The following is a 115,343-nucleotide window of genomic DNA, read 5'->3' on the forward strand; positions in this document are numbered from 1 at the left end:
GCCGTCCGCGGCCCTTCTCGGCGCGCACACGGTGGCGGTCACCACCGTCTCCCGTCACGAGACCCAGGGCGGCTCGACGAAAGCCCCGCTGGCCGCACTCGCGGCGACAGCCGCCCTGGCCCTTTTCACGGCACGGTCCGGCACGCCGCCGGCGCCCCGGACCACGGGGGCCTCGCCGGACGGGGCCCCGGCGCCCTCGCCGTACGGGTTCCCGGCGTCGGGAAGTCCCGCACCGGCGGGGCCGGGGAGCGCTGGTTCCGGCGGCTCCGGTTCCGGCGGCCGGGTCGGACCCGGCCGGTTCGCCGCCGGCCGTACGGCCTCCCACCGCGCCCTCACCGCGGGCCTCGCCGCCTCCTACCTCGCCACCGCCGCACCACCCCTCCTGCACGCCGTCCTCAATCCCTCCCCGCCGCTCACCCAGCGCGCCGTCGGGCGCGGGATCCGGGCCATGATCCCGTTCCAGGCCGCCCTCGCCGCGCGGGGCGGGGTGGCCGGGGCGGCCGTGGGCGTCATGGGGCTCGTTCCCCTCGCCCGTACCGTCGCACGGAAAGTGAGCCCCACATGAGTCTTCGATTCGGCTACGGCACCAACGGGCTCACCGACCTGCGGCTGGACGACGCGCTCGCGCTGCTCGCCGACCTCGGCTACGACGGGGTCGGGCTCACGCTCGACCACATGCACCTCGACCCCATGGCACCGGGCCTCGCCGACCGCACCCGGCGGGTCGCGCGCACCCTGGAACGGCTGGGGCTGGCGGTCACCGTCGAGACGGGCGCGCGCTACGTGCTCGACCCGCGCCGCAAGCACGGACCGTCCCTGCTCGACGCCGATCCGGCCGGCCGTGCCGCGCGCTGCGAACTGCTCGTCACCGCGGTCGAGGTCGCCGCCGACCTCGGCGCGCACGCCGTGCACTGCTTCAGCGGCGTCACCCCGGACGGCACCGACCCGGACACAGCCTGGAAACGCCTCGAAGAGGCCATCGCGCCCGCCCTGGAGGCCGCCCGGGCCGCGGGCGTGCCGCTCGCCGTCGAACCGGAGCCCGGCCACCTCGTCGGACGCCTCGCCGACTTCCATACGCTCAGGCACCGCCTCGGCGACCCCGACGGTCTCGGTCTCACGCTGGACCTCGGCCACTGCCAGTGCCTGGAACCCGCCTCACCCGCCGACTGCGTGCGGGAAGCCGCGCCCTGGCTCCGCCACGTCCAGATCGAGGACATGCGCCGCGGCGTCCACGAGCACCTGCCGTTCGGGGAGGGCGAGATGGACTTCCCGCCCCTGCTCGACGCGCTCGACGCGACCGGCTACCAGGGCCTGACGGTGGTCGAGCTGCCCCGCCACTCCCACGCCGGGCCGGAACTCGCCCGTACCTCACTGGACTTCCTCCGGGCCGCCCGAGCGAAAGGGGTACGCGCATGACACCCGCCCCCGAACAGCCGCTGCCCGGCCTCGACCCGGCCGCCCGCGCCTGGCTCGACACCGCCCTGACCGAGGCGGACCGCGCCGCCGAGGACACCGGAACACCGGGCCCCGCCGAGGCGGTGGGAACCGCCGCGCCCACCGGGAGCGGGACCGCGAGCGACAACGTTGCCCCCGCCCCCTGGGAGCTGCGCTTCGCCGCCGCCGGCCGGCACGCGGGCCGGCCGCACGCCGACGCCGTACGCACGCTCCTGCTGCACCGGGCCCGCGCCCCGCTCGCCACCCTCACCCGGCTCTACCGGCACGGCACCGCGGCCGAACGCCGCGCCGTCCTGCTCGCCCTGCCCGACCGCGTCGCCGGCCCCGGCGCCCTGCCGCTCGTCGAGGACGCCCTGCGCACCAACGACACCAGCCTGGTCGCCGCCGCGGTCGGCCCGTACGCCGCCGCCCACCTCGACCCCCACGCCTGGCGGCACGCCGTCCTCAAGTGCCTCTTCACGGGCGTCCCCCTCGACGCCGTCCACGACCTGGAGCGCCGCGCCCACAAGGACACCGAACTGGCCCGCATGCTCGCCGACTTCGCGGCCGAGCGCACCGCCGCCGGCCGCCCCGTGCCCGCCGACCTGACCCGCGCGCTGAACCTGACCGGCGAGGAGTCCTGATGCGCATCTTCGACCCCCACATCCACATGACCTCCCGTACCACGGACGACTACCGGGCGATGTACGCCGCCGGCGTCCGCGCGCTGGTCGAACCGTCCTTCTGGCTCGGCCAGCCCCGCACCTCACCCGCCAGCTTCCACGACTACTTCGACGCGCTGCTCGGCTGGGAGCCGTTCCGCGCCGCCCAGTACGGCATCGCCCACCACTGCACCCTCGCCCTCAACCCGAAGGAGGCCAACGACCCGCGCTGCGTCCCCGTCCTGGACGACCTGCCCCGCTATCTCGTCAAGGACTCCGTCGTCGCCGTCGGCGAGATCGGCTACGACTCCATGACCCCGGCCGAGGACCACGCGCTGGCCGCCCAGTTGCAGCTCGCCGCAGACCACGGCCTGCCCGCGCTCGTCCACACCCCGCACCGCGACAAGCTCGCCGGACTGCGCCGCACCATCGACGTCGTACGCGAATCAGCCCTCGACCCCGAGCGCGTCCTGCTGGACCACCTCAACGAGACCACCGTCAAGGAGGCGGCCGGCAGCGGAAGCTGGCTCGGCTTCTCCATCTACCCCGACACCAAGATGGACGAGGACCGGATGGTGGCCGTCCTCAAGGCCCACGGCACCGACAAGGTCCTGGTGAACTCGGCCGCCGACTGGGGCAGGAGCGACCCCCTGAAGACGCGCAAGGTGGGCGACGCCATGCTCGCCGCCGGGTTCGGCGAGGACGACGTCGACAAGGTGCTCTGGCGCAACCCCGTCGCCTTCTACGGCCTGAGCGGCAGACTCCAGCTCGACGTCCCGCCACCGGCGGACCTGCACGAGGGCAACTCCATCCTGCGCGGCGGGGAGTGAGCGCCCCATGCGCTTCCGCCACCCCGACGGCTCCACCGTCCACCTCTCCTACTGCACCAACGTCCACCCCGCCGAGACACTCGACGGCGTCCTCGCCCAGCTCCGCGACCACTGCGAGCCGGTGCGCAGACGCCTGGGCCGGGACCGGCTCGGCATCGGCCTGTGGCTCGCCCGAGGCGCCGCACGGACCCTCGCGGCCGACCCGGCCGCGCTGCGCGGCCTGCGCGCCGAACTGGACCGGCGCGGCCTGGAGGTCGTCACCCTCAACGGCTTCCCGTACGAGGGATTCGGCGCCGAAGAGGTCAAGTACCGGGTGTACAAGCCGGACTGGGCCGACCCCGAACGGCTCTCCCACACCGTCGACCTGGCCCGGCTGCTGGCCGCGCTGCTGCCCGACGACGTCACCGAGGGCTCCGTCTCCACCCTTCCGCTCGCCTGGCGCACCGCGTACGACACCGCCGCCGCCCGCGCCGCGCACACCGCGCTGACCGTCCTCGCCGAACGGCTCGAAGCCCTGGAGGAGCTGACCGGCAAGACCGTACGGATCGCCCTGGAACCGGAACCCGGCTGCACCGTCGAGACCACCGCCGACGCCATCCGCCCGCTCACCGGCGTCGGCAGCGACCGGATCGGCATCTGCGTCGACACCTGCCACCTCGCCACCTCCTTCGAGGACCCGGCGACCGCCTTCGACGCCCTGGACGCCGCCCGCGTCACCATCCCCAAGGCCCAGCTCTCCGCCGCCCTGCACGCGCAGTCACCGCACCTGCCCGAGGTACGGGCCGCGCTCGGCGCGTTCGCCGAACCCCGCTTCCTGCACCAGACCCGCACCCTCACCCCCGACGGCCTGCTCGGCACCGACGACCTGGACGAAGCCCTCGGCGGCGACACCCTGCCCGACACCGCCCCCTGGCGCGCCCACTTCCACGTCCCGCTGCACGCCCCGCCCGCCCCGCCGCTCACCTCCACCCTCCCCGTGCTCCAGGACGCCCTCGCCCGGCTCGTCGGCGGCCCCGCCCCGCGCACCCGGCACCTGGAGGTCGAGACGTACACCTGGCAGGCGCTCCCGCCGGAGCTGCGACCCCGCTCGCGCGGCCGGCTCGCCGACGGGATCGCCGCCGAACTCACCCTGGCCCGCGACCTGCTGGTCGACCTCGGCCTGAAGGAGCTGCCGTGACGGACGCACCCCAGTCCACCCCCCGGACCGCCGACCAGGCCGCGCCCGGGTCCACCACCCGGCCCACCCCCCTCCTCGTGCTCGATGTCGTCGGCCTCACCCCCCGGCTCCTCGAACACATGCCGCACCTGAAACGGCTGGCGCGGGCCGGCTCCCAGGCCCCCCTCACCACCGTCCTGCCCGCCGTGACCTGCAGCGCGCAGTCCACCTTCCTCACCGGCACCCTCCCGGCCGAGCACGGCATCGTCGGCAACGGGTGGTACTTCCGCGAGCTCGGCGACGTCCTCCTGTGGCGCCAGCACAACGGCCTGGTCGCCGGCGACAAGCTCTGGGACGCCGCCCGCCGCGCCCACCCCGGCTATACGGTCGCCAACATCTGCTGGTGGTACGCCATGGGCGCCGACACCGACTACACCGTCACCCCCCGGCCGGTCTATTACGCGGACGGCCGCAAGGAACCGGACTGCTACACCCGCCCGCCCTCCCTGCACGACGAACTGACCGAGAAGCTCGGTACGTTCCCCCTCTTCCACTTCTGGGGGCCGGGCGCCGACATCGTCTCCTCCCGCTGGATCGTGGACGCCACCCGCCACATCATCCGCACCCGCACGCCCGACCTGGCCCTGTGCTACCTCCCGCACCTCGACTACGACCTCCAGCGCTACGGCCCCGACGACCCCCGCGCGCACCGCGCGGCGGCCGAACTCGACACGGTCATGGCCCCGCTGCTCGACGAGGCCGTGACCGAGGGCCGGACCGTGGTCGCCCTGTCCGAGTACGGCATCACCCGGGTGTCCCGGTCCGTCGACATCAACCGCGCCCTGCGCCGCGCCGGACTGCTGGAGGTCCACACCCAGGACGGCATGGAGTACCTGGACCCCATGGCCTCCCGGGCGTTCGCCGTCGCGGACCACCAGCTCGCCCACGTCTACGTCCGCCGCCCCGAGGACCTCGACGCCACCCGCGCCGCCCTCGCGGACCTGCCCGGCATCGATGAACTCCTGGACGACGAGGGCAAGAAGCGGCACGGACTCGACCACCCCCGGGCGGGCGAACTGGTGGCCGTCGCCGAACCGGACGCCTGGTTCACGTACTACTACTGGCTCGACGACGACCGGGCGCCCGACTTCGCCCAGCTGGTCGAGATCCACCGCAAACCCGGCTACGACCCGGTCGAGTTGTTCATGGACCCGCTCGATCCGTACGTCCGCCTCAAGGCGGCCAAGGCGATCGCCCGCAAGAAGCTCGGCATGCGCTACCGGCTCGCGGTCGTGCCCCTCGACCCGTCACCTATTCGCGGCAGCCACGGCCGCCTTCCGCCGAGCGACGACGAAGGTCCGCTCATCCTGTGCTCCATCCCCCGAGCCGTCGGTGGCCGCGTCGCGGCCACCGATGTGAAGTCCCTGCTCCTCCAGCTTGCCGCACGGCACTGACAACCGGCCCCCGTGCCGCGGCCGGCTCCGTACCGCGACCGGCACCGGCCGCCGGGTCGGCCCGGTCAGCCCGGTCACACCCCCGACAAGGAGTTCCCTCATGAGCCGCAAGAAGCCCGCAGACGCCGAACTCGCCCACAAGCTCAGCAGACGGGGCATGCTCGGCGTCGCCGCCGGCGCCACCGCCGCCGCCGTCCTCGGTGCCTCGGCCACCCAGGCCGCCGCCCTCGACAAGACGCCCGCCCCCGATCTCGGTCACGGCCACGGCGGACACGGCAAGGGGGCGCCGGTCCTGCCGCCCGGCCGCCTCGGCATCCAGCTCTACTCGCTGCGCGACAAGGTTTCCACGATCGGCTTCGCCAAGGTCTTCGACGAACTGGAGCGCTTCGGCTACGACGAGATCGAGTTCGCCGGCTACACCCAGGGCACCGCGGGCGACATCACCCTGCCCCAGCTCAAGCGGCTCGCCAGGGACCACGGACTGAAGCCCATCGGCAGTCATGTCAACTACTACGACAACAACAATCCCAACGCCTACAGCTTCGCCCAGAACCTGGAGAAGGTCCTGGACGACGCCCAGACCCTCGGCCTGGAGCACATAGGGACCGCCGCGGGCCCGTTCCGTTACGGCTCCACCGTCGACGCCTGGAAGCGGGCCGCCGAGGACTTCAACACCTACGGCGCGGCGGCGAGGCGGCGCGGGATGAAGTTCTACCAGCACAACCACGCGGAGGAGTTCTCCTTCGCCACGGACAATCCGAACGTCCGGCTCTACGACGTGCTGCTCGCCGAGACCGACCCCGAGCTGGTCTACCTGGAGATGGACATCTACTGGGCGCACGCCGCCAAGTTCCGTTTCAGCAAGACCCCGGAGGGCAGGCCCGCGCCGCTGGACCCGCTGCGCTACGTCCTGAAGCAGCCGCACCGCTACCCGCTCTTCCACGTCAAGGACGGCATCGAGGACACCACCACCCGCGACGGCTACCAGATGGTGGACGTCGGTGACGGCGACATCGACTACCGGCGCTTCATGTCGGCGGTGAACAAGACGCACGGCGGCCGGCGCGGCCACCACTGGCAGGTGGAGCACGACCAGCCCGTGGACTCCATGGCCTTCGCCCGCAAGTCGTCCGCGCACCTGCACTCGCTGCGCGAACGCCGCTGACCCGCGGCCGGGCCGGATCCCACCAGGTCCCGGCCGCGTGACGACGGCCCTCCGCACGGCTCGACAGGAGCCGTGCGGAGGGCCGTCCGTCCGTCGCGGACCGGGCCGCGGCCCCACCGGGACGCGTGCCCGCCGTCAGGTCAGGCCATATCCCGGACTGTCGGATGCGGATTGGGTTCCACCCGGTCGGCACGCGGCCGCCCGGGCGCCCGCAGGAACAGCGCCAGCACGGCCGACGCGATGCCCACGCTGCCGGCGAGGATGAACGCCCCCTCGTAGTCCCACGCGGCCACCACGACGGCTCCCATGCCCGAGCCGACCAGCCCGGAGATGAGCTTCGAGCTGTAGACCACGCCGTAGTTCGAGGCGTTGTGGTTCTCCCCGAAGTAGTCCGCCGTCATCGCCGCGAACAGCGGGAAGATCGCGCCGCCGCCGAACCCGGAGACCATCGAGCAGAGCAGGAAGAACGGCATGCTGCCGAGGGATCCCGACGCCAGTACGCCGTACTGCGCCAGGCCCAGGACCACACAGACGAAGACCAGGGTGTTGCGGCGGCCGTACCGGTCGGAGATCCAGCCGATGACACCGCGTCCGGTGCCGTTGACGATCGCCTTGAGGGACATCGCCGTTGCCACGATCCCGCCCGCGAAGCCCATGTCCTTGCCGAAGGGCACCTGGAAGGCGATCCCGAAGATGTTGATCCCCGCCGTGCACAGCAGGCAGAACCACATCATCCACAGCACCGGCGTGCGCACGGCCTCCCTCGGTGTGTACTGCTTGACCGCCGGCGGGTTCTTCTCCAGCGCCCGCCGCACCCGGGGGTCGTCCGACTTCTTCAGCGGGTCGACATGGACCGGCCACCAGTGCTTCGGCGGGTCCTTGAAGAACCAGCCGGCGACCGCGACGACCACGCAGCAGATCACGCCGACCGTCACCAGCACGCCCTGGTAGTTGCTGAGGTCCATGTACGAGGTGAAGAGGAAGACGAACGGCACCGAGCCATAGGCGAAACCGCCGTTGACCAGGCCGGTCTTGCCTCCCTTCCGCTCCGGGTACCACTTGCCGACCATGTTCACGCACGTCGCGTAGATCAGGCCGGCGCCGATGCCGCTGAACATCCCGTAGCCGAGGTACGCCACGATCACATGCGGCGCGTAGGCGAGGGAGAGGTAGCCGAGGAAGGTGCCGAGAGCACCCAGGAACATCGCGTGCCGTGCCGGTAACCGGCCGCTCTCGCGGAGCTGGCCGGCCGGGAAGCCGACAGCCGCCTGGAAGAAGATCCAGACGCCCATCAGCCAGAATATGTGCCCGCTGCTCCAGAGATGGGCCTCGTGCAGAGTGTCCTCCGCCGAGGTGAACGCGTACTCCGACGAACTGATGCCGAGCATCCCCATCCAGGGGAAGAGCACCATCGTCCATCGCGGCCGCCCCATGATGTCCCGGTCGGTCTCGCCGATCCGGTACACGCGGCCGTTGCGGTCCGTCACCTCCTTGACGGGGACGGAAGTGGGGAGTTCGGTGGTTGTCATGTGGATTCCCTTGCGTCGAAAGAGCTGGCCAGCGCCCCCTGTCCAAAACCTTTCGGTGTCGCTCGGGTGTCATCAGGTCATGCGCCGCCTCCTCCCCGGGCCGCCCGCGTCCGCGTGACGGCCCGTCGTGCTCCCGCGCCGGCCCGTCACAGCAGGCCCGCCGCCCGCGCCCAGGCGTACTTCGCCCCGAGGGCGGCCACCGGTTTCTCGGTGGTGTACGGGTAGGCCACCACCCCGCGTTCGAACAGGTACCGGCAGGCCTCCTCGACCTCCACGTCGCCCGCCAGCGAGGCGACCACCGGCTTGGTGACGCCCCGCTCCCGGAGCTCCGCGACGACCCGCGCCGTCAGCTCGGCGAACACCATGGGCGGGGTGACGATCGTGTGCCAGTAGCCCAGCACCAGCGCGTGGACGCGCGGGTCCTCCAGGCCCAGGCGGATCGTCGCCTCGTACGTGGCCGGGGGCTCGCCGCCGGTGATGTCCACCGGATTGCCCGCCGCCCCGAAGGGCGGGATGAACGCCCGGAACGCCCGGTCCAGGTCCGGCGGGATCTCCATCAGCCGCAGCCCGTTGTCCACCACGGCGTCCGAGAGCAGCACGCCCGAGCCGCCGGCGCCCGTGATGATGACTACGTTGTCACCTTGCGGCGTGGGAAGGACGGGCAGCGCCCGCGCGTACTCCAGCATCTCGTTCAGCCCCGGCGCCCGGATCACCCCCGCCTGCCGCAGCACGTCGTCGTACACCGCGTCGTCCCCGGCCAGCGCCCCGGTGTGCGATCCCGCGGCCTTCGCGCCCGCCGCCGTACGCCCGGCCTTGAGGACCACCACCGGCTTCTTGGGCACGGTCTCCCGCGCCGCCGCCACGAAGGCCCGGCCGTCCTTGAGGTCCTCCAGGTGCATGGCGATGCACTCGGTGTGCGGGTCCTCGCCGAACCAGGTCAGCAGGTCGTCCTCGTCCAGGTCCGACTTGTTGCCGAGCCCCACGATGGCCGACACCCCGGTCCCGGTGGTGCGCGCGAAGCCGAGGATCGCCATGCCGATGCCGCCGGACTGCGAGGTCAGCGCCACCCCGCCCTTGACGTCGTACGGCGTGCAGAAGGTGGCGCACAGATCCTGCCAGGTGGAGTAGTAGCCGTAGATGTTCGGCCCCAGCAGCCGCACGCCGTACTCCTCGGCGATGGCCACGATCTCCGCCTGGAGCTCGTGCTCGCCCGTCTCCGCGAAGCCCGAGGGGATCAGCACCGCGTTGGGGATGCCCTTGCGGCCGACCTCCTCCAGCGCCGCCGCGACGAACTTCGCGGGGATCGCGAAGACCGCCACATCGGGTTCGCCGGGCACGTCCATCACGCTCTTGTACGCCTTGCGGCCGAGGATGTCATCGGCTTTCGGGTTCACCGGGTGGATCTCGCCCGGAAATCCACCGTCGATCAGGTTCCGCATGACCGAATTGCCGATCTTGCCCTGCTCGTTGGAGGCACCGATCACGGTGACCGAGCGGGGCCGCATCAGCCTGCGCATCGACGCCAGGATCTCCTCGCGCCCGTAACGCCGCCGGGCGGCGGGCCGCTCGTCGGTCAGCAGGATCCGTACGTCCGCGGCCATCACGCCGCTCTCGGAGGCGAACACCGGATTGAGGTCGACCTCCACGATCTCGGGGAAGTCCGCGGCCAGCCGGGAGACCGTGACCACCAACTCCGCCAGCGCGTCCCGGTCGACGCCCGCCGAACCCCGTACGCCGCGCAGGACCTCCGCGGCCCGGATCCCGTCGAGCATCGACAGCGCGTCGTCCCGCGTCGTCGGGGCGAGGCGGAAGGTGACGTCCTTGAGGACCTCCACCAGCACCCCGCCGAGGCCGAACGCCACGATCTTGCCGAAGGTCGGGTCGGTGACCGTGCCGACCAGCACCTCCGTACCGGCGGGCACCATCTGCTGGATCTGCACGCCCAGGATCCGTGCCTCGGGTTCGTACGCGCGGGCGTTGGTGACGATGGCGCTGAACGCGGAGCGCACCTCGGCGGCCGAGTTCAGCCCGATCCGCACACCGCCGGCGTCCGTCTTGTGCAGGATCTGCGGGGATACGATCTTCATCGCCACGGGGAAGCCGATCCGGTCGGCCAGTGCCACGGCCTCGTCGGCGCATTCGGCCAGTCCCTCGGCGGGGGTGGGGATGGAGTACGCGTCGGCCACGGCCTTGCCCTCGGGGCCGGTCAGTGCCGTGCGCCCCTCGGCGAGTGCGGTGTCCAGGACGGTGCGTACCGTCCGCCGCCGCTCGTCGGCGGCTGTTTCGGCGGCCGCTCCGTAGGTCGTTTCGTCGGTCGGCGCGTTGTCGGTGGTGCTGACGCTGGTGCTGTTCACCGCTAGATGACTCCGTTCGTCTTGAGCAGGCTCAGTTCCGTCTCGTCCAGGCCGAGTTCGCCGGCGTACACCTCGTGGTTGTGCTCGCCGAGCAGGGGCGAGGTGACGACGTCCACGGGGGAGTCGGAGAGCTTGAGCGGGCTGCCGACCGTGGTGAACGAGCCGCGCTCGGGGTGCGGGACCTCGACCACCATCTCGTTGGCCGCCAGCGAGGCGTCCTCGATGATCTCCTTGGTGGAGAGGATCGGGCCGCACGGGATGTTGTGCGCGTTCAGCTTCTCCAGCACCTCCCACTTGGGGAGGGTGGCCGACCACTCCTCGATGAGCTGGAACATCTTGCCGAGCTTGGGCAGCCGGGCCTCCGGCGTCGCCCACTCCGGGTCCTCCGCCAGTTCGGGCCGGCCGATCAGCTCGGTGACCGGCCGCCAGCCGACCGGCTGCACGATGACGTACACGTAGTCGTTGGGACCGCCGGGCGCGCACCTGACCGCCCAGCCGGGCTGCCCGCCACCGCTCGCGTTGCCGCTACGGGGCACCTCGTCGCCGAAGTCCTCGTTCGGGTACTCGGCCAGCCGGCCGTGCGCCAGGCGCTGCTGGTCCCGCAGCTTCACCCGGCAGAGGTTGAGCACCGCGTGCTGCATCGCCACATTGACGCGCTGGCCCCGGCCGGTGTGCTCGCGCTGGTAGAGCGCGGCGAGAATGCCGGCGACGGCATGGATGCCGGTGCCCGAGTCGCCGATCTGCGCGCCGGTCGCCAGCGGCGGGCCGTCCTCGAAGCCGGTCGTGGCCATGGAGCCGCCCATGGCCTGGGCGACGACCTCGTACGCCTTGAAGTTGGTGTACGGGCCCTCTCCGAAGCCCTTGATGGAGGCGTAGACGATCCGCGGGTTGATCTCCCGGATGCGCTCCCAGGTGAAACCCATCCGGTCCACGGCCCCCGGGCCGAAGTTCTCCACCATCACGTCCGAGCGCCGGATCAGCTCCGTGAGCAGTTCCTTGCCGCGCTCCGTCTTGGTGTTGAGGGTGATGCTCCGCTTGTTGCAGTTGAGCATCGTGAAGTACAGCGAGTCGACATCGGGCAGGTCCCGCAGCTGTTTGCGGGTGATGTCGCCGGACGGTGCCTCCAGCTTCACCACGTCCGCGCCCAGCCAGCCGAGCAGCTGGGTCGCCGAGGGGCCGGACTGGACATGGGTCATGTCCAGGACGCGTATGCCCGTCAGGGCCTTCGGCGCGTCGCTCGCGCGCGGGGTCTCAAGAGCCTGGGTCATCGAAGGGCCCCCTTACTTGTACATGGTCTGGTTCATGGTTCCGGGCGCGTACGCGTCGGGGTCGACCCACACGTTGATCAGCGACGGCAGCCCGGACTCCCGGGCGCGCCGCAGCGCGGGCGCGATCTCGGCCGGGTCGCGCACCTCCTCGCCGTAACCGCCCAGCATCTGGGCGAACTTGTCGTAGTGGACATCGCCGAGGGTGTTGCCGACGCGCTCGCGCTCCTCGCCGTACTTGGCCTTCTGGCCGTACCTGATCTGGTTCATCGAGGAGTTGTTGCCGACGATCCCGACGAACGGCAGGTTGTAGCGGACCAGCGTCTCGAAGTCCCAGCCCGTCAGGGAGAAGGCGCCGTCGCCGAAGAGGGCCACGACCTCCTTGTCCGGCCGCGCCTGCTTGGCGGCGAGGACGAAGGGGATGCCCACGCCGAGGGTGCCGAGCGGGCCCGGGTCCATCCAGTGGCCGGGCGACTTGGGCTGGACGACCTGGCCGGAGAAGGTGACGATGTCGCCGCCGTCGCCGATGTAGACCGAGTCCTCGGTGAGGAAGTCGTTGATCTCGCTGACCAGCCGGTACGGGTGGATGGGCGAGGCGTCCGAGCGCAGCTGCGGCAGCCGCTTCTCCACCGCCGCCTGCTCGACCGCGCGCAGCTCGTCCAGCCACGCCTTGCGCCCCGCCGAGCCGCCGTTCACGTTCCCGCTCGCGGCCTGGGTGACCTGCGACAAGATCAGGCCCGCGTCGCCGACGACGCCGAGGTCGATGTCCCGGTTCTTGCCGACCGTACGGTAGTCGAGGTCGATCTGGACGACCGTCGCGTCCGGCGAGAGCCGCCTGCCGTAGCCCATCCGGAAGTCGAAGGGCGTGCCGACGATGACGATGAGATCGGCGTTGGAGAAGGCGTAGCGCCGGGACAGCTGGAAGTGGTGCGGGTCGCCGGGCGGCAGGGTGCCGCGCCCCGCGCCGTTCATGTACGCCGGGACGTTGAGCGTCCGTACGAGCTCGATCGCGGCGTCCGTGCCCCGGGTCGTCCAGACCTGGCTGCCGAGCAGGATGGCCGGCTTCTCGGCCCGTACCAGCAGGTCGGCCAGTCGCTGTACGGCCTCGGGGTCACCGGCGGCGCGGGTCGAGGCGCGGTAGCGGCCGGTCCGGGGGACCCGGGCCTTGGCGGCCGGCACCTTCGCGTCCAGCACGTCGCGCGGAATCTCCAGGAACGACGGCCCGGGAGCGCCGTGGTAGCACTCGCGGAAGGCCATCGACACCATGTCGGCGGCGCGCGCGGTGTCCGGCACGGTCGCGGCGAACTTGGTGATGGGCGTCATCATGTCGACGTGCGGCAGGTCCTGGAGGGAGCCCATCTTGTGCTGGGTGAGGGCGCCCTGACCGCCGATGAGCACCATGGGGGACTCGGCGCGGTAGGCGTTGGCGACGCCGGTGACGGCGTCGGTCGTACCCGGTCCGGCGGTGACCACGGCGCAGCCGGGCTTGCCGGTGATCCGGGCGTAGCCGTCTGCGGCGTGGGCGGCGACCTGCTCATGGCGAACGTCGATGACGTCGATGCCCTCGTCCACGCAGCCGTCGTAGATGTCGATGATGTGGCCGCCGCAGAGGGTGTAGATGACCTCGACGCCTTCGGCCTTGAGGGCCTTGGCGACCAGATGCCCACCGGAGACGAGGTCCTGGCCGGCGTCCGAGGTGTCAGGCGTGTCGGGCATGAGGAAGTCACTGTCCCTTCGTAGGGGAGGGACGGGCGCGGGCGCACGCCCTCCCGGTACCGTGCATCGCACATTGCATACAGTCGACGAATACTGTATGAAGCTTGTTATCTCGCATCCAGTGGACGGTGTCCAGGGGGCGTGCGGCACTTTCCGTCAAAAGGGAGTCGGCATGGATCTGTTCGAGCACCGGGCAAGGGAGCTCTTCGCGGAGCACGGCATCGCGGTACCGGACGCCGAGGTGGTGCGCCGGCCGGCGGACGCCAGGGGCGCCGCCGAACGGCTCGGCGGACGCGTGGTCGTGAAGGCGCAGGTGAGGACCGGGGGTCGGGGCAAGGCGGGCGGGGTGAAGCTCGCGGCCGACCCGGTGGCGGCCGAACTGACCGCACGCCAGATCCTCGGCATGGACATCAAGGGGCATCAGGTGCGGGCGGTGATGCTCGCCCGGCCCGTGGACATCGAGGCCGAGTTCTATGTGAGTTACGTCCTCGACCGGGCGGCCGGGACCTTCCTCGCCATCGCCTCGGCAGAGGGCGGCATGGAGATCGAGGAGGTCGCGGCCACGCGTCCGGAGGCGGTGGCGCGGATCCCCGTCGACCCGGCGGAGGGGGTCACCGAGGCCAAGGCGGCCGAGATCGCGGCGGCGGCCGGGCTGCCGCCCGCCGTCGTACCCGTACTGCGCGCGCTGTGGCGGGTGCTGGTGCGGGAGGACGCGCTGCTGGTCGAGGTGAACCCATTGGTTCGCACGACGAACGGGCTGATTGTCGCCCTCGACGGCAAAGTCACCCTTGACGACAACGCCCGTTTCCGGCATGAGCGGTGGGGCGGTGGAGAGGGTGAGGCCGGCGACGAGGGGGGCGGCGAGGGTGGCGTCGACCCGGACGTGGACCCGCTGGAGGCCGCGGCGGCGGCCAAGCGCCTCAACTACGTCAAGCTGGACGGCGAGGTCGGTGTCATCGGCAACGGCGCGGGCCTGGTGATGTCCACCCTCGACGTCGTGGCCGGCTGCGGCGCCCGCCCCGCCAACTTCCTCGACATCGGGGGCGGCGCCTCGGCCCAGGTGATGGCCGACGGGCTGGGCGTCATCCTCTCCGACCCGGCCGTCCGGTCGGTCTTCGTCAATGTCTTCGGCGGGATCACCGCGTGCGACGCCGTGGCCGACGGCATCGTCCGGGCGCTGGAGTCCGTGACGCTGACCAGGCCGCTGGTCGTACGCCTGGACGGCAACAACGCGGCGCGCGGCCGGGCGATCCTCGCGGAGCGCGCGCATCCGCTCGTCGAGCAGGCGGACACGATGGACGGCGCGGCGCGGCAGGCGGCGGCGCTCGCGCACGCGGGCTGACCGGCCGTGACGAGACCGGCCGGCGCGAAAACGACCGTGACGAGACCGGCCGTGACGAGACCGGCCGTGACGAGACCGACCGTGACACGACCGGGCGGGACGCGAGCGGGCGGGACGCGAGCGGGCGGAACGAGACGAGACCTGCCGAGACGAAGGGACAAGAGACCGTGGCCATCTTCCTGACCAAGGAGAGCAAGATCCTCGTCCAGGGCCTGACCGGCGGCGAGGGCATGAAGCACACCCGGCGGATGCTCGCCGCCGGCACGGATGTCGTCGGCGGTGTCAACCCGCGCAAGGCGGGCCGCGACGTCGACTTCGACCAGCGGACCGTCCCCGTCTTCGGCTCCGTACGGGAGGGCGTCGAGGCGACCGGGGCGGACGTCACGATCGTCTTCGTGCCGCCGCCGTTCGCCAAGGCGGCGGTGATCGAGGCGGTGGACGCGGGGATCGGCCTGGCGGTCGTCATCACCGAGGGCATCCCCGTCCACGACGCCGTCGCCTTCCACGCGTACGCCAAGAAGCGCGGCACCCGGATCATCGGCCCCAATTGCCCCGGCCTGATCAGTCCTGGCCAGTCGAACGCGGGCATCATCCCGGCGGACATCGCCGCCAAGCCCGGCCGGATCGGGCTCGTGTCCAAGTCGGGCACGCTCACCTACCAGCTCATGTACGAGCTACGGGAGATCGGCTTCTCCACGGCGGTCGGCATCGGCGGCGACCCCGTCGTCGGCACCACCCACATCGACTGCCTCGCCGCCTTCGAGGCGGACCCCGACACCGAACTGATCGTGTTGATCGGTGAGATCGGCGGCGACGCGGAGGAACGGGCGGCCGCCTATGTGGCCGAGCACGTCACCAAGCCGGTCGTCGGTTACGTGGCCGGGTTCACCGCGCCCGAGGGGAAGACCATGGGGCACGCGGGCGCGATCGTCTCCGGCTCCTCCGGCACCGCGGAGGCCAAGAAGGAGGCCCTGGAGGCGGCCGGGGTACGGGTCGGCTCGACGCCCTCGGAGACCGCGCGGCTGGTGCTCGACCGCCTGGGGGAGGCGGGCGGCACGGCGTGACGCCCTGGCCCGGCGGACGGACCGCTCACCACCGAACGCCCACCGGCCCGCCGCCCCCGCGACGGCGGACCGCCCCCTGGGTCGGCACGTACCGTGTTCACCCGGGAACAGCATGTGAATGTCGGTCCCGGTCCGGGCCCCGTCGTGCCGCCCATGGCCGCTGACCACCGGATATGCGGGAGAAGAGCACCCCGATCCCCTGGTATCGTTGTGTCTGTCGCCGCGATCGCAGCACCGCGGTTCGACCACTTGTCCGGGTGGCGGAATGGCAGACGCGCTAGCTTGAGGTGCTAGTGCCCTTTATCGGGCGTGGGGGTTCAAGTCCCCCCTCGGACACCAGCAGAGACCCCAGTTGATCTGGGGTTTTTCTGTTCATCCGGCTGTGGCGTGACCGCCGGGTTCTCGTGGTTGTCGAGATCGTTCGTGATCTTCGACGCCCGCCAGTCGTGCAGCCGGAAGTTCTCCGGCAGGTGCAGACGGTTGCGTGCCGTCCGCCAGCGGGTCGACACCTTCTCGCGGTCCTGCGGTCCGCCTGCCTCGCCCCGGTACAGCTTGAAGCCGTCACGGGCGAACACGAGGTCATGGTCCACCCAGAGATCCCCGAGCCGCTCCCGCTCCGCGTCCTGGCGTTCCTTCTGCCACTTCAGGACGTTCATCAGGGCTTGGTCTACGTAGATGATCGCGTTGTCGTCTCCGTCCTTGGTGAGCTTGCGCAGCCGGTAGGTGTTGCCTTCCCCGACCACGACCCAGGCCAGTTCGATGGCGCACTCGTCCCAGTGGGTGAGCGACCACTTCCACCCCAGCACTTCGCTACGGCGGCATGAGGTGGCCGCGTACGCCGTCCACAGCGGAGCGTCCCGAAGGCACCGCGCGGCGGTTCGTGGTCGGGATCGCGTAGCGGTGGAGCGGGACCATCTCGCCGTCGACCGACAGGCGCAGCCGGGGCGGGGGTCGGCTCCAACTGCGAAGGCGTGGGCGACGCGCGCCTCCATCCGCCGACGAGGGATGTCATCCCGGAGATGCGGGCTTCCCGCGGCCGAAGCCGCGGGAAGCCCCGAACGGTGGGACAAGCTCAGACGCGGACCACGATCTTCCCCCGCGTGTGTCCGCGCTCGGCGTACGCGTGCGCTTCCGCGATCCGTTCGAGCGGGTAGGTTCGCTCGATGCGCGGTGTGTAGCGGCCTTGCCGGCCGAGTTCGCGGGCTTCGGCGAGGAGCGTGGAGTCGTTCTCCGCGTTGGCGAGATGCACGCCCAGGCGCCGGGCGTTGGTGTAGTCGGCGATCGTCGACACGCGAGCAGGGTCGCCCACGATCGCGACGAGATCGGCCAGGGACCCGGAGGCCGCGGTGTCGAGCGCCATGTCGACACCGTCCGGAGCCAGGGTGGCGAGGCGCTCGGCGAGGCCGGTGCCGTAGGTGGTGGGAACGGCTCCGAGAGAGATGAGGAACTCGTGGTTGCGTTCGCCGGCCGTCCCGATCACGGTGGCGCCCCGAGCCACCGCGATCTCGACCGCGGCACTGCCCACGCCCCCGGCCGCGCCCTCGATGAGCAGGGTGCGCCCCCGCAGGGGGCCGAGCGCCTTCAGCCCGCCCATCGCGGTCACGGACGCCAGGCCGGCGCCGGCGGCCTCCTCGTCGGTCCATGTGGTGGGGGCGTGGGCCCAGGCCGAGAGTACGGCCAGCTCCGCTGTCGCGCCGGTGACGCCGCCCAGCCCGAAGACGCGGTCGCCGATGCTCACCCCCCGCACGCCCGCACCGGTCTCGTCGACCACACCGACGGCTTCGCGCCCAGGAATCGCGGGCAGGTCCACGGGGAGCACCTCGCGCACCGCACCGGAACGCACCTTCCAGTCGACGGGATTGACACCGGCCGCCGCGACGCGGACGCGGATCTCGCCGGGCCCGGGATGCGGGTCCGGCACCTGCTCGACCACGAGGGTCTCCACACCGCCGTACTCGTGATATCGGACTGCGCGCATGAGGTTCTGCCTTTCCACACGGCCTGGACCGGCCGTTCGTGAGATCAGTGGGGTGAATGTTCGGCGAGCGCCGACGCTCCACCACGCTAGAACCTGACGTCAGCGTCAGATGCAAGTCGGGCGGACCGCCCGGACAGAAGAGGACCGGTGCGCGGTGCCCAGGGCGTTCGCACCGCGGAGTTCGGCCGGGAGGACCTCGTGCAGCCGGGGCCGCACCCCGGCTACGACTCGGCTGTGGTCGTACCGGGACATTCTCCGCGTGGGGCAGCGGGCAGGAATGGTGGTGACCACGGCTCTGACGGCGGACACCCGCAGAGCCCTTGAGCAAGGCAAGGAAGTGTTCATGATGCGTACGAACCGGAAGATCGCCGTCACCTTCGCCGCCACGCTGCTCGCGGGCGCAGCCGGTGCGGGAGCCGCGCAGGCCTCGCCGACGACGAGTGGAAACGCGGCCCCCTCCGCCTGCCGTCCGGCCAACCACACCGCGGAGATCACCGAGGTGGCCGGCAGCGCGGGGCACCGTCACTACCGCGTCACCTTGACGGCGCCGCTCGGGTACGAGCCGTGCGCGCTGGCCGGTTCGCCCGCTGACGTACGATTCTCGAACCACGGTTCGGACAGTGGGGTCACCGCAGGCCGCTACGGCGGTCAGAAGAAGGTGGTGACCTTCGGCCCGGGCCGCCCGGTGCACTTCGACATCCAGGTTCCGAGCAGCCGCCGCGGCATTCCTGCGGACGAGGCGTCGTTCACACTCCGGGCCCCCGACGGGGCGATCCCCGGCACGTCTTTCGCCCAGGGCGGCCTCAAGGTGGCCACCGGCACCCTCGTCGGCCCGGTCCGGCGCGGCTCCTGACCCTCTTCGCGCTCCGGTGGCGTTCCAGTGGTGTTCCGGCGGCTGTGTCTTCGCCGGAACACCACCGGCCGTGCGCGGCGGTCAGTACTGGTTGCAGTACGCGCCCTTGCGCATGGACTCGAAGTTGGCCTTGTAGCTGTCGTACACCGCCGCATTGTCGATCTTCAGCAGGGTCTCGTCGTTCGCCCGGAGGTTGGGGAACGTGTAGTTGTGGCTCCCGGTGAAGACGAGCTTGCGTTTCGTTCCTCCGAGGTAAGTGCCCTCGATCAGCATGTACTTGGAGTGGATCCCGATCGCCTGCGCGGCTCCGTCGGAGTCGACGAAGGTCCCCGCGCACCTGCTGAGGGTCGTGATCTTTCCCGTGAGGGCGGACTGCACCTTGGTGCCGATGTTGCCCGACTCACCGTTGTGGACGACGTCCACCCGGCAGCCGGCCTTCTTCAGCTCCACCAGTTTGTCGGCCACCTGGACCCGGGTGAAGGCGTACATCCCGATCCGGATCTGGGTGGCGCCGTCGGCGCAGTCCACGTTCTTCAGCAGGGAGACGACCGTGTCCGTGCCCGGGTTCGTGTCGTACGTTCCCGAGGTCTCCTTGCGGGGGAAGAAGTACGTCTTGTACGGGCCGCTCTGTTGCGTCAGGTAGTAGTTGTCGGTGCCGGAGCCGGCGGAGCCCTTGTCCCTCAGGTCGCCCCAGTAGGCGCGGTAGGCCGCGTACAGGCCCGACCCGGCGTCCGGGACGGTGACGGCGTTGTTGTAGTAGCGCTTGCGCTGCGTGGTGGTGAGGTTGGCCGAGGTCTGGAAGACGACCTTCTCGGTGGCGCCGGCCTTCGAGAAGAGGAAGAACTTGTTGTGGTTGATGGATCCCGTGTGGGTGTCGTGGAGCGTGCGACCGGCGACGCAGCCACGGGACGCCGGACAGGCCAGCACCCACGAGTCGGCCGACAGGTCCGTTCCGAGCGCCGCCTTGAGCACGTCGTACTGCGTGCCGTCGTTGCTGAGCGCGTCGCCGTCGACGATGACCTTGACCTTGACGCCCCGGTCCTTGGCGGCCGTCAGCGCCGTGGCCACGGAGCTGTCCGTGAACAGATAGACGGATCCGTTGATCTCGGAGGCGGCCGGGGCCCGGTCGATCAGGGACCGCAGCTCGTCGCGGACCGCGTCCCGCTCCGCCACCGTCCCGACCGGATTGTTGAACGTCGCCTTCAGCTCCACGGCGTCGTCGGCGGCGACCGCCGGACCGGGTGCCGCCAGCACCGAGGTGCCCATCGCGGCGGCCAGCACCACCGGTGCGATACGTCTGATTCTCATGTGTCGCCTCCCCCGTTCCTTCACATGAGTGGACAAGCACCATACGTGAAGTTTTCGCCGAGTCCCAGGAGTTGGGTGCGTGGCATGCCGTCACCGGCCGGAGCCGCTCACGGACACGCGTGAGCGGCTCCGGCCGATGACGGCCTGGGGGTCGTGCGCGGAACGGTCAGCGGGACTGCTCGAAGAGCCAGTCGACGACGACGTCGTTCTCGTACGTCTGCGCCCACGCGAGGTGCGGGTTCACCGGCGTGGTCCCCGGCGAGTAGCTCGTGAACAGCACATGGCTGCCCGTCCGGCGGGCCTCCTTCAGCAGGGCGCGGGACTTCGCCTCGAACTCGGCCTTCGGCAGGTCGTTGCCCCACTCCGCGCGGGTGACCCGGGCGCCGGCGCCCTCCAGCGCGTTCATCAGGCCCCAGGTGCCGGGCTTGCCGAACCGGCCCTCCCGGTAGGGCACGACCGGGTCGTCCATGGAGTGGTCCGCCCAGAGCGGGATGTGAGTGATCTTCTCCATCGTGGCGGTGTCGCCCCAGCCGGCGGTGGCCACGGCCGCGGCGAACCGGTCGGGCCGCTTCGGCAACAGGCCGAAGATTCCCCGCGCGCCCGACGACAGGCCGACGAGGTAGAGCCGCCGCTCGTCGACGGGGTGCCCGGCGGCGAAGGCGTCGACGAGTTCGGCCAGCGCGCCCTGGACACGCGCGTCGGTCCAGTCGGTGGCGTCGGGGCCGTCCATGGGGCGGGGCAGCGGGACCTGCGGGGCCAGTACGAACGCCGGGTGGGCGCGCTGTCGTTCCGGCTTGGCGAACGTGACGGCGATGCGGTTGCCGGTGAGCTGGGTCATGTTGTTGTCCGCGACCTCGCCGCCGCCGTGCAGGGTGACGACGAGCGGATACCGGGTGCTCGCCCCGGGGCGCTCCACGAACCCCCGGGGACGGTGCAGGCGGAAGTCCATTTCGAAGCCCGTCGAGTCGGTGAACGACCCCGCGACGAAGTCGTCGACCACGGGGGTGATGACACCGTCGTTCCGGACCGCGAACGGGGAGGCGGCGAGTACGGTGACGCCGCCCGGGGCCCGTACGTCGGCCACCTGCCGGACCGCGTAGGCACGATCGAGGGGGAACGGGTCGCTCCCGGCGGCGGGGGAGTTGGTGTCGGCCGGGTCGAGCTCGATGATCAGGAAGTTCCCGGGGCGCCCCGAGCCGGCCCGTTCGTCCACCTCGGCCGCGGTGTGCGGATAGACACGGGTCACCGTGCGGGGCGCGGTCCGCCCACCCACGGTGGCGGTGACCTGGAAGGCGGACGGCGGGATCACACCGCCGCGCGGGTCGATGCGGTGCGCGTACCGGAGTGCCACCGCCACCACCCGCCAGTTGTCCCTCGGGGTCACCCGCGTGACGAGGTCGGCCCGCAGGACGGGCGAGAGTCCGGCCGTCCCCGCCCCTCCCGGCGCGGCCCCGGCGGTCGCTGCGGCGGGTGTGGACACGCCGGTCGCGGCGGCGGCACCCGCCGCGACGGTGAGCAGTGTGCGTCTCGTGACGCCGGTCATCGAGCCTCCTCGGGACGTTCGGTCGGGTCGGTACGCGAACGGGACGCGCGGTCGCGCCCTGCGGGCGAAGGGAACTCGTCCTCGCGCCGGGCCGGAGGCCGGGGGCTCCCCCTCGTAGCGACGCGTTACGGGAGAGTTTCCGCGCGTCGCCACGGGGCGTCCAGCGGCCGGTCGACCATCTGTCCATGCGGTATCAGCATCAATGCCGGCCGGACGAGAAGTGCCGTTCCGCCGTCGTGGCGTCGCGAGCTCGTCGACCTGGGCGCGGCGCCCGGGGCCCGGGGGCCCGGGGACGAGCCCGGGACTCACGCCTCCTGGCGCGACAGCTCGCGCGGCGCCGGGGCCGTCGGGCGGGGCCTGGTGCGGTGGAGCCATCCGACGTCACGGGCGAACGACCAGGTCAACAGAGTCAGCGCCAGTACGACCGCCGCCAGGGACAGCAAGTGGGGGAGGAGGTGCGAGGACGCCACGAGGAGCAGGATCCCCTGGAGCGCCGCCACCGTCTTACGGGCCGTGCTCGGCGGCAGCGGGGCGTTCAGCCACGGCTGGAAGCGTGCCGCCGCCACGAAGGCGTACCGCATCGCGCCGATCAGCAGCACCCACGCGCCCAACGACAGGGAGACATGGACACTGAGGACCAGGATGAGGAAGGCGTCCACCTCCATGTCGAAGCGCGCGCCGAGCGGGGACGCCGTGCCCGTACGGCGGGCCACCTGGCCGTCGACGGCGTCCAGGACCAGGGCCACCGAAGTGAGGCCGACCAGCAGGGCGACCGGTACCGGATGCGCGAAGGAGTCCGCCACCAGCGCGGTCACACCGCCCACGAGTGTGGCCCTGGCCAGGGTGACGCAGTTGGCCGGTCCGAACGGCCGCTGCCACGAACGGGACAGGGCGCGCGTGAGCATGGCCCACGTTCCGAGCGCGAACGCCAGGCCGGTCAGCCAGCCCGCCGTTCCCAGGTCGACCGCCGTACCGAGCAGGGCCAGCAGCACTACTTGCGCGCCCGCTCCCGCGGCTGTCTCGTGACGCAACAGCCTGATGTCGTAAGTGTGGTTCAGGGCCACAGTGCACCTTCCGCCCGTGTGGCAGAGTCGTTGACCGCCGCGTACCGTGTGCGCGGCTCCGTGCCCATCAGAACGTGAACCGTCGCCGGAATGTTCAGCGCGGTTTTCCGAACCCCTCGCTCAGGAGGACGCCCATGACGCGTTCCGCCCGCGCCTTTTGGCTCCGCGCCCCCGGCCACGGTGAGATACGGGACACCCCGTTGCCGGCTCCCGGCGACGGCGAGGTGCTCGTGCGCGCACTCTTCTCCGGGGTGAGCCGCGGCACCGAGACGCTCGTCTTCCGCGGTGGTGTGCCCGAGAGCCAGTACGCCGCGATGCGGGCGCCGTTCCAGGAGGGTGAGTTCCCGGGCCCCGTCAAGTACGGCTACCTCAACGTCGGCCGGGTCGAGGAAGGCCCGGCGCGACTGCTCGGCCGTACGGTGTTCTGCCTCTACCCGCACCAGACCCGGTACGTCGTCCCGGCCGACGCCGTCACTCCCGTACCGGACGACGTCCCCGCCGCCCGAGCCGTGCTCGCCGGGACGGTGGAGACCGCGGTGAACGCGCTGTGGGACGCGGCCCCGCTGGTCGGTGACCGGATCGCCGTCGTCGGTGCCGGCATGGTCGGCTGCTCGGTCGCCGCGCTGCTCGCCCGGTTTCCCGGCGTCCGCGTCCAGCTGGTCGACCCGGAGCCGGCGCGCGCGGAAGTGGCGGCGGCCCTCGGGGTCGGATTCGCCCACCCGGAGGAGGCCGTGGGCGAGTGCGACCTGGTGGTGCACGCCAGCGCCACCGAGGCGGGGCTGGCCCGCTCCCTGGAACTCCTCGCGCCCGAGGGGACCGTCCTGGAACTGAGCTGGTACGGCGACCGGCGGATCAGCCTGCCGCTCGGGGAGGCCTTCCACTCCCGTCGACTGGTCGTCCGCAGCAGCCAGGTCGGCGCGGTCTCCCCGGCCAGGCGCTCCCGCCGCACCTATGCCGACCGGCTCGCGCTCGCCCTCGAACTCCTCGCGGACCCCGCCCTCGACGCCTTGATCAGCGGCGAATGCGCCTTCGAGGAACTGCCCCGGACACTGCCCGCGATCGCGGCCGGCGCTCCGCCGGGTCTGTGCCACCGGGTGCGCTACGACTCCGGCGAGGCGTAGGGCGCGTCCGAGGCCCGGGGCCCGGATCGACCACCGATCGGATCCGGCCTGAACAACGAGGCCAGAGCGGACGTACTACACAGCATGCCTGTCCGGCGCGGGGCCGCCACGCCGGAGCGGGCACACCTGTCGTACGTGCCGTACCTGGAGGGTCGTCCGTTGTTCAGCATCACCGTCCGCGATCACCTCATGGTCGCCCACAGCTTCCGCGGCGAGGTCTTCGGACCCGCACAGCGCCTGCACGGAGCGACGTTCCTCGTGGACGCCACCTTCCGCCGCCCCGAACTGGACGACGACAACATCGTGGTCGACATCGGCCTCGCCACCCGCGAGCTGGGGGAGGTGGTCGGCGCGCTCAACTACCGCAATCTCGACGACGAGCCCGACTTCGCGGGACGCAACACCAGTACGGAGTTCCTGGCCCGGGTCATCGCGGACCGCCTCGCCGAGCGGGTGAGCGCCGGGGCGCTGGGCGAGGGGGCGCGGGGGCTGGCCGGCATCACGGTCACGCTGCACGAATCGCATGTCGCCTGGGCGAGTTACGAGCGCACGCTGTGAACGGCCGCCCGCCGACGGGGGACGGCGTCGCCGACCGCGGTCCCGCGGACCGTGACCCCGCGGACCGTGACCCCGCGGACCCGGACCCGGCCCACAGCTCCGAACCCGCCGAACCCGCCCGGGGGCCCGAGCCCGCCCACGGGGCCGGATCCGCCCGCCGAGCCGGATCCGTCCACCGCGCCGCCCCCCTTACGCACCCGCCCCGCTCCGTACGCGTCGTGATGCCCGGCGACGTCGCCGACCCCACCGCGCCGAGCGGCGGCAACACCTACGACCGCCGGATCTGCCAGGAGCTGCCCGGCATCGGCTGGCAGGTCCACGAGCACCCCGTGACCGGTGGCTGGCCCGATCCCGGGGCCGCCGCCCGCGCCGAACTCACGCGGCTGCTGTCCGAGTCGGCGGACGGCAGCGTCGTCCTCCTCGACGGACTCGTCGCCTGCGGCGTGCCCGAGATCGTCGTGCCCGAGGCGGAACGGCTGCGCCTGGCGGTCCTCGTGCACCTCCCGCTCGCGGACGAGACGGGCCTGCCCCCCGTCCGCGCGGCGGACCTGGACGACCGCGAGCGCCGGACGCTCCGTGCCGTGCCGTCGGTCATCGCGACCAGCTCCTGGGCGGCCCGGAGGCTGGTGTCCCACCACGGCCTCGCCCCGGGCACGGTCCGCGTGGCCGCCCCGGGGGCCGATCCCGCGCCGCCGGCGCCCGGCACCGACGGCGCCTCCCGGCTGCTGTGCGTCGCGACGGTGAGCCCGCGCAAGGGGCAGCGGCGGCTGGTGCGGGCGCTGGCGGAGGCGACGGAGGCCGGGGAAGCCGCCGGGACGCAATGGAGTTGCGTGTGCGCCGGCGGGCTGACCCGGCATCCCGACTACGTCACCGGGCTGCGTGAACTCGTCTCCGCGTACGGCCTCGACGACCGGGTGCACCTCGCCGGTCCGCTGGCCGGGGCCGATCTGGACGCCTCCTACGCCGCAGCTGACCTGCTCGTACTGGCCTCGTACGCCGAGACGTACGGCATGGCCGTGACCGAGGCGCTCGCCCGGGGAATTCCCGTCCTGGCCACGGACGTCGGCGGAATCTCCGAAGCGCTCGGGCGCGCTCCGGACGGCACCGTGCCGGGCCTTCTCGTCCCTCCGGACGACCCGTCGGCGCTCGCGGCGGCGCTGCGCCGCTGGTTCACCGAGCCGGCCCTGCGGCAACGGCTGAAGGCCGCCGCGCGTGGCCGCCGCGCCGCACTGGACGGGTGGGAGGCGACAACGCGCGCGCTGGCCCGCGCGCTGGAACAGCTGCACCACGGACCTCGGAGGGCCGCATGAACAACACCGTCGACACACCGGGGCCCGGCGCGCAGGGACCCGACAGGCCGGGACCGGACACTCCGTCAGGGCCCGACAGTTCACGGGAGCCGGACGCGCCGCCCACGTCGAACACACCAGACGCACCCGCGTCCGGGGCGTCTCACTCCGACACCCCGCACACCGAGGCGCCCGGCTACTCACCTCAGTGGCTGGAACTGCGCGAAGGCGCCGACGCCGCCGCCCGTGCCCCCGGCCTCCTGCGACCACTGCGCGCCTTTCTGGCGGACCGGCCGCCCAAGGACCTGGGCCTGGTCATCAGCGACCTCGGGTGCGGCACCGGTTCGATGACCCGCTGGCTCGCACCCCGGCTGGACGGTCCGCAGCACTGGATCCTGTACGACCACGATCCCCGCCTCCTCGACCGGGCCGCCGCGCTCGCGCCGCCCACCGCCGCCGACGGCGGCCGTGTCACGGTCTCGACGGAACAGGGCGACATCGGCCGGCTGACCGTGGACGGCCTGGCCGGTACCTCGCTGGTGACGGGCTCGGCACTGCTGGACGTGCTCACCGCCGACGAGGTGGAGGCGCTCGTCGACGCCTGCACAGGCGCCGGATGCCCGGTGCTGCTCGCGCTCTCCGTGGTGGGACGGGTGGAATTCACCCCGGCCGACCCACTGGACGCCGAACTCACCGACGCCTTCAACGCCCACCAGCGCAGGCACCGGGACGGCCGGCGGCTCCTCGGCCCCGATGCCGTCACCGCCGCGACCGAAGCCTTCGAGCGCCGGGGCGCCACGGTGCACACCCAGGCCAGCCCCTGGCGGCTGGACCCGTCCCGGGGTGCGGAGGAGTCCGTACTGACGGAGTGGTGGCTACGGGGCTGGGTCGAGGCGGCCCGCGAACAGCGGCCGGACCTCGCGCCGCGTGCCGAGACCTACCTGCGGCGACGCCTGAACGCCTGCGCGGAGGGCGAGTTGAGCGTGGTGGTGCACCACGTGGACCTGCTGGCCCTGCCCGGACCGGCGGAGGCGGCGACGTCGTGACCGTACGCACGCCGGAGGCCCGCCCCGACACGGTCGCCCGCGCCGCGGTGTTCCTGAGCCCGGGGGCGCCACCGCGCCACAACACACCGTCAGGTGAGGACTCACCGTCACGCGAGGACTCAACATCATGTGAGGACACACCACCGCGCCAGGGCCCCGCCCGGTGCCGTCCCAGCGGCAAGGCCCTCGGCACGCTCGCCGGCGTCGGCATCCTCGCCGTCCTGATCTGGCGGCTCGGTTCAGGTCCCCTCCTGGCGGGGCTGCGCGGCATCGACGGCGTGACCCTGCTGGCCACGCTCGGCCTCGGCCTGTTCACCACCGTGCTCAGCGCCTGGCGCTGGCGGCTGGTGGCGCGGGGGCTGGGGATCCGGCTGCCGCTGGGGCCCGCCGTCGCCGACTACTACCGGGCCCTCTTCCTGAACGCGGCGTTGCCCGGGGGCATCCTCGGTGACGTGCACCGCGCGGTACGGCACGGTCGCGAGACAGGTGATCTCGGCCGAGGCGTCCGCGCGGTCGTCCTCGAACGGACCGCCGGCCAAGTGGTCCTCGTCCTGGCAGGGGTGGGCGTGCTGCTCGTCCAGCCGGTACCGGCGCTGACGTCGGCCGCTCACCGCCTCGCCGGGGCGGCGTCCGGGTCGGCCCCCACCGCCACCTCCGTCCTGATCGCCCTGCTCCTTGTCGCCGTGGCCGTGCCGGCCGGGGCTCTCCTGCGGCGGCGTGACACGGCGGGCGGCCGGGGTGCCGGCCGCCCGTCCTCGCCCCGGCGCCGGGCGCTGGGTGCGGCCCTCGCCGAGGCCCGCCGCGGCCTGCTCGCGCGCCGGACCTGGCCGGGAGTGGTGCTCTGTTCCGTCGCCGTGCTGGCCGGATATCTCGCCACGTTCCTGCTGGCCGCCCGCGCCGCGGGCTCAACCGCGCCGGTCGGCCGGCTGCTGCCCCTGATGGTGCTGGCCCTGCTCGCCATGGCGTTGCCCCTGAACGTCGCGGGCTGGGGGCCCAGGGAAGGCGTCACCGCGTGGGCCTTCGGCACCGCGGGCCTGGGCGCCGCCCAGGGCCTGACCGTCGCCGTGGTCTACGGCGTGCTCGCCTTCGTCGCCGCCCTGCCCGGCCTGGGCGTGCTCATCGCCCAGTGGATCGCCCGACCGGCCCGCACGCAGGTCCAGCTCGAAGAGCGTGTCCTCGCCGAGGGCGACGCGTCGCACCGGAGGTCGCAGCGCGTCACGCAGCACCGGGGCGCCGTCGAAGCGCAGCCCGGGCACACCGTCGCCGATCAGGAGGGGCGCCACGGTGACGTAGAGCCGGTCCAGCGCTCCCTCGTGGAGGAAGCGCGACACGGTGACACCGCCGCCCTCGACCAGCAGTCGGCCCAGACCGCGCCGCGCGAGGGCACATGCCAGACGCCGGGGGGCGAACGCGTCGCCGTCCGGCAGGACCAGCATCTCGACCCCGTCACCATACGGAACGGTCACGGCCTCCCCAGTGTCGCGGCCGGAACCGGAGCGGTGGCGGGACTCGCGTCCTCGGTCGCTGTCGGCGCCCACCACCCACACGGTAGGTGCTGAGCCATCGGTGAACACCCGGCTTCGCGACGGCACCCGGCCGTGCGGATCGACGACGACGCGCACCGGATTGGACCCCGCGCAGGCGCGTACGGTCAGTTGGGGATCGTCATCGGCGGCGGTGCCGGCCCCGACGAGCACCGCGTCCGCCAGTGCGCGCAGGCGGTGCAGATGACAGCGGTCCTCCTCCCCGGTCACATAGTCGGCGTCGCCCGTACGGGTGGCGATGAAGCCGTCCAGACTCTGTCCGAGCTGCGCGAACGCCAGGCGCGGACCGGCCAGGCAGAGCGGCAGGTACAGGGCGGCGAGCCGGTCCGCCGCGTCGGCGGCCCCGCCCGCCCACCGCGGGACGCCGTCCGCGTCCCGCACCAGCCCCGCGGCCGTGGCGTCGGCCTCGGACCGGACGGAGCGCAGCCGCTCCCAGGCCGCATCCGTGTCGATCACGGTACCGATCACCGCGTACCCCCGCCCGCGCGCGGCGCCCCACCCGTATGGCGATCCACACTCGTATGGCGATTCCCGCCCGTTCGGCGGTCCGCCCCTCCACGGCCGTCCCCGTCCTCCCCGGCGAGGAGGGAGAAATAATCACCGAAAGACTCGACGAGCCCGGCCAGCAATTCCTTGCCCTTGGCGGCGGACCCGAGTGACGGGCGGCCTATGACACCGGACTCGGTGTAGGCGGGCATGCCGAGCGTGAGGAGGTGCTTGCGTTCGTCGGCCAGGAAATCGGAGTTCTCATATCCGGGCCGGACGAGTTCCGGCTGGGCATGCAGCAGGATGGCGGTCTCCGCTTCCCCCGCGTGCATATCGCTCTGCGACGAGGTCTGTACCCCCGCCCGGTCCCTGGCGTCCGCCCAGTCCGCCGAGCCCGGGAAAAGCGCCATGCGTATGTCGACCCCGGCGGATTCCTGGACCACGTTCCGCAGGACGTAATTGCCGCCGTGGCCATTGACCAGAATCAGCGCGCGGACACCGGACCGGCGCAGCGAGTCGGCGATGTCCCGCACGACCGCGTAGAGCGTCGGGGCCGAGATGCTGACCGTTCCCGGCCAGGCGGCGTGTTCGTGTGAGCACGAGACGGTCACCGGTGGCAGCAGCCGCACCGGATACGCCGCCGCGATCTCCCGGGCGATCGCGCAGGCGACGACCGTATCGGTCACCAGCGGGAGAAACGCCCCGTGTTGTTCGAAACTGCCGATGGGCAGGACGGCGACCGGGGCCGCGCGCGCCCGCACGTCCTCCGTGGTCTCCGTCGGCCACGGACCGGCCGTCGGCCCGGCGGCCTGCGCCGCCCCGGCCGTCGCCGCCGGTCCGTGCCGTCCCGTTCCCGAACCGCTCATGTTCTTCCGGCCTTTCCTCTGCCTTCGCGCCCGCACCCGCGTGCACGTCCGAGAGCAGGTTACGCGTCGGCCGTTCAAACCGCCGGTCGAATGTGATGAATCGAGCAACTCCCGGATTCCCGCGCGCCATCGGGGGTTTCCCGGATAGCATCTGCGCATGACAGAAAGCAACGGCGTGTTCGTCGGAAGTGATGGCCCGTCGCGGGACGGAGGTGATGCCCCGTCATATGTCGAACGGGTGGTGGATGTCCGGTTGTCCACCGCATACGGTGAATTTCTCGCCGTCGGGTACCTGGACCACGAGCGCGGGGACGAACAAATAGCCCTGGTATACGGCGACGTGGCGGAAGAGGGAGTGCTCGCCCGCCTGCATTCCGAGTGCCTGACAGGAGATTCTTTCGGCTCCCGCCATTGCGAGTGCGGCGACCAACTGGCCGCGGCACTGGACGCCATCGTGTCCGAGGGCAGCGGCATCCTCCTCTACCTCCGGGGCCACGAGGGCCGCGGCATCGGCCTGCTGGCCAAGCTCCGGGCGATGAAGCTCCAGTCGGAAGGCATGGACACGGTCGAGGCCAACCTCGCTCTCGGACTCCCCGCCGACGCCCGGGACTACCGGGTCGCCGCGGAGATCCTGCACGACCTCGGGGTGCGCTCCGTCCGGCTGCTGTCGAACAACCCGCGCAAGAGCGAGGCGCTCCAGCGCCATGGCATCAAGCTCGCCGAACAGGTCCCGCTGCTGATCCCGCCCTGCGAGGAGAACATCTCCTACCTGCGCACCAAACGGGAGCGCATGGACCACGTCCTGCCGCACCTCGACGGCCTGACGCACGTGGACGGCATGACGCACCTGAACGTCATGGCCGATTCATCCTGAGACGCCGTTCCCGTGCGGGCCCGCCCGCGTCTCAGGCCCCTTGAAGCGGTACACGTGCCGATGCGCACCCCCTCGGGGCTCCGCGGGGGCCGTCCTCGGGTGAGGCGCTTCGACCTGTGCAAGCTGTTCGGCACGGAGAACGTCGGCATGCTGACCGGCGACGCGTCCGTGAACGCCGTTCACGCAGCGCGATCGACGCCAGCACCTCGGCGGTGCAGCAGGTCACCGGGGCGTCTACCGGCACGTCGGCGGTGAGTTCAGCGTGCCTGAGGTGCTTTCACCGGAAGCTATGAGGCTCGTCGACGGGGACGCCACCGGTTCAACGGCAGTTCCTCGACAGCAGCCGTGCCGGTTCTCTCTGTCTGCTTCGCCGGCATCGTTCGGTCGGAGATCCTTTCCGTACGGAGCATCTTCTTGGCGTGGTGGTCAACTGGCCCTCGGTGCGGCCTGACCGATGATTTTTCCGCACCGTGCTGGTCTGTACGTCGAAAATACCGACTCACCGGAGGCTGACATCATGCGGAAACTGACGTTTGCCATGAACATGAGCCTGGACGGCTACATCGCCGCGCCCGGCGACGACCTCGGCTGGAGCATGCCGAGCGACGAGCTGTTCCAGTGGTGGTCCGACCGGGTGGACGCGACGGGCCTGGCGCTGTACGGGCGCGGGCTGTGGGAGACGATGAGCTCCCACTGGCCGACCGCCGACAAGCAGCCGGGTGCCACACCGGCGGCGATCGAGTTCGCCGGCCGCTGGCGGGACATGCCGAAGGTGGTGTTCTCCTCTACGACCAGCACGGTCGACTGGAACACCCGGCTGGTCACCGGCGACGCGGTCACCGGGATCACCAGGCTCAAGGCCGACGACGGCGGCCCCATGGACATCGGCGGTGCCACACTCGCCGCGGCGGCCATGCGGGCCGGGCTGATCGACGGGTACGCGATCGTCACTCATCCGGTCCTGGTGGGCGGCGGCACGCCGTTCTTCACGGCCCTGGACAACTGGGTGAACCTGAGCCTGGTGGAGACCCGGACGTTTCCTGACGGCGTGGTGCTGACCAGATACGAGACCAGGCGCTGAGTGCCCGACGTCCAAGGCGATCGTGACGTCCCTGACGGATCCTGTTCTTCGGTGCCTGCACGGACGCCGGCCACGTCACCGTCCTCGACGGCGCGTCGGCCCTTCGAGGTCGATCTCCCCGGCCTTGGGGCGTTCGGGAGGCCAGCTCACTCCGGAGACGGCCACGGTCCCGGCGCTCGCGGACTGGGCGGGGCGCTTCGCGTCCGGACGCGGACCACATCCCCACGGAGAAGGCGCCCGGTCGGATCGCCCGCGCGCTCATCGACTTCTTCACGCCGTAGAGGTCCGCGCGGGGCGGGGGCCGCCCGGCAGTCGCTACTGGCCGGCCAGGCCCGTCTGGGCCACCCCGCGCACGAACTGCCGCTGGAACAGCGTGAACACCACCAGCAGCGGCAGCCCCGCGATCACCACGGACGCCATCATCTGCTCGTATCGCAGCCCGTACGACGTCTGGACGTTGACCAGCCCGACCGGCAGTGTCATCCCGTTCGGGTCGGTCGTGACCAGGAACGGCCACAGGAAGTTGTTCCACGTCGAGATGAAGGTGAAGATCGCCACCGCGGCGAGCACCGGGCGCGACAGCGGCATCACGATCGTCCAGAAGACCCGCCACCGCCCCGCGCCGTCGACGAACGCCGCCTCCTCCAGCTCGCGCGGCACCCCGTCGAAGAACTTCACCAGGATGAACACCATCGCGGGCACGGCCACCTGCGGCAGGATCACACCCCAGTACGTGTCGACCAGCCCCAGTCGCGCCATCTGCGCGAACAGCGGGGCCATCAGCACCTGCGGAGGCACCATGATCCCGGCCAGGACCGCCCCGTACAGGACCCTGCGCCCGCGGAACTCGGTGCGGGCGAAGCCGTACGCCGCCATCGAGCACAGCACCACGGTCAGCAGTGTCGTCATCACGGAGATGTAGGCGGTGTTGAACATCCACCGGCCCAGGTCGCCCGACTCCCACACCTGCTGGTAGGCGTGGAAGGTGATCCGCGAACCGATCCAGCGCAACGGTGTCCTCGTCGCCTCGCCCTCCGGTTTGAGGGAAGTGGCCAGAGCCCAGGCCAGCGGCGCCACCCACACCGCGGCGAGCAGCAGCGCCAGGGCCAGCAGGGCGAAGCGGCCGGCGGTCCAGCGGGGCGCGCGGCCCTCGTCCTCCCTCGCCCGCGCGACGGTCCTCCTGCGGAAGCCGACGGCACTCACGCGGTCTCCTCACCACTTCGGCGGGACAGCCGCAGCTGCACCAGCGAGACGACCACGATCAGGGCGAAGAAGAGGTACGAGACAGCCGACGCGTACCCGATGCGGTAGCCGGTGAACCCCGCCTGGAACACGTACTGGAGGACCGGTCGGGTCGAGTCGTCCGGTCCGCCGCCGGTCAGGATGTACACCTGGTCGAAGATCTTCAGCGAGGCCAGGACCTGCAACACGACCACCACCCCCGTTGTGCGCCTGAGCAGGGGCAGTGTGATGTGCCGCAGCCGGTGCGCCGGGCCCGCGCCGTCCAGTTCGGCGGCCTCGTACACGTATGGGGGGATGGCCTGGAGCGCGGCCAGGTACAGCAGGAAGTTGAAGCCGACCGTCCACCACACGGTGGCCAGGACGATCGACAGCATCGCGTACCGCTCGTCGGTGAGCCAGCCGATGCCCGGGTGCAGTCCGAAGGACGCCAGCACCTGGTCGGCGAAGCCGAAGTCCGACGGGTAGATCACCCAGAGGAAGAGCAGCCCGATCACACCGGACGGCAGCAGGAAGGGCGCGAACCACGACAGCCGCCACAGCCACCGCACGACCCGCACATGGTGTGCGAGCAGCGCGAAGACCAGCCCGACGAGGACCAGCGGGACGGTGGACAGGACCGTGAACCACACGGTGTTCCACAGCGACGACCAGACCTCCGGGTCCCCCAGCGCCTCCGCGTAGTTGTCGAGCCCGACGAACTCCCCGCCCACTCCCGTGATGTTGTCGCTGCGCAGGCTCATGGCGAGGCCCGACACCAGCGGCCAGACCAGGAAGAGCGCGTAGACGAGGAGGAAGGGCGCGACGAACATCAGCCCGTGATCGGTCCACCGGTGGCGCACCCCGGCCGGCCTCGCACCGGTCGGCCCCGGCCCGTTCGCCCGCGCCGGGCCGGGCCCCCCGCCCGCCGTCCGGGCGCCGCCGGAGCTGTCCGCCCGTACCGCGTCCCCTGGTGTGCCCACGCCCGTCATACGGCATCACCTCCCGTGCCGCCGAGCGGGGCCGGCGTGTCCAGCAGTTCCCGCAGCCGCGTCTTCGCCTCGCGCAGCGCGTCACGTGGCGTACGGGAACCGGTCAGCACCCCGGAGAACACCGACCCCAGCCGGATCCACAGCACGGACGCGGAGCCCGCGAACCACGCGGGCTGGTCGAGTACGACATCGTCGATGACGGAGCGGTACGCGGACTGCGGTGTGAGCCGCAGATACGCCGGGTTCCGCAGCGTCGGCAGGTACGCGGGCACGTGCCCGCCCTTCGCCCATTCGACCGAGTGCCTGACCATCCAGGCGACGAAGGCGTGGGCGGCGTCGTTGTTCGCGCCCGTCGGTCCCGAGTCCCGTCCCCGCTGGTGGGGGAGGACGAAGGAGTGGCAGTCGGCCTGGGCGGTGGGGCGACCGAAGAGGGCCGGGACACGCGTCATGGAGAACGGCAGCCCGGAGGTGGTGAACGTGGTCACCTCCCACTCGCCGTTGAGGAAGAAGGCGGTCTTGCCGGCGTTGAACACACCGACCGTTCCCGGGTAGTCGGTACGGCGGACCAGCAGCCCCTCGGCGGAGAGCATCGCCATGTAGTCGAGCACCTTCAGCGCCTTGGCGTCGTCCAGGGTGAGCCGTTTGCCGTCGGCGGACAGGACCGTGCCGCCCGTCTGGGAGTAGAAGGTGGCGAACAGACGCCAGGGGCCCGCCGAGTCGGGGCCCAGGGTCTCGGTCGTCAGGGCGGGGGCTCCGGTGACCTTCCTCGCGGCCCGGAGCGCCGCCGTGAAGTCGTCGGCGCCGTGGATGGGGCGCAGCGTTCCGCCGCCGCCCGAGCCGCCGCCCGGACCGGCGTCGTCGAGCAGCCCGGCCTTTTCACAGATCTCGGTGTTGTAGTAGAGGACCATGGGATGGGTGTCCAGCGGGATCGCGTAGTGCCGCCCGCCGACCTCCCCGCGCCGCCAGATGTCCTCGGGGAACTGGGCGGCGGTGACCCCGTGGTCCGCCAGCAGGTCCAGGTCGAACGGGTCGAGCAGCCGCCCGGGTGCGAAACCCGGGAGCCGCGCCAGGTGCAGCACGGCGACCTCGGGCGCCCGCCCGCCGGCCCCGGCCATGCCGAGCTTGGTGTAGTACGGGCTGCCCCACTGGAGCTGGGTCGCCTCCAGGTCGACGGACGGGTGTTCGGCACGGAAGGCGTCGACCAAGGACCCCATGTTGACGCCGTCGCCACCGCCGAAGAGGTGCCAGTAGCGCAGCCGAGTCTTCCCGGCGGCGACACCGGAGGGCGCGGCACAGCCGGCCGTACCGAGGAGGCCGAGGGCCGCTCCGCCCGCCATGGCCGCTCCGCCCAGTCCCGCGAGCGCGCTTCGCCGGCTCAGGGAAGGTTCTCCCACGGTCGCTCACCCCCTTGTTCCGTTGCCCGTGCCATCGTTCGGCATTTCGAATGACGTACGTAACCGCGAACGGCGAACGCATGGGACCGTAGAGTCGAAGCGCTTGCGCGTCAATGATTCGCGCACACACTCGATGAAGCCGAACCCTGGTCGGTGGCAGGCGGCTTCACCCGCACGAGCGAAGAAGGGCATCACCGGGCGTGGTGGGGAAAGCACGCGCGCGGCGCGATGGGGAAAGCACGCGCATGGCGCGGTAGGGAAAGCCCGCGCGCGGTAAGCATCCTCCGTGGTTCTGACGGACGGCCGACCTCGGGAGTGACGACGAGTCATGTTGAGAAGAACGTTTCTGCGCGTGGGAACAGGTGGGGCGGCCCTGCTGGGCGGGCTGCGTGCCGCACCCGCGTCGGCGGTGCCCCTCGGGGCCGGCCCGCTGCCGTCGGTCAACGATCCGCAGTACAAATCGCCTGTCGCGGACGTGAAGGCGATCCCACGCTTCGTCAATCAGCTCCCGAAGCCACCGAGGATCGACCTGCTGGAGGGCGGCGGGGCGCGCGTGGTCATGGCACAGACCACTCAGGACATCATCGGCGCCGGCCTCGGACTGAAGACACCGGTATGGGGCTACGGGCCGGCTGACGGGCCCGGGGACGGACCCGCACGCCGGGGCGGCGCGCCGCGCACCGGGACGCGCGTCACGTATCCCGGCCCGACGGTCGTGGCGCGCGCCGACAGGCCCGTACGGCTGGACTGGGCCAACGAACTGCCGTTCCGTCACCTGCTGCCGGTGGACACGGCCATCCACTGGGCCTACCACGGCACCCGTTACACCATCGAGAAGCAGGGCGTACCGACCGTGACGCACCTGCACGGCGGGCACACCGAACCGGCCGGCGACGGACACCCGGACTCCTGGTACGCGCCCGCCGGGGCCAGAGGACAGCGCTTCACCGGACCGGAGTACGAGTACGAGAACACCCAGGAGGCCGCCACCCTCTGGTACCACGACCACACGATGGGCCTCACCCGGGTCAATGTCTACGCGGGGCTGGCCGGGTTCTACCTGCTCCGGGACGACCGGGAACTGGCGCTGATCGAGGACAACCGGCTCCCCGGCGGCCCCTACGAGCGCGAAGTGATCATCCAGGACCGGATGTTCTACCCGGACGGCCGCCTGGCCTACCCGGACGCCCCGGGCGCGTCCCCGCACGTCCCGGGTGTCTGGGCGGACGAAGGCTCCGAATACTTCGGCCGGGTCATCGTCGTCAACGGCAAGGCGTGGCCGTACTTCTCGGTGGAGCCGCGCCAGTACCGGCTGCGCCTGCTCAACGGCTCGAACGCGCGTTTCTACCGGCTGTCGGTCGGGGGCAAGTGGCCGTTCCCCGTCACGCAGATCGGTGCGGACGGCGGCTTCCTGCACCGGCCCCACCGGCTCGACACGTCGCTCGTGATCGCGCCCGCCGAGCGGGTTGACCTGGTCGTCGACTTCAGGGACGTCGCTGGAAAAACGTTCACTCTCACCAATGACGCCCCGTCGCCGTACCCGAACGGAACCCCTGTCACCTCGCCCACCGACTCCGTGCTCCAGATCCGGGTGGACCGGAAGTACAAGAGGGACACGCCCGAACCTCGTCTGCCGCGCACCCTGCGCGAAGCCCCCTTCAAGGTGGGCCGGCCGAAGACCCGTACGCGCCGGCTGCTGCTGTTCAAGACCACGGACCACGCGGGCCGGAAGATGCCCATGCTCGGCACGGTGGAGAAGGGCAAGCTGGCATGGCTGGACCCGGTGACGGAGAAGCCGAGGCTGAACAGCACGGAAGTCTGGGAGTTCTACAACACCACCGCGGACTCGCACGCCGTCCATCTGCACCTGGTGCAGTTCCAGGTCGTGGACCGCGCGCCGTTCACGGCGACCCAGGACAGGACCACCGGCGCGCTGACGAACATCGCGGTCGGCAAGTCCGTGCCGCCGGGAGCCGGCGAGCTGGGCCCGAAGGACACGGTGCAGGCACCCCCGGGCCAGGTCACCCGGGTGAAGGCGCTCTTCGACAAGCGCGGCGTGTACGTCTGGCACTGCCACATGCTGGAGCACGAGGACCACGAGATGATGCGCACCTACGAGGTCGTCTGACGGCGCCGGCCGCGGCGGAGGTCCGGACCGGTTCCGGCCCTCCTCCCGAGCGGGCCGGGACCCACTTCAGCGCGGTACGCCACCCGAAGGGCGCCCCGGCTCGTCGGTCAGCGGGGCGTTACGGCGTCCGCGTCGTTCGAGTCGGTCGCGTCGTCCGCACCGTCTGCGATCGTCGTGTCGCGTGTGTCCACCGCCCGGAGGGCGAGGAAGCTCGAAGCCGCGACGAAGACCAGAGGTACGACCAGCGCGCCACGCAGCCCGTACTCCTCGCCGAGGAAGCCGAGCACCGGCGGTCCGACGAGGAACGCGACATAGCCGACGGTCGCGACCAGGGAGACCCGGGCGGCGGAGTCGGGTCCGGAGTCGCCCGCCGCGGACAACGCGACAGGGAACCCGAGAGACGCGCCGAGGCCCCAGAAAACGACCGCCGCCGCGGCCACGACCTGGTCGTCGACGAACGCCACCAGCGCCAGACCGACGGCACCGAACACCGCGCTCCCGGCCAGCACCTTGGCGCGCCCGACCCGCTCGATGATCCTCCCGCCCACGAACCTGCCGACGGTCATCGACGCGGCGAAGGCGGCGTACACCGTCGAGCCCAGCGCGGGATCGAACCCGTGCCCGTCGACCATGACGAGCGGCAGCCAGTCGTTCGCGGTGCCCTCGGCGAGCGCCATCGCCAGCACGATCACGCCGATGAGCAGCAGACGCGAGTCCTTCCACAGCGCCGGGCCGCTCCGCGCGACCTCGCCCCGGCGCTCCCGCCGGGGAACACGTCCGGTGCCGTCCGGTATGGCGCGCATGGCGAGCAGGAAGAGGAAGAGGGTCAGGACGCCGATGATCACGAGGTGCCAGACCACGGAGAATTCCGTCGCGGTGAAGACGATGCCCGCCACGGCGCCCACGACCGTACCGAGGCTGAAATAGCCGTGGAGGGCCGGCAGGAAGGGCCGTCCGATCGCCTTCTCGACGTCGGCGCCCTCGACGTTCATCGCGATCTCACCACCGCCCATGCCCGCGCCGAAGAGGAACAGCCCCGCCGCGACGAGCAGCTTGAGCGAGAGGGCGCCACCCAGCCCGATGGTGGGCAGGCTGATGATCAACGCCAATGTGCCGACGGCGATGACGGGCCGCGCGCCGAACCGCGCGACGAGCGCGCCGGAACAGAGAATGCCGAGCATCGACCCCACCGAGAGCCCGAACAGGACCAGGCCCATCTCCGCGGTGGACGCCTCCAGCAGATTGCGGACCGCGGGTGTGCGGGTCACCCAGGAGGCGATTCCCACACCCGGGATGAAGAACAACGCGTAGAGCGCCAGGCGGCGCCGCGCGATCGTGGTGGCCACGGAACTCCTTGCACAGCCGTCGGTGATGTACAGACGTACACACTTTTCTGTACAAGCGTACACACTCATGGATCTGTGAGAAGGTCGTCGCAGGCACGTGGACGCGTGCCCGTGGGAGGAAAGACCGATGGCTGGGCGCAGGCAGGTCGCGAACGATCCGGACCGCAAGGACCGCATCGTCGCCGCCGCTCTGGAGGTCATCGTCGACCACGGCGTGCACAAGACGACCCACCGGCTCATCGCCGAGCGGGCCGACGTCCCGCTCGGCTCGCTGACGTACTACTTCGACGGCCTGGCCGCGATCCTCGAAGCGGCGTTCCGGCGGCTCTCATCGACCATGTCGGTCCACTACCGGAAGGTCCTGAGCGCGGCCACGACCCGGGCCGAGGCGTGCGAGGCGGTCGCGGAACTGATCTGCGGCACCGGCTACGCCACGCCGAGGGAGATGACCGCGCTGTTCGAGATGTACGCGTACGGCAACCACGACGACGCCGTACGCGCGCTCGGACGGGACTGGCTGCTCGTCAGCCGCGAGAGCCTCGCCGTGCACTTCTCCGAGGCCACCTGCCGCGCGCTCGACGCCCTCATCGAGGGCTGGCCCATGCACCGCGACTTCGAGGGCGCGCCGCTGGACCGCGAACTCGTGCTGGCGACGGTGCGCGCGGTGGTCGACCGCCTTGAGGGGGAGAAGTGACGGGGGGAGTTGGGTGTACGGGAGTGTATGGGGTGTGCGGGGGCTCAGGACGCGGCGTACGACACGAAAGCGCGCCATCCGTGGGCGGGGACGCGGAGTACCGGGCCGGGGACGTTCTTGGAGTCGCGGATGTGAACGGTGGGGGAGGTGAGGGCGACCTCTATGCAGTCGCCGCCGCCCGATCCGCTGTAGCTGCTCTTGGACCAGGCGACTTCCACGCAGTCCCCGCCATCCGATCCGCTGTAACTGCTCTTGAACCAAACCAGTCGCGAGGAACCGGCCGTGATGTGCCCCGTGCTCATAGTTCTCCTGCCAAGCGCTCGATAAGACGTGCGGACTCTTCGGTGTTGAGGGCCAGCGTGCGCAGCTTGCCATAGCGCAGTCCGAAGGCGCTGACCTTCGCTGCGTCGGTGATCACGAGCCCCACGCCCTGAGACTCGACGTAGCCGACATGGCGGTGCTCCATGGTCTCCAGCACGACCATAGGCCCGTTGAGCCCCAGGTGGAAGCTGCGAGTTGCGGGCATGACCTGGATCTGGACGTTGGTCGCCGCCCCTTGTCGCAGCAGGTGCAGCAACTGGGCGCTCATCACCTCGGCATTGCCCACCACGGTGGTCAGAGCGGCTTCGCTGACGATGAAGGACAGTTCCGCCGGCGGGGTGCGCGTCAGCAGCTTCTGTCGGCTGAGCCGTGCTTCGACATGCTGCTCGACGGTGTCGTCGTCGAGTGCGGGGCAGTGCGCGGAGAAGAGCGCTCGCGCGTAATCCTCGGTCTGGAGCAGGCCGGGGACGAGCAGGGGATCGAAGGAGAACCTGGACAGCGCGTCGACCTCGATCCGCGCGAAGTCCTGGAAGAACGCGGGCAGCTTGGCCAGGTCCACGTCGTCCTGCAGCACCTCCAGGGTCCCGCGCGCGTCGAGCACCCCCTCCGCCGCCGTCGTGAACGCCGACTTCGCCGGCCTGCGGCCCTGTTCGATCGACGCGATCTGCTCCACCGAGTACCCGAGCGCGTCCGCGAGTTGCTGCTGGGTGAGCTGGACGCGCTCCCGGTGCAGCTTGACCAGCTTTCCGTAGCCGACCCAGATGCCGGGCAGGTCGTCCCGTTTGGCGCGCTGTTTCTTCTGACGGCTGGTTGCCATGTGTCCCACACCCCAACGTGTTTGTCGCGTATGTGCAGTTGACCGGCCAACGGCGACGGCGGCCCCGGGTTACGGGGTGCGGCCCGTACAAAACGGGGTCCGACTCGTACAGGACCGATACGTACGCCGCTTCTACCTGGCGCCATTCCATAGAGTGACGAGATGGTCGCTGTATGAAGTCGGAGAACTCCCCGCGCACCGCGCCCGTCGTCGCGGCCGGTGCCGCGCCCGCCGCCCCGCTCCCGCCTCCGCCGCTGGAGCCGCTGTACCCGCCGTCCCGGCTCAGGTTTAGCTCGTCGCACCGGGGCGCCCGGCTCGCACGGTTGCTCGCCGGGCAGCAGCTGGACGACTGGGGCATCGCGCGGGCCACGTCCACCGCCGCCGTGGTGACCGCTGTCGTGGCCGAGCTGGCCGCGAACGCCGCGACCCATGGCCGTACCCCCGGCCGGGACTTCGAGGTGCGGCTGGCGCTGGCGCGGACCGCCATCCGGGTCGAGGTCATCGACACCCGCCCCGACCGTTTCCCCCGCGCGCCCGGTCTCACGCCACCGCCCCCGCCGGACTCGACCGGCGGGCGGGGGCTGTTGCTCGTCGCCGCCTACGCGGACCGCTGGGGGTGGCTGGTGCGCGACGCGTACACCAAGACGGTCTGGGCGGAGGTGGATCACGCCCTTGACGTGGGCCTGCCCGGGCCCGGTTCGCTCGGGGGCTGAGAGCTCCCGCTGGCCCCGGAGCGGACGGGCCCGGCCGGGGCGTCACGGGAACCCCGGCAGGCGGGTGTCGGCGGACGTGGCCACCCCGGACGTATCAGACGTACCGGCGGGCGCGAGGGTGTTGACTCGCTCACCATCCGTGACGGAGCATCGCCTATGCCTCGCGGGCCGGCGATGTCGCCGGAGCCCGGGGTGTCGAGATGCCGTAGTGCAGTCGAACGGGGGCCGTCGTGCCAGGGGGCTATCTCACGGTGGACGAACTGACCGCCCGGGCCACGACGCTGGCCACCGCTCATCCCGGCCGGGCCGTCCTGCGGTCGATCGGGAGGTCGAGGGCCGGCGAGCCGATACGGGTGCTCTCCGTGGGGCACGGCAGCCGGGACGTGCTCGTCGTCGCGGGGCCGCACGCCAATGAACCGATCGGCGGGGTCACCGCGTTGCGGCTGGCCCACTACCTGGCCCGGGCCGGCCGCCCGGGCGGGCCGTCGGCGAGGGGGCCGTACGGCCCCTGGATCTCCGACACCACCTGGCACTTCGTCCTCTGCCTCGACCCCGACGGGGCCCGCCGCAACGAGCGGTGGCTCAAGGGCCCGATGACCTTCGCCCACCACTACCGCCACTTCTTCCGCCCCGGTTTCGCCCGGCAGCCGGAGTGGCTGCCCACCGAACCGGGCGCGGTGCCCATGCCCGAGACACGGGCCCTGCTCCGGCTCCAGGACGAGTTGCGGCCGTACCTCCAGTGCTCCCTGCACGGGGTGGACGTCGGCGGCAGCTTCGTCCAGCTGACCCGGGAACTGCCCGGACTCGCCGATCATCTGAACCGGTCCGCGGCCGAGTTCCGGATCCCCGTCGAACGCGGGCCCTACGACGCGTTCTTCTGGCCGAGCCCCGGTCCGGGCGTCTACGACATGCCGCGGCCCCAGGAGGCCGACCAGTTCCTATCCCTGCCCGCGGCCACCGCGACATCCACCTGGTTGCGTCCGCACCGCTACGGCACTCTCACCGCCGTGGTCGAAGCGCCGATGTGGGCCGTCGAGGAGGTCGGCGACACGGCGCCCCACCCGGACCCGCACGGCGCCCTGGAGGACATCAGCCGCCGACTGCGCGAGGACGCCCGGCTGCTGGCCGGGCTCCTGGAACGCGTGCGTCCGGCCCTCACCGCCGCCACGGCGCCGCTGCTCGCACCGGTCGAGGAGTATCTGGCCGTCTGCCCCGGCCTGGCGGACGAGTGGGCTCCCGAAGGCCCTCTCGGCGGGACGGGCGGCCCGGAGGACGGGGACCTGCCGTTGAACCGGGCGCGGATCATGGCCCTGCGGATCGCCGCACAGCGGCTCGTCGTCCGCACGGCGGGCCTGCTGGGACAGATGTCCGCCGGTGCGTCCGAGGCTCCGTCCGCACCGGCCGCCGACGGCCCGTCCGTCCCGGAGCCGGAGGACGTACGGACCACCCTCGACCGCTTCCTCACCCGGCGCTGCGCCGCCTTCGAGGTTGACTGCGGGGCGCGCTGGATACCCGTGCACGACCAGGTCGAGCACCAGTTCAGGACGGTCCTCGCCGTGGCCGAACTCGCCGCCCGCTCGAGTGAGCCGAAAGCCGTACGAACGTGAGGTCCGCCTCCGCCCCCGCCTCCGCCTCCGTCGGCTCCGCAGAGGCCGCCGACGCCGCGACTCGCGCGCACGCGACGACGCCTTCTACGCCCAAACTCGTCGATGCGCAGTCGAACGGCCGAAATAGTCGCTATCCAGGCTCGCCCGGTCCGCCGCGGAGTACCCTCACCACGGTGACCCGAGCACCGCTCACCTGCGCGATCCGATGACAGCCGAGAAGACGATGCGTGAAGACCAAGCCCGTGAACGGGGAGGTAGGCCGGTGCACCGCCCGGAGTCCGAAGGCACCCTCCCGCTGCTGGAGCGCGAGCCCGAACTCGCCGCGGCGGCACACGCCGTGGACGCGCTCTGCGGGGAATCGCGTACCGGGGGACTGCTCGTCTACCGGGGTGCCGCCGGGCTCGGCAAGACGGCGCTGCTCTCCGAGGTGCGCCGGCTCGCGGACGGCCGCTGCGCCGTGTGGTCCGCGCGGGGCGGCGAGGCCGTCACCCCCGTACCGTTCCACGTCGTACGGCAGTTACTGCTGCCCGCCTTCTCAACCGCGGGACCGGCCGGGGAGCCCCTGGACGCGCGGGACCTGCTCGGCGGCCGGTACGAGATCGCGGGCCCCGCGCTCGGCATAGCGCCGCCCGGTGAGCAGCACGCCGACCCGCAGGGCGTCCGGGACGCGCTGGACGAGCTGGTCCTGCGCCTGACCGAGGTGCACGGGCCGTTCGTCCTCGTCGTCGACGACGCGCAGTGGGCCGACCTGGAGACCCTCGCCTGGCTCGCCTCCTTCGCGCAGCGCCCGCTCGGCGCGCAGCCCGTGCTGGTCGTCGTCGCGTACCGCACGGAAGAGGCCGTGGGGGAGGCCGTACGGCATCTGCACACGCTCGGGATGGCGGCCAAACTGGTGGTCAGCCTGCGTGCCCTGACCGCCGACGCCACCGCCGGGCTCACCCGGGCCGCCCTCGGCGAGGAGGCGGACGACCCGTTCTGCCGCGAGGTGTGGGCGGTGACCGGCGGCAACGCGTACGAGACGGTCGAACTGCTCGCCAAGGTGCGGGACGCCGGGCTCGCCCCGGTCGAGGAGTCCGCCGACCGGCTGCGGGCGCTGGGCGCCTCGGCGCGCGGCCAGGGACTCATCGCCCGGCTGGAGGAACTGGGCACGGCGACCACCCGGTTCGCCTGGGCCGCCGCGATCCTGGGCACGGACATCTCGCTCGACCTCGCGGTCTCGCTGGCGGGGATGAGCCACGAGGAGGCCGACGAGTGCGCGGAGCGGCTGCGGGCCGCGCGCATTCTCGTCGGCACGGACCCGCTCGAATTCGTCCATCCGCTGATCGCGGGGGCCATCTACCGCGCCATTCCCTCCGGTGTCCGCACCGCGATGCACGGCCTGGCCGCCTGGGCGGTGACCCGCAGCGGCAGGGGCGCGGCGGCCGCCGCACCGCACCTGCTCGAAGTGCATCCGGACGGCGACGCGGAACTGGTCGAGCAGTTGCGCGAGGCCGCCGCCGAGCACCTCGCCGTCGGGGCGCCCGACGCCGCGCGGCGCTGCCTCGAACGCGCCCTGACCGAACCGCCGTTGGATCACGTCCGCCCCATCGTGCAGTACGAACTGGGCTGCGCCACCCTGCTCACCTCGCCCGCCACCACAGTCGCCCATCTGCGGGCGGCGCTGGACACCGGGCACCTGGACGACTCGCTCCGCGTGGACGTCGTCTTCCGTCTCTCACAGGCCCTCATCCACAACAACCAGGCCGGGGACGCCGCGCACGTGGTAGCCACCGAAGCGGCCCGCGCCGAGCCCGGACCCGACCGGATGCGGCTCCAGGCCGCGCACTTCCTGTGGGAGGGAGTGCAGGCGGTCGAGGAGGACGGGCCGGGGCGTTCGCGCAGGCTGGCCCGTACGGCGGAGGGGATCACCGGGCGCGACAACACCGAGCGCGTCCTGCTGATGCTGCGCGCCTTCGACGGCACGGCCCGGGGCGAGAACGCCGAGGAGGTCGTCCAGATCGCGGACCGCGCGCTGGTGGACGGCGGTCTTCCGGCCGGCATCGGCTGGACCGACGCCGCGTGGGGCTTCGAACCACCGGCCCTGCTGGGCCTCTCGTACGCCTTCGCCGACCGGCTCGACCGCGCGGAGAGCCTGTTCACGGAGGCGCTGCGGGCGTTCGAGATCTCCGGCTGGAGCGGCGGCCACCTCGCCTTCGCGCACGCGCTCGTCGGATACGTGCACCGCAGGCGCGGCCGGCTCGCGGACGCCGAGACGTATCTGCGCGAGAGCCTGCGGCTGGCCGACCGGGTGGGCGACGGGCTGCCCATGCACTGGGACGCCGCCTGCATGCTCATCGACACCCTGCTCGCGCGCGGCCGGGTCGACGAGGCGCACGAGGCCGCCGAACGCTACGCGTTCACCACGCCCTACTCGTCCTCGATCGTCATCCCCGACGCGCCCTCCGTGCGCGGCCGGCTGCTGCTCGCGCTCGGCCGCAAGCGGGAGGCCGTCGCCGAACTCGAAGCGGCCGGACGGGCGTTGACGTCCCGGGGCCGGCACAGCGTCGTCATGGCCCCCTGGGCGTGCGACCTGGCGCTGGCGCTCGCGGACGAGGACCCGGACCGGGCCGCCCGGCTCGCCTCGTACGCCCGCGACCGCGCCGAGCGCTTCGGCACGCACACGGCCATCGGTATCGCCCTGTGCTGCGCGGCGTCCCTGAAGGAGGACCGCGAGTCGCGGATCGCACTGCTGGGACAGGCGGTGGCGCACCTGGAGTCCTCGCCGTGCGCGTACGAACGCGCCGCCGCGCGGATCGAGTACGGGATCGCGGCCGGCTTCCCGGCGGAGCTGTCCTGCGGGCTGGAACTGGCGGAGAGCTGCGGCGCGGACGGGCTGGCGCGGCGGGCGAGGACGGCGCTGGAGGCCCGGCACGCGCAGCGCTGACCGGCCGGGCCCATGGAGGTGCGGGGCGCTGACCGGGCGGCCCCGTGGGGGTGCGGGGCGCTGACCGGGTGGGTCGCCCGGCACGCGTGGCTCAGGCGCGCGCGAGCAGTTCCAGCGTGTCGACGACCCGGTTCGAGAAGCCCCACTCGTTGTCGTACCAGGCCACCACCTTGACGTGCCTGCCGTCGACGCGGGTCAGGGCCGAGTCGAAGATCGACGACGCCGGGTGGCCGGTGATGTCGCTGGAGACCAGCGGCTCGTCGGCGTATTCGAGGATGCCCTTGAGCTCACCGTCCGCGGCGCCACGGTAGGCCGCGAGCACCTCGTCGCGCGTGACCTCGCGGGAGACCGTCGTGTTCAGCTCCACGATCGAACCGACCGGGACCGGCACGCGGATCGAGTCGCCCGACAGCTTGCCGTCGAGGTTGGGCAGCACCAGACCGATGGCCTTGGCGGCACCGGTGGTGGTGGGCACGATGTTCACCCCGGCGGCGCGGGCCCGGCGGGGATCGCGGTGGGGCCCGTCCTGGAGGTTCTGTTCCTGGGTGTAGGCGTGCACCGTCGTCATGAAGCCGTGCTCGATGCCCGCCAGGTCGTCCAGCACGGATGCCAGGGGGGCCAGCGCGTTCGTGGTGCACGAGGCGTTCGAGACGATCACGTGCTCGGCGGGGTCGTAGATGTCCGTGTTGACGCCGTAGGCCAGTGTGACGTCGGCTCCGTCGGAGGGAGCGCTCACCAGGACGCGGCCGGCGCCCGCGCGGAGGTGCGCCCGGGCGGCGGTGGCCGCGGTGAAGCGGCCGGTGGACTCGAGCACGATGTCGACGCCGAGTTCCGCCCACGGCAGGTCGGCGGGCTCGCGTTCGGCGAGCACCTTGACGCGGCGGCCGTCGACCACGAGCTCGGCTCCGTCGACCTCGACGGAGCGGCCGAAGCGGCCGAGCGCGCTGTCGTACTTGAGCAGGTGCGCGAGGTCGGCTGGGGCGGTGAGGTCGTTGACGGCGACCACGTCGAGGTCGCTGTCGCGCTCGGTCAGGGCGCGGAGGGTGTTGCGTCCGATGCGGCCGAATCCGTTGATGGCGACGCGGGTCATGGCGGCTCTGCCTTCCAGGTCGTGGGTCTGCGCCGGGCGTGCGTCGATGCCGTGCTCATGCGCTGGTCATGAACGCACTGGTGAGGAATGCGCTGGTCATGCGGCACGATCGTGGAGCCGGGGGTGCTGAGGGCGGCTCCACTCGTTCCGCCTCTCCAGCGTCGCCATCCGGATCCCGGACCGGCAGTGGCCTGAACGCCATGACGCGCAAGGATCCCGCCAGGCTGCCACGCCGCGCCAAGGACAAGGGGAGGGCCGGCGGGCTCAGGGCGAGAAGGTGTGCCGGTACTCCGTGGGGGAGATGCCGAGAATGCGGTGGAAGTGCAGACGCAGATTCGCACCGGTGCCGAGCCCCACCCGGGCGGCGATCCGCTCCACCCCCAGATCGGTGCGTTCGAGCAGTTCGCGTGCCAGGTCCACGCGCGCCCGGAGCACCCACTGCATCGGCGTGTAGCCGGTGTCCTCCACGAACCTCCGCGAGAAGGTGCGGGCCGACACCCGCGCGTTGCGGGCCAGGGTCTCCAGGGTCAGCGGTTCGGCGAGGTGCGCCAGGGCCCACTCACGCGTGCTCGCGAACAGGTCGCCGAGCGGCTCCGGCACGCTCCGGGGCACGTACTGCGCCTGCCCTCCGCTGCGATAGGGCGCCGCCACCAGCCGCCTCGCCACATGGTTGGAGAGTCCCACGCCGTGGTCGCGCCGCAGCAGGTGCAGGCACAGGTCGATGCCGGACGCCGCGCCCGCCGACGTCAGCACGTCGCCCTCGTCCGCGAACAGCACGTTCTCGTCCACCAGCACGAGCGGATGCCTTTCGGCCAGCGCCTTCGTGTAGTGCCAGTGGGTCGTCGCCCGTTTGCCGTCGAGCAGGCCCGTGGCCGCCAGTGCGAAGGCCCCCGTCGAGATGGCCGCGAGCCGGGCCCCCCGCGCGTGGGCGGCCAGGAGGGCGCCGACGACCGCGGCCGGCGGCTCCGTCGTCGCCGGCTCCCGGTAGCCGGGGATGAAGACGGTGTCCGCGTGCGCCAAGCCTTCGAGGCCCTCGGCCACGTGATAGGAGAGGCCGTCGCCGCCGGTCACCGGTCCGGGCGCGGGGCCGCACACGCGTACCTCGTACGGCATGCTCGGCCGGTTGGAGAAGACCTGCGCCGGGATGCCGACGTCGAGCGGCTTCGCGCCTTCGAGCACGAGTACGGCTACGCGATGGTTCTCGTGACCCAACGGGCCTCCTCCGACTTTCCTCCCGCGGTCGCACGGACGCACGGGCGACCGGGCCCGCGGGCCCGGTCATGATCGTGCGCCCACGACCGTGCGCCCATGACCGTGATGACGTCTACCGCAAGCATCCTGCCACTGCCCGACGACACGGATCCCGTCCTCCGGGCGGACGGCGCCGCTCGGACGGCACGTCCTAGACTCGGGCTCGTCCGGGTGGCAGGGCAGGCCCCGGCCGCACCCGTACCGCCCAGCCCCTCGCGACAGGAATCCGGATCCCCTTGTCCCACGAAACCGACCGCTCCGATCTGCGGGCCGACTGCGGACGCTGCGCCGGGCTGTGCTGCGTCGCGCTGGCCTTCTCGGCCTCGGCCGACTTCCCGGTCGACAAGGCCGCCGGCGACGCCTGCGGCCACTTGGCCGCGGACTTCCGGTGCGGTGTCCACCCGGAGCTGCGGGAGCGCGGCTACCGGGGATGCACGGTGTACGACTGCTTCGGCGCGGGCCAGAAGGTCTCGCGCGTCACCTTCGAAGGAGCGGACTGGCGGCGTGATCCGGCCGCCGCCCGGCGGATGTTCGCCGTGCTGCCGGTGATGCGGCAGCTGCACGAGGTGCTGTGGTACCTCACCGAGGCCCTCACGCTGGAGCCCGCGCGTCCCCTCTACGGCGAGCTGCGCCGCGAGCTGGAGGAGACCGAGCGCCTGACGCGCACCACCGACGCCGAAGCCCTGCTGGCCCTGGACCCGGCCGCCCGGCGGGCCGCCGTCAATCCGCTGTTGCTGCGCACGAGCGAGCTGGTGCGGGCGCAGGTCCGGGGCAGGAAGAAGAACCACAGGGGGGCCGACCTGTTCGGGGCCCGGCTGATGGGCGCGGACCTCAGGGGCGCCGATCTGCGCGGGGCGTATCTGATCGCCGCCGATCTGCGGGGCGCCGACCTGCGGCTGGCCGACCTGATCGGGGCGGACCTCAGGGACGCCGATCTGCGGGGCGCCGACCTGACGGGCAGTATCTTCCTCACCCAGTCCCAGACCAACGCGGCCAGGGGCGATGCCGCCACCCGGCTGCCGGGCCCGCTCAGCCGCCCGGGCCACTGGCGGACGCCCGACGGCCCCGCCACCGTCGCCGTACGAGGAAGAGGGAGGCCGCCGCGGCACAGGCCGCGCCGGTGAGGGCGGCGGGCACCGGAACGCCGGACAGCGCGCCCTCGCCGCCCTCGCCGCCCTCGTCCCCGGAGGCGAGGGCGTGCGTCGGCGGGGATGCGGACGCGGTACCGGGGCGCGAGCCGGGCGTCGAGGACGCCGGGGGAGCGGTCCGCACCGCCTGCGCGACCGGCCCCGGCTCCGGGCCCGCCTTCGCCGGCCGCGGCGGGAGAGGGGGCGGCGGGGGCTGGAGCGAGCCGACCGGCGCCACTTTGCCGTCGGCCTTGAAACCCCAGTCCAGCAGCTCCCTCGCCTCCTCGTACACCGCGCCCGACCAGCCCGACTGCGGGTTCATCACCGAGACCACCAGCGTGCGCTCACCGTGCCGGGCGGCCGCGATCAGGGTGTAGCCGGCGCCGGAGGTGTACCCGTTCTTGACGCCGATCAGGCCGGGATACGGTTCGATGCCGTCCTCGCCGCTCAGCAGCCGGTTCGTGTTGTGGATGCCGTACATGTAACCGTCGCCGGGGAACAGCGCGTCGCGGGTGGAGCTGTACCGGACGAACGCGGGAGAGGCCAGACCCGTACGCCCGAACACCGCCAGGTCGAACGCCGAGGACACCTGCCCGGGCGCGTCGTAGCCGTCCGGCGAGACGACGTGCGTGTCCAGCGCCCCCAGGAGCTTCGCCTTCTCCCGCATCTGGGCGACGGTGGCGTCGACGCCACCGTTCATCGCGGCGAGTGCCCGCACCGCGTCGTTGCCGGAGCTGAGGAACACGCCGCGCCACAGGTCCGCCACCTCGTACTCCAGCCCCGGGGCGATACCGACCGTGCTGCTGTTGGGGCCGATGTCGTCCAGCTCGGCGTCGGTCACGGTGTGCCGGCCGTGTTCCGGCAGCCGGGGCAGGGCGGTGAGGGCGAACAGGGTCTTGAGCGTGCTGGCGGGGGGCAGTTCGAGATGGGCGTTGTGCGCGGCCAGCACGTCACCCGTACGGGCGTCGGCGACCAGCCAGGACAGGGCGGACAGCTCCGGCGGCCGGGGCACGCCCCGCGCGGGCCGCACATGGGTGCCGGGCCGGTGGAGCAGCCTGCGGTCGACGAGGGTCCCCCGGGCCACCGAAGGAGAGGCGGCCGGGGCTCCCGGGCCGGCGGACGTCGAGGCGCCGGGGGAGGGTCGCGCCCCGAGCGGGAGCGGGAGCCCCGAGGTGCGGGAGACGGCGGTGCCGTGCGGGCCCGCCGAGCCGGGGAAGACGAAGAAACTCGCGCCGCGCGTGGCCGGATCGGCACGGGGATCCGCGGCGGCCGGCGCGGACGCGGGCAGGAGGACGAGCAGGCCGGTGGCGAGGAACACCGCCGTCGCGAGGAGCGCGGAGGGCGCGGAGTGCGTGGTGCGGGCGGAGAACCCGCTACGGACGAGGTGTGCGGTGCGGACGGAGCGCGCGGTGCGGACGAGGCGCGCGGGGCTCGGGCGCGGCACGGATCTGAAGCACATTCAGCCACCGTAGGAACGGTCCGCGCCGCGCGCACCGCCGCCTGAGCCGTCCGGACGTATACGCCACCCGCCCCGGCGCGCCGGGTTGAGCGGGCGGCGGTCGAGCCCTCCGCGTACGGTGCGTGACCACGATGACTCCGCACCCGAACGGGTGATGGAAGGCGCTGGGGTCAGAGAGGCGCGGTCTCCGGAGCCGCTCCAGGAGCCGCCTTCAGGCCCGCGTCGTGACCGAGCGCGTCGAGCAGTTCGAGCCGGTCGGCGGCAGCGGTACCGGGCGCGGCGGAGTACGCGGTGATCCTCAGATCGCACCCCGGTACGGTCAGCGTGTCGCACTCCAGGGTCAGGGAGCCGGCCTCCGGGTGCCGGACGGTCCTGACGGTGGTGTCGTGGAGGCCGGTGATACGGGAGTTCCACAGCACCGCGAACCGGCCGCTGACCCGGCGCAGTTCCCCGATCAGGAAGCGGAGCCGGACGTCGGTGGGGTAGTGGACCGTCGCCGCCCGGAGGTCGGCGACCAGGGCCGCCTCGAAGCGGGCCTCCTGCTCCGGGGTGTACGTGATCCGGCCGGGCACGCCGGTGAAGTGGTGCCAGGCGGCGTTGCGGTCCCGCCCGGAGGCCGCCGCCGGGTCGCCGAGGAGCGCCGCCCAGAGCGGGTTCCAGGTGATCAGGTTCCAGGCCGCGTCGTGCACTCCGAGCGGGGTGCCCGGCAGCCTGCCGAGCAGCCGCCGCACGCTGGCGGGGACGCGGTCCGGCACGCGCCCGGTGCCGGGCGGCGACTGCCCGGCGAGCAGGAAAAGGTGTCCGCGCTCGTCGTCGGACAGGCACAGGGCGCGCGCCAGCGCGGTGAGGACCTGGACGGACGGGGAGGTCGCCCGGCCTTCCTCCAGCCTGGCCAGGTAGTCCTCGGACAGGCCGGTCAGCCGGGCCAGTTCCGCGAGCCGCAGCCCGGTCCCGGAACCGGCCTCGGACACGGACCCGGACCTGGCCTCGGACACGGATCCGGAACCGGCCTCGGACCCGGACCCGGGAACGGCGCCGGGCCGCGGGTGCGGCTCGGCCCGGGGAAGCCCGGCCTCGGCCGGTGTCATCCGCTCACGCCAGCGGTGCAGGGCGATGCCCAGCTCTCCGTGTCGGGTCATGCAGTCAGTATCGGGTCGGTCGCCGGGACCTGCCTGATACCGCTCGGTACCTTCCGGATGTCCCCCTCCGGCACCAGCGCGCAACCCGCGCCCCATACCCGAACCCGGCCCGGGGCAAAAGGCGTTGCGAGTACGCGCCAACCTTTCCCAACCTGCCATGATGCCGACTACGGTTGATCCTGGAAGATTGAACCGGGGGGACGGCCGGGGGGGGGGAGCTGGGCATGCTGGATCCGTTGTCCGTGGCGGCGATCACCGCTGTGGTGGGTGCCGTCGGCGCGGGGATGGGCAACGAGGCCGGGAAATGGGCCTGGGAATCCCTCGGCGGCCTGTGCCGGCGCGCGCTGGGACGGGAGGTGACCGCGCCCACGAGCGGGGCCGAGGTGGCGGCCGTGGCGGAGCAGATCCATCAGGCGCTCAGGACCGACCCAGCGCTCGCCCGGGCCTGGGAGGACTTCGCGCGGGCCGCTCCCGGCCCCGCCTCCGTCGGCACCGCCCGGGCGGTACCGACCCTGCCGCCCTCCATACGTTTCTTCACCGACCGTGAGGGCCCGATGAGGGTTCTTCGGCGGGAGGCCGGCCGCAAGCCCGACGGCCGGCCCCGGGTCGCGCTGGTCCATGGTCCCGAGGGCATCGGGACGAGCGAGCTGGCCGTCCACTGGGGCTGCCGGGAAGCCGCCCGTTATCCGGGCGGGCAGCTGTACGCGGACCTGCGCGGTGCCTCGTCCGGCACGGCCGTCGGCTCGGCCGAGGTGCTGCGGAGCCTGCTCCGGCAGCTGGGCATGGACCAGGAGGAGATTCCGCCGGGCGCGGCGGACCGGCGGGAGGCGTTCCGCCGTTGCCTGACCGGCCGACGGGTTCTCGTCGTCCTCGACCACGCCTACTCGGCCGCGCAGGTCAGACCGCTGCTGACCTCGGCTCCCGAGGTGTTCACCGTGGTGGTCGCCCGCCACCTCCTGCCGGGACTGGACGCCGTACCGGTCCCCGTCGGCCCGCTGTCCGAAAGCGATGCCCGGCGGTTGCTGACCAGACTTGTGGGCAAGGAGACCCTGGCCGGGGCCAGGGCCGTACTGCCCCGGGTCCTGGAGCGGTGCGGAGGCTCGCCGTTCGCGCTGCGGGCGGCCGTGCCCGACCTGTCCGACCCGCACCGGCTGGAGGAGGTACCGACCATGCCAGAGAGTGGTCCCCCGACCGGGAGCGGTCCCGTTCGCGCCGCGGCCGAGCGCGCGTACCGCATGCTGGAGCCGACCGCCGCCAGGGTGTACCGGCTGATGGCGCAGCGCGAGTGGCCGGCTTTCGCCGCCCCGGTCGTCGCGCACACGGTGGGCATGTCGGAGGGCGAGGCGGCCCGGCACCTCGGTGAGCTGGCCGACCGGCGGCTGCTGGAGCCGGTGGAGGCGGACCCGGACACGGACCCGGTGACGACCGGCCAGGACGGCAAGGACGGGGACGGGGAGCGGGCCCGTTACCGCTACCGGCCCTCGATACGCGGTCATGCCGTGGAGGCGGCCTTCCACGAGGACGGCATCGCGGGCTGCTCGGCGGCCGTGGCGGGATCGGTGCGGTGGTATCTGGACTTCGCCGTTCGGGCCCGGCTCGCCGCCCTGCCGGGCTCCTGGGGGCTCGGGCCCCGCTTCGAGGCATCGGCGCGGGACGCGTCCCCGTACGGATCGGAGGGCGAGGCGCTGACAGCGTTGCGGGCCGAGCGCGGCAACCTGATCGAAGCGGTCCACGCGGCGGAGGAGTTCGGCGACGCCGACTCCGTCTACCAGCTGTGCCAGGCGCTCTGGCCGCTCCAGCTCAAGGCGGGGCACCACGACGAGCTGCTGCCCGCCCTCCGGGCGGGCGTGCGCGTGGCCGAGGCGCGGCACCCGGGCAGCCGCATGGCCGGCCGGATGCACTCGCTGCTGGGCCTGGACCTGATGGAGCTGCGGCGGTACGAGGAGGCGGAGGCGGAGCTGTCCGCCGCCGCCGAGGCCGAGAAGGACGCCGGGCACGCGCGCGGCCATGCCTCAGCCGTCGAGTCCCTGGGACTCCTGCGGCTGCGGCAGTGGCGCTTCAGGGAGGCGTACGGCTGCTTCGACGAGGCGGCCGGGATTCTCGCCGGCATCGGGCCGGGCGACGAGGGGGAGCGGGACCTGCCGCGCGCCCATGCCCTCCTGGAGCGGCACCGCGGCCGGGCGCTGCGCGGCCTGGGCCGCTTCACCGAGGCCCGCGAGCGGCTGGAGAACGCGCTGCGGTACTTCTGCGGTTGTGGTGACGCCTACAACGCGGCCCGGAGCCTCACCGATCTCGCCGAGGTCGCTCTGGACGCGGGGGACGCGAGCGGCGCCCTGCCGCTGATCGACCGGGCGACGGAGATGCTGGACGAGGAGAAGGCGGCATACCACCTCATTCATCTGAGGTCGCTGCGCGCGCGGTGCGTGAACTCGCTGGACTGACCCGGAACGAGGCCGCCCGCCCGACGCGGGCCCGGACCCGGGCGCGGCTCACGGAACGTCGGTCGGTGTCGCCGGGGTGATGGAGGTGACAGAGACCCGATGCGCGCACGCGCCGTCGGCCCTCGCGCCGTCGGCCGTCGTTTCGGTCTCGGTTCCTGTGCCGGTCCCGGTCCATACGGTCATCCCGCTCGCGGCCAGGTCCCGAAGGCTCTTGCCCGCCGCCAGCCAGGCGTAGAGGGCCGAGGCGAACAGGGCGGGATCCGCGGACCGGGGGACCTCGGCCCCGGGAGCGCCGTCGAGAAGGACCAACGGGCCGCCCCGGGCCCGGGCGACGCAGCGGCCGTCATCGGTGACGAAGGCCGCCAGGCCGCATTCCGGCATCCGGTCCAGTACCTCGGCCGTCCACCGGCCCGGGCCGCCGAACCGTACGTCGTCGGCCGCGCCGTAGCGGTAGATCACATCCGCCAGGGCGAGCACGCCCGGGTCCCGGGTGTCCTCGTGCACGGCCAGGTGCGCCTCGCCCTCGCCCGGCGGTGGCGACACCGGGTCCGCGTACCGGCTCACCTCGATTTCGCCGGCTCCCGGCAGCCGCGTCGTCACCCGCATCGGAGCGGTCCGTTCCACGCGCTCGTACGCGGGGAGCGACAGCGGATCCAGCAGCGCGGGCTCCGGCGGCTCGGGGATGCCGATCAGTTCGTAGAAGTGCCGTCGCAGCAGCGCCGCCGCTCGGCCCGGGACCGAGGAGACGAGTTCGGCGGGACCCCGTGGCGGCCCCGATCCGTCCAGCACGCTCTCCAGTTGGGTCCTGAGCGGCACATGGGGCACGAGACGCGGCGCCTGCCGCACGAACGAGGCCACGGGGGAGCCGGCGTCGAGCAGGCCGGCCGAGTCCACGCCCATCAGGACGGGAATGCCGAGCGCCGCCGCGTAGTAACTGACCGATCCGGCGTCCCCGATGACCACGTCCGCCGCGATCAGCGCCTGGCGCCAGCTCGTCACCGGATCGACCAGCGCGAGACCACCGCGCCGCGCCCGATCCAGCCAGGCACGGATCTGGCCGGGGCCGTGGCCGTACCAGATGTTGGGGTGCAGGACGGCCGCCGAGCGGTACTCGTCCGCGGGCAGTTCGGACGTCAGCCGCGGCAGCAGGGACGGCAGCACGTCCGCGCCGCCGCCGTCCCCGAACAGGGACGAGGGGTTCCAGGTCGAGTTGAGGAGGACGAGACGCTGGCCGGGGCGCAGGTCCAGGGCCCGGCGGAAGCGTTCGCGGTGGCGGCGGGCGGCCGCCATCCGGTCGAAGCACGGATCGCCCGCGAGTACGGCGGTGGGCGCCGCGTCGGGACACGCGGCACGCAGCCGGTCGAGCTGTTCGGGGTGGGAGAGGACCATCGCGTCGGCGACGGGGGAGCCGTCCACGAGCAGCCACTCGGGGGAGAGTCCGAAGACGGGCGGCGCGGCATCGGGACGCGCACCGGGATCAGGGCCGGCCTCGGTCTCGGCCTCGGGCGAGAGGCGCCCGGTGTCCGGTGTCCGGTGTCCGGTGTCCGGTGTCGCCAGCCTCTTATTGTAGCCAACACCGTGCGAGAGAACGGTCAACTTCCCCTGTATCCGGTGGAGTTCGCCGCCGAAGCTCGCGGAGATCGCCAGATCCACCGGGAGCCCGAGCGCCTGCTCCCACGGCAGTACCGGAAGGCCGGTCTCCGCCAGCAGTTCCCGCACCCCCGCCTGGAACGGTGACGAACCCGTGCAGGTGGCCAGCGCCTGTATCCGGAAGTCGTCCCGGAACAGCGGCAGGACGTCCAGCAGCCGGGTCGCGGAAGTGACGTTGTGTACGACGAAGAGCACGCGCTTGCAGCGTCCCCGGGTCGTCCACCGTGTCGAGTCGGCCCCCACCGGCACCCGTATCCAGCCGGTCCCTCCCTCGCTCAACCGCTCTCTCCCCGTGTCGCCATCGGCCGTCGTCACGTCACCGCTCCGGGTGCCCGGACACGATAGCCGCGTCACCGTACCCAGCGCGCTCGCCGGGTACGAGGCCGCCGCGGCAATCACGATGGGTGCCGATTCGAAAGCGCAGCGTGCAAACGCGCGAGTCTATGCCCGATGGTGTGGCCTGCGCGCGAGGTTCCGGGAATATGCCGATGTGGCGATCCGATCGGACTAAGCTCTCGCGAAGTGCGCAGAGTTGATACGTAATCAGGCACTTGTTCCTATGTGTCTCGATCATTTGTATATGACCGATCAGCATTGACCGCCAGAAGGCTTACATGGTTCGTGACGAAATCCCCCCGAAAGATCAAGAGTCCGCAGTTGCCCGCGTGTTGGTCATCCCCGTCCTCCTGGCGGCGGCCGTCACGGTCGGCACCGCGTCCCTGGTCACCGAATCCGCCCGGATACCTCTGATCTGCTACGGCGTGGCCGCCACTGTCGTCGTCGCCTGGTACGCCCGGGCGCTGCACCGGCGCGCCGGGGCCGCACGCGCGATCCACGAGGGCTACGGGCACCGGATCGCCCGACTGGAACGGCGCCTGACCGAACAGGACGAGGCGACGGTCCGGCTCGGCAAGGAGCTGATGCCGGTCGCGGTCCACCGGCTGCGCCAGGGCGAATCACCGGCCGAGGTGATGCGCGCCGTCGTGGACGGTGACGAGCGGTACCGCGGACTGCCCGACGCCCAGCGCTCCCTGCTGCTGTCCGTCCTGGACCTCGCCGACGACGAGGACGCCATGCGCGAGTCCGCGCAGCGCGCCTTCGTCAACATCGCCCGGCGCGTGCAGGCGATCGTCCACCAGCAGGCCAGCGAACTGCGGGCGATGGAGGAGGCGCACGGCCGTAACCCCGAGGTCTTCGACGACCTGCTGCGCATCGACCACGGTACGGCGCTCATCGGCCGCCTCGCCGACAGCATCACCGTGCTCGGCAAGGCGCGTCCCAGCCGCCAATGGCCCAAGCCCGTACCGCTGTTCAGCGTGTTGCGCGGGGCGATGTCCCGGATCCTGGAGTACCAGCGCGTCGACCTGCACTCGATCGCCAAGGTCGCCGTCGTCGGCACGGCGGTCGAACCGCTCATCCACGCCTGCGCCGAACTCCTCGACAACGCCACCCGCTACTCACCGCCGCAGACCCGGGTCCACGTCACCGCAGTCGAGGTGCAGACGGGCATCGCCATCGAGATCGAGGACGGCGGTGTCAGCCTCAGCGAGGAGGCGCGGCGCCGGGCCGAGCGGATGCTCGCCCAGGCCCAGCTCGGACTCGGCCTCAAGGACCTCGGCGACACGCCCAGGCTCGGCATGGCCGTGGTCGGCCGGCTCTGCCAGATGCACAACCTCCAGGTCTCGCTGCGGCAGTCGGCGTACGGCGGGGTCCGGGCCGTCCTCATCGTGCCGCACGACATCATCACCACCGGGCCTGCGCCGGGCATCGCCCACGGCATCGGCGCCGCCGCCCTGCCCCGGGCCGCCGACGACCTGCCCACCAAGGACGTGCTGCGCCCCGCCAACCGAAAGCCCCGGCCGGTCACCGGCCCGCAGCGCACGGTGCCCCTCCCGGCCGGAATGGACGACGACGTACCGGTGGTGACGGAGTGGACCGAGAACGGCCTGCCCCAGCGCCGCAGCCGTGGCCGTGCCCCGCTCGGCTCCCACAACCTGGGTGCCGCGCGCTACGGAGCGGGCTCCTCGTCCTCCGAATGGCAGCAGGGCTCCCCGGCCGGCGGCCACCGCGGCGACACCCGCGGTCCCGCCGCGGCGGGCGGACCGGCCGTCGGCTCCGTCAACGGTCACGCGTCGGCCGGTCCGGACCGGCTGAACGGTAACGAGAGCGGCCGAGTACGGGGCCCGGACCACGGCGACGGCGCGGCCGCCGGGACCACCGGGCCCGTACCGGGGGCCGGGTCCATGACGGGGTCCGGGTTCCAGGCGCCGGACGGCAGACCGGGCCCCGGCGTCTGGCTCGAAGCGTTCACCAAGGCGGTCAACGGCACCCCCCACGAGCCGTCCACCGGTACACCGTCCACCGGTACGGGGGAGGTCGCGGGGCAGCCCGGTGACCAAGGCGATTCCGATGACACGTGGGGCAAGGGAGATCTGAAGTGATCCAGCAGCGGGCGAACTTGGACTGGATGCTGAAGGAACTGGCCGACGGAGTACCGCAGATCCAGCAGATCGTGGTGCTCTCGGCGGACGGACTCCGGATCGCCCGGCACGGTGGCGACCCGGACGTCGCAGACCGGCTCGCCGCGGCCTGCGCCGGGCTGCAGAGCCTGGCCGCCGCCGTCGCCGTCGAGATCCCGCACAGTGACGGACGGATGCGGATGGTCGTCATCGAGATCGACGGCGGCTTCTTCTACCTGATGGAGGCCGGGACCGGCGCGTATCTCGCCGTCCTCACCGACGACACGGTGGACGCCGGCCTGGTCGGCGCCCGGATGCGGGACATGGTCGTCCGGATCGGTGCCCACCTGACGAGTCCGCCCCGCCATGACGGGCAGGCCGGATGACGCCGCCCCCACATCCCCGGAGGGAGCGACGGAGCCCGGAGATCGCGGATACGGAGGCGGCGGACCCGGAGCGGCTGTACGTGATCACCGGTGGCCCGGACGGGACCGAGCGGGCACCGCTCGACCTGGTCACCATGATCGTGGCACGGGAGCCGGCGTCACCGACGGTGCCCCCGGAGCAGGCCGCGATCGTGCGCCTGTGCCGCGCCCCGCTCTCCGTGGCCGAGATCTCCGCCTACCTCAGTCTCCCGTTCAGCGTGGTGACCGCGCTGCTGACCGAACTCCTCGCGACCGAACTGGTCGAGTCGCGCGCGCCCATCGCGCGCGCCGCACTGCCCGACCGGTCCCTTCTCGAAGCGGTGATGCATGGACTTCAGAAACTCTGACACGATCACAGGGCCCCGGACCGAGGACGTCCTGCCCACCACGGCGACCTCCGCCGTCAAAGTGGTGATCGTGGGCGGCTTCGGCGTCGGCAAGACGACGATGGTGGGATCGGTCAGCGAGATCCGCCCCCTCACCACCGAAGAGACCATGACCCAGGCCGGCGTCGGCGTGGACGACAACTCCGGGGTGGAGAGCAAGACGGCGACCACCGTCGCCATGGACTTCGGCCGCATCAGCATCACCGAGCAACTGGTCCTCTACCTCTTCGGCACGCCCGGCCAGGAGCGCTTCTGGTTCCTGTGGAACGGGTTGTTCGAGGGCGCTCTCGGGGCCGTCGTCCTGGTCGACACACGGCGGCTCGAGGTCAGCTTCGACGTGATCGGCCGCCTGGAGGAGCGAGGCGTGCCGTTCGTCGTCGCCGTCAACACGTTCCCCGACGCGCCGCATCACCCCGTGGAGGCGCTGCGGGCGGCCCTGGACCTGCCCGACGAGGTCCCGATGGTCGACTGTGACGCGCGGCTGCGGGCGTCGAGCCGTGATGTCCTGCTGACCCTCATGCGCTACCTGCACTCGCTGGCGCTACCGCTGGGCTGACCGACGCACGCCCATGCCGCGGCCGGGCCGACGGACACGCACGCCGACGCCGCGGCCGGGCCGACCGGCCATGCCGCCGTTGCCGTGCACGCCCGACGCCCGCACGCCGGCGCCGCCGTTGCCGCCCCACCACACCCCAACTCTCCCTGCTCGATTTTTGGAGCGACCGACCGTGACCACCCCCTTTTCCCACCGACCCGGATCGGACGACCGCGCGGCGCCGCCGCCCGGCTGCCCGGCCCATGGCCTGGACATCAGCGGCATGGGCCTCGGCCCGAACGGTGTGCGACGGCTGTACGGGCCCGAGGCCGAGAAGGACCCCATGGGCCTGTACGAGAAGCTGCGCGCCGAGCACGGTCCCGTCGCCCCCGTACTGCTCCAGGGCGACGTACCCGCCTGGCTGGTCCTCGGGCACAGCGAGAACCTGCACGTGACGCGCACGCCCTCGCAGTTCTCCCGAGACTCCCGGCGCTGGCGGGCCCTGCACGACGGCACCGCGCCGCCCGACCATCCGCTCGCGCCCATCTTCACCTGGCAGCCCATCTGCGTCTTCGCGGACGGCGCCGAGCACGAGCGGCTGCGCGGAGCGGTCACCGACTCGATCGGGCGCATCGACCACCGGGGCGTCCGGCGCTACATCAACCGTCACAGCAACCGGCTCGTCAACGACTTCTGCCGGGACGGCAGGGCCGATCTCGTCAGCCGTTTCGCCGAGCACCTGCCGATGATGGTCATGGCACAGATCATCGGCATGCCCGAGGAGTACAGCGAGCGCTTGGTGCAGGCGGCCCGCGACATGATCAAGGGCACCGAGACGGCCAACGAGTCCAACGAGTACGTGATGTCGGTGCTGCGCCGGCTGGTGACGCGCCGCCGGGCCGTACCCGAGGACGACTTCGCCACCTGGCTGACCGAGCACCCGGCCGGGCTGAGTGACGACGAGGTCAGCCAGCACCTGCGGCTGGTGCTCATCGCCGCCTACGAGACCACCGCCAACCTGATCGCCAACGTCCTGCGGATGGTGCTCACCGACCCGAGGTTCCGCGCCCGGCTGAGCGGCGGCCATATGACGCTGCCGGAGGCGGTGGAGCAGACACTGTGGGACGAGCCCCCGTTCACCAGCATCTTCGGCCGGTGGGCGGTCGGGGACACCGAGCTCGGCGGACAGCGCATCAAGGCCGGCGACGCGCTGATCGTCGGTATCGCGGCGGCCAATGTGGACCCGGTGGTGCGGCCTGAGCCGAGCGCCTCGATGCGGGGCAACCGGGCCCATCTCGCCTTCAGCGGCGGCCCGCACGAGTGCCCGGGCCAGGACATCGGACGGGCCATCGCCGACACCGGCGTCGACGCCCTGCTGATGCGGCTGCCGGACGTCCAGCTCGCGGTGGAGGAGCACGAACTGCGCTACCGCGGCGCGCTGATGTCACGCCAGCTGCTGGAACTTCCCGTGACGTTCGCCCCGAGGCCGCCGCAGGACGTGACCGTACCGCCCAGCGAGGCGGTCGTCGTACCGCCCCCGCGGGAGTGGCGGGTTGCTTCGCCGCCCCCGGGGGCCGTACCGGGGGAGCGGCCGATGCCGGTGCCCGCTGACACGGCCGGTGCCACCGAGGCCGCCTCGGCGCGCACGGCGACGAGCGCGGAGGCGGGTGCGGCACCGGGCGCCTCGGCAGTCGTGCCGACGGCCGTACCGACGGCTGTGGACCCGGGGCCCGCCCCCGGGGCCGCCACCGACTCCGCGTCCGTTCCCGCGTCTTCGGCGATCCCTCGGCAGCACACCGACAGCGCGCCCGTCCGGGCCTGGCGGTTCGTCACCCGCTGGTGGAAGGGGTAGTGAGTCCCTGAGAGGCGGGCGGGGGCGTACGACCGTACGGCCCCGCTCCCCCTCCCGGCTTCAGGAGAGCGCCGCCGCGACGTCCGCGCGCAGGTCCGGGAGGTCCCCGTACAACACGGTGCCGGGGCACTCGGTGGCGAGCCAGTCACGGTGGCCGCTGATCATCTGGACGTCCTTCGTCACGCCGTTGACCGGGTTGACGAAGGTGACGGCGGCCCGCGGATCGAAACCGTGGTAGTCGGTCAGGGACGCCAGCAGCGTGGTGAGCGACTGGCGGGCGGCGGCCGTCGGCCCCTGGCCCTCGAAGGTTCCCAGCAGGGCGATGCCGAGGTTGCCCGAGTTGTAGCCGGCGGTGTGGAAGGCGGTGACCGCCTTCCCGCCCGCGTCATGGGCCGGGATGCCGTCCGCGCCCGTGTAACGGCCCTCGTAGACGCGGCCGGCCTCGTCGATCAGGAAGTGGTAGCCGATGTCGCCCCAGTCGTTCACGATCGCGTGCAGGTAGTAGTACGCCCGGATGGTGGCCGCCGGGTCCGTGTCACCGTTCGCGCCGGCCGTGTGATGCACGGTCAGCGTCTGCGCCGGGTAGTAGGTCTGCGGTGAGTTCTCGCTGCCGTCGGGCTTGAAGCGCAGGGACTCGTCGGCGCCCCACTCGGCCCGGGTGATGATGTCCAGGCCCGGGAACGGCTGCGCCCGCGCGGCCAGGGAGACGTCGACGGCCGGACCGTTCACGGTGTCGATCGCGGTGGTGCGAACGTCCGTCGCCCCGTCCGGCAGGCGGAGCTCGTACCCGGCGGCCCCGCCGACCGGCACCAGTGCGCGGACACTCCTCGCCGGATCCCCGGCACCCCCGTCGGCCCCGGCCGCACAGACCGGTCGCAGCGCCGTCCACGCGCCGCGGCCGCCGTCCCGCTGGAGCAGCCTGATACCGGCGCCCCGCCGGGGCCCGCTCCAGTCGACCGCGACGTACTCGATGGGAAAGTCCGCCCGCACGGCGCGCGCCGCGGCGCCGGTGACGCGCTTCGCGCGCGTACGGGGAACGCGGGTCGTCCGCATCCGAGGGGCGGCCACGGCCGGTGCCGCCGAGCCGATCGCCGGTACAGCGGCGACTCCGGCCGCGACTCCGGCGGCGACACCGGCCGCTCGGAGAACGGAACGGCGGGGCAAGGCAGGTTCGCGAAGCACGGTTGATCCCCTTCGGGTTGCTCGTAACACCGGGACTCTACACACGCGGTGGTGCTCAGCCGTCCCTTCAGCCACACCAACGCCTGGCAAAGTCAACGGTGTTGGCGCGAGTGGTGTCAGCGCACGCCGTCCAACTGGTCCCACCACCACGCGATCGTGGGGAGCGGCAGCGGCTCCAGGCTGTCGTCGGCCGGCTGCCGCTTCCACCATCCGCCGGGGGGCGACTGCGGCCCCGTCGGCACGGTGTAGCGGGGGCAGTGGGTCGCCCAGTCGAGATGTCCGCGGACGAACTGCCCCAGTCCCTTCACATAGCGGCGCAGGCCGTCGTCCGCTTCCTCGAGCACCTGTGCGGTCAGCCGGCCGAAGAGCACCATCACCCGGTCCCGCATCGACACCGCCCGGACGAGGGCCTGGCGCGGCTCGCAGTCGTGTTCCTGGCACAGCACATCGATCAGGTTGAGGTCGTCACCGGCCCGCAGGAGTTCCTTGTTGCGGGAGTAGAGATCGTTGTCCCAGCTCACCAGAGTCCAGGTGATCTCGGTCAGGGCCCGTACCCGGGGATCCTGCATGTCCTTCTCCGCCACCGAGAAACCGCCGACCACTTCGATCATCGCCGTGGACGGAGCCATTCCGATGGCTCGCATCCACAGCGTGACGTAATCGTCCACGGAGGGCAGCCGCGGGTTGCGCCGCCAGGACGCCTCCCACACGAGTCCCGAGGTGTAGATCCGCATGGCGTCGGTCACCCTGCGCACCTGGAGCGGCGTGGCGAACCGTTCCAGTTCCCGCCGGAGCCCGCGCAGCGCCGTCGCGTGCGGCGAATCGCCGGCCGCGTAGGAGTCCGGCGCCTCGACGGCCCGCATGATGCGCGAGGTCTCCTGAGCCAACAGGTCCGCGGTGGCCTCGGATTCGTCACACACTCCGTCGTCCAGGGAGAACAGGACGGCGTGGAACTTCGACATCAGCGTGAGCGGCCCGAGTTCTCCGTACGGCATGGTCGAGGCGGTCAGTCCGCCGAAGTCGCACACTTCGAGCCGTTTGACCTGGCGTTCGTCGGTGTCCAGGCGCTGATGGAGCATCCACCGTACGGTCTGCTCGTTGAGCGCCCCGCGCGCCGGGTGCCGGGCGGGAGGCACGGGACAGTAGAAGGGCACGGCCGGAAGGCGTTCGGTCGACCCTTGTGCCGAGACATCCGTGATATCCGTGACATCCGAGACGCAGGTCATGATCGGCCTCCTGGCGCGAGGTGAGGGGTGGACGGGGCGTGGGGGATCCGGTGAACGGTGTCATGCGGGTGGAGTGAATATGGCCGAGTCGGATCGCCCTGAACAAGGCAACTGGCCACTAGCTGGCTGGAATTGACTCCTTATGAGCCGGGTTTATCACTTCCGGGGCCGGTGATGCGAGAGATCGGACGGACCGTACGTATGTGCCTGGAGGCGTCTGCTGACTGTTTACCGGTGCCGACTCCGGTGGGCGCGGCGAAAACGCCGTTGTCGGCCGGGCGATTTCGCTGCGACCCGCGTTCGAAACCTCACACTTCCGCCGGGCGTTCCCGTTCGGTCGGGCTACGTCGATCGGAGGAGGCGCGAGCGGTCCGACGTACGGAAAGCCCCGCCACCGGCCCGACCTCTGTGCACTCGACCCATGCCGATCCTCCACGACGACCGCCGGACGCCCGTGGGCCCCTCCCGGGCGCGGACTGACCGGGAGGGGCCCACGGGCCGGGGCGCGCCGCCCCCGTCCCCACGGTGCGGCGCCGACGGGCCGTCGTCTCCGCTCGGACGACGGCCCGCCCGTCATGAGGGCGAGCCCGAGGCGGCTCGCGGGCCGGCGCGCAGGCCCAGGGCGGGGAACACGGAGGACTCGAGGAAGCGGATCAGGTAGTCCTCGTCCGCCTGGCGGCCCTCCACCAGCATCCGGGCGCGCGTGAGGCCGATCAGCTGGGTGGCCACGAACTCGGCCGCGGGGTGGTCGGCGGGGATCTCGCCGCGCGCCACGGCGCGGTCGATCATGGCCTGGATCGCCTCGGCCCCTGGCTGGAGGAGGGTCTCGCGCAGCACCTGGAGCAGTTCGGGGTTCTGCAGGGCCGCGTGGCCGAGCGCGTGCGTCAGGGCGGTGTCGCGGCCCGCCCCCGCGGCGGCCGAACGGGCGACGGCCCGCAGGTCCCCGGCCAGCGAACCGGTGTCGACGTCCGCCAGCCCGACCCCGCGCGTGCCCCGCAGCGCGGCGGCGACGAGCTGGGGTTTCGTACGCCACTGGCGGTACAGCGTGGACTTGCCGCAGCGGGAGCGGGCGGCGACGCCCTCCATCGTCAGCGCGTCGTAGCCGGCCTCCCTGAGCAGGTCGAGGGCGGCCTCGTAGAGCTCCAGCTCCCGTTCCGGCGTGATCTTGGAGCGGCGCTGCGGGGGCGTCATCGTCTCTCCCGGTCGGTCTCTCCCCGCTCGGGCGGGTGATCACGTGTGTCATGGCGCGGGCGTGCGGGGTGCCGTACGCGTCGGCCAGTCTACCGAGCCGCCCGCGTACCGATACGCCAGTGTACCGATACGAACGCGTATCGGTACACTGGCGTATCGATAGGGCGTGGCTCCGGTCGCGCCGCCGCGCCACCGCACCGTCACACCACGACGACGTGCCCGTCCATGCCGAGGAGGCCGGGTGAGCCACGCCCACCGCGCCTGCGGGCCTCCCCCCGTACCGCGAGCCACCACGTCAGCAGCCGCCCGATGAGCGGGGCGACGGCCGTCGCGGTCGTGCTCTCGCTCGTCTCCGCCGTCGCGTACGCCACCGCCGCCGTGGCCCAGGAACGGCTCGCCGCCCGTACCAGGGACCGGACGGCTTCCGGGCCCGGGCTGCTCGCCCTGCTCGGCGGGGGCGCCTGGTGGTGGGCGGTCGCGCTCAACGCGGCCGGTGCGCTGCTGCACGTGGCGGCGCTGACGTACGGGCCGCTCACGGTGGTCCAGCCGCTGGGGGCGCTCACGCTGGTCGCGGCCGTGCCCCTCGGCGCCCGGCGCGCGGGGCGGCGTGTCGGCCGGGACGAGTGGCGGGGGACCGCCTGTACGCTCGTCGGCCTCGCGGTCATCCTGCTGACGGCCGCGGGCGCGGCTCCGGACGAGGTGCTGAGCCTGCCGCGGGCGCTCGGTGTCGCGGGCGTGGCGATGGTGCTGGTGGGAGTGTTGTGCCGGCCGGGTGCCCGGCCCGGACTACGGCACGCGGCGGCCTCCGGCATCACCTCCGGCGTCGCCTCCGCGCTCACTCAGACGGTGACGGTGGCCGCGACGGCTCGCGGGACGAGTGCGTTGCCGCTGTGGCAGGCGGGGGCCGTGGCACTGGTGGTCGCGGCGTTCGCGTCGGGCGGTCTGCTGCTGTCCCAGCGGGCGTACCGCGGCGGGCTGGGCGCGCCCCTCGCGGTCCTCACCCTGGCCAATCCGGTCGCGGCCGCGGTCATCGGGCTCTCGCTGCTGGGCGAACGGCTGCAGGGCGGCACGGCGGGCGCGGGAGCGGCCCTGATGGGGGCGGTCGTCGCGGCACGCGGGGTGGTGCTGCTGACGCGTGCGCCGGTGAACGCGGCCCCGGCCCCGGCCACAGTGCCCGGCCCACGCCCGGGACCGGCCCCCGTGCGGGGCGAGGGACGGGGCCCGGGACCGGGCGGGGACCACGGACCGGCCTCCCCACAGGCGCGGCCGGCGGCACCGGCACGGAAACCTGTTCCGGCACCGCGGTGGGAATCCGTACCGGCGCCGCCGTCACCGGGATCCGAACCGGCGCCGTCACTGGAATCCGTACCGGGGACGGGGCCCGCCCGAGCGCCTGGGACCGCGCGGGCTCGGCGGGTCACCAGGGCCCCGGCCCCCGGTGGCACCACCCGGTCGGCGGTGCCTCGCTTCCCCGTCCGGCGAGCGCCCGTACCGGTCCCGCCGCTCGCCGGCGACGATGCCGACGAGGTGCCGGAGGCCCCGGAAACCGTGCTGCCTCCGGCGCGTCGCCGCGTACGACGGCGCCCCGGGCGGCGGTTTCGCGCCGGGGCGTGAAGTTCCGCTGTGCGCCCGGTTAAGAAATCCTCGATGGACTGAACCGCCGGTACGGGTCAGATTGGTGATCGACCACCGAACAGCGATCACCGGCGGGCCATGCCACCACGGGCCGTACGGACCACGGGCCGTCGCGCCCGCGCGCGTCGGAACAGCGCCAGCACCCCCGGGAGCCGCCCCATGAAGGCACTTGTCAAGCAGAAGGCCGAGCCCGGCCTCTGGCTCATGGACGTCCCGGAACCGGAGCCCGGCCCCGGGGACGTACTGATCAAGGTCCTGCGCACCGGCATCTGCGGCACCGATCTGCACATCCGCTCCTGGGACGGCTGGGCCCGGCAGGCCGTCGCCGCGCCCCGCGTCCTCGGCCACGAGTTCGTCGGCGAGGTCGCCGCCGTGGGTGCGGCCGTCCCGGCGGACATCGCCGTGGGCGCCCTCGTCAGTGGCGAAGGGCACCTGGTCTGCGGCGCCTGCCGCAACTGCCTGGCCGGCCGCCGCCACCTCTGCCGCCGCACCGTCGGCCTCGGCGTCGCCCGCGACGGCGCGTTCGCCGAGTACGTGGTGCTGCCCGCCACCAATGTGTGGGTGCACCACGGCGAGGTGCCGCTGGACGTGGCGGCCATCTTCGACCCCTTCGGCAACGCTGTGCACACCGCGCTCACCTTCCCCCTCGTCGGCGAGGACGTCCTGATCACCGGTGCCGGTCCCATCGGGATCATGGCCGCGGCCGTGGCCCGGCACGCGGGCGCGCGCAATGTCGCGATCACCGACGTCAGCCCGTACCGCCTCGAACTCGCGCGCAAGGCGGGCGCGACCCTCGCCCTGGACGTCTCCCGCACCGGTATCGCCGAGGCCCACCGCCTGCTCGGCCTGAAGGAGGGCTTCGACATCGGCCTGGAGATGTCCGGGCGTCCCGAGGCCCTGCGCGACATGGTGGACAACATGACCCACGGCGGCCGGATCGCCATGCTCGGCCTGCCCGCCGAGGAGTTCGCCGTCGACTGGGCGAAGATCGTCACATCGATGATCACGATCAAGGGCATCTACGGACGGGAGATGTTCGAGACCTGGTACGCCATGACCGTCCTGCTGGAAGGCGGCCTCGATCTGACACCGGTGATCACCGGGAGCTATGGGTACGAGGACTTCGACGCGGCGTTCGACGAAGCGGCCACGGCCCGCAGTGGCAAGATCATCCTCAACTGGGCCTGAGCAGGTCCCTCGCCCCCGCCGCGGCCCTTCCGCACCCCCGGCGGCCGACAGAACAGCCGACCGAGGCTGACCGCCGAACGAGAACGACCTCGAACGACCGCGAAACGACCGTAAAGGAGCCCCGGCCATGTACGGGTCCGTCCGGGACGAACTGTCCGCCACGCTCGAGGAGATCCGCGACGCCGGGCTCTTCAAGCCCGAACGGGTGATCTCCAGCCCCCAGCGCGCAGCGGTCGCCGTCACCTCCGGCGACGCCCCGGGCGACGTCCTCAACTTCTGTGCCAACAACTACCTCGGTCTCGCGGACCATCCGGAGGTCGTCGCCGCGGCCAAGGAGGCGCTGGACCGCTGGGGCTACGGCATGGCGTCCGTACGGTTCATCTGCGGCACCCAGGACGTGCACAAGGAACTGGAGCGGCGGCTGTCCGCCTTCCTCGGGCAGGAGGACACGATCCTGTACTCCTCGTGCTTCGACGCCAACGGCGGGGTCTTCGAGACCCTGCTCGGCCCGGAGGACGCGGTGATCTCCGACGCCCTCAACCACGCCAGCATCATCGACGGCATCCGGCTCTCCAAGGCCCGCCGGCTGCGCTACGCCAACCGCGACCTCGCCGAGCTGGAGACCAGGCTCATGGAGTCGCGGAACGCCCGCCGCCGGCTGATCGTCACCGACGGCGTCTTCTCGATGGACGGGTATGTCGCGCCCCTGGACGAGATCTGCGACCTCGCCGACCGCTACGACGCCCTGGTCATGGTGGACGACTCGCACGCCGTCGGCTTCGTCGGCCCCGGTGGCCGGGGCACGCCCGAACTGCACGGGGTGCGCGACCGCGTCGACATCGTCACCGGCACCCTCGGCAAGGCGCTCGGCGGCGCCTCGGGCGGCTATGTCTCCGCGCGCGCCGAGATCGTCGCGCTCCTGCGGCAGCGCTCGCGCCCGTACCTGTTCTCCAACTCCCTCGCCCCCGTGATCGCCGCCGCGTCGATCAAGGTCCTGGACCTGCTGGAGAGCGCGGACGACCTGCGCGAGCGGCTGCGCGCCAACACCGCCCTGTTCCGTACGCGGATGGTCGAGGAGGGGTTCGAGATCCTGCCCGGTGACCACCCCATCGCGCCGGTCATGATCGGTGACGCGGCGCGGGCGGGCCGGATGGCGGAACTGCTCCTGGAGCGCGGGGTGTACGTGATCGGCTTCTCCTACCCGGTCGTCCCGATGGACCGGGCCCGGATCAGGGTCCAGCTCTCGGCCGCGCACACCCGGAACGACGTGCTCCGCGCCGTCGAGGCGTTCGTCGACGCGAGGGAGGCGATGGACCGGGCTGACACGCCCGGGAGCGTCTTGGCAGGATGAGCGGGTGATCGATGCCCGGCGTCTGCGCGTGCTGCGGGCCGTGGCGGACCACCGTACGGTGACCGCCGCGGCCGCCGCGCTGTACCTCACCCCGTCCGCCGTCTCCCAGCAGCTGACCGTCCTGGAACAGGAGACCGGGCACGCGCTGCTGATCCGCAGCGGCCGGGGCGTACGGCTCACCGCGGCCGGCGAGATCCTGGTCGGCCACGCGCACACGGTCATCGCCCAACTGGAGCGCGCGGAGGCCGAACTCGCCGCCTACGCGGGCGGGACGGCCGGGGAGGTCACCGTCGCGGCGTTCGCCACCGGTATCGCGGAGGTCGTCGCCCCGGCCCTGCGGCGGCTGTCGGGTCCGCACCCGGGCATCCGCGTACGGGTACGGGACGCCGAGGGCGACGAGAGCCTGCCCCTGGTCCTCGACGGGCGGGCGGACCTCGCGGTCGCCGTCGAGTACCGGGGCGCGCCGCACGAGGACGACCGCAGGCTGTCCCGGACGCCCCTGTACGCGGAGCCCTTCGACGCGGTCCTGCCCGCCGCGCACCCGCTCGCCCGGCTCCCCGACGTGGCGCTCGCCGAACTGGCCGGCAACGACTGGGCCGGACCGTATCCCGGCAACCCCTGCCACGACGTCCTCCAGCTCGCCTGCGAGCGGGCGGGTTTCGAACCGCGTCTGGCGCACTCCTCCGACGACTTCCACGCCGTCGTCGCCCTCGCCGGCGCGGGCGCCGGAGTCGCTCTCGTTCCGCGCTCGGCGCTGCGCGGCATGGAGCTGAAGGACGTCGTCGTGCGCCCCGTACGGGGCCCGGCCGCCACCCGCCGCGTCTTCGCCGCCGTCCGCCGGGGAGCCGAGGGGCATCCGCTGATCCGGCCGGTCCTGGACGCCCTGGCGTCCGTGGCGGCCGGACTCCCGGCGGACTGAACGGGCCCGGCGTCCCCGGGCGGGCCGGCCCCGTGGGGCGGACGGCCGCGGCCCACGGGCCCGGCGGAGCGGCCGTCAGTTCAGCAGGCTCGGGGCAGCCCGGTCCAGGACCGAGCCCACCCGTTCCCAGGTCGCCAGGTCACGCTCCACCGGCTCCAGTTCCGGGCCCTCGCCCGCCCGCCAGGAACGCGCGATCGCCACCGGGTCCTCGCCCGTGGCCGCGCCCGCCGCCAGCGCCGCCGCGCCGAGGGCGACCAGCTCGCCGTTCTCCGGAACGACCAGCGGGCGCCCCGAGAGCCGCCGTACCGTCTCGACCCACGTCCGGCCCTGGGCGCCGCCGCCGACCAACCGCAGGGGCCGGGCCGCCACCGCCGGATCGGCCGGGTCCAGACCACAGGCGCGCAGGACCTCGTCCAGCGCGCGCAGCACCGTCACCGCCGCCCCCTCGTAGGCCGCGCCCAGCAGCTGCTGCGGGGTGGTGTCATGGCGCAGCCCGGTCAGCAGGCCGGCCGCCGTCGGCAGATCGGGGGTGCGCTCGCCGTCCAGGTACGGCAGCAGCACGGCCTCGCCGCCCGGCAGCGCGTCCTCGCGGTCGAGGCGGAGCAGGGCGGCGACCTTGTCCACGGCCAGAGTGCAGTTGAGGGTGCAGGCGAGCGGCAGGTACGTGCCGTCGGCCGCGGCGAACCCCGACAGCGCGGGGGAGCCGGGGCGGGTGCGGGTCGCGGCGAAGACCGTGCCCGACGTGCCGAGGCTGAGCACCGGGTGGTCCAGCAGTCCGTCGCCCCCGAACCCCAGGCCGACCGCCGCGCTCATGTTGTCACCGGTGCCCGCGGCCACCGCGATGCCCGGCGGCAGGCCCAGCTCCGCCGCCGAGCCGGCGGTGAGCGTGCCGACGCGGGTGGCGCCCGTCCCGGCGACGGCCGGCAGCAGGTCGGCGTCCAGCCCGAGCAGCGCGAGCAGTTCCGCGTCGTACTCGCCGGTGGCCGTCGAGTACCAGCAGGTGCCCGAGGCGTCGCCCGGATCGGTGGCGGCGGTGCCCGCGAGCCGCTCGGTGAGGAAGTCGTGCGGCAGCCGGACGGCGGCGGTGGCCTCGGCGATCGCCGGGTCGTTCTCCCGCAGCCACTGCCACTTCGACGCCGTCATCGAGGCCACCGGCACCGAGCCGGTCCGCGCCGTCCAGGCGTCCGGGCCGCCGAGCGCCTCGGTGAGGGCGGCGGCCTGCGGGGCCGAACGCGTGTCGTTCCACAGCAGCGCCGGGCGCAGCGGCCGACCCGTACGGTCCAGCACCACCAGTCCGTGCTGCTGGCCCGCGACCGCGATCCCCATCACGGCCGAGGCGTCGGTCCCGGACTCCTTCAGCCCGGCGGCGACCGCCTCGCGCAGCGCGTGCCACCACACCTCCGGATCCGTCTCGCGAGCGCCGCCCTCACCGGTGACCCGGTGCGGGGCGCGGCCCACGCCGAGCAGCCGTCCGGTCGCGGCATCCGTGAAGGCGGCCTTCGTGGACTGCGTGGAGCTGTCGACGCCGATCACGACCGGGCTCTGTGTCATGGGGCCTACCTCTTCCTGACGGGCGTACCGGAATCACCGGACCCACCGGCTCCGCTGATGCCACGGCTCCGCCGCATGACGGGCCGCGAAGCGTGGGAGATTGCCTTTTGGACTGCCGGCAACAAATTACGCGATGGCCCGGCGCGCGGGAACGGGGGTGGCGATCATCCGCTGTAGCCGGTGCGGTGTACCGCGATCGGAGGAGCCTGCCCACCCGGTCGCATCAGGGGGTTTTCCGGACCGGCCCTCATGTGCATCATTAGTCATGTCAGGAAACAAAAGGCCGGGCGGGTGCCCGGGCCACGAGCTGTCGAAGGCGGCCAGCGAATGACGGAGCGTTTCATCCCCACCCCCGAGGACAAGTTCAGCTTCGGTCTGTGGACGGTGGGCTGGCAGGGCAGGGACCCGTTCGGCGACGCGACCCGGCCGGCCCTGGACCCCGTCGAGTCCGTCCGGCGCCTGGCCGAGCTGGGGGCGTACGGCGTGACCTTCCACGACGACGACCTGTTCCCGTTCGGCTCGTCCGACACGGAGCGCGCATCGCACGTCAAGCGCTTCCGGCAGGCGCTGGACGCGACCGGGATGGTCACGTCCATGGTGACCACCAACCTCTTCACCCACCCCGTCTTCAAGGACGGCGCGTTCACCGCCAACGACCGCGACGTCCGCCGCTTCGCCCTGCGCAAGACCCTGCGCAACATCGACCTCGCGGCCGAACTGGGCGCGCGTACCTTCGTGGCCTGGGGCGGCCGGGAAGGCGCCGAATCGGGTGCCGCGAAGGACGTAAGGGTCGCGCTGGACCGGATGAAGGAGGCCTTCGACCTGTTCGGCGAGTACGTCACGGAACAGGGCTACGACCTCCGGTTCGCCATCGAGCCCAAGCCCAACGAGCCGCGCGGCGACATCCTGCTCCCCACCGTCGGGCACGCGCTGGCCTTCATCGACCGCCTGGAACGGCCGGAGCTGTACGGCGTCAACCCGGAGGTCGGCCACGAGCAGATGGCGGGCCTGAACTTCCCGCACTCCATCGCGCAGGCCCTGTGGTCCGGGAAGCTCTACCACATCGACCTCAACGGCCAGAACGGCATCAAGTACGACCAGGACCTCCGCTTCGGCGCGGGCGACCTGCGCGCCGCCTTCTGGCTGGTCGACCTGTTGGAGAGCGCCGGCTGGGACGGCTCGCGCCACTTCGACTTCAAGCCGCCGCGCACCGAGGACTTCGACGGGGTGTGGGCGTCCGCGGCGGGCTGCATGCGCAACTACCTGATCCTCAAGGAGCGCGCCGCCGCCTTCCGCGCCGACCCGGAGGTCCAGGAGGCGCTGCGAGCCTCCCGGGTGGACGAACTGGCCCAGCCCACGGCCCCGGAGGGACTGGCGGGCCTGCTGGCCGACCAGACGGCGTACGAGGACTTCGACGTGACGGCGGCGGCGGAGCGGGGCATGGCCTTCGAACGGCTGGACCAGCTGGCGATGGACCACCTCCTGGCCGCGCGCTGAAGTCTTGCTTTGTTGAGGCGCGGTTCGCCTCCTGGGGCGCCCGCGACCTTCGGGGCGACCCCACCCGCCTCTGGGTTCCCGTGACGTCCCGGCCCCGGCACGTCCGCCGACGGGTGAGCCGGCCGGGGTGCCCGATACGTCCGGGGTGGCCACGTCCGCCGGCGAGTGAGCCGAAGGGGGCGCGGCCGCTGTCGAAAGGGAGAGCGCGCGGAGGTTTGTGAGGTACGAGCAAACCGAGCACGGTCGACCGTCGACAGTGGCTTGGAGCGCCCCCGGAGGCGAACCGAGCTCTCAAAGAAGGGGCGCGCGGCGGTCAGTGAACGTTCCGGCTTCCGTCGGAGGTTCCCGGCCCGGGCCCGCCGGATACACGCGACCCGTACGCCACCGGGTCCGCCAGTACCCCCCGCACCACCAGTCCCGCCGCCCCCCGCGCCGCGTCGCCCGCCGAGGAGGACGCGCGGAGTCGCCCGCCCGCGGGGGGCCAGAGGCCCGAGACCGTGCGGGAGGTCAGTTCCCGGTCGGCGGACGGGGACAGCCAGGGCATCAGCTCCCGGTAGATCCCGCCCAGCACGACCGCTTCCGGGTCGACGAGGTTCACCGCGCCCGAGACCACCCGGCCCAGCATCGTCCCGGCCCGCTCGACGGCCGCCACGGCGCGTGCCTCGCCCGCGCGGACCCGGCGTTCCAGCTCCGCCAGGCCCGGCGCGCCCGCGTCCTCGTGGATGCCCGCCGTGCGCAGCAGGGCCGACTGGCCCGCGTACTGCTCCAGGCAGCCGCGCGAACCGCACCGGCACCGCGGGCCCGACGCGTCGGCCACCACGTGGCCGATCTCCCCGGCGAACCCGTGCGCGCCGCGCAGCAGTTCACCGTCCAGCACCAGCGCGCCGCCCACCCCGATCTCGCCGGTCAGGTAGAGGAACGTACGGATCGGGCCGAGGCCGCCGAACCACAGCTCGGCCAGCGCCGCCAGGTTCGCCTCGTTGTCCGAGCTCACCGGCAGAGCGGGCGCGGCGGGCCGCAGCCGGGCGAGTGCCCGCGCGAACAGGTCCTCGGCCGGCACCCGGTTCCAGCCCAGATTCGGTGCCTGGCGGACCGTGCCGTCCGACACCAGCCCCGGCAGGGCCAGCTGGGCCCCCACCGGCCGCAGTCCCTGTTCGGCGGCCGACTCCAGTGTCCGCGCCGCGATGGTGGCGGCGCGGGCCAGTACCCGGTCCGGTGGGGCCCCGCGGTTGTCCAGGTGCTCGGTCAGCCGTACCCGGTCCGTACCGGCCAGGTCGACCACGCACACCGACACGTAGTCGATATTGATCTCGATCCCGATTCCCGCGGGACCGGAGCGGGTGACTTTCAGTACGGTGCCGGGCCGTCCGGCCTGTCCGCTGAACGTCTTGCCGGACTCGGACAGGAAGCCGCCGTCCAGCAACTGCTCGACCAGTGACGACACGGCGGCCCGGGTGAGCCCGACCAAGGCCGCCACGCCGGCCCTGGTCGCTTCGCCCTCGTCCCGTACCGCCCGCAGCACAAGGCTGAGGTTGTGCCGGCGGACGGTCTCCTTGTCGGCCTTGGGACCGAGGGGGGCGTGGTTGGTGTTCATCGCGCGAAAAGCCTATGCGATCGGCCCGCGGGACCCCGGGCCGGATCTCGGCCGAGGGCCGCCCCCGGACCGCGGTGCCGTTCCGCCGCGGTCCCGCTGTGTCTCGGACGCTCAGCCGCGGGACGCTCAGCCGCGCTGCGGCGCCGGGACCGGCGGCCGCGGCGACCAGGCCGGAGCCGTCCCCGAGAGCTGGCAGACCATCAGGTAGAAGGGGATCGGGGGGGTGTAGGGGGTCGAGTCCTCGGGCCAGTGGATCAGCCGGGGATGTGTCGCGGGCACCGTCGTCCCCGTCACGTACCGGGCCGGTGCCGGCCAGGCCAGGTCGAGGTCCGAGCCCGAGGGAACGATCCACCACCACCAGTCGGCGTCTGCGAACACGCAGCCCGTCCGGGGCAGCCGTGCCATCAGCCGGAAGCCGTGCCGCTCCGGGACGCCCACCGCGTCACAGCCCAGCGAGGCGGGCAGGGTGGGCGGCAGCGGGAGTTCGGCCCCGCGTGGCGCGGCCGGGGCGGCCGGGGCGGTCTCCTGTCGGCCGCGGCCGAGACGGTGCAGCGCGGTCCTCAGCACGGTGGCTCCGTCCGATGCGGGGTACGGGGGGCGCGGCGCGGCGGCGGCGTACCGTACGACGACGCCGCCCGGTGTGTTTCCTTCCGAACCGTTTCCGAGCGGACGGCTTCCGCCCGGACCGGTTCCTTCCGAACCGTTTCCCCTCGAACCGTTTCCGTACGGCGCCGGCTCTCCGTCCGGCCGGGCTCCGCCCCGCGCTGCTGCGGGAGTTGCGGCTGGACCTGTCGGCGTGGCTCGGCCTGCCGCTGCGGCTCGGCGGGCTGCCGGCGTGGCTCGGGCTGCTGGAGCGCCTCGCACGGCAGCTCCGCCCACACCACACGGCCGGGCCCGTATCCCGAGGTGTCGTGCGTCCCCCAGCCGCTGCACACCGCGTCCACCAGGAGCAGTCCCCGTCCCGATTCCCCCTCGGACGCCGAGGGACGGTGCAGCTGCGGTCCCGTCGGCCCGTATCCCTGGTCCTCCACCGCGATCCGCAGCAGGCCCCCGCCGTCCCGCAGCTCGCAGATGACGTGGTCCCCGGCGGTGTGCACGACCGCGTTGGTCACCAGCTCGGACACCACGAGCACGGCTGTCTCGCGAATGTCCCCGGATATCTCCCAGCGGGTGAGCCGGTCGAGGGTGAGCTGTCTGGCACGGCCGACGGACTCCGCGTGCGCGGGTAGTTGGAACCCGTAGCGGCGGACAACGTTGCCGGGGCACAGGGCGGCGAGCTGGGGACTGAGTGCATTACCAGGTGCCACGACCGATTTCCTCACGGTGGGGGAGCGGTCACCGGACGGGGTGCTCGCGCAAGCGGAGCCGGGTAACCGCGTGAACTGGTTCACCCGATCACTCTCCACCCGCCGGAGACACTTGGCAAGTGGCACTCTGAAAAATTCAGAGTGACGTGTGCTTAGGCTTGGATGCATGGCAGACTGCTGCCAACCGTGCGTGGGGAGGTCCCGAAGTGAGCGAACCGCGGTCCGCCCCGACCGTCGGTCAGGTCGTGCTCGGCAAGCGTCTCCAGGACCTGCGCGAGCGGGCCGGCCTTCGCCGCGAGGAGGCGGCGAAGCTGCTGCGCGTGGCTCCCGCGACCATCCGCAGGATGGAGACGGCCGAGGTCGCTCTCAAGATCCCTTATGTGCAGGTGCTGCTCAGGGGCTACGGGATCGCGGAATGCGAGGTCGACTCGTTCGTCGAGCTCACCGAGGAGGCCAACAAGCCCGGCTGGTGGCAGCGGTTCCACGACATCCTGCCTGACTGGTTCAGCATGTACGTCTCCCTGGAGGGCGCGGCTTCCCTCCTGCGGAGTTACGAGCCGCACTTCGTTCCCGGGCTGCTCCAGACCGAGGCGTACGCCCGCGCGGTGATGCGCGCGGGCGCCGTCGGGGAGAGCCGGCCGGAGGACATCGAGCGCCATGTGGCGCTCCGGATGGAACGGCAGTCGCTCCTGCTCCGCGAGGACGCGCCCCGGTTCTGGGCCGTCCTGGACGAGACCGTCCTGCGCCGGCCGGTGGGGGACGACCCGGACATCATGCGGGAGCAGATCGACCGCCTGCTCGACGCCTCGGCCCTGCCCAACGTGACCCTTCAGATCGCGGAGTTCTCCGCCGGGCACCACCCGGGCACCTACGGGCCGTTCGTCATCTTCCGTTTCGCGGTACCCGAACTGCCGGACATGGTCTACAGCGAGTACCTCACGGGCGCCGTCTACCTGGACGCGCGTCCCGAGGTGGCCACTCACCTGGAGGTCATGGACCGGATGGCGGCGCAAGCCGCGACTGCACAACGCACGAAGGAGATCCTCAGGGATGTCCGCAAGGAGCTGTGAATGGATCCCATATACAACGGCATGCCCGCCGCTGAACTCGGTGCCGAAGGCTGGCGCAAACCGTGGAGCGGTGGCAACGGCGGCAACTGCATCGAGGCCATGAAGCTGGCCGACGGCAGAGTCGCCGTGCGCCAGTCAGCCGACCCTGACGGCCCCGCTCTGATCTACACCACCGGCGAGATAGCCGCATTCATCCAAGGCGCGAAGTCGGGGCAGGCGGACTTCCTCCTCACCTGACCGTACGCACCTGACCGCTTGACCCAAGGGCCGGATCCGGTCCTCGGCGGGGGCCGGATCCGGCCCGAACCGCTCAGCCTGATCATCACTCACAGTCACAATACGGCCACTCGGCCCGGTGAATCCCGCACTATCGGCACTCTGAGTGACAGCTCCACCGCAGTAAGCCTGATCAGCTCCCTCGTACCGCAGCGCACCCTCGTCGCCCCCAGGCCCGGCTCCCAGCTCCGGCCCGGCCCCGGTCCGACGCGGCCCCGCTCCTGCCGCCACCTCCAGCTCCACCTCCCGCTCCAGACCCTGCTCCCGCTCCCGCTCTCAGCTCCAGTGCACGCACCACCCGCTCACCGATCCTGGGATTCCACACCTCATGGAGCGCACCATGACCGTGCATGAACCGATGCATGACTCGACGCGTGATCCGGCCCACGACCCCGCGTATGACCTCGCGTATGACCTCGCGCGCGATCCGCTGGACCTCGTCAGCCGGGCGTTCCGGGACCGCGCCGTGCGCTGGCTGGGCGCCGAGGGCGGGGTGCGGCAGTACCTCGACATCGGTACCCGCGTCCCCACCGAGCCGGGCCTCCACCGCGTCGTCCAGGAAGCCGGGCCCGGCTCACGGGTCCTGCACACCGGCGGTGAGCCGCTCGCCCTCCGGTACGCCGAGGCGCTCCTGGGCGGCGGCTCCGCGGCCGTGACGGAGTACGCCCAAGCCGATGCCCGCGACCCGGAGGCCGTCGTCGAGGCGGCCGGCAAGGTGCTGGACCTCGGCCGGCCCGTCGCCCTCCTCCTGCTCGCGCGGCTGCACTTCATCTCCGACGAGGACGGCGCGTACGACCTCGTGCGCAGGCTGCTCGAGCCGCTGGCACCGGGCAGCTTCCTGGTGCTCTCCCACGCGACCGGCGACTTCGACAGGGCGGACGGGGTGGACAGGGCGGACGCGGAGCCGGAGGGAGCACCGTACGAGCAGGCGGCGCACGAGCGCTGGCGGCCGGCGCCGGCCGCCCGGTCCCGGGAGGAATTCGCCAGGTTCTTCAAGGGACTCGAACTGGTGGAGCCGGGCATCACCCTGGCCGCCGACTGGCGTCCGGACCCCGGTGGGCCCCTAGCGGCTCCCGGCCGTGATCCCGTCGCGGGCTACGTGGGCGTGGCGCGCACGCTCTGAGCCGACGGGGCCGGACGGGGCCGGTCACGGACGCGGCGTCGCGACACCTTCAGGTGTGCCGCGGCGCCGCGTCCGTCGTACTCCGGAGCGCGGGACCGCCCCACAGGCCCACTGGCCGTGCGCCCTTGGGCGCGGGACCGTCAGGCGCCCACCCGGCGCTTGTTCCAGACGTCGAAGCCCACGGCGGCCAGCAGCACCAGCCCCTTGATGACCTGCTGGTAGTCCGTCCCGATGCCCACCAGCGACATACCGTTGTTGAGGACACCGAGGACCAGGCCGCCGATGATCGCCCCGAACACCGTTCCGACGCCGCCGCTCATCGACGCACCGCCGATGAACGCGGCCGCGATGGCCTCCAGTTCGAAGTTGATGCCGGCCTGCGGCACACCCGCGTTGAGCCGGGCCGCGTACACGACGCCGGCCAGCGCCGCGAGGACGCCCATGTTGACGAACACCAGGAACGTGACGCGCTTGTCCTTGACGCCGGACAGCTTCGCCGCGGCCTGGTTGCCGCCCAGCGCGTAGACATGACGGCCCACCACGGCGTTGCGCATCACATAGCCGAAGCCGAGGAGCAGCGCCGCGAGCAGCAGCAGGACCACCGGCACGCCCCGGTAGCTGGCCAGCGTCATCGTGAACGCGAGCACGGCCGCGGCCAGCGCCACGCACTTGGCCAGGAACAGGTTGCGCGGCAGCACCTCCAGGTCGTACGCCTTCTGCCGACGGCGGTCGCGGACCTCCTGGACCAGGGCGAACGCCAGCAGCGCCAGTCCCAGCAGCAGCGTGATGTTGTGGTAATTGGTGTTCGGACCGACCTCCGGGAGATAGCCCGTCGCTATCTTCTGGAAGCCCTCGGGGAACGGGCCGAGCGAGCGCGACCCGAGGAAGATCTGCGTACCGCCCCGGAAGAGGAGCATCCCGGCGAGGGTGACGATGAACGACGGAATGCCCAGATACGCGATCCAGAAGCCCTGCCAGGCCCCCGCGATCGCCCCGATGACCAGTCCGATGGCCAGGGCCAGGACCCAGGGCACGTCGTGTTCGACCATCATCACCGCGCAGGCGGCGGAGACGAACGCGGCGAGCGAGCCCACCGAGAGGTCGATGTGGCCCGCGATGATGACGATCATCATGCCGATGGCCAGGACCAGGATGTAGCTGTTCTGCAGGACCAGGTTGGTGACGTTGTTCGGTTTGAGGAGGACCCCGTCGGTCCATATCTGGAACAGGATGACGATCAGGGCGAGCGCGACGAGCATCCCGTACTGCCGCATGTTGCGGCGCGCGGCGTCCAGCAGCAGTTCCGCCGTGCCGCGCCCCGCCGGGCGCGGTGTGGGCGGGGTGCCCTTCGGTGTGTCGCCCCTCGATGTGGCGGTGGTGACCGGACCCATCTTCGACTACCTCGTAATCTTGGTCATATGGCGCATCAGGACTTCTTGAGTCGCGTCCGCCCGGGAGATCTCGCCGGTGAGCCGCCCGGCCGCCATCGTGTAGATGCGGTCGCACATGCCGAGCAGCTCGGGGAGTTCGGATGAGATGAAGACAACGGCCTTGCCCTGCGCGGCGAGCTGGTCGATGACGGTGTAGATCTCGTACTTCGCGCCGACGTCGATCCCGCGCGTGGGCTCGTCCAGGATCAGCACCTCGGGACCCGCGAAGATCCATTTGCTGAGGACGACCTTCTGCTGGTTGCCGCCGGAGAGCCGGCCGACCTGCTCGAAGACGGTCGGCGCCTTGATGTTCATGCTCGTGCGGTACGACTCGGCGACCCGGGTCTCCTCGTGCTCGTCGACCACCCCGCGCCGGGCGACCTTGGACAGGGCGCCCAGGGTGATGTTCCGGCCGATGGTGTCGATGAGGTTGAGCCCGTACTGCTTGCGGTCCTCGGTGACATAGGCGATGCCGTGCTGGACGGCCTCCGGCACGGTCCTGGTCTGGATCCGCTCGCCGTCCTTGAAGACCGAACCGCTGATGTTCCGGCCGTAACTGCGCCCGAAGACGCTCATCGCCAGTTCCGTGCGGCCGGCGCCCATCAGACCCGCGATACCGACGATCTCGCCCCTGCGCACCTCGAACGAGACGTTGTCCACGACCTTGCGCTGCTGGTCGATGGGGTGGTGCACGGTCCAGTCGACCACCTCGAGGGCGGGGCGCGCCCCTGCCTCGCCCTCGTAGGGGGTGCGGTCGGGGAAGCGGTTGTCCAGGTCGCGGCCGACCATGCCCCGGATGATCCGGTCCTCGGTGGTCGAGGCGGCCTTGACATCGAGGGTTTCGATGGTCCTGCCGTCGCGGATGATGGTGACGGAGTCGGCCACCTCCGCGATCTCGTTCAGCTTGTGCGAGATGATGATCGAGGTGATTCCCTGGTCCTTCAACTCGCCGATCAGGCGCAGCAGCTGGGCGCTGTCGGAGTCGTTGAGCGCCGCCGTCGGCTCGTCCAGGATCAGCAGCTTCACCTCCTTGGCCAGCGCCTTGGCGATCTCCACCAACTGCTGCTTGCCCACGCCGATGTCGGCGACCCGGGTCTGCGGGTGCTCCTCCAGACCCACCCGCTTGAGCAGCGCGGCGGCGTGCCGCAGCGTCTCGTTCCAGCTGATGAAGCCCCGGGTGGCGTGCTCGTTGCCGAGGAAGATGTTCTCGGCGATCGACAGGTAGGGCACCAGCGCGAGTTCCTGATGGATGATCACGATGCCCTGGGCCTCGCTGGCCCGGATGTCCCGGAAGGCGCAGGGGGTGCCCTCGAAGAGGATCTCCCCCTCGTAACTCCCGTGCGGGTGGACGCCGCTGAGCACCTTCATGAGGGTGGACTTGCCCGCGCCGTTCTCCCCGCAGATGGCGTGCACCTCCCCCGGGGCCACGGTCAGCGTGACGTCGGAGAGCGCCTTGACCCCGGGGAAGGTCTTGACGATGGAGCGCATCTCCAGGACAGGTGCGGTCACTTCAGGTCACTCGCCTTGATGTAGCCGGAGTCCACCAGTTCCTTCTGGTAGTTGCTCTTGTCGACGCTGACCGGCTTCAGCAGGTAGGCCGGGACGACCTTGGCCTTGTTGTTGTACGACGTCTCGTCGTTGACCTCGGGCTTCTTGTCGTTCAGCAGGTCGTCGGTCATCGAAGCGGCCGTCTTGGCCAGCAGGCGGATGTCCTTGAAGACCGTCATGGTCTGCTGGCCCGCCGCGATCGACTTGATCGACTGGACCTCGGCGTCCTGCCCGGTGACCAGCGGGTAGGGCTTCGCGGCCGTCCCGTAGCCGTCGGACCTGAGCGCCGACAGGATGCCGATCGAGATGCCGTCGTACGGCGAGAGGACGGCGTCCAGCTTCTCGGAGCCGTACGCCCTGGTCAGCAGGTCGTCCATACGCTTCTGGGCGGTACCGCCGTCCCAGCGCAGGGTGGTGACCTGGTTCAGCTTGTCCTGGCCGCTGCGGATGACGAGCTGCTTGTTGTCGATGTACGGCTTGAGCACCTTCATCGCGCCGTTGAAGAAGTAGCCCGTGTTGTTGTCGTCCGGGGAGCCCGCGAAGAGCTCGATGTTGAACGGGCCCTTCTCGCCGCTCTTCAGCCCCAGCTTCTCCACCAGGTACGTGGCCTGGAGGACGCCGACCTTCTCGTTGTCGAAGGACGCGTAGTAGTCGACGTTCTTGGTGCCGAGGATCAGCCGGTCGTACGAGATGACCTTGATGTCCTGGTCGGCGGCCTGCTGGAGGACGTCGCTGAGCGCGCTGCCGTCGATGGCGGCGACGATCAGGACGTCCACGCCCTTGGTGATCATGTTCTCGATCTGGGCGACCTGCTGGGCAACGTTGTCCTCCCCGTACTGGAGGTCGGTCTTGTAACCGAGCTTCTTGAGCTCCGTGACAACGTTGTTTCCGTCCGCGATCCACCGCTCGGACGACTTGGTCGGCATCGCGATGCCGACGGTGGATCCCTTCCCGCCCTTCTCCTCCTTGCCGCCGCCGTCGCTGTTCTGCCCGCAGGCGGCGAGGGAGAGGACGAGGGAGACTGCGGTGAGGGCGAGAGCGGCCCTGTTCCTGCGCATGAGGTTCATCAGTCCTTGATCAGTGGTCGATGGTCAGTGGTCAGTGGCGTCGGTCACGGGAAAGCGCCTGAGCGGGCCCGGCAGCCGGGAGCCGAGCGGCGACATGCCGCCGTCGGCGCCGTGTCGGGCCAGCAGATCGAGGACCAGCCGTCCCCGGCGCACCCGCTCGCGGGCGCTGCTCAGGGCAGTGTCGCGGAGCTGGGCGCCGTAGGGATAGATGCCGGGGGACTTCGACAGGCCGAACTTGAGATAGAGCGGGGAACCACGGCGGATCAGCTCGGCCGCCTCGTACATCCGCACGTAGCCGCCGAGGTCGTCCGGTGCCTCGATGTAGAGGTCCATGGGAGCGCCGCTGGTGCGGCGGATCTCGGTGAGCTGAGCGAGCGTCAGGTCCGACGGAATGTTGATCGAGTCGGCGCCGAGCCGCTCGAAGACCGCGTACGACGCCGGGTTCACCGGGCCGATCAGCGCCGAGACCTTGAAGGTGGTGTCGGCCGGGAGCACGCCCCGCTCGCGCAGCCGGTGCAGGGTCCACAGCACCCCCTCGTCCGCGACCAGGAGGCATTTCACCCCGAGTTCGGTGGCGCGCACGGCGTCCTCGACACATCCGGCCAGCGCGCTGTGGCCGCGTGCCCGCAGGCCGGCGCCGCCGGAGTCCGTACGGGTCGAGGCACCGGTGTCCCAGGTGCCGCGCGGCCCTGTGAACAGACACAGCTCGATGTCGCGGGAGGCGCAGGCGTCGACCATCTCGGTGATGTCGGCGTCGGAGAGCATCCATACGCCGCTGCCCTGGCTGACACGGTGGATCGGCACGTTCAGGCGGGAGGACTCCTTGAGCACCTCGGCGAGGCTCTCCGGGCCTTCCACGGACGGGATCTCGGTGCGCCATCCGCCGCCGTCGGGGAAGGCGTGCGGGGAGGCGTCCGCGGGGTTGTCGTCGGGTGCGGCCAGGCCGAGGGAGGCGAGCGCCTGGTCACCGGGGCGGCGCGGGTCGGGGGCTGATGCGTCGGTCACGGACGAGTCCTTCGGTCGGGGTCCTGCGCGGAGGGATCGGGGGCCGGGGCCCGGGGGCGAGCCGTGCGGTACGGGCCGGCCGGCCCGGCCGGCCCGGCCGGTTCGGCCGTCCTACGGGCCGGAGTGGCGCCGCGGGGGCGGCCGCCGGCGGTGGGTCGTGGCGGGTGGCGCGTGGGTCGCGCGGGTCGGTACGGAGCCGGGGAGCCGGTACGGAGTCGGCGCCGATGACGTTGAGCCGGAGCCGGAGCCGGAGCCGGAGCCGGAGCCGGAGCCGGGATGCCGGGAAGGCGGGGCGGTCGGGGCGGGCCCGGCCCCGCTGGACCCGGTCGGTCCGGCCCCGGGAGCGGCGCCCGGCGGGGCCGGGTCGCTCCGGCCGGCCGGTCAGGGGCGGAGCAGCACCTTGCCGGTGCCGGGATCACCCCCGCCCACCAGTGTCATCGCCTCCTCGAACCTCTCCAGCGGCAGTTCGTGCGTCACCAGCGGCCCCGGGTCGAGCAGCCCGCCGGTGAAGGCCCGTACGGCGTACGACCAGGCGGCGGACGGCGCGCCGAAGACGCTCCGCACCGTCAGCTGATGCACCGACAGGTGCACGGGATCGATACCGGCGGCTCCCGCGGCGAACATCCCGGTCAGCACCACCCGGCCGCCGCGCCGGGCCAGCAGGCACGACGAGGCGGCCGTCGTGGCCGCCCCGGCCGTCTCCACCACCAGGTCGTACGCGCCGTGCAGTTGCCCGGCCTCCTCCGGGCCGAGGGCGCCGGTGGCGCCGGACCCCCGGGCGACTCGGCCCCGTTCGGCCCGTGGGTCGATCACGGTCAGCTCGCCGGGGGAGGAGGCCGCGAGCAGTTGAACGGCCAGCAGCCCGAGGGTGCCCGCGCCGACGACCGCGATCCGCTCGCCCGGCTCCGGGCGCCCGGACCGTACCGCGGCCGCCACCACGGCGGCCGGCTCCAGCAGGGCGGCGGCCCGCAGGTCGGCGTCGTCGGCGAGGAGGTGCAGCAGCCGGGCCGGGACGAGCACGTGGTCGGCGAACGCCCCCGGCCGGGTGAAGCCGGTCTCCTCGTATCCGGCGGTGCACAGCGAGGTCTCGCCCTCCCGGCAGCGCGCGCACCGGCCGCAGGCGCGGAAGCCCTCGGCGACCGTCCGGCGGCCGATCAGCTCCGGGCCGACACCCTCGCCGACCGCCTCGACGGTTCCCGACCACTCGTGGCCGGGGGTGATCGGGTAGCGGACGTAGCCGGGGGCACGGCGGCCGTCGTACAGCTCACGGTCGCTCATACAGACTCCGGCCGCGGCCACCCGTACCCGTACCTCGCCCGGGCCCGGCTCCGGCGTGTCGACGGTCACCAGGCGGTGCGCGCCGGGCCGGTCGACGACGACGGCCCGGCCGACGCCGCTCACGGTCCCGCCGCCGGCCGTCCCGGCGTTCGCGGTCCCGCCGCCGGTCGTTCCGCCGCTCACCGGGTGCTCTTCGGGTCGCGCTTCTCCCAGCCCTCGGCCCACAGGTCGAACCGCGCCTGCTGCTGCGGGAATTCGGCCGCGGCCTCGGCGTCGAACTCGACCCCGAGCCCCGGCGCGTGCGAGACCTCGAAGCAGCCCGTGGCGGGGTCGACCCGGGGGGCACCCTTCACCACCTTCTTGATGTCCGCGTCCGCGAAGTCGTTGAAGTGCTCGAGGATCTTGAAGTTCGGGGTGCAGGCGGCCACTTGCAGGCTCGCGGCCGTCAGCACCGAGCCGCCCACGTTGTGGGGCGCGATCAGCATGTAGTGCGTCTCCGCGGTCGCCGCCAGCTTCCGGGTCTCCAGGATGCCGCCGATGTGCCCCACGTCGGGCTGGATGATGTCGGCGGCCTGGGACTCGAACAGCTCGCGGAACTCGATCCGGTCATGGATGCGTTCACCGGTCGCGACCGGCAGGTCCACCCGCTCGGCGACCTTGGCGAGCGCCTTCAGGTTCTCCGGCGGTACGGGCTCCTCCAGCCAGGCCGGGGAGTACGGCGCCAGCTCGCGCGCCATCCGGATCGCGGTCGCCGGGCTGAACCGGCCGTGCATCTCCAGCATCAGCTCGGCCTCGGGCCCGATCGCGTCCCGCACGGCCTCGATCAGCGCGACCGCCTCGTTGCTCGCGGCCCGGTCCAGCTCGAAGTGCCCGGTCCCGAACGGGTCGATCTTCAGGGCCCGGTAGCCGCGCGCGATCACGGCTTCGGCCGCCTTGTGGTACGCCTCCGGGGTACGCTCCGTCGTGTACCAGCCGTTCGCGTACGCCTTGACCCTGTCCGTCACCTTGCCGCCGAGCAACTGCCACACCGGGACGCCCAGCGCCTTGCCCTTGATGTCCCAGCACGCCATCTCCACGACCGCGACACCCGACATCACGATCTCTCCGGCCCGCCCGTAGTCGCCGTACTTCATCCGGCGGACGAGGTCCTCGACCGCGAACGGGTCGGAGCCCTGGATGTGGTTGGCCTCGGCCTCCCGCAGATAGCCGAGCAGCGCGTCGGTCCTGCCGAGCATGCGCGTCTCACCGACTCCGGTGAGACCCTCGTCGGTGTGGACCAGGACGTAGGTGAGGTTACGCCAGGGCGTACCGACCACATGTGTGCTGATTCCGGTGATGCGCACGGCAACTGCCCCTTGGTGTTCGGTATTTCGTCACACGTTCGAAATCGTGGCAGGACGGTATTCAGGCACGCCAGGGGGTGTCAATGGGTTGCGCGACGGTTAGCCTGTGTTCGTCATTCCGGCCGATGGCCGAAGTACCGAACGAGAAGGGGGGTCGGCCATGGGGCGACTGGTCCCCGCGGTGACGCGGGCCCTGGACATCCTCGAACTGTTCCTCGAGGGCGACGGCACGCTCACCGCGCCCGAGGTGATCCGCAGGCTCCAGCTGCCGCGCACCACGGTGCACGAGTTGCTCACCACACTCGCGGCCCGCTCCTACCTGGCGCCGGTCCCCGCGCAGCCCGGCCGCTACCGGCTCGGCGTGCGCGCGTACCAGCTCGGCAGCCGTTACGCGGAGCAGCTCGATCTGGCCGCCGAGGGGCGGCAGGTCGCCCGGGAGATCGCGCAGACCTGCGACGAGACCGTCCATGTCGCCATCCTGGAGGACACCGACGTCATCTACATCGCGAAGGTCGACTCCACGCACGCCGTCCGGATGGTCTCCGCCGCCGGGCGCAGGCTGCCCGCGCACTGCACCTCGGTCGGCAAGATGCTGCTCGCGTCGCTGCCCGAGGCCGAGCTGGAGGCACTGGTCGCGGAACACGACTTCGTCGCGATGACGCCCGCGAGTGTGACGGACCCGGTGGCGTTGCGTGCGGAGCTGGCGCGGATCCGGGAGCGCGGGATCGCGGTCGAGCACCGGGAGTCGAACCCGGACGTGAGCTGTGTTGCGGCGCCGGTGCGGGACAGCGCGGGCCGGGTCGTGGCGGCGCTGTCGATCTCGGTGCCGATGATCCGCTGGAGTGACGAGCGCGAGGAAGAGCTGGCTCAGCTGGCGGCGAAGGGCGCGGGCGCGCTCTCCGTACGCCTCGGATACCGGGGGCAGAAGTGAGCGCGAACGCCGAGAGCCGCATGGGCACGACCACGGCCGTCCGGAGCGGCCGGACCGGCCTGAGCGGACGGTCCGGCTCCGCCGTTGTCGAGGTCGCCGTACGGGAAGAGGCCGTCCTGGGGGAGGGACCGGTGTGGGACGGCGCGGCCGGCCGACTGCTGTGGGTGGACATCCTCTCCGCCCGTATCCACAGTTACGACCCCGCCTCCGGGCTCCGTACGGTCATGGCGACCGAACAGCACGTCGGCGCCGCCCTGCCGCGAGCCGGCGGGGGACTGGTGGTGAACCTCCGCGACGGCATCGGCCTCTACGGTCCCGACGGGGACGCCTTCTCGTGGCTGGTCCACGACCCGGTGCCGGGGCGGCGCGGCAACGACGCGGCCGTCGCGCCCGACGGCGCGCTGTGGGCGGGAAGCATGCGCTACGACGAGGGCGCGGACGGCGGGGCGCTGGTCCGGGTGGCCCCCGGCGGCGCGGTCACCGAGGTGGCGGGCGCCACCATCAGCAACGGCACGGGCTGGAGCCCGGACGGCCGCACGATGTACTACATCGACACCCCCACCCGGCGCGTCGACCGGTTCACGGTCGACGGCGAACGGGTCACCGGCCGGCGCCCCCTGGCGTCCGTGGAGGACGGCGCGGGTTCCCCCGACGGACTCACCGTCGACGCGGACGGCTGCGTCTGGGTGGCCCTCTGGGACGGCGGACAGCTGCGCCGCTACACGCCGCGCGGCGACCTGGACCGCACGGTCGACCTGCCCGTACGGCGCCCCACGTCGTGTGCGTTCGGCGGCCCGGATCTGCGCGATCTGTACATCACCACGGCCCGAACGGGCCTTCGCCGCCCGCACCCGTTGGCCGGCTCCCTGCTGGTGCTGCCGGACGCGGGGCAGGGCCTGCCGGGCACCGCCTTCGCCGGCTGACCGGCACGGGGGCGGCTGACGGTGCCGCGCCGGCCCGGGCACCGCTGTGCCTCGCGCCGCGCGTCCGTGTGCGTCGCGGGGTTTCGTACCGGGTGCCGGGCGTACTCCGTGCGGGGCGCGGGCCGGGGCGGCGTACCGGCACAATGGGCGCCATGTCCCGACGCTCCACCGGACCGGCGCGGTCCCGCCGCTCCCCGGTCACCGACACCTCGCCCTGCCCGTGCGGACCGCCGGGGAAGGACACGTACGGCGCCTGCTGCGGCCGGTTCCACCGGGGCGCCGCCGCGGCGCCCGACGCCGAGTCGCTGATGCGCTCCCGGTACAGCGCCTTCGTCGTACGCGACGAGCCGTACCTGCTCAGGACCTGGCACCCGGACAGCCGCCCGGCGGCCGTGGAGAGCGACCCCGCGACACGGTGGACCGGGCTGGAGATCGTGGAGACCACCGGCGGCAGCGCGTTCCACACCACCGCCACCGTCACCTTCCGCGCGCGCTTCACCCGCGACGGCGTACCGGACACCCTGCACGAACGCAGCCGCTTCACCCGGCACGAGGGCGCCTGGGTCTACGTCGACGGCATGTTCCTGGACTGAGGGGACCGGCCGTCGGCACACGCCCCGCCCCGGGCCAGGCCGGGGCCGGGGCGCCGTCAGCCACTGCCCGGACCGGGCGGACGGAGCCCGCGCCTCCGGTGACACGTACGCGCATGACGGGCGCGTCGTGGTCACCGAGGGGCGTGGAGGTCACCCGGCGGTGGTCTCAGCACCTCCGCCAGGTCGTAGCGCACCGGCTCCTCCAACTGCGCGTACGTACAGGACTCCGGCGTCCGGTCCGGGCGCCAGCGGCGGAACCGGGCCGTGTGCCGGAACCGATCGCCCTCCATGTGGTCGTACGCCACCTCGCACACCCGTTCAGGCCGCAGCGGCAGCCACGACAGGTCCTTCGTCCCGGACCAGCGGCTCGGCGCGCCCGGCAGGCGCGCGGTCTCGTGCGCCGACTCCCGCGTCCACGCCGCCCACGGATGGCCCTCCGCCGACTCCATCCGCAGCGGTGCGAGTTCCTCGACCAGCTCGGCGCGGCGCTTCATGGGGAACGCGGCACAGACCCCGACGTGCTGCAGGACGCCGGCCGCGTCGTACAGGCCCAGCAGCAGCGAGCCCACCACCGGGCCGCTCTTGTGGTGCCGGTAGCCGGCCACGACGGTGTCCGCCGTGCGCTCGTGCTTCACCTTGTACATGGCCCGCACGTCCGGCCGGTACGGCAGGTCCAGGGGCTTGGCCACGATCCCGTCGAGCCCGGCGCCCTCGTAGCGCTCGAACCAGTCCCGGGCCAGCTCCGCGTCCGTGGTGGCCGGCGCCAGGTACACGGGCGGGCCGGCCACCGCCAGCGCGGCCTCCAGCGCCTCCCTGCGCGCCACGAGCGGCAGGTCGAGCAGCGCGGCGTCCCCGAGCGCCAGCAGGTCGAACGCCACGAAGCTCGCCGGGGTGCGCTCGGCGAGCATCTCCACGCGGGACCTGGCCGGATGGATGCGCTCGGAGAGCCGGTCGAAGTCCAGCCGGTCGCCGTGCACGAGAACGATCTCGCCGTCCACCACACAGCGCGCGGGCAGCTCGGCCAGGAACGCCGCGACCAGTTCGGGGAAGTACCGCGTCAGGGACTTGCCAGTCCTGCTGCCGATCACCACCTCGTCGCCGTCACGGTGCACGATCGCGCGGAAGCCGTCCCACTTGCCCTCGTACTGCATCCCCGCCGGGATCCGCGCCACGGACGTGGCGAGCATGGGTTTCACTGGGGGCATCACCGGCAGGTCCATGACCCGATTGTGCTCGGGAACGGAGGCGTCCGCCCGATGTGCGAACGTCCGGCGACCGGCCTACCGTGACCCTCATGGGCGCGGCGGTGGAACTGGAGGCGGACGGCAGGACCGTACGGCTGTCCAGCCCCGACAAGGTCTACTTCCCGGAGCGTGGCTACACCAAGCTGGACGTCGCGCGGTACTACCTGGCCGTCGCCCCGGGCATCCTGCGCGCCCTGCGGGAGAGGCCCACCACCCTGGAGCGCTTCCCCGAGGGCGTCACGGGCGAGTCCTTCTTCCAGAAGCGCGCCCCCAAGAACCTGCCCGACTGGATCCCGACCGCCCGCATCGACTTCCCCAGCGGCCGCTCCGCCGACGAGATCTGCCCGACCGAGCCCGCCGCCGTGCTGTGGGCGGCCAACCTCGGCTGCCTCACCTTCCACCCGTGGCCGGTCCGCCGGGGCCGTACCGACCACCCCGACGAGCTGCGGATCGATCTCGACCCGCAGCCCGGCACGGACTTCGCGGACGCGGTCGTCGCCGCCCACGAACTTCACGCGTTCCTGACGGAGCAGGGCCTGGGCGGCTGGCTCAAGACCTCCGGCGGCCGGGGCCTGCACGTTTTCGTCCCCATCGAGCCGCGCTGGACCTTCACCGAGGTCCGCCGCTGCGCCATCGCCGTCGGCCACGAGCTGGAACGGCGGCTGCCCGGCCGGGTCACCACCGCCTGGTGGAAGGAGGAGCGCGGCGAGAAGATCTTCGTCGACTACAACCAGACCGCCCGGGACCGCACCATCGCCTCCGCCTACTCGGTGCGCCCCCGGCCGCACGCCCCGGTCTCCGCCCCGCTGCGCTGGTCGGAGCTGGACGACGTGGCACCCGAGGACTTCGACCTCACCACCATGCCCGCGCGCTTCGCCCGGACGGGCGATGTCCACGCGGAGATGGACGACCGCCGGCACGGCCTGGAGGGGCTGCTGGAACTGGCGGACCGCTACGAACGCGACCACGGCCTCGGCGACAAGCCGTACCCGCCGGACTACCCGAAGATGCCGGGCGAGCCCAAGCGCGTCCAGCCGAGCCGCGCCCGCCGCGCGGACTCCTGACCCCGGACCCGGGCGCGGCGACAACGCGAGGTGCCCTTCCCGTACGTCACGTGACCGTACGGGAAGGGCACCTCGCTCACCGGGGAGCGTTACAGCTCCTGGATGCGGATGTTGCGGTACGAGATCACGTCCGACACGCCGTGGACCTGGAGCCCGACATAGCCGGAGGCGTACCGCCGACCGTCCGTGCCCGGGTCACCCGCGCGGTCCGGGTAGAAGCTCTGCCCGCCCACGTTGTCGAACTCGTTGATCACGACGCCGTTGCGCAGGATCGTGAAGTGCTGGCCGACCACCCGGACCTCGTAGTCGTTCCAGGTGCCCTTCGGGGTGACGCCGGCACCGCCGAGGCCCACCCGGTCGAAGCCGTAGACGGAGCCCGTCTTGTACAGGTCGCCGTCGGGGCGGTCGAGGATCTGGATCTCGTGCCCGTAGTTGATGGCGACCCACTCGGGCCGGGACTCCTCCGGGTGGTCATGGACGTTCGGGAACCGGACGAACACACCGCCGTTGGCGTTGCCGCCGCCCGGGGCGTCGTCGCGGAACTGGAGCTTGAGCGAGAAGTTCCCGTACTTGCGCTGCGGGAACCACAGCATCCCCATGCCGTCGACCTTCGTGCTGCTGGTGATGGCGCCGTCGGCGGAGAGCTCGAACTTGCCGCCGCCCACCTGCTCCCACTTGGCCAGCGACTCGGCCGTGCCGTCGAACAGGTCACGGTAGCCCTCGGTCTGGCCGGGCTTGCCGATGCCGGACTCCCCGGCGGCCTCCGTGATCGCCGTGAACTCGCGCTCGTCGATCACGTTGTCCACGCGCAGCTTGTCCAGCACCGAGTCGACGTGCTTGAGGAAGAGGGCGTGCGAGGTCCACTCCTTCTCGTCCTCGATCAGCTCGTTGATGGTGCACCGGCTGCGGGTCAGCCGGTTCGGCACGCCGGAGTCGACCGTACCGACGATGACGGTCAGCCGCTCGTCGTACTCCGGGCAGTTGGGCGCCGGTACGCCGCCGCCCTGGGCGATGGTGAACGACGCCTTCCGGGCCTCGGCGGTGTTGCCCGCCTTGTCGGTGGCGCGGTAGGACAGCGCGTGGTAGCCGACCTTGTCCACGATCACGGGGGTGGTGTACGCGAGGTAGGGGCCGCCGTCGAGGGAGTACTCGATCTTCTCCACACCCGACTCGGTGTCGGTCGCGGACAGCGTCACCGTGGCGCTGGTGAGGTAGGCGCCGCTCGAGTTCTTCGTCCCGGACACCACCGCTCCGGTCACCGGCGGGGTCGTGTCCTTCACCGGCGGGGTCACCACCGTGAACGCGACGGACTTCGCCGCCGCCGCGTTGCCGGCCTTGTCGGTGGCCCGGTAACGGACCGTGTGCGTGCCGACGTCGTGCACCATCACCGGCGCGGTGTAGGGCTGCCACGCCCCGTCCGCCCCGAGCGCGTACTCGATGGTGTTGACGCCCGAGCCGGTGTCGGAGGCGGTCACGGTGACCGTGGCCGTCGACAGGTAGTTGCCCGCCTCGTCCTTCTCACCGCTCACGGTCGCCGAGGTCTCGGGCGGGTCCGTGTCGTCCGTCGGCGGGGGCACCACCGTGAAGTCGACGGACTTCTCGGCCGCCGCGTTGCCGGCCTTGTCGGTGGCGCGGTAACGGACGGTGTGCGTGCCGACCTGGTCGACCACCACCGGGGCGGTGTACGGCTGCCAGGGGCCGTCGGCCCCGAGCGCGTACTCGGTGCTCGCCACCCCCGAGCCGTCGTCGGTCGCCGTCACCGTCACGGTGGCGGAGCCGACGTACGCGCCGTCGGCGTTCTGCTGGCCGTCGACCTCGGCCGAGGTCGCGGGAGCCTCGGTGTCCTCACCGGTGCCCTCGGTCACGGTCAGCACACCGGTCATCTGGCCATGACCCGGGATGGTGCAGCGGAAGCGGTACTTCCCGGGCGAGAGGTTGACCTCGAGGGTGTATTTGCCGCCGTTCGCGTCACCCGGGTTGGCCAGGATGTTCACCGCGACGTCGTTGTTGTACTCGGGGTCCGAGACGTCGAACGTCAGCGTGTGCGGCATCCCCGTGGTGTTGCCGGTGGCGGTGCTGTTCTCGAAGACGATCGTCGTCGGACCGGCCTGGGCGGTGGTGGGGAAGGACAGGTAGCGGTCGATCGGGTCGCCCGCGGTCCAGGTGAGCACCTGGGCCGCGGCGGCCTTGCCGTCGTCCGTACGGTCGGCGGGCGCGGCGCCGGAGCGCCCGTACGCCGCCGTCGAGGTCAGCCCCAGCACCATCAGGAACGCGCCCAGCAGGGCCGTCCACAGGCGCGCGGGCCGCCGCGTCGGCCCCGGGCGTGGCGGTCGGTGTCTCACTGCTCCACCTTTCTGACCAGGTCGGAGGCGGCCGGAGTCGAAGCGCCGCCCTTGTACGTCACACGCCACAGCGCGGACGCGCCGTCGGAGGTGAAGAAGCCGCGCCCGTAGTCCAGGACGTAGAGCGAGCCGTCCGGCGCGAACTTCCAGTCCATGAGGTTGCGGATGCCGCCCTGGCCCACCGGGATGATCTTCTTCAGGGATTCGGCGTGGACCGGCAGGCCGCCCTTGCCGACGGTCTTCGGGTCGGTCACCACCGCGTGGCGCGGGCTGCCGGCCGCGTCGTAGAAGTCACCGACGAACCACTTGCCGTCCCAGTACTGCGGCCACTTGTCGGCGCTCGCGCTCCGCGCGTCGTACCGGTAGACCGGACCGTTCATGGTCGCCTGGCCGCCGCCCTTGAGCCACGGCAGCAGGTACTTCGCCTCCTCCTGCTTGTAGCTGGGCACGCCGTTCGCGTCCCGCGGGTAGTCGGGGGCGCCGCCCTGCGGCGAGTACCAGATGGTGTTGCCGGTGACCGGCGGCAGGTTGACCAGACCGTCGTTGTTCGGCGACTCGTTCTTCGGCGCGGCGCAGTTGTACCAGCCCTGGGGCTTGGACGGGTCGGGCAGGCTGCGGTCCCGGTAGGGCTGGTTGTTGCCCATGCAGAACGGCCAGCCGTGGTTGCCCGCCTTGGTGATCGCGGTGAACGTGTCGTACTTGGCCGGGCCCCAGGTCGTGCTGGGCGCGCCCGCGTCGGGACCGACCCAGCCCGCGTACAGGGTGTCGGTCTGCTTGTCGACGAAGATCCGCGCGGGGTTGCGCACGCCCATCACGTAGATCTCGCCCCGCGTCTTGCCGCCGCCCTCGTCCTGCTCCTGGCCCGTGAACAGGTTGCCGGCGGGCAGGGTGTACGTGCCGTCCGGCTCCGGGTGGATCCGCAGGATCTTGCCGTTGAGGTTGTTGGTGTTGCCGGCGGTGCGGCGCGCGTCCGCGAAGGAGAGGCCCTTGTAGTTGGGCTGCGGGTTGTTGCCGGAGTAACCGTCGCTGAAACCGGAGGAGTTGTTGTCCCCGGTCGCGATGTAGAGGTTGTTCTTGGAGTCCCAGGCGAGGCCGCCGCCCGAGTGGCAGCAGCTGTGCACCTGCACCGGCCACTTGAGCAGGACCTTCTCGGAGGCGAGGTCCAGCTTGTTGGTCGCGAGGTCCAGGGTGAAGCGCGAGACGCGCCGCTCGGCGACCTGCGTGTCACGGTTGAGCCCGGAGTGCGGGGTGTAGTGCAGGTACACCCAGCCGTTCGACTGGAAGGCGGGGTCCAGCTCGATACCGAGCAGCCCCTCCTCGACCTTGATCAGTTCCTCGCCGCCGCCCTTGTTGCCGAAGATCGTCAGCGCGCCCGCGAGCGTCACCTTCTTCGTCTTCGGGTCGTAGACGTGGATCTGGCCGAGGCCCTTGCCGATGTCCGGGTCGTTCCAGTCGGTCACCACGGGGGCGCTGTTGTCGCCGCCGCCGCGCCCGATGTAGAAGACCCGTCCGTCGGGCGCGGTGACCAGACCGTGCGGCTCGCCGATCTGGTCCTGCTGCCCCGGCTGGTTCGGCTGGGTGACGCGCTCCGCCGTGTAGTTGCCGTCGATCGTGGCCTTGCAGTCGGCCCGCGAGATCCGGCTGGTCCACAGCAGCGCGCCGCGCAGGTGGTCACGGAAGTCGGTCTCGTCGTACGAGGCGGCCGTACCGCCCATCCCGGTGTAGAAGGACCGGCCGCCGTCGTAGTCACGGCACCACGAGACCGGGTGGTCGGCGCCGTTGGCCCCGGTGCCGGGCTGGTAGCTGCTCTCCCTGACCCGGGCGACGGTGTGCACCTTGCCGGTCGGGTTCGTCGCCCAGTTGAGCCACTTGTCCGGACGCTTCCACTCCAGGGGCAGACTCTTGGTGGCCGGGTGGATCCGGTCACCGACCTCGACCGTGGCGCGCTGGACGTTCGTGGGGCTGGTCTTGGCGGGCCGGGCGCCGATCAGCTCGGTGAACCAGGCGGAGTACGGCTCGGTACGGGCGGCGTCATGGACGCCGAGGAAGCCGCCGCCGGCCTCCATGTACGCCTCCAGGCCGGCCTCCTGCTCCGGGTCGAGCACGTCGCCGCCGCCCGTGAGGAAGACGACGGCGTTGTAGGAGCCGAGCCTCTTGGCATCGGTGAAGACCGAACCGTCGTCCGTGGCCTCGGTCTTGAAACGTTCGTTCCAGGGCCCCGAGAGGCCGATCGACTCGATCGCCTCGATTCCGGCGTTGACGACCGGTGACTCCTCGGTGGCCGACGCGTGGAAGACGAGGACCTTGACGTCGTCCCCGCCGGGAGGCGACGGCAGGGACAACGTTGTCGAAGCCGGTTCCGGGTACGGTCTCGCCGTGGCGGCGTTACCGCCCAGCAGGGACGCCGCCATCGTGCCGGCCACCAGGGCCGCGGCCGCGGTACGCCTGGTTCTCGACCGGCGATGTGGTGCGCGCTGCATGTGTTCACCCACCCTCTTTGGTCACAGCAACGCGCCTGAAAGTAGACCTCTTTCGGCGACTCGCCAATAGGTTGGACCGCAATCCCACCAACTTTGTCCTCAGTGTGGATAAACGAAGATCCTTGGTCTACCGTGTGGCCGTCCGGGGGCCTGGGTCATGCCCTGGTACATCTGTCAATCTCCGTACGGCACTGGGGAGTTCGCTATGGCCATGGACAGGCGGAGTTTCAATCGGCGGCTTTTCGCAGGTGGCGCGGTCGCCGCCACGGGTATGACATCGTTGTCCCTCGCCTCAGCGCCGACGGCCACTTCGGCCGAATCGCCACCCCGGACGGCCCCGGCGGGCGGCACGGTCCGCCATCTCAAGATGTACGCGGAAACGCTGCCGGGCGGTCAGATGGGCTACGGCTTCGAAAAGGGGAAGGCGTCCATTCCCGGCCCCCTGATCGAGATGATCGAGGGCGACACCCTCCACATCGAGTTCGAGAACACCACGGACGTGGACGCCAGCCTCCATGTGCACGGCGTGGACTACGACATCGCCAGCGACGGCACCCGGATGAGCGGCAGTCACGTGCCGCCGGGGGAGAGCCGTACGTACACCTGGCGCACCCACACCCCGGGCACCCGCGCGGACGGCACCTGGCAGCCGGGGAGCGCGGGCTACTGGCACTACCACGACCATGTCGTCGGCACGGACCACGGCACCGGCGGCATACGCAAGGGGCTCTACGGCCCGCTGGTCGTCCGCAGGAAGGGCGACATCCTGCCGGACAAGCAGTTCACGATCGTCTTCAACGACATGACGATCAACAACAAACCGGGTGCCGAGTCCCCCAACTTCGAGGCCACGGTGGGCGACCGGGTCGAGATCATCATGATCACGCACGGTGAGTTCTACCACACCTTCCACATCCACGGTCATCGCTGGGCGGACAACAGGACCGGCCTGCTGACCGGCCCCGACGATCCGAGCCGGGTGATCGACAACAAGATCACGGGTCCCGCGGACTCCTTCGGCTTCCAGATCATCGCCGGCGAACGGGTGGGCGCGGGCGCCTGGATGTACCACTGCCACGTGCAGAGCCACTCGGACATGGGGATGGCGGGCCTGCTGCTGGTCAAGAAGCCGGACGGCACGATCCCCGGGTACGAGCCGCACCACCCGACGGGCGCGGCGAAGAGCACGGCGAAGGGCGCGGCGCCGGACGGGACGAAGGGCGCGACGAAGGACGGCGGCGGGGCGACGGCGAAGGAGTCGTCCGGTCCGGGGGAGCACTCCGGTCACTGACGGGAGTCCGGAGGTGATCGAGGGTTACCGGGGGCCGGTCGGGCGTGGTGGGTGACGGCCGCCGATGATCCCGGTCGGATCTCGACCGGTCCGGACGGTCCGGACGGTCCGGACGGTCCGGACGGTCCGGACGGTCCGGACCGATTCCCTCCGGTCGCCGGTGGGGCGCGCGCCCGGCTGCCATGCTGGGGCCATGGCGGAACTGAACGGACGGCCGGTCGACATGGCGGAGCTGAGCGCGCTCGCCCTCACCAACTACGGTCACTTCACGACGCTCCGTGTCGAGGGCGGCCGGGTGCGGGGGCTGGCGCTCCACCTCGACCGGCTCGACCGCGACTGCCGGGCCCTCTTCGGCGCCGAGCTGGACCCCGACCGGGTACGCGCGCTGCTGCGCCGGCTCGCACCGGCCGACGGGGCGGCGACGATGCGGGTCACCGTGTTCGACCCCGCCCTGGACATCGGCCGCCCCGACCGGGCGGGGGATCCGCGGATCCTGGTCACCCGGCGCCCGGCGTCCTCCGGCCCGCTGCCGCCCCTGCGGGTGCGGAGCGTCCGGTACGAGCGCGAGGCCCCCGAGATCAAGAGCGTCGGGCTGTTCGGGGCGCTCCGGCAGCGACGGGCGGCCCGGCAGGCCGGATTCGACGACGCGCTCTTCGTCGGCGCCGACGGACTCGTCTCCGAGGGCGCCACCTGGAACATCGGTTTCCTCGACGGTGAAGGCGGCGGTGACGGGACGGTGGTGTGGCCGCGGGCCCGCTGCCTCCCGGGGGTGACGATGCGGCTCCTCATGGCGGCCCACGGACACCGCGTCGCCCCGGTCGCGGCGGCGGACGTCGGGTCGTCCCGTGCCGCGTTCGCCACCAACGCGGCCATCGGCGTACGAGCCGTCACGGCCATCGACCGGATGGAGTTCCCGGCCCACCACCCGGCCGTCGATCTCCTGCGCGAGACCTACGCGGCCCTGCCGGGCGACCTCCTTTAAGGGGTCCTTTCACTATGCCCGTCCGGGTCACGCGGCCTGGCACCGCACCTCGCCGCGTTGCCGAAAAGCCCAGGTAGCTCCGCTACCAGGACTCTCCGGCGCCTTGCGATGCACGGCACCAGACCACGCGCCCTGCTCGGACGCTCATAGTGAAAGGACCCCTAAGACGCCTTTCAGGCTCCCCGTCCCGCGGTCGTCGCCATCGCTCCCCGCGCGGCACATGCGGCGCGGGCCCATCCGGAGGAGACTCGGAGAACAGAGAGACGGGATTCCACCAAGGAGCGCACCATGCTCACCTCCCCCTACCCCGCGGGGTCCCCCATCTGGACCGACCTCGGTACGACCGATCTCGAAGGAGCGAACGCCTTCTACCACGGGGTGTTCGGCTGGGACTTCCTGTCGGCCGGTCCCGAGGCGGGCGGCTACGGCATGTTTCAGACGGACGGCAGGACCGCCGCGGGCGTCATGCCCCTCGAACCCGGTCACGGCTCGCCCTCCTGGACCCTCTACTTCGCCACCCCCGACGCCGACGCCACAGCCGCGGCGGTCAGGGACGCGGGCGGCTCTGTCGAGTTCGGCCCCATGGACGTCATGGACATCGGCAGGATGGCGGCCTTCACCGACCGTGCGGGCGCCCGCTTCGCGGTCTGGCAGCCGGGCCGGAACAAGGGCCTGGACATCGTCAACGAGCCGGGCAGCCTCTGCTGGGCCGAGTTGTACACCCCGGACGAGGACGCCGCGTACGCCTTCTACAGTTCGGTCTTCGGCTGGGAGGCCCTCAGCATGCCCATGCCGGACGGAAGCGGCACTTACCGCATGGTGAATCCGGCGGGCAAGGGCTCGGACGCCATGTTCGGCGGCTTCGTTCCCCTGGGCAACGATCCGATCGAATCCGGCGGCGCGCCGTACTGGCTCCTGTACTTCGCGGTCACCGACTGCGACGCTACGGTGGCCGCGGCGCGGAAGCTGGACGGTACGGTCCGGATGGAGCCGACCGACATCGAAGGCGTCGGCCGCTTCGCCAAGCTCGCCGATCCCTACGGGGCGCGGTTCGCGCTGATGCGCGGAGTGGAGCGCGCCGCCGCCTGACGGGCGGCCCGCGGGCGGCGTCGATCATTCGTCCATCAGGTGTTTATCCCGACGGGGCAGCCTGTCGGCATGCCGACCGACATCATCGACAGCACCACCGACAGCGCCATCGACGCCATCGGCGCGCCGGCCGCGGCCGCCCGCACGGAGGGCGAACTCGCCTGGCAGGAGAACGCGTTGTGCGCTCAGACCGGGCCGGAGTTCTTCTTCCCGGCCCCCGGTTCCTCCACACGCGAGGCCAAGCGGCTGTGCCGCGCCTGCGAGGGCCGGGAAGCCTGCCTCCAGTACGCCCTCGCCAACGACGAGCGGTTCGGGGTGTGGGGCGGGCTCTCCGAGAAGGAGCGGCTGGATCTCCGGCGCAGGAGCGCCTGACCCGGCACCCACCGCCCGATGCCGATGCCGATGCCGATGCCGATGCTGATGCCGATGGCGAGTGCCGGTGCCGGCGCCGCACGGTGTCGGCACCGCACGGTGTCGGCGCGCCACGGTCCGTGACGCGTACCGGCACGCGGTAGTGAGCCGGCCCGCTACGGCGGTGGAGCCGGGCCGGACGCCTCAGCTCTGGTCGATCCTGAAGGTCTCCCCGTACACCTGCCAGGTCAGCGGCGGTTCGAGCGCCATGTTGCCGTCCCGCAGGAAGACCCGCTGAGCGGTGTCGATACGCGACGAGTCGCGCTGCTCCGCGATGAGCTTGGTCTTCATCACGGCCCGGCTCGCGTCCATGAACGCGTTCAGGTACGCCTTCTCGTCGCCGCCCTCGGCGGCGGTCTTCTCCTTCTTCATGGCCGCCTCGCGGATGCCGTAGAAGCCCCGCGCGTCGAGACCCGGGCCGTGCAGGACCATGGCGTCGTAGTAGACGAACTGCCCCAAGGTGCCCAGACCGTCCATCTTGGCCAGCCGGACCGCCGGATCGAAGTAGAGCCGGTCGCGGGTGCTGTCCTGGGCGGAGCGGAAGTCGGCGGACTCGGCGGCCTTCGCCCAGGCTTCCCGGAAACCGGGGTCGAGTCCCTCGTGCGAATCGGTGCCGTCGACCTTGCGCAGCGCCGGCAGGAACGGGGCCAGCGGATTGTCCGGGTGCTTCTCCGTGTACGACTCGACCAGTTGGAGCATGTCGTTCGTGCCGGAACAGAAGCCGATGACGCCGGCCGTGTAGCCGTTGCCGTCCCCGAGGTCCTCGATCGCCGCGTACTGGCGGCGCCAGTCGAGCGTCGAGTTCTCGGCGCTGGCCACCAGTTGGGCCGCCAGTTCCTTCTTCTCGGGTGCCGCGAGACCGGGCGGCATCGCGTCGATGCGCCGCGCCAACTCCTCACGGTCGTCCGGGTCGCCGGAGCTGAGCGGGTCGGGAGCGCCGCTGCGCTCCGGGCGGGCCGGCGGGTTGTCCGCGAGCACACCTGAATCGCCGCCGCTGCCGAAGATGACGGCGGCGGCGACGAGGACGGGGGCGCCTATGAGGAAGAGGCGCGTGGCAGGCTTCATCCGGCACAGCGTACGACTTCTTCCGCGCGGGCCCGAGCGGGATCCCCCCGACGGGCCGGCCAAGACGGATGGGCCGGACAGGGGGAACGGGGAGGAAGCGGGCCGGCCGGCCGAGGAGCCGGCCGGCCGAACGCGCGGACGGAGACAGCGGACCCGGTCAGCCGGCGGCGCGCGCGGCCACCCGCGCCTTCCGGGCCGCGAGCTTCTCGTCGAACTTGGCGGCCTCGCTGTCCAGTCCGTTCATGTACAGGCCGAGTTCGTCCTGGGCCTTGAGCCCCTCCGGGCCCAGTCCCGACACGTCCATGACCTTCAGGTAGCGCAGCACCGGCTGGAGCACGTCGTCGTGGTGGATCCGGAGGTTGTAGATCTCGCCGATCGCCATCTGCGCGGCGGCGCGCTCGAAGCCGGGCATGCCGTGCCCGGGCATCCGGAAGTTCACCACGACGTCGCGGACCGCCTGCATGGTCGGGTCCGGGGCGATCTCGAAGGCCGCGCCCAGCAGGTTCCGGTAGAAGACCATGTGCAGGTTCTCGTCGGTGGCGATCCGCGCCAGCATGCGGTCGCAGACCGGGTCGCCCGACTGATGGCCGGTGTTGCGGTGCGAGACGCGCGTCGCGAGTTCCTGGAAGGCGACGTACGCGACGGAGTGCAGCATCGAGTGGCGGTTGTCGGATTCGAACCCCTCCGCCATGTGCGCCATCCGGAACTGTTCCAGCTTGTCCGGGTCGACGGCCCGGGAGGTGAGCAGGTAGTCCCGCATCACGATCCCGTGCCGCCCCTCCTCGGCGGTCCAGCGGTGGACCCAGGTGCCCCAGGCGCCGTCGCGGCCGAAGAGCGTCGCTATCTCGTGGTGGTAGCTGGGGAGGTTGTCCTCGGTGAGGAGGTTGACCACGAGCGCGATCCTGCCGATGTCGCTGACCTTCGACTCGGCGGGGTCCCATGCCTCGCCGTCCTCGAAGAACCCGGGGAAGTTGCGGGCGTCGGACCACGGCACGTACTCGTGCGGCATCCAGTCCTTGGCGGCCTTGAGGTGTCGGTTGAGTTCCTTCTCAACGACCTCTTCCAGCGCGTACAGCAGTTTGGCGTCGGTCCACGCCTCCGAACTGCTGAGGTGGGGAGAGGTGATCGGCACGTGTGCTCCTGGGGACGGGAGAATTACCTACGGGTTCGTAGGTTACGACACCGTAGGTTAAAGGCGGGGTAAGCCAAAGACCAAGCGGGGGCGGGCGGCGCCACCGAAGCGCCGCCCGCCCCTCACCGTGCGGACACCGGAGCGGACCGAGCGTGTCCGTCGTTCGTGGCCGGATCCGTGGTCCGCGCGTCGTCGGATCCGCGGTCCACGGGGCGGCCGGGCCCGCCGTCCGCGCGCGGTCAGTTTCCCGGCGTGTCCGGTCCCGTCCCGCGTACCTCCTCCAGGGTCGTGTCGCGCAGTTCCCCGTCGAGCAGCAGCCAGCGGGTGACACCGATCGATTCCAGGAACGGCAGGTCGTGGCTCGCCACGATCAGCGCGCCCTCGTACGCCTCCAGCGCCGCCGTCAGCCGCCGCACACTCGCCATGTCCAGGTTGTTGGTGGGCTCGTCCAGCATCAGCAGCTTCGGCGCCGGTTCGGCGAGCAGCAGGGCGGCCAGCGAGGCGCGGAACCGCTCGCCGCCGGACAGGGTGCCGGTCGGCTGATCGGCCCGCGCCCCCCGGAACAGGAAGCGGGCCAGCCGCGCCCTGATCATGTTGTTCGTGGCCGCGGGGGCGAACCGCGCGACGTTCTCCACCACGCTCAGCGTGTCGTCGAGCACATCGAGCCGCTGGGGGAGGAAGCGCAGCGGCACATGGGCCGTCGCCTCGCCGGACTCCGGTCCCAGCTCGCCCGCGACCGTGCGCAGCAGCGTGGTCTTGCCCGCCCCGTTGCGGCCCACCAGGGCGACGCGCTCCGGGCCGTGGAGCGCGAACTCGCCCTTGACCTCGGCCCCGTAGCGCAGCCGCAACTCGCGCAGCGTGAGCACGCTCCGGCCGGGGTGGACGACGGTGTGCGGCAGTTCGACACGGATCTCGTCGTCGTCCCGGACCGCCTCCACGGCCTCGTCGAGCCGCTCCCTGGCCTCCGCCAGCCGTTCGGTGTGCAGGATGCGGTGTTTGCCGGCGGACTCCTGGGCGGCGCGCTTGCGGGCACCCATCACGATCTTGGGTTCCCGCTTGCTGTCCTGCATTTTCTGCCCATAGCGCTTGCGCTTCGCCAACTTCACCTGCGCGTCCGCGAGTTCCCGCTTCTGCCGCTGCACGTCGGCCTCCGCGACGCGCACCATCCGCTCGGCCGCCTCCTGCTCCTGGGCCAGGGCCTCCTCGTACGCGGAGTAGTTGCCGCCGTACCAGCGCACCTGGCCGTCGCGCAGGTCGGCGATCTGGTCCACCCGCTCCAGCAGTTCCCGGTCGTGGCTGACCACGACCATCACCCCGGACCAGGAGGCGACCGCCGCGTACAGCCGTCGCCGCGCGTGCAGGTCGAGGTTGTTGGTGGGCTCGTCCAGCAGCAGGACGTCCGGCCGGGCCAGCAGCAGTGACGCCAGCCGGAGCAGGACGCACTCGCCCCCCGACATCTCGCCGACGGTCCGGTCGAGGCCGAGGTGCCCGAGGCCGAGCTGGTCCAGGGTGGCGCGGGCGCGTTCCTCGACGTCCCAGTCGTCACCGACGGCGGTGAAGTGGTGTTCGCTCGCGTCGCCCGCCTCGATGGCGTGCAGGGCGGCCCGCGTCGCGGCGATGCCGAGTGCCTGGTCCACCCGCAGGTCCGTGTCGAGCACCACGGTCTGGGGAAGATGACCGATCTCGCCGTTACGGCCGATCTTTCCCCCGGTCGGGGTGAGTTCGCCCGCGAACAGCCGCAACAGGGTGGATTTCCCACAGCCGTTGCGTCCGACGATCCCGGTCCTGCCGGGGCCGACGGCCAACTGGAAACCGTCGAAGACGGGGGTCCCGTCCGGCCAGGCGAACGAGAGGGAGGTACAGGTGAGGTGAGGGGCGGATCGATCCATAAGGGTCTCCGGTTGCTGCGCGCGCGAGATCGCGCGGGCGGGATGTTCGGGGCAACGGATGGAGACACCGTGACGCGAACGACGACGGGCCGGACGACCGCCGTACCCGCGGGGAGCGGGATACGGGCGTGAGGATCAGCGCGGCCCCGGTGAGGGGGCCCGGTCGGGCAGAGCGGGACGGCTCGGCGGCCGAGGTCGCACACGGGCGCACGGGTACGCGAATTCGCACTTGCGTTTCGCGGTGGAAAACCGTGCGGCACGGTGTCTCGGACCTCAGACGAGCAACGTCCTACTCCAATCGACGACAACAGGACCGTCGTAGACGCTACGAGGCGGTCCCGGGTCCGTCAACGGAATATCGGGCCGGGCCCCGGCGGGGGAGGGGCGCCGGTCGGTGAGGGCCCCGGCCGGGAGGGGCCGGGGCCGGCCGGACCGTCAGCAGGCGTCGCGCAGCAGCTCCACCAGATCGTGGTCCAGATCCAGGTAGAGGTGCTCGTGCCCCACCGGTACGAGGTCCTGGGAGCGCTCCAGGAAGGCCCTCAGCTCGGCGGTGCGCAGATGGACCATGGCGGTGCCCTCGGGGGCGCGGAACTCCATGACCGTACGGCCGTACCCGAACGGGCGGACCCGCACGTCGCCGACACCGGCCGGTTCGCCCAGCCCCGTCGACAGCAGCTCGCGGGAGAACTCCCAGGTCACTTCCGTGCCCTCCAGCGTCGCCGGCGGCGGGAAGGCCATGCGCACGGTGAACGGGTCGGACCGGTCGTACCGCAGCGTCGCGTGCACGGTCTCCGCCCGGGGGACGGACGCGACCAGCCGGGCCTGAACAGCCTGTTCAATGACGGGCGCCATGGCCTGCTCCCCTTCGACGGACCGATCGGTCAACTTCTACCGGGTAAGGACGGCGGAGAGGCCCCGGACGTGCTCCGAAAACCGCGTGAGTTGTATCACCCGTCCGGCGGACGACAGACGCCGCGCGCCGCTTTGTGGCGGTGGTCGGCGCCGTGCTATGGGCGGTCCCGGGGCAGCGGAGGCCGCCGTCCGGGCCCGGGTTCCCGGGCAGCGGAGGCCCCTGTACGGTTCCTGGGCCGCCCGGCCCGGTCCGGGCCGTGGGCTGCCGGAGGCGGGGGCGCGATGCGCGGACCGCTTTGAGCTGGAACCCTCCGACGCGCAAGGCACGTCGCTGACGCCGGAGTACGGTGCGTGGAACTCCGGCTCTGGGAGCTCTGTCGTCCGCGGCCCGGTTCTGTACGTGGCCAAGGGGTCATATCGGCCCGAGAACTTTGCCAGGGTTGAGAATCCCGGCCGGGTCGAGAGCACGCTTCACCGCGCGATGCATCTCCATGACGGCCGGGCCGAGTTCACGGGTGAGGCCGGGCCGCTTGAGCAGTCCCACACCGTGCTCACCAGTCACCGTCCCACCCAATTCAAGGGCGTCCGCGATGATGTCGTCGAACGCCGCGCGGGCCCGGACCTGGGCCGCCGCGTCACCGTGTTCCGTCACAAGCAGCGGATGCAAGTTGCCGTCGCCGACGTGCGCGATGTTGGCGATGGTGATCCGGTGCCTCTGCGCGGTCCGGTCGATGCGGGCCAGCATCTCCGCCACCTCACCGATGGGCACACAGACGTCCTCCGTGAGCACCGGCCCCAGCCGCTCGAGCGCGGGGAAGGCCAGCCGGCGGGCCGCGAAGAGCATCTCGGCCTCTTCCTCCGTCTCCGACCGGTCCGCCCAAGTAGAGCCGGCCCCGCGGAAGCAGTCGACCATCCGGCGGGCGCCCTCCTCGGCGGCGCGGCCATCATCGTCGAAACGGGCCAGGAGGACCACGTCCGCCTCGGCGGAGAGCCCCATGTTCTTCCAGGCGTCGACCGCGCGCAGACAGTGCCGGTCGACGAGTTCCAGCGCGGCCGGCCGCAGCCCGGCGGCAGCCGTCGCACGCACCGCGTCACCGGCCTGCCCGACGCTGTCGAAGTAGCCGACGGCGGTCACGCCGACCGGAGGCAGGCGTCGCAGCCGGACCGTGATCTCGGTGACGACACCAAGAGTGCCCTCGGCACCCACCATGAGGCCCACGAGGTCGTAGCCGGCGACCCCCTTCGACGTACGGCGCCCGAGCCGGACCACCTCGCCGGTGCCGGTCACGACCTCCAAACCGAGGACATGGTCGCGAGTGACGCCGTACTTGACGCAGCACACTCCGCCGGCGTTCGTCGCGACATTTCCTCCCATGGTCGACCAGGGCGAACTAGCGGGGTCAGGCGGGTACCACAGGCCGAGCGCCGCTACATGGGCGCGCAGGTCGTCGTTGACCACACCGGGCTGCACGACGGCGAGGCGCTCCAGCTCGTCGACCTCCAGCACCCGATCCATGCCGTCCAGCGCGAGGATCACGCCGCCTTCGACGGCATTGGCGCCCCCCGACAATCCAGTACCGGCGCCGCGTGCGACCAACGGGACTCCTTGCTCCAGGCACGCACGAACCACGGTCCGGACCTCGTCGGTGCTCTTGGCGCGCACGACGGCCACCGCTCGGCCAACAGGCGCCCATACCGCCTGGTCGTGGGAGAGACCGGCGACGATGTCCGGATCAGTCACCACCCGGCCGGCGGGCAGCCGTCGCCTGAGTGCTTCCGCGATACCCCCGGCAGGGGGCGTCGTGCTGACGAAGTCCCGCTCGGCCACCCGCACACCTCCGGAGTAGTTGACTCATATGAATGCGACATTGGTGGCACCACGCCGCACGCGTACCGGTCGGGTGCGGCGTGGTGCCAGGCACCCGGGGCGGCGGCACCGGCCGGGAGCGCCGCCACCCGGCGCGGCGGTCAGACAGAGCCGCGGCGTCCAGGCTTACCGGGCACGGCAGGTCCTGAGGTAGCTGAGGAACGATGCCTGCAGTCCCGTCACGTGCGTTTCGTGCATGAGTGCGCTGGTGACGGATCCGCCGCGGGAGGTGAGGCGGTGAAGGAACGTGGCCGCGTTCTTCGCGAGATTCTGGTAGACCGCCATGTCTCCGAGGAGCTCTCGGTCGTTGAAGGTCACGTGAAGCTTGGTAGCGGGCAGGGTGTCACCCATTGCCTGAAGACGAGCGAAGACCTGACTTTCTGCGTTGACAATGCCGGGGCTGCCCGCGCCGATGCTCTCGAAGAAGGTGCTCTTGGTGAGCCAGGCGTAGAGGCTGAAGAGTCCGCCGTAGGAGTAGCCGAAGAGGCCGTGCCCGCTCGGGGCGGTGCCGTAGTCGCGTTCGATCCGCGGGTGCAGGTCGTCGGTGAGGAAGTTCAGGAACATGTCCCCGCGGCTGTCGCGCAATTCAGCGAGGAGGGCGTCGGCCTGCTCGCGAGTCGTCGTGCCCGCTTCGACCCCCATCTCCACCGCGTCGATGTACTCCTTCGCGATGGGTTCGCCGGGGGGCACCAGGTCGCGGTTGCGCAGCCGCTCCCAGTGCTCCGCTTCCTCACCCGCGTAACCCACGCTGACTTGGATGTAGGGCTGGATCGACTGCAGGGGGTCCAGTTGCGTGACGATGAGCGGGGCGGTCAGGCCCACGGCCCAGTTGCCGTCGAGCACGTACACGACGGGTGCTTGCGCCGCGGCAGGGTCGTAGTTCGGTGGGGTGGTGACCCAGACGCCGTAGTCGTGCCCACCGCTGGAGCGCGTCTCGAAGTAGTCGGTGTGGGCGAGGCAGCCCTGCCACATGGTGCTCATCTGAGGTCCTTCACGATTTCGCCGGCCTGGATGACGAGGACGGCGTTGGTGGGGTCGGAGAACAGTTCCGGGTCTTCGAGAGGGTTGCCGTTCCAGAGAACGAGGTCTGCCCGCGCGCCGGGAGTGATGACCCCCACCTGGCCGGACAGGCCGAGGATCTCGGCGTTGGTCCGGGTCGCCGCCACGAGCGCTTCCATCGGCGTCTCGAGGGCCGCGCGCAGGGTGAGTTCTTTGCCGCGACGGTCCTGGGCCGGACCGATGAGATCGGAACCCAGCCCGATCCGTACTCCTGCGTGCTTGGCGACAGCGAGCGCCTTCGTCATCTGCTCACGTACGCCCTTGGCCCGGTCGCGGGTCGACTCGGCGAGACCGGCTCCGGCGGTGTCGTGCAGCAGTTGCTCGACGACGGCGAACGTGGGCACGAGGGCAACCTCGCGAGCGGCCATCAGGGTCGCTGTGGATTCGTCGAGGCTGGTGCCGTGCTCGACACAGCGCGCCCCGGCCTCGACCGCGTTTCGTATGCCCTCGTTGTTGTGGGCGTGAACGGTCACATAGGTGTTCCGTGCCGCGGCTTCCTGGACTGCGACAGCGATCTCCTCGACGGTGAACTGGGTGTCGGTCAGTCGATCATGCGCGCCCACCACTCCGCCGGTCACGCAGAGCTTCAGGAAGGAGGCTCCGCGACGGAAGGCTTCGCGGACGTTGTGTCGCAGCTCGTCCGCGTTGCCCGCCATCATGGAGAGGACGCACAGGCCCGGGATGTGGTGGCTGCTCCACAGCTCGGTGGGTTCCCATTCGGCTCCGTAGTAGCCGTGCCCGCCTATCTGGCACTGAACAGGTCCGCACGACAGGACGCGCGGCCCTCTGACCTTGCCCTTCGCGATCGCGGTGACGACACCGCCGTCGATCCCGCCGGTGTCGCGAACGGTGGTGAAGCCGGCGTCGAGCGTCGCGCCGGCCGTGGCGAAGATGTCCGCCGCGATCTCGGCGGCGCTTATCCGAAACGAGAAGTGCGGCTGGATCGGGCTCGACAGGCCCAGATGGACGTGAGCGTCGATCAGGCCGGGGGTCATCGTCAATCCCTCGGCGTCGAGACGCTCACCGTGCGCGCTGGAGGCGCCGAGTCGGGTGATGCGGCCGTTCTCGATGGTGATGTCGAGGTTGCTGGGATCGCGCCCCGATCCGTCGATGACCGCCGCGCCGACTACATGAGCAGGTCCCATAGTCGATCCTCCGCCGTTGCGAGCTGACCGCGGCCATGTGTGAAGCGACACGGAACCGCCCATCCGTCTTTTCCAATGGATAAACTGTGGGGGTGGTCCTGTCAACCTCGGAACGCAAGGGCAGCGCGCGCGAGCGACTCCTGGCGCGGCTTCTCGACGCCTTCGGCGAGGACCTTCCCCCGCCCCGCCGGAGATGTCGCTCCCACGTGACAGCTGGGCATCGGCGCACACGGGCCTCCGCGCCGCCAGAGGACCGTCTGGTCCGACAACGAGAAGGTGGTTGGAACATGGCTGAGAGCACAGACGCTGTCGTCGTCGGGGCCGGGGTGATCGGATCCTCCATCGCTCTCGAACTGGTGCGGAGCGGTCTGCGGGTCGTCGTGGTCGACAAGTTCGGCGGCGCGGGCAACGGCTCCACCAGCGCCTCGAGCGCCGTGATCCGCTTCACCTATCCCACGATCGCGGGCGTCAATGCCGCTTGGGAGTCCCGTCACTGCTGGGAAGCATGGCGCGACCATCTCCAAGCACCCGCCAGTGAACCCCTCGCAGCGTTCAACCGCTGCGGCGTCACCATGCTGGACGTGGACTTCGCACCCCGCGGCATGTTCACGCGACACTTCGACAAGGTCGGTGTGCCGTACGAAAAATGGGGTGCGCGAGAGCTGTCCAGGCGGTTGCCCGCCGTGGACACCGGCCGGTACTTCCCGCCCCGCCCCGTGGATGACGACGAGTTCTTCGCCGACGCGTCCGCTCGGCTCGGTGCTCTCCACACCCCCGACGGGGGCTTTGTCGACGACCCGCGACTCGCCGCGCACAACCTTGCTACGGCGGCCCAGCGGCACGGAGCCGCCTTCCGATGGAATACCCCCGTCACCGCGGTGATGCGGCGCGGGGGACGCGTGCGCGGGGTGCGCCTCAAGGATGGAACCGAACTGTACGCAGGGGTGGTCGTCAACGCGGCCGGCCCATGGTCGGGACAGCTGAACCGGCTCGCCGAAGTGGGCGGCGACTTCACCGTCGGTCTGCGACCGCTGCGCCAGGAGGTGCACCACGTAGCGGCGCCCGCCGGCTACCACGACGCCGGCGGCGACGGGCGCGCACCGGTGCTTGTCGATATGGACCTCGGCACGTATATACGGCCCGAGGGCAGGGAGTTCCTGCTCGTCGGCGGTACGGAACCCGAGTGCGACCCGCTGGAATGGCTCGACGATCCGGACGACGGGAGTCCCACCCCGACCGTGTCGCTGTTCAGGACGCAGGTGACGCGGGCGGCTCGCCGACTGCCCGGCCTGCGCGTTCCCAACAAGCCTCGTGGTGTGGCAGGCGTATACGACGTGGCCGACGACTGGACCCCCGTATACGACCGAACCGAACTCGCCGGCTTCTACGTGGCCATAGGCACCAGCGGCAATCAGTTCAAGAACGCCCCTCTGGTGGGCCGCCTCATGACCACCCTGATCCACGGTGTCGAAGGCGGGCACGACCACGACCGGAGCGCGCTCACGCACACCTGTGAACACACCGGCCAAACCATCGACCTCGGTGCGTTCTCACGCCGACGTCGGCCGGCCCCGTCCACGGGCACAGTCCTCGGCTGATGTCGGCCGCTGAGCCGGGTTCCCCGTCGAAGAGGATGGCTTGTACCCGGCGGTCACTTCGACGCAAAGGTGGCCGCGGTGCGGGACCAGGGCGGCTAGTGCCGCGACCGGCAAGGTTTGCCCGTCAAGGAGCGGCGTCCGGTGCGTGTGATCGCAAGGCGGGCAGAAGTCCATGTAGCGGAGCTACCTGGGCTTGTGGCCAACGCGGCGAGCGCGCGTGCCGGGCGTCGCGACGGGGCAAACGTTGCCGGGAGGGGCACTAGGGTGATCGTCACCATGCGGACCACGAGAACCACGAGGGCGACGAGGACACCGGCCGACGAGGCCGAGGCACGTGCCATCCAGGACGAGTTGCGCGGGCATGTGGTGCTGGACGAGGCCGGTCCACCGCCCGGCACCGGCCTGGTGACCGGGGTGGACGTGGCGTACGACGACGAGCGTGACCTCGTCGCCGCGGCGGCCGTGGTGCTCGACGCGGCCACCCTCGCCGTGGTCGACCGGGCCACCGCCGTCGGCCGGGTCACCTTCCCCTACGTCCCCGGGCTGCTCGCCTTCCGGGAGGCCCCGACCGTCCTGGCCGCCCTCGACGCGCTGGGCTCGGACCCCGGGCTCCTGGTCTGCGACGGCTACGGGCGCGCGCACCCGCGCCGCTTCGGGCTCGCCGCTCACCTCGGTGTCGTCACCGGCCTGCCCGCGATCGGCGTGGCGAAGAATCCATTCACGTTCACCTACGAGCAGCCGGGCAGCCGGCGTGGCGACTTCTCGCCGCTGGTCGCCGAGGACGGCGAGGAGGTGGGCCGTGCCGTGCGCACGAGGGACGGCGTCAAGCCCGTCTTCGTCTCGGTCGGTCATCGCGTCGATCTCGACACCGCCTGCGCGCACACCCTCCGGTTGGCCCGCGAACACCGCCTGCCGGAGACCACCCGCCGGGCCGACGCGCTCTGTCGCCGGGCGCTGCGCGAGGCCACCGCGGACTGACGAGCGGGCAGCGCGCCGTCCCCGGACACCCGACGGCCCGCCTCGTCTGTCATCGCCCGCCGTCCCGCCTCGGGCCGCGGCGAGGAGGAAGAACGAAGCCATGGCGATGTGCGCCGGGGTGGTCCTGTGGCTGCACTGCCGTGAGGACGCGGCCGTGCCCGAGGCGCTGGCCTGGGTGGCGCCGAGGCCGCGGCCGCCGCGGGACCGAGCTGAGTATGTGTACGGATACCGATACCCCATGCCGATGGGCAGGCTGGTCATATGACGAACTACCGCGCTGTTTCCAGGTCCGCCGGCTCACCTCAGGGGCGGGGCATGACGACCTTCCTGATGCTGTCCGGCGTCATCGGCCTGGCCTGGTGCGCCGCGATGGTCTGCACGATCGCCGTCTGGGCGTTCGGCTGACCGACCGGGCCGGTCGATCCGGCCGGCTCGGCCCGACCGGCCGGCTCGGCGTAGGAGCCCGGCCCGGCGCTCCGCCCGGGGGCGGGCCGACGCGGCGGCGCTCACCGCGTGTCCGCCACGCGGAAGCGCAGGCCCGCCGCCCTGAGCCGGTCGAGCAGCGCGTCGCCCATCGCCACCGCCGGGGTCACCTGGCCCGCCGTGGCCGGAAGGTCGTCGAAGGCCAGGCTCAGCACCGATTCGGCAAGCATCTTCGACGACTCGTCGTAGCCGGGATCACCGCCGGTGACCTCGGTGAGGACCCGGCGGCCGCCGCCCGTGCCCACGAACCGCGCCGAGAACCAGCTCGCGCGCCTGCGCGCCTCGTCCGGGCCGGTGCCGGAGGCGTACCGCCTGAGCAGGTAGTTCCGCGCCGCCGGCACGTGGGCCAGTGCCACACCGGCGCCCGCGCCCGCCCCGCCGGCCAGCGCGACGGGCAGCGACTTGACACCCGCGAAGTGGCGGTAACGGAAGTCGGGGCCGTAGCGCGGCCGGACCGCCGCCGAGCGCGTCACGACCTGCGCGTCCAGTGTCGGCAGCGGCAGCGCCCACAGTCCCGTCTCCCGGCTGAAGTGGGGGGCGCCGAGCGCGGCCCGGGTCCGGCGGCCCGGCTGCCTCGGCTCGTACAGCCGCCGCTCCCGCGCGGCCCGCACGAGCTGGGGCCCGCGGCTCAGGGCGGTCAGCGCGGACGCCAGCGTGCCGCCGGAGAAGAAGGCGTTGGTGCGGACGAAGCCGTCCACGCGCAGTGGCACGTCCTCGGGCAGCCGCTCCACGGTGAAGTACACCCCGAGGTCGGGGACGACCGCGTCGAAACCGCAGGAGTGCACCAGGCGGGCTCCCGTCTCCCGCGCCCGTACGTCGTACCGCAGGTAGACGCGGTCCGTGAACTCGGCCTCGCCGCACAGATCCGCGTAGTCCGTACCCGCTTCCGCGCAGGCGGCGACCAGCTCCTCACCGTGCCAGAGATAGGGGCCGACGGTCGTCGCGATCACCCGTGTCGATTCGGCCAGGGTCCGCAGCGAGTCCGGGTCGGCCGCGTCCGCGTGCAGCAGCGGGAGCGTGGCGCAGCCCGGGGCGATCGCGGTCAGCCGTTCCCGGAGCCGCTCCAGCCGCGCGCGGTCGCGCCCCGCGACGGCCCAGCGACAGCTCCCGGGCGCGTGCACGGCGAGGTACTCCGCGGTCAGGGCGCCGACGAAACCCGTCGCCCCGAAGAGCACGATGTCGTACGGGCGTTCCGCCCCGTTCCTGCTGGTCTTGGCCATTGCGCCGTTCCCTCCGCCGTACGCTCCGCCCGGCACGCCGGCCCACCCGCCACCGCGCCCCTGCCGGGGCCGCCACCGGGGGCCGTGGGCCGGGACAGACCTTAACCTGGCGGCACGGGCCGCGCGTACGAACGGTGCGATGCGATCCGTCGCCGAGCCCGACCGCGACCGGCGCTCCCGTCGGGCATAGGCTCGTCGGAGGGCCGGTCGGGCGCTCGGCGGTCGCCTTGTGCCGACCGCCGCACGTCCTTGACATCGCCGGCGTCACACCGGTTGTGTCACATCCGTCGGTCGTGGCGGCCGGCCCGTACCGGAAGGCACGGGCGACGCGTCGGCCACGGCGCAGGGAAGTCGAGGTCATGGGTACCACTGGGGGTCGAATGTCGGCGACGGGAAGCGGTCCGCTGACCGGTGTACGGGTGGTCGAGCTGGCCGGTATCGGGCCGGGCCCCTTCGCCGCCATGACCCTCGCCGACCTCGGGGCCGATGTCGTACGGGTCGACCGGCCGGGCGGCGCGGGGCTCGGCATCGACCCCTCGTACGACCTGACCAACCGCAACAAGCGGTCCCTCCTGGTCGACCTCAAGACCGAGGAGGGCGCGGCCCGGGTCCTCGACCTCGCGGAACGTGCCGACGTCCTCATCGAGGGCTACCGGCCCGGTGTCGCCGAGCGCCTCGGCGTCGGCCCGGAGGACTGCCTCGCCCGCAACCCGCGCCTGGTGTACGGGCGCATGACCGGCTGGGGCCAGGACGGCCCGCTCGCCCACCGGGCGGGACACGACATCGGCTACATCGCCGTCACCGGTGCCCTGTCCATGATCGGGAAGGCGGACGAACCGCCCGCCCTGCCGGCGAACCTGCTCGGCGACTACGCGGGCGGCGCGCTCTACCTCGTCATCGGGGTGCTCGCCGCACTCCAGCACGCCCGCACGCCCAACGGCGCCGGACAGGTCGTGGACGCCGCGATCGTGGACGGCACGAGCCACCTCACCACCATGATCCACGCCATGATGGGTGCGGGCGGCTGGCAGGACCGGCGCGGGGCCAACCTGCTGGACGGCGGCAGTCCCTTCTACGGCTCGTACGAGACGGCCGACGGGCAGTACATGGCGGTCGGCGCGCTGGAGAAGCGGTTCTACGACGAATTCGTCCGGCTGCTCGGCATCGCCGACGAACTCCCCTCGCGAAACGACTTCGACCGCTGGGACGATCTGCGCGAGGCCGTCGCCGCCCGGTTCCTGACCAGGACCCGGCAGGAGTGGACGGAGATCTTCGAGGGGTCCGACGCCTGTGTCGCGCCCGTCCTGTCGCTGCGCGAGGCGCCCGGACATCCGCACCTCGCCGCGCGCGCCACCTTCACCGACCACGCGGGCCTCACCCAGCCCGCGCCCGCGCCCCGGTTCTCCGCCACCCCCGCGTCGGTCCGCCGTCCGCCCCCGCGACCGGGCGCCGACGCCGACGAGATCGCGCGGGACTGGGAGCTGCCGCCACGGGCCATGCGGTCCGCGCCGCCCGCGCCGTCCGCGCCACCCACGCGGCTGGCACCCCCCGTACAGCAGCCCGCCCCGCAGTCCTCTCAGTCCTCCCGGCCGCGTCCGTCCGACTGAGCCGCCGAGGCCCCCCGCGTGCCCACCGATCCGTCGAAACGTCGAAAGGCAGCCCGCGTTGAGTACCGAAGCATTCGTCTACGACGCGATCCGCACCCCGCGCGGGCGGGGCAAGGCGAACGGCGCCCTGCACGGCACCAAGCCCATCGATCTCGTCGTCGGCCTGATCCATGAGATGCTCCGCCGCTTCCCGGACCTCGACCCGGCGGCCGTCGACGACATCGTCCTCGGCGTCGTCAGCCCGCTCGGTGACCAGGGCTCCGACATCGCCCGGATCGCGGCCGTGGCGGCCGGGCTGCCCGACTCCGTCGCCGGCGTCCAGGAGAACCGCTTCTGCGCCTCCGGCCTGGAAGCCGTCAACCTGGCCGCCGCCAAGGTCCGTTCCGGCTGGGAGGACCTCGTCCTGGCGGGCGGCGTCGAATCGATGTCCCGGGTGCCCATGGGGTCCGACGGCGGTGCCTGGGCGATGGACCCGATGACCAACTTCGCCACCGGCTACGCCCCGCAGGGCATCGGAGCCGACCTGATCGCCACGCTGGGCGGCTTCGGCCGCCGCGACGTGGACGAGTTCGCCGCGCTCTCCCAGGAACGGGCCGCGACCGCCCGGAAGGAGGGCCGCTTCGCCCGTTCCGTCGTCCCCGTCCTCGACCGCAACGGCCTGACGGTGCTCGACCACGACGAGCACCCGCGCCCCGGCACGACCGCGGACTCGCTGGCCGCGCTCAAGCCGTCGTTCGCGGCCATCGGCGAGAAGGGCGGGTTCGACGC

At 72.0% G+C, this 115,343-nt stretch carries 93 protein-coding genes, 1 tRNA gene and 4 pseudogenes (2 of these 98 cut by a window edge); 52 read left to right on the plus strand and 46 right to left on the minus strand.

Features of this window, described 5'->3' with window-relative positions; genetic code table 11:
* From ACU6P3_RS28790 to ACU6P3_RS28820, 7 genes are all read left to right on the plus strand, one after another.
* On the plus strand, positions 1–565 hold the final stretch of the coding sequence (locus ACU6P3_RS28790) for a UbiA family prenyltransferase (protein WP_447194767.1). It extends 722 nt beyond the left edge of the window; the window shows 565 of its 1,287 coding nt (coding positions 723–1,287); its start codon lies off the left edge, out of view; the stop codon is at positions 563–565.
* Positions 562–1,416 (plus strand): sugar phosphate isomerase/epimerase family protein, encoded by an 855-nt coding sequence (locus tag ACU6P3_RS28795; protein ID WP_447194768.1) that lies wholly within the window; start codon positions 562–564, stop codon positions 1,414–1,416. The genes ACU6P3_RS28790 and ACU6P3_RS28795 overlap by 4 nt, the downstream gene beginning before the upstream one ends.
* Entirely contained in the window at positions 1,413–2,078 is a 666-nt protein-coding gene (locus ACU6P3_RS28800; protein WP_447194769.1) for an EboA domain-containing protein, read from the plus strand. The genes ACU6P3_RS28795 and ACU6P3_RS28800 overlap by 4 nt, the downstream gene beginning before the upstream one ends.
* Positions 2,078–2,926 carry a TatD family hydrolase gene (locus ACU6P3_RS28805; protein ID WP_447194770.1) on the plus strand — a complete coding sequence of 283 codons (849 nt, stop codon included), beginning with the start codon at positions 2,078–2,080 and terminating at the stop codon, positions 2,924–2,926. The genes ACU6P3_RS28800 and ACU6P3_RS28805 overlap by 1 nt, the downstream gene beginning before the upstream one ends.
* A gap of 7 nt (positions 2,927–2,933) precedes the next feature.
* Complete coding sequence (gene eboE / locus ACU6P3_RS28810; RefSeq protein WP_447194771.1) at positions 2,934–4,103, plus strand: metabolite traffic protein EboE; 1,170 nt, start codon at positions 2,934–2,936, stop codon at positions 4,101–4,103.
* Positions 4,100–5,536, plus strand: a complete 1,437-nt coding sequence (locus ACU6P3_RS28815) for an alkaline phosphatase family protein (protein ID WP_447194772.1) — start codon at positions 4,100–4,102, stop codon at positions 5,534–5,536. The genes eboE and ACU6P3_RS28815 overlap by 4 nt, the downstream gene beginning before the upstream one ends.
* Before the next feature lie 100 nt (positions 5,537–5,636).
* Positions 5,637–6,701: a sugar phosphate isomerase/epimerase family protein gene (locus ACU6P3_RS28820; protein WP_447194773.1), complete on the plus strand. Its 1,065-nt coding sequence runs from the start codon at positions 5,637–5,639 to the stop codon at positions 6,699–6,701.
* 140 nt (positions 6,702–6,841) lie between these two features.
* Here ACU6P3_RS28820 and ACU6P3_RS28825 read toward each other — a convergent pair whose 3' ends face one another.
* From ACU6P3_RS28825 to ACU6P3_RS28840, 4 genes are all read right to left on the minus strand, one after another.
* A complete protein-coding gene (locus tag ACU6P3_RS28825) occupies positions 6,842–8,230 on the minus strand; it encodes an OFA family MFS transporter (protein ID WP_447194774.1) in 1,389 nt (462 codons plus the stop codon).
* 146 nt (positions 8,231–8,376) lie between these two features.
* A complete protein-coding gene (locus tag ACU6P3_RS28830; RefSeq protein WP_447198113.1) occupies positions 8,377–10,473 on the minus strand; it encodes an acetate--CoA ligase family protein in 2,097 nt (698 codons plus the stop codon).
* Between the two features lie 113 nt (positions 10,474–10,586).
* Positions 10,587–11,852 carry a formyl-CoA transferase gene (frc, locus tag ACU6P3_RS28835; RefSeq protein WP_447194775.1) on the minus strand — a complete coding sequence of 422 codons (1,266 nt, stop codon included), beginning with the start codon at positions 11,850–11,852 and terminating at the stop codon, positions 10,587–10,589.
* Between the two features lie 12 nt (positions 11,853–11,864).
* On the minus strand, positions 11,865–13,565 hold the full coding sequence (locus tag ACU6P3_RS28840; protein ID WP_447194776.1) for a thiamine pyrophosphate-binding protein: 1,701 nt from the start codon (positions 13,563–13,565) through the stop codon (positions 11,865–11,867).
* A gap of 172 nt (positions 13,566–13,737) precedes the next feature.
* On the opposite strand from ACU6P3_RS28840, the gene sucC reads away from it, so the two are divergent.
* The 3 genes from sucC (at position 13,738) to ACU6P3_RS28855 (ending at position 16,310) form a co-directional block, all read left to right on the plus strand.
* On the plus strand, positions 13,738–14,907 hold the full coding sequence (sucC, locus tag ACU6P3_RS28845) for an ADP-forming succinate--CoA ligase subunit beta (RefSeq protein WP_447194777.1): 1,170 nt from the start codon (positions 13,738–13,740) through the stop codon (positions 14,905–14,907).
* Between the two features lie 167 nt (positions 14,908–15,074).
* Complete coding sequence (sucD, locus tag ACU6P3_RS28850) at positions 15,075–15,971, plus strand: succinate--CoA ligase subunit alpha (RefSeq protein ID WP_447194778.1); 897 nt, start codon at positions 15,075–15,077, stop codon at positions 15,969–15,971.
* A 251-nt stretch (positions 15,972–16,222) separates the two neighbouring features.
* Positions 16,223–16,310 (plus strand) — tRNA-Leu (locus ACU6P3_RS28855).
* Here ACU6P3_RS28855 and ACU6P3_RS28860 read toward each other — a convergent pair.
* Together ACU6P3_RS28860 and ACU6P3_RS28865 are read right to left on the minus strand one after the other, a co-directional pair.
* Complete coding sequence (locus ACU6P3_RS28860) at positions 16,289–16,777, minus strand: site-specific integrase (RefSeq protein WP_447194779.1); 489 nt, start codon at positions 16,775–16,777, stop codon at positions 16,289–16,291. The genes ACU6P3_RS28855 and ACU6P3_RS28860 overlap by 22 nt on opposite strands.
* Before the next feature lie 266 nt (positions 16,778–17,043).
* Positions 17,044–17,949, minus strand: a complete 906-nt coding sequence (locus ACU6P3_RS28865; RefSeq protein WP_447194780.1) for an NADP-dependent oxidoreductase — start codon at positions 17,947–17,949, stop codon at positions 17,044–17,046.
* Between the two features lie 343 nt (positions 17,950–18,292).
* Between ACU6P3_RS28865 and ACU6P3_RS28870 the strand changes: the two genes are divergently transcribed.
* Positions 18,293–18,802, plus strand: coding sequence for a DUF4232 domain-containing protein (locus ACU6P3_RS28870; RefSeq protein WP_447194781.1), 510 nt, complete (start codon positions 18,293–18,295; stop codon positions 18,800–18,802).
* 81 nt (positions 18,803–18,883) lie between these two features.
* Here the strand turns inward: ACU6P3_RS28870 and ACU6P3_RS28875 are convergent, their stop codons facing one another.
* From ACU6P3_RS28875 to ACU6P3_RS28885, 3 genes are all read right to left on the minus strand, one after another.
* On the minus strand, positions 18,884–20,110 hold the full coding sequence (locus ACU6P3_RS28875) for a phospholipase D-like domain-containing protein (protein WP_447194782.1): 1,227 nt from the start codon (positions 20,108–20,110) through the stop codon (positions 18,884–18,886).
* 166 nt (positions 20,111–20,276) lie between these two features.
* On the minus strand, positions 20,277–21,653 hold the full coding sequence (locus ACU6P3_RS28880; RefSeq protein WP_447194783.1) for a prolyl oligopeptidase family serine peptidase: 1,377 nt from the start codon (positions 21,651–21,653) through the stop codon (positions 20,277–20,279).
* 305 nt (positions 21,654–21,958) lie between these two features.
* Positions 21,959–22,717 carry a CDP-alcohol phosphatidyltransferase family protein gene (locus ACU6P3_RS28885; RefSeq protein WP_447194784.1) on the minus strand — a complete coding sequence of 253 codons (759 nt, stop codon included), beginning with the start codon at positions 22,715–22,717 and terminating at the stop codon, positions 21,959–21,961.
* Positions 22,718–22,851: 134 nt separating this feature from the next.
* Between ACU6P3_RS28885 and ACU6P3_RS28890 the strand changes: the two genes are divergently transcribed.
* The 5 genes and pseudogenes from ACU6P3_RS28890 to ACU6P3_RS28910 all read left to right on the plus strand — a co-directional run.
* A complete protein-coding gene (locus tag ACU6P3_RS28890) occupies positions 22,852–23,838 on the plus strand; it encodes a zinc-dependent alcohol dehydrogenase (protein WP_447194785.1) in 987 nt (328 codons plus the stop codon).
* 159 nt (positions 23,839–23,997) lie between these two features.
* A complete protein-coding gene (locus ACU6P3_RS28895; RefSeq protein WP_030741644.1) occupies positions 23,998–24,396 on the plus strand; it encodes a 6-pyruvoyl trahydropterin synthase family protein in 399 nt (132 codons plus the stop codon).
* 221 nt (positions 24,397–24,617) lie between these two features.
* Entirely contained in the window at positions 24,618–25,706 is a 1,089-nt protein-coding gene (locus ACU6P3_RS28900) for a glycosyltransferase family 4 protein (protein WP_447194786.1), read from the plus strand.
* Entirely contained in the window at positions 25,703–26,731 is a 1,029-nt protein-coding gene (locus ACU6P3_RS28905; protein WP_447194787.1) for a class I SAM-dependent methyltransferase, read from the plus strand. The genes ACU6P3_RS28900 and ACU6P3_RS28905 overlap by 4 nt, the downstream gene beginning before the upstream one ends.
* Positions 26,728–27,882 (plus strand): annotated as a pseudogene (locus ACU6P3_RS28910) (lysylphosphatidylglycerol synthase transmembrane domain-containing protein); the annotation flags it as partial. The gene ACU6P3_RS28905 and the pseudogene ACU6P3_RS28910, both read left to right, overlap by 4 nt.
* A 156-nt stretch (positions 27,883–28,038) precedes the next feature.
* On the opposite strand, the pseudogene ACU6P3_RS28915 reads toward ACU6P3_RS28910, so the two are convergent.
* Together ACU6P3_RS28915 and ACU6P3_RS28920 are read right to left on the minus strand one after the other, a co-directional pair.
* Positions 28,039–28,743 (minus strand): annotated as a pseudogene (locus tag ACU6P3_RS28915) (RibD family protein); the annotation flags it as partial.
* Complete coding sequence (locus ACU6P3_RS28920) at positions 28,740–29,627, minus strand: creatininase family protein (RefSeq protein ID WP_447194788.1); 888 nt, start codon at positions 29,625–29,627, stop codon at positions 28,740–28,742. The gene ACU6P3_RS28920 and the pseudogene ACU6P3_RS28915, both read right to left, overlap by 4 nt.
* A 157-nt stretch (positions 29,628–29,784) precedes the next feature.
* Here ACU6P3_RS28920 and ribA point away from each other — a divergent pair, with 157 nt between their 5' ends.
* On the plus strand, positions 29,785–30,501 hold the full coding sequence (gene ribA, locus ACU6P3_RS28925) for a GTP cyclohydrolase II (protein WP_447194789.1): 717 nt from the start codon (positions 29,785–29,787) through the stop codon (positions 30,499–30,501).
* 517 nt (positions 30,502–31,018) lie between these two features.
* A complete protein-coding gene (locus tag ACU6P3_RS28930; protein ID WP_447194790.1) occupies positions 31,019–31,582 on the plus strand; it encodes a dihydrofolate reductase family protein in 564 nt (187 codons plus the stop codon).
* A 315-nt stretch (positions 31,583–31,897) separates the two neighbouring features.
* Here the strand turns inward: ACU6P3_RS28930 and ACU6P3_RS28935 are convergent, their stop codons facing one another.
* Genes ACU6P3_RS28935 through ACU6P3_RS28945 form a run of 3 tightly spaced genes read right to left on the minus strand, consistent with a single transcriptional unit; the run spans position 31,898 to position 35,186 of the window.
* The gene (locus ACU6P3_RS28935; RefSeq protein ID WP_447194791.1) at positions 31,898–32,785 is read right to left on the minus strand and encodes a carbohydrate ABC transporter permease; all 888 of its coding nucleotides are present in this window, start codon (positions 32,783–32,785) and stop codon (positions 31,898–31,900) included.
* Positions 32,782–33,792: a carbohydrate ABC transporter permease gene (locus tag ACU6P3_RS28940; protein WP_447194792.1), complete on the minus strand. Its 1,011-nt coding sequence runs from the start codon at positions 33,790–33,792 to the stop codon at positions 32,782–32,784. The genes ACU6P3_RS28935 and ACU6P3_RS28940 overlap by 4 nt, the downstream gene beginning before the upstream one ends.
* A complete protein-coding gene (locus ACU6P3_RS28945) occupies positions 33,789–35,186 on the minus strand; it encodes an extracellular solute-binding protein (RefSeq protein ID WP_447194793.1) in 1,398 nt (465 codons plus the stop codon). Before ACU6P3_RS28945 ends, ACU6P3_RS28940 begins: the two co-directional genes overlap by 4 nt.
* Before the next feature lie 352 nt (positions 35,187–35,538).
* Here ACU6P3_RS28945 and ACU6P3_RS28950 point away from each other — a divergent pair, with 352 nt between their 5' ends.
* A complete protein-coding gene (locus ACU6P3_RS28950) occupies positions 35,539–37,314 on the plus strand; it encodes a multicopper oxidase family protein (protein WP_447194794.1) in 1,776 nt (591 codons plus the stop codon).
* A gap of 107 nt (positions 37,315–37,421) precedes the next feature.
* On the opposite strand, the gene ACU6P3_RS28955 is transcribed toward ACU6P3_RS28950, so the two are convergent.
* Positions 37,422–38,660: an MFS transporter gene (locus ACU6P3_RS28955; RefSeq protein ID WP_447194795.1), complete on the minus strand. Its 1,239-nt coding sequence runs from the start codon at positions 38,658–38,660 to the stop codon at positions 37,422–37,424.
* 127 nt (positions 38,661–38,787) lie between these two features.
* On the opposite strand from ACU6P3_RS28955, the gene ACU6P3_RS28960 reads away from it, so the two are divergent.
* On the plus strand, positions 38,788–39,354 hold the full coding sequence (locus ACU6P3_RS28960; RefSeq protein ID WP_447194796.1) for a TetR/AcrR family transcriptional regulator: 567 nt from the start codon (positions 38,788–38,790) through the stop codon (positions 39,352–39,354).
* Between the two features lie 44 nt (positions 39,355–39,398).
* Here ACU6P3_RS28960 and ACU6P3_RS28965 read toward each other — a convergent pair whose 3' ends face one another.
* On the minus strand, positions 39,399–39,656 hold the full coding sequence (locus ACU6P3_RS28965; RefSeq protein ID WP_447194797.1) for a DUF397 domain-containing protein: 258 nt from the start codon (positions 39,654–39,656) through the stop codon (positions 39,399–39,401).
* On the minus strand, positions 39,653–40,492 hold the full coding sequence (locus ACU6P3_RS28970; RefSeq protein WP_447194798.1) for a helix-turn-helix domain-containing protein: 840 nt from the start codon (positions 40,490–40,492) through the stop codon (positions 39,653–39,655). The genes ACU6P3_RS28965 and ACU6P3_RS28970 overlap by 4 nt, the downstream gene beginning before the upstream one ends.
* Before the next feature lie 173 nt (positions 40,493–40,665).
* Between ACU6P3_RS28970 and ACU6P3_RS28975 the strand changes: the two genes are divergently transcribed.
* The 3 genes from ACU6P3_RS28975 (at position 40,666) to ACU6P3_RS28985 (ending at position 45,735) form a co-directional block, all read left to right on the plus strand.
* Positions 40,666–41,205: an ATP-binding protein gene (locus ACU6P3_RS28975; RefSeq protein WP_447194799.1), complete on the plus strand. Its 540-nt coding sequence runs from the start codon at positions 40,666–40,668 to the stop codon at positions 41,203–41,205.
* A 230-nt stretch (positions 41,206–41,435) separates the two neighbouring features.
* Entirely contained in the window at positions 41,436–42,812 is a 1,377-nt protein-coding gene (locus ACU6P3_RS28980; protein ID WP_447194800.1) for a M14 family zinc carboxypeptidase, read from the plus strand.
* 262 nt (positions 42,813–43,074) lie between these two features.
* Entirely contained in the window at positions 43,075–45,735 is a 2,661-nt protein-coding gene (locus ACU6P3_RS28985; RefSeq protein ID WP_447194801.1) for an ATP-binding protein, read from the plus strand.
* Positions 45,736–45,826: 91 nt separating this feature from the next.
* Here the strand turns inward: ACU6P3_RS28985 and gap are convergent, their stop codons facing one another.
* A complete protein-coding gene (gap, locus tag ACU6P3_RS28990; RefSeq protein ID WP_447194802.1) occupies positions 45,827–46,825 on the minus strand; it encodes a type I glyceraldehyde-3-phosphate dehydrogenase in 999 nt (332 codons plus the stop codon).
* Positions 46,826–47,089: 264 nt separating this feature from the next.
* Positions 47,090–48,037, minus strand: coding sequence for a GlxA family transcriptional regulator (locus tag ACU6P3_RS28995; protein WP_447194803.1), 948 nt, complete (start codon positions 48,035–48,037; stop codon positions 47,090–47,092).
* 275 nt (positions 48,038–48,312) lie between these two features.
* On the opposite strand from ACU6P3_RS28995, the gene ACU6P3_RS29000 reads away from it, so the two are divergent.
* Entirely contained in the window at positions 48,313–49,200 is an 888-nt protein-coding gene (locus ACU6P3_RS29000) for a pentapeptide repeat-containing protein (RefSeq protein WP_447194804.1), read from the plus strand.
* Here the strand turns inward: ACU6P3_RS29000 and ACU6P3_RS29005 are convergent.
* Both ACU6P3_RS29005 and ACU6P3_RS29010 read right to left on the minus strand, forming a co-directional pair.
* Positions 49,106–50,662 carry a D-alanyl-D-alanine carboxypeptidase family protein gene (locus ACU6P3_RS29005; protein ID WP_447194805.1) on the minus strand — a complete coding sequence of 519 codons (1,557 nt, stop codon included), beginning with the start codon at positions 50,660–50,662 and terminating at the stop codon, positions 49,106–49,108. The genes ACU6P3_RS29000 and ACU6P3_RS29005 overlap by 95 nt on opposite strands.
* Positions 50,663–50,832: 170 nt before the next feature.
* The gene (locus tag ACU6P3_RS29010; protein ID WP_447194806.1) at positions 50,833–51,801 is read right to left on the minus strand and encodes a helix-turn-helix transcriptional regulator; all 969 of its coding nucleotides are present in this window, start codon (positions 51,799–51,801) and stop codon (positions 50,833–50,835) included.
* Positions 51,802–52,025: 224 nt separating this feature from the next.
* Here ACU6P3_RS29010 and ACU6P3_RS29015 point away from each other — a divergent pair, with 224 nt between their 5' ends.
* Positions 52,026–54,242, plus strand: coding sequence for a tetratricopeptide repeat protein (locus ACU6P3_RS29015; protein WP_447194807.1), 2,217 nt, complete (start codon positions 52,026–52,028; stop codon positions 54,240–54,242).
* Positions 54,243–54,290: 48 nt separating this feature from the next.
* Here ACU6P3_RS29015 and ACU6P3_RS29020 read toward each other — a convergent pair whose 3' ends face one another.
* Complete coding sequence (locus ACU6P3_RS29020) at positions 54,291–56,171, minus strand: hypothetical protein (RefSeq protein ID WP_447194808.1); 1,881 nt, start codon at positions 56,169–56,171, stop codon at positions 54,291–54,293.
* A 335-nt stretch (positions 56,172–56,506) separates the two neighbouring features.
* Between ACU6P3_RS29020 and ACU6P3_RS29025 the strand changes: the two genes are divergently transcribed.
* From ACU6P3_RS29025 to ACU6P3_RS29045, 5 genes are all read left to right on the plus strand, one after another.
* Positions 56,507–58,333, plus strand: a complete 1,827-nt coding sequence (locus ACU6P3_RS29025; RefSeq protein ID WP_447194809.1) for a sensor histidine kinase — start codon at positions 56,507–56,509, stop codon at positions 58,331–58,333.
* The gene (locus ACU6P3_RS29030; protein ID WP_030741536.1) at positions 58,330–58,737 is read left to right on the plus strand and encodes a roadblock/LC7 domain-containing protein; all 408 of its coding nucleotides are present in this window, start codon (positions 58,330–58,332) and stop codon (positions 58,735–58,737) included. Before ACU6P3_RS29025 ends, ACU6P3_RS29030 begins: the two co-directional genes overlap by 4 nt.
* Entirely contained in the window at positions 58,734–59,123 is a 390-nt protein-coding gene (locus tag ACU6P3_RS29035; RefSeq protein ID WP_447194810.1) for a DUF742 domain-containing protein, read from the plus strand. Before ACU6P3_RS29030 ends, ACU6P3_RS29035 begins: the two co-directional genes overlap by 4 nt.
* A complete protein-coding gene (locus ACU6P3_RS29040; RefSeq protein ID WP_030741532.1) occupies positions 59,104–59,718 on the plus strand; it encodes a GTP-binding protein in 615 nt (204 codons plus the stop codon). Before ACU6P3_RS29035 ends, ACU6P3_RS29040 begins: the two co-directional genes overlap by 20 nt.
* 172 nt (positions 59,719–59,890) lie before the next feature.
* Positions 59,891–61,549: a cytochrome P450 gene (locus tag ACU6P3_RS29045; protein ID WP_447194811.1), complete on the plus strand. Its 1,659-nt coding sequence runs from the start codon at positions 59,891–59,893 to the stop codon at positions 61,547–61,549.
* Between the two features lie 60 nt (positions 61,550–61,609).
* On the opposite strand, the gene ACU6P3_RS29050 is transcribed toward ACU6P3_RS29045, so the two are convergent.
* The 3 genes from ACU6P3_RS29050 to ACU6P3_RS29060 all read right to left on the minus strand — a co-directional run bounded on the left by ACU6P3_RS29050 (position 61,610) and on the right by ACU6P3_RS29060 (position 65,148).
* Positions 61,610–62,731, minus strand: a complete 1,122-nt coding sequence (locus ACU6P3_RS29050; protein WP_447194812.1) for a peptidoglycan recognition protein family protein — start codon at positions 62,729–62,731, stop codon at positions 61,610–61,612.
* A gap of 116 nt (positions 62,732–62,847) precedes the next feature.
* Complete coding sequence (locus ACU6P3_RS29055) at positions 62,848–63,957, minus strand: terpene synthase family protein (protein WP_447194813.1); 1,110 nt, start codon at positions 63,955–63,957, stop codon at positions 62,848–62,850.
* Positions 63,958–64,530: 573 nt separating this feature from the next.
* On the minus strand, positions 64,531–65,148 hold the full coding sequence (locus ACU6P3_RS29060; protein WP_447194814.1) for a TetR/AcrR family transcriptional regulator: 618 nt from the start codon (positions 65,146–65,148) through the stop codon (positions 64,531–64,533).
* A gap of 309 nt (positions 65,149–65,457) precedes the next feature.
* On the opposite strand from ACU6P3_RS29060, the pseudogene ACU6P3_RS29065 reads away from it, so the two are divergent.
* The 4 genes and pseudogenes from ACU6P3_RS29065 to ACU6P3_RS29080 form a co-directional block, all read left to right on the plus strand.
* Positions 65,458–66,438: pseudogene (locus tag ACU6P3_RS29065) on the plus strand (DMT family transporter); the annotation flags it as partial.
* A gap of 504 nt (positions 66,439–66,942) precedes the next feature.
* Positions 66,943–67,971, plus strand: a complete 1,029-nt coding sequence (tdh, locus tag ACU6P3_RS29070) for an L-threonine 3-dehydrogenase (protein WP_447194815.1) — start codon at positions 66,943–66,945, stop codon at positions 67,969–67,971.
* 127 nt (positions 67,972–68,098) lie between these two features.
* Complete coding sequence (locus ACU6P3_RS29075; RefSeq protein WP_447194816.1) at positions 68,099–69,322, plus strand: glycine C-acetyltransferase; 1,224 nt, start codon at positions 68,099–68,101, stop codon at positions 69,320–69,322.
* A 4-nt stretch (positions 69,323–69,326) separates the two neighbouring features.
* Positions 69,327–70,241, plus strand: a complete 915-nt coding sequence (locus ACU6P3_RS29080; RefSeq protein WP_447194817.1) for a LysR family transcriptional regulator — start codon at positions 69,327–69,329, stop codon at positions 70,239–70,241.
* Between the two features lie 75 nt (positions 70,242–70,316).
* On the opposite strand, the gene xylB is transcribed toward ACU6P3_RS29080, so the two are convergent.
* Positions 70,317–71,792 (minus strand): xylulokinase, encoded by a 1,476-nt coding sequence (gene xylB / locus ACU6P3_RS29085; RefSeq protein WP_447194818.1) that lies wholly within the window; start codon positions 71,790–71,792, stop codon positions 70,317–70,319.
* A gap of 327 nt (positions 71,793–72,119) precedes the next feature.
* On the opposite strand from xylB, the gene xylA reads away from it, so the two are divergent.
* On the plus strand, positions 72,120–73,289 hold the full coding sequence (gene xylA, locus ACU6P3_RS29090) for a xylose isomerase (protein WP_447194819.1): 1,170 nt from the start codon (positions 72,120–72,122) through the stop codon (positions 73,287–73,289).
* 313 nt (positions 73,290–73,602) lie between these two features.
* Here xylA and ACU6P3_RS29095 read toward each other — a convergent pair whose 3' ends face one another.
* The 3 genes and pseudogenes from ACU6P3_RS29095 to ACU6P3_RS29105 form a co-directional block, all read right to left on the minus strand.
* Positions 73,603–74,883, minus strand: coding sequence for an ROK family protein (locus ACU6P3_RS29095; protein WP_447194820.1), 1,281 nt, complete (start codon positions 74,881–74,883; stop codon positions 73,603–73,605).
* 126 nt (positions 74,884–75,009) lie between these two features.
* Complete coding sequence (locus tag ACU6P3_RS29100; RefSeq protein ID WP_447194821.1) at positions 75,010–75,450, minus strand: hypothetical protein; 441 nt, start codon at positions 75,448–75,450, stop codon at positions 75,010–75,012.
* 281 nt (positions 75,451–75,731) lie between these two features.
* Positions 75,732–76,190: pseudogene (locus ACU6P3_RS29105) on the minus strand (ATP-binding protein); the annotation flags it as partial.
* 206 nt (positions 76,191–76,396) lie between these two features.
* Here ACU6P3_RS29105 and ACU6P3_RS29110 point away from each other — a divergent pair.
* From ACU6P3_RS29110 to ACU6P3_RS29120, 3 genes are all read left to right on the plus strand, one after another.
* Entirely contained in the window at positions 76,397–77,260 is an 864-nt protein-coding gene (locus ACU6P3_RS29110) for a Sco1979 family transcriptional regulator (protein ID WP_447194822.1), read from the plus strand.
* Positions 77,261–77,497, plus strand: coding sequence for a DUF397 domain-containing protein (locus tag ACU6P3_RS29115; RefSeq protein WP_030741478.1), 237 nt, complete (start codon positions 77,261–77,263; stop codon positions 77,495–77,497).
* Positions 77,498–77,876: 379 nt separating this feature from the next.
* Positions 77,877–78,659: an SAM-dependent methyltransferase gene (locus ACU6P3_RS29120; RefSeq protein ID WP_447194823.1), complete on the plus strand. Its 783-nt coding sequence runs from the start codon at positions 77,877–77,879 to the stop codon at positions 78,657–78,659.
* A 140-nt stretch (positions 78,660–78,799) separates the two neighbouring features.
* On the opposite strand, the gene mmsB is transcribed toward ACU6P3_RS29120, so the two are convergent.
* The 6 genes from mmsB to ACU6P3_RS29150 form a co-directional block, all read right to left on the minus strand.
* The gene (gene mmsB, locus ACU6P3_RS29125; protein WP_447194824.1) at positions 78,800–80,050 is read right to left on the minus strand and encodes a multiple monosaccharide ABC transporter permease; all 1,251 of its coding nucleotides are present in this window, start codon (positions 80,048–80,050) and stop codon (positions 78,800–78,802) included.
* Between the two features lie 6 nt (positions 80,051–80,056).
* Positions 80,057–81,598 (minus strand): multiple monosaccharide ABC transporter ATP-binding protein, encoded by a 1,542-nt coding sequence (gene mmsA, locus ACU6P3_RS29130; protein WP_447194825.1) that lies wholly within the window; start codon positions 81,596–81,598, stop codon positions 80,057–80,059.
* On the minus strand, positions 81,595–82,695 hold the full coding sequence (gene chvE / locus ACU6P3_RS29135; protein ID WP_447194826.1) for a multiple monosaccharide ABC transporter substrate-binding protein: 1,101 nt from the start codon (positions 82,693–82,695) through the stop codon (positions 81,595–81,597). Before chvE ends, mmsA begins: the two co-directional genes overlap by 4 nt.
* A 33-nt stretch (positions 82,696–82,728) precedes the next feature.
* Positions 82,729–83,709 carry a hypothetical protein gene (locus ACU6P3_RS29140; protein WP_447194827.1) on the minus strand — a complete coding sequence of 327 codons (981 nt, stop codon included), beginning with the start codon at positions 83,707–83,709 and terminating at the stop codon, positions 82,729–82,731.
* A 381-nt stretch (positions 83,710–84,090) separates the two neighbouring features.
* Complete coding sequence (locus ACU6P3_RS29145; protein WP_447198114.1) at positions 84,091–85,110, minus strand: zinc-dependent alcohol dehydrogenase; 1,020 nt, start codon at positions 85,108–85,110, stop codon at positions 84,091–84,093.
* Between the two features lie 56 nt (positions 85,111–85,166).
* Positions 85,167–86,330, minus strand: coding sequence for a mandelate racemase/muconate lactonizing enzyme family protein (locus ACU6P3_RS29150; protein ID WP_447194828.1), 1,164 nt, complete (start codon positions 86,328–86,330; stop codon positions 85,167–85,169).
* Positions 86,331–86,490: 160 nt separating this feature from the next.
* Here ACU6P3_RS29150 and ACU6P3_RS29155 point away from each other — a divergent pair, with 160 nt between their 5' ends.
* The 3 genes from ACU6P3_RS29155 (at position 86,491) to ACU6P3_RS29165 (ending at position 88,777) form a co-directional block, all read left to right on the plus strand.
* Positions 86,491–87,261, plus strand: coding sequence for an IclR family transcriptional regulator (locus tag ACU6P3_RS29155; RefSeq protein ID WP_447194829.1), 771 nt, complete (start codon positions 86,491–86,493; stop codon positions 87,259–87,261).
* Between the two features lie 59 nt (positions 87,262–87,320).
* Positions 87,321–88,184 (plus strand): SMP-30/gluconolactonase/LRE family protein, encoded by an 864-nt coding sequence (locus ACU6P3_RS29160; RefSeq protein ID WP_447198115.1) that lies wholly within the window; start codon positions 87,321–87,323, stop codon positions 88,182–88,184.
* A gap of 152 nt (positions 88,185–88,336) precedes the next feature.
* Positions 88,337–88,777: a YchJ family protein gene (locus ACU6P3_RS29165; protein ID WP_447194830.1), complete on the plus strand. Its 441-nt coding sequence runs from the start codon at positions 88,337–88,339 to the stop codon at positions 88,775–88,777.
* A 131-nt stretch (positions 88,778–88,908) separates the two neighbouring features.
* On the opposite strand, the gene ACU6P3_RS29170 is transcribed toward ACU6P3_RS29165, so the two are convergent.
* Positions 88,909–89,997 (minus strand): ATP-dependent DNA ligase, encoded by a 1,089-nt coding sequence (locus ACU6P3_RS29170; protein WP_447194831.1) that lies wholly within the window; start codon positions 89,995–89,997, stop codon positions 88,909–88,911.
* A 74-nt stretch (positions 89,998–90,071) separates the two neighbouring features.
* On the opposite strand from ACU6P3_RS29170, the gene ligD reads away from it, so the two are divergent.
* On the plus strand, positions 90,072–91,085 hold the full coding sequence (gene ligD, locus ACU6P3_RS29175) for a non-homologous end-joining DNA ligase (RefSeq protein ID WP_344273501.1): 1,014 nt from the start codon (positions 90,072–90,074) through the stop codon (positions 91,083–91,085).
* An 89-nt stretch (positions 91,086–91,174) separates the two neighbouring features.
* Here ligD and ACU6P3_RS29180 read toward each other — a convergent pair whose 3' ends face one another.
* Positions 91,175–93,349, minus strand: coding sequence for an OmpL47-type beta-barrel domain-containing protein (locus tag ACU6P3_RS29180; RefSeq protein ID WP_447198116.1), 2,175 nt, complete (start codon positions 93,347–93,349; stop codon positions 91,175–91,177).
* 74 nt (positions 93,350–93,423) lie between these two features.
* Positions 93,424–95,907, minus strand: coding sequence for a ThuA domain-containing protein (locus ACU6P3_RS29185; protein ID WP_447194832.1), 2,484 nt, complete (start codon positions 95,905–95,907; stop codon positions 93,424–93,426).
* 211 nt (positions 95,908–96,118) lie between these two features.
* Here ACU6P3_RS29185 and ACU6P3_RS29190 point away from each other — a divergent pair, with 211 nt between their 5' ends.
* The 4 genes from ACU6P3_RS29190 to ACU6P3_RS29205 all read left to right on the plus strand — a co-directional run bounded on the left by ACU6P3_RS29190 (position 96,119) and on the right by ACU6P3_RS29205 (position 99,641).
* Entirely contained in the window at positions 96,119–97,198 is a 1,080-nt protein-coding gene (locus tag ACU6P3_RS29190; RefSeq protein ID WP_447194833.1) for a multicopper oxidase domain-containing protein, read from the plus strand.
* 193 nt (positions 97,199–97,391) lie between these two features.
* Positions 97,392–98,180, plus strand: coding sequence for an aminotransferase class IV family protein (locus ACU6P3_RS29195; protein WP_447194834.1), 789 nt, complete (start codon positions 97,392–97,394; stop codon positions 98,178–98,180).
* Positions 98,181–98,468: 288 nt separating this feature from the next.
* Positions 98,469–99,269, plus strand: coding sequence for a VOC family protein (locus ACU6P3_RS29200; RefSeq protein ID WP_447194835.1), 801 nt, complete (start codon positions 98,469–98,471; stop codon positions 99,267–99,269).
* A gap of 69 nt (positions 99,270–99,338) precedes the next feature.
* The gene (locus ACU6P3_RS29205) at positions 99,339–99,641 is read left to right on the plus strand and encodes a WhiB family transcriptional regulator (RefSeq protein WP_447194836.1); all 303 of its coding nucleotides are present in this window, start codon (positions 99,339–99,341) and stop codon (positions 99,639–99,641) included.
* 183 nt (positions 99,642–99,824) lie between these two features.
* On the opposite strand, the gene ACU6P3_RS29210 is transcribed toward ACU6P3_RS29205, so the two are convergent.
* From ACU6P3_RS29210 to ACU6P3_RS29240, 7 genes are all read right to left on the minus strand, one after another.
* Positions 99,825–100,745 carry a chitosanase gene (locus ACU6P3_RS29210; protein WP_447194837.1) on the minus strand — a complete coding sequence of 307 codons (921 nt, stop codon included), beginning with the start codon at positions 100,743–100,745 and terminating at the stop codon, positions 99,825–99,827.
* A gap of 157 nt (positions 100,746–100,902) precedes the next feature.
* Positions 100,903–101,877, minus strand: coding sequence for an acyl-ACP desaturase (locus ACU6P3_RS29215; RefSeq protein WP_447194838.1), 975 nt, complete (start codon positions 101,875–101,877; stop codon positions 100,903–100,905).
* A 239-nt stretch (positions 101,878–102,116) separates the two neighbouring features.
* On the minus strand, positions 102,117–103,766 hold the full coding sequence (locus ACU6P3_RS29220) for an ABC-F family ATP-binding cassette domain-containing protein (protein WP_447194839.1): 1,650 nt from the start codon (positions 103,764–103,766) through the stop codon (positions 102,117–102,119).
* Positions 103,767–104,201: 435 nt separating this feature from the next.
* A complete protein-coding gene (gene ssgD, locus ACU6P3_RS29225; RefSeq protein ID WP_447194840.1) occupies positions 104,202–104,618 on the minus strand; it encodes a spore wall synthesis regulator SsgD in 417 nt (138 codons plus the stop codon).
* A 412-nt stretch (positions 104,619–105,030) separates the two neighbouring features.
* Positions 105,031–106,401 (minus strand): FAD-binding oxidoreductase, encoded by a 1,371-nt coding sequence (locus ACU6P3_RS29230; protein WP_447198117.1) that lies wholly within the window; start codon positions 106,399–106,401, stop codon positions 105,031–105,033.
* A gap of 210 nt (positions 106,402–106,611) precedes the next feature.
* The gene (locus ACU6P3_RS29235; RefSeq protein WP_447194841.1) at positions 106,612–107,466 is read right to left on the minus strand and encodes an alpha/beta hydrolase; all 855 of its coding nucleotides are present in this window, start codon (positions 107,464–107,466) and stop codon (positions 106,612–106,614) included.
* A complete protein-coding gene (locus ACU6P3_RS29240) occupies positions 107,463–108,689 on the minus strand; it encodes a metal-dependent hydrolase family protein (protein WP_447194842.1) in 1,227 nt (408 codons plus the stop codon). The genes ACU6P3_RS29235 and ACU6P3_RS29240 overlap by 4 nt, the downstream gene beginning before the upstream one ends.
* A gap of 287 nt (positions 108,690–108,976) precedes the next feature.
* Here ACU6P3_RS29240 and ACU6P3_RS29245 point away from each other — a divergent pair, with 287 nt between their 5' ends.
* From ACU6P3_RS29245 to ACU6P3_RS29260, 4 genes are all read left to right on the plus strand, one after another.
* On the plus strand, positions 108,977–110,287 hold the full coding sequence (locus ACU6P3_RS29245) for an NAD(P)/FAD-dependent oxidoreductase (protein ID WP_447194843.1): 1,311 nt from the start codon (positions 108,977–108,979) through the stop codon (positions 110,285–110,287).
* A 276-nt stretch (positions 110,288–110,563) separates the two neighbouring features.
* On the plus strand, positions 110,564–111,265 hold the full coding sequence (locus tag ACU6P3_RS29250; protein ID WP_447194844.1) for an endonuclease V: 702 nt from the start codon (positions 110,564–110,566) through the stop codon (positions 111,263–111,265).
* A 100-nt stretch (positions 111,266–111,365) separates the two neighbouring features.
* On the plus strand, positions 111,366–111,530 hold the full coding sequence (locus ACU6P3_RS29255; protein ID WP_447194845.1) for a hypothetical protein: 165 nt from the start codon (positions 111,366–111,368) through the stop codon (positions 111,528–111,530).
* Between the two features lie 50 nt (positions 111,531–111,580).
* Complete coding sequence (locus tag ACU6P3_RS29260; protein WP_425574003.1) at positions 111,581–111,670, plus strand: hypothetical protein; 90 nt, start codon at positions 111,581–111,583, stop codon at positions 111,668–111,670.
* 101 nt (positions 111,671–111,771) lie between these two features.
* Here ACU6P3_RS29260 and ACU6P3_RS29265 read toward each other — a convergent pair whose 3' ends face one another.
* Complete coding sequence (locus ACU6P3_RS29265; RefSeq protein ID WP_447194846.1) at positions 111,772–112,968, minus strand: saccharopine dehydrogenase family protein; 1,197 nt, start codon at positions 112,966–112,968, stop codon at positions 111,772–111,774.
* A gap of 380 nt (positions 112,969–113,348) precedes the next feature.
* On the opposite strand from ACU6P3_RS29265, the gene ACU6P3_RS29270 reads away from it, so the two are divergent.
* Both ACU6P3_RS29270 and ACU6P3_RS29275 read left to right on the plus strand, forming a co-directional pair.
* Positions 113,349–114,575, plus strand: a complete 1,227-nt coding sequence (locus tag ACU6P3_RS29270; protein WP_447198118.1) for a CaiB/BaiF CoA transferase family protein — start codon at positions 113,349–113,351, stop codon at positions 114,573–114,575.
* Between the two features lie 58 nt (positions 114,576–114,633).
* On the plus strand, positions 114,634–115,343 hold the 5' portion of the coding sequence (locus ACU6P3_RS29275) for an acetyl-CoA C-acetyltransferase (RefSeq protein ID WP_447194847.1). 505 nt of this gene lie beyond the right edge of the window; only the first 710 of its 1,215 coding nucleotides appear in the window; its start codon is at positions 114,634–114,636; its stop codon lies off the right edge, out of view.

The organism is Streptomyces hebeiensis (assembly GCF_052983195.1).

What these genes read in the sequence shown, in the direction of transcription:
- ACU6P3_RS29180 (WP_447198116.1), bottom strand. Translation starts at nt 93,349, where the DNA reads ATGGTGCTGGGGCTGACCTCGACGGCGGCGTACGGGCGCTCCGGCGCC.
- ACU6P3_RS29265 (WP_447194846.1), bottom strand. Translation starts at nt 112,968, where the DNA reads ATGGCCAAGACCAGCAGGAACGGGGCGGAACGCCCGTACGACATCGTG.
- ACU6P3_RS28930 (WP_447194790.1), top strand. Translation starts at nt 31,019, where the DNA reads ATGCGGAAACTGACGTTTGCCATGAACATGAGCCTGGACGGCTACATC.
- ACU6P3_RS28800 (WP_447194769.1), top strand. Translation starts at nt 1,413, where the DNA reads ATGACACCCGCCCCCGAACAGCCGCTGCCCGGCCTCGACCCGGCCGCC.
- ACU6P3_RS29200 (WP_447194835.1), top strand. Translation starts at nt 98,469, where the DNA reads ATGCTCACCTCCCCCTACCCCGCGGGGTCCCCCATCTGGACCGACCTC.
- ACU6P3_RS28865 (WP_447194780.1), bottom strand. Translation starts at nt 17,949, where the DNA reads ATGCGCGCAGTCCGATATCACGAGTACGGCGGTGTGGAGACCCTCGTG.
- gap (WP_447194802.1), bottom strand. Translation starts at nt 46,825, where the DNA reads ATGACCCGCGTCGCCATCAACGGATTCGGCCGCATCGGACGCAACACC.
- xylB (WP_447194818.1), bottom strand. Translation starts at nt 71,792, where the DNA reads ATGACACAGAGCCCGGTCGTGATCGGCGTCGACAGCTCCACGCAGTCC.
- ACU6P3_RS29165 (WP_447194830.1), top strand. Translation starts at nt 88,337, where the DNA reads ATGTCCCGACGCTCCACCGGACCGGCGCGGTCCCGCCGCTCCCCGGTC.
- ACU6P3_RS29035 (WP_447194810.1), top strand. Translation starts at nt 58,734, where the DNA reads ATGACGCCGCCCCCACATCCCCGGAGGGAGCGACGGAGCCCGGAGATC.
- ACU6P3_RS28805 (WP_447194770.1), top strand. Translation starts at nt 2,078, where the DNA reads ATGCGCATCTTCGACCCCCACATCCACATGACCTCCCGTACCACGGAC.
- ACU6P3_RS28920 (WP_447194788.1), bottom strand. Translation starts at nt 29,627, where the DNA reads ATGAGCGGTTCGGGAACGGGACGGCACGGACCGGCGGCGACGGCCGGG.
- ACU6P3_RS29235 (WP_447194841.1), bottom strand. Translation starts at nt 107,466, where the DNA reads ATGAGCACCATGTGGCAGGGCTGCCTCGCCCACACCGACTACTTCGAG.
- ACU6P3_RS28975 (WP_447194799.1), top strand. Translation starts at nt 40,666, where the DNA reads ATGAAGTCGGAGAACTCCCCGCGCACCGCGCCCGTCGTCGCGGCCGGT.
- ACU6P3_RS28940 (WP_447194792.1), bottom strand. Translation starts at nt 33,792, where the DNA reads ATGACGGGCGTGGGCACACCAGGGGACGCGGTACGGGCGGACAGCTCC.
- ACU6P3_RS29060 (WP_447194814.1), bottom strand. Translation starts at nt 65,148, where the DNA reads ATGACGCCCCCGCAGCGCCGCTCCAAGATCACGCCGGAACGGGAGCTG.
- ligD (WP_344273501.1), top strand. Translation starts at nt 90,072, where the DNA reads ATGGGCGCGGCGGTGGAACTGGAGGCGGACGGCAGGACCGTACGGCTG.
- ACU6P3_RS29205 (WP_447194836.1), top strand. Translation starts at nt 99,339, where the DNA reads ATGCCGACCGACATCATCGACAGCACCACCGACAGCGCCATCGACGCC.
- ACU6P3_RS29115 (WP_030741478.1), top strand. Translation starts at nt 77,261, where the DNA reads ATGGATCCCATATACAACGGCATGCCCGCCGCTGAACTCGGTGCCGAA.
- ACU6P3_RS28880 (WP_447194783.1), bottom strand. Translation starts at nt 21,653, where the DNA reads ATGACCGGCGTCACGAGACGCACACTGCTCACCGTCGCGGCGGGTGCC.
- eboE (WP_447194771.1), top strand. Translation starts at nt 2,934, where the DNA reads ATGCGCTTCCGCCACCCCGACGGCTCCACCGTCCACCTCTCCTACTGC.
- ACU6P3_RS29010 (WP_447194806.1), bottom strand. Translation starts at nt 51,801, where the DNA reads ATGACCCGACACGGAGAGCTGGGCATCGCCCTGCACCGCTGGCGTGAG.
- ACU6P3_RS29270 (WP_447198118.1), top strand. Translation starts at nt 113,349, where the DNA reads ATGTCGGCGACGGGAAGCGGTCCGCTGACCGGTGTACGGGTGGTCGAG.
- ACU6P3_RS29040 (WP_030741532.1), top strand. Translation starts at nt 59,104, where the DNA reads ATGGACTTCAGAAACTCTGACACGATCACAGGGCCCCGGACCGAGGAC.
- ACU6P3_RS28825 (WP_447194774.1), bottom strand. Translation starts at nt 8,230, where the DNA reads ATGACAACCACCGAACTCCCCACTTCCGTCCCCGTCAAGGAGGTGACG.
- ACU6P3_RS29210 (WP_447194837.1), bottom strand. Translation starts at nt 100,745, where the DNA reads ATGAAGCCTGCCACGCGCCTCTTCCTCATAGGCGCCCCCGTCCTCGTC.
- ACU6P3_RS29195 (WP_447194834.1), top strand. Translation starts at nt 97,392, where the DNA reads ATGGCGGAACTGAACGGACGGCCGGTCGACATGGCGGAGCTGAGCGCG.
- ACU6P3_RS28970 (WP_447194798.1), bottom strand. Translation starts at nt 40,492, where the DNA reads ATGGCAACCAGCCGTCAGAAGAAACAGCGCGCCAAACGGGACGACCTG.
- ACU6P3_RS29240 (WP_447194842.1), bottom strand. Translation starts at nt 108,689, where the DNA reads ATGGGACCTGCTCATGTAGTCGGCGCGGCGGTCATCGACGGATCGGGG.
- ACU6P3_RS28870 (WP_447194781.1), top strand. Translation starts at nt 18,293, where the DNA reads ATGATGCGTACGAACCGGAAGATCGCCGTCACCTTCGCCGCCACGCTG.
- ACU6P3_RS29220 (WP_447194839.1), bottom strand. Translation starts at nt 103,766, where the DNA reads ATGGATCGATCCGCCCCTCACCTCACCTGTACCTCCCTCTCGTTCGCC.
- ACU6P3_RS28960 (WP_447194796.1), top strand. Translation starts at nt 38,788, where the DNA reads ATGGCTGGGCGCAGGCAGGTCGCGAACGATCCGGACCGCAAGGACCGC.
- xylA (WP_447194819.1), top strand. Translation starts at nt 72,120, where the DNA reads ATGACGGAGCGTTTCATCCCCACCCCCGAGGACAAGTTCAGCTTCGGT.
- ACU6P3_RS28840 (WP_447194776.1), bottom strand. Translation starts at nt 13,565, where the DNA reads ATGCCCGACACGCCTGACACCTCGGACGCCGGCCAGGACCTCGTCTCC.
- ACU6P3_RS29120 (WP_447194823.1), top strand. Translation starts at nt 77,877, where the DNA reads ATGACCGTGCATGAACCGATGCATGACTCGACGCGTGATCCGGCCCAC.
- ACU6P3_RS28890 (WP_447194785.1), top strand. Translation starts at nt 22,852, where the DNA reads ATGACGCGTTCCGCCCGCGCCTTTTGGCTCCGCGCCCCCGGCCACGGT.
- ACU6P3_RS29245 (WP_447194843.1), top strand. Translation starts at nt 108,977, where the DNA reads ATGGCTGAGAGCACAGACGCTGTCGTCGTCGGGGCCGGGGTGATCGGA.
- ACU6P3_RS29095 (WP_447194820.1), bottom strand. Translation starts at nt 74,883, where the DNA reads ATGAACACCAACCACGCCCCCCTCGGTCCCAAGGCCGACAAGGAGACC.
- ACU6P3_RS29185 (WP_447194832.1), bottom strand. Translation starts at nt 95,907, where the DNA reads ATGCAGCGCGCACCACATCGCCGGTCGAGAACCAGGCGTACCGCGGCC.
- ACU6P3_RS29055 (WP_447194813.1), bottom strand. Translation starts at nt 63,957, where the DNA reads ATGACCTGCGTCTCGGATGTCACGGATATCACGGATGTCTCGGCACAA.
- ACU6P3_RS28900 (WP_447194786.1), top strand. Translation starts at nt 24,618, where the DNA reads ATGCCCGGCGACGTCGCCGACCCCACCGCGCCGAGCGGCGGCAACACC.
- ACU6P3_RS29260 (WP_425574003.1), top strand. Translation starts at nt 111,581, where the DNA reads ATGACGACCTTCCTGATGCTGTCCGGCGTCATCGGCCTGGCCTGGTGC.
- ACU6P3_RS29250 (WP_447194844.1), top strand. Translation starts at nt 110,564, where the DNA reads ATGCGGACCACGAGAACCACGAGGGCGACGAGGACACCGGCCGACGAG.
- ACU6P3_RS28905 (WP_447194787.1), top strand. Translation starts at nt 25,703, where the DNA reads ATGAACAACACCGTCGACACACCGGGGCCCGGCGCGCAGGGACCCGAC.
- ACU6P3_RS29025 (WP_447194809.1), top strand. Translation starts at nt 56,507, where the DNA reads ATGGTTCGTGACGAAATCCCCCCGAAAGATCAAGAGTCCGCAGTTGCC.
- ACU6P3_RS28795 (WP_447194768.1), top strand. Translation starts at nt 562, where the DNA reads ATGAGTCTTCGATTCGGCTACGGCACCAACGGGCTCACCGACCTGCGG.
- sucC (WP_447194777.1), top strand. Translation starts at nt 13,738, where the DNA reads ATGGATCTGTTCGAGCACCGGGCAAGGGAGCTCTTCGCGGAGCACGGC.
- ribA (WP_447194789.1), top strand. Translation starts at nt 29,785, where the DNA reads ATGACAGAAAGCAACGGCGTGTTCGTCGGAAGTGATGGCCCGTCGCGG.
- ssgD (WP_447194840.1), bottom strand. Translation starts at nt 104,618, where the DNA reads ATGGCGCCCGTCATTGAACAGGCTGTTCAGGCCCGGCTGGTCGCGTCC.
- ACU6P3_RS29155 (WP_447194829.1), top strand. Translation starts at nt 86,491, where the DNA reads ATGGGGCGACTGGTCCCCGCGGTGACGCGGGCCCTGGACATCCTCGAA.
- frc (WP_447194775.1), bottom strand. Translation starts at nt 11,852, where the DNA reads ATGACCCAGGCTCTTGAGACCCCGCGCGCGAGCGACGCGCCGAAGGCC.
- ACU6P3_RS28965 (WP_447194797.1), bottom strand. Translation starts at nt 39,656, where the DNA reads ATGAGCACGGGGCACATCACGGCCGGTTCCTCGCGACTGGTTTGGTTC.
- chvE (WP_447194826.1), bottom strand. Translation starts at nt 82,695, where the DNA reads ATGCGCAGGAACAGGGCCGCTCTCGCCCTCACCGCAGTCTCCCTCGTC.
- ACU6P3_RS29075 (WP_447194816.1), top strand. Translation starts at nt 68,099, where the DNA reads ATGTACGGGTCCGTCCGGGACGAACTGTCCGCCACGCTCGAGGAGATC.
- ACU6P3_RS28875 (WP_447194782.1), bottom strand. Translation starts at nt 20,110, where the DNA reads ATGAGAATCAGACGTATCGCACCGGTGGTGCTGGCCGCCGCGATGGGC.
- mmsB (WP_447194824.1), bottom strand. Translation starts at nt 80,050, where the DNA reads ATGGGTCCGGTCACCACCGCCACATCGAGGGGCGACACACCGAAGGGC.
- ACU6P3_RS29015 (WP_447194807.1), top strand. Translation starts at nt 52,026, where the DNA reads ATGCTGGATCCGTTGTCCGTGGCGGCGATCACCGCTGTGGTGGGTGCC.
- ACU6P3_RS29005 (WP_447194805.1), bottom strand. Translation starts at nt 50,662, where the DNA reads ATGTGCTTCAGATCCGTGCCGCGCCCGAGCCCCGCGCGCCTCGTCCGC.
- ACU6P3_RS28820 (WP_447194773.1), top strand. Translation starts at nt 5,637, where the DNA reads ATGAGCCGCAAGAAGCCCGCAGACGCCGAACTCGCCCACAAGCTCAGC.
- tdh (WP_447194815.1), top strand. Translation starts at nt 66,943, where the DNA reads ATGAAGGCACTTGTCAAGCAGAAGGCCGAGCCCGGCCTCTGGCTCATG.
- ACU6P3_RS29170 (WP_447194831.1), bottom strand. Translation starts at nt 89,997, where the DNA reads ATGGACCTGCCGGTGATGCCCCCAGTGAAACCCATGCTCGCCACGTCC.
- ACU6P3_RS29255 (WP_447194845.1), top strand. Translation starts at nt 111,366, where the DNA reads ATGGCGATGTGCGCCGGGGTGGTCCTGTGGCTGCACTGCCGTGAGGAC.
- ACU6P3_RS29190 (WP_447194833.1), top strand. Translation starts at nt 96,119, where the DNA reads ATGGACAGGCGGAGTTTCAATCGGCGGCTTTTCGCAGGTGGCGCGGTC.